Annotated in this window: 107 protein-coding genes and 2 pseudogenes (2 of these 109 only partly in view); 48 read left to right on the top strand and 61 right to left on the bottom strand. The window is 63.9% G+C overall.

The genetic code is table 11. The features are described 5' to 3' along the window. Window positions 1-1,755 carry the 5' portion of a polyphosphate kinase 1 gene (gene ppk1, locus A9971_RS18345; protein ID WP_077934942.1) on the bottom strand. Its footprint begins 465 nt before the window's first position, so the window shows 1,755 of its 2,220 coding nt (coding positions 1-1,755); it begins with the start codon at window positions 1,753-1,755; its stop codon lies off the left edge, out of view. A gap of 18 nt (window positions 1,756-1,773) precedes the next feature. Beyond that, window positions 1,774-2,787 carry a porphobilinogen synthase gene (gene hemB / locus A9971_RS18340; protein WP_011064159.1) on the bottom strand — a complete coding sequence of 338 codons (1,014 nt, stop codon included), beginning with the start codon at window positions 2,785-2,787 and terminating at the stop codon, window positions 1,774-1,776. Window positions 2,788-2,994: 207 nt separating this feature from the next. Between hemB and A9971_RS18335 the strand changes: the two genes are divergently transcribed. Then, entirely contained in the window at window positions 2,995-3,609 is a 615-nt protein-coding gene (locus A9971_RS18335) for a DedA family protein (protein ID WP_011064160.1), read from the top strand. Here the strand turns inward: A9971_RS18335 and A9971_RS18330 are convergent. Further along, a complete protein-coding gene (locus A9971_RS18330) occupies window positions 3,590-4,825 on the bottom strand; it encodes a sterol desaturase family protein (RefSeq protein ID WP_053160382.1) in 1,236 nt (411 codons plus the stop codon). The two genes, A9971_RS18335 and A9971_RS18330, sit on opposite strands and share 20 nt — an antisense overlap. 113 nt (window positions 4,826-4,938) lie before the next feature. Here A9971_RS18330 and elbB point away from each other — a divergent pair, with 113 nt between their 5' ends. Next, window positions 4,939-5,607 (top strand): isoprenoid biosynthesis glyoxalase ElbB, encoded by a 669-nt coding sequence (gene elbB / locus A9971_RS18325; RefSeq protein WP_015637442.1) that lies wholly within the window; start codon window positions 4,939-4,941, stop codon window positions 5,605-5,607. Between the two features lie 18 nt (window positions 5,608-5,625). On the opposite strand, the gene A9971_RS18320 is transcribed toward elbB, so the two are convergent. Beyond that, a complete protein-coding gene (locus A9971_RS18320; protein WP_015637443.1) occupies window positions 5,626-6,081 on the bottom strand; it encodes a YaiI/YqxD family protein in 456 nt (151 codons plus the stop codon). Window positions 6,082-6,160: 79 nt separating this feature from the next. Continuing rightward, on the bottom strand, window positions 6,161-8,059 hold the full coding sequence (locus tag A9971_RS18315) for a cytochrome c/FTR1 family iron permease (protein WP_123472626.1): 1,899 nt from the start codon (window positions 8,057-8,059) through the stop codon (window positions 6,161-6,163). A 146-nt stretch (window positions 8,060-8,205) separates the two neighbouring features. Here A9971_RS18315 and A9971_RS32780 point away from each other — a divergent pair, with 146 nt between their 5' ends. Continuing rightward, window positions 8,206-8,328 (top strand): hypothetical protein, encoded by a 123-nt coding sequence (locus A9971_RS32780; protein WP_375538784.1) that lies wholly within the window; start codon window positions 8,206-8,208, stop codon window positions 8,326-8,328. 57 nt (window positions 8,329-8,385) lie between these two features. Here the strand turns inward: A9971_RS32780 and A9971_RS18310 are convergent, their stop codons facing one another. The 3 genes from A9971_RS18310 to A9971_RS18300 form a co-directional block, all read right to left on the bottom strand. Next, the gene (locus A9971_RS18310; protein WP_011064164.1) at window positions 8,386-9,018 is read right to left on the bottom strand and encodes a LysE family transporter; all 633 of its coding nucleotides are present in this window, start codon (window positions 9,016-9,018) and stop codon (window positions 8,386-8,388) included. A gap of 108 nt (window positions 9,019-9,126) precedes the next feature. Next, complete coding sequence (locus tag A9971_RS18305; RefSeq protein ID WP_011064165.1) at window positions 9,127-9,708, bottom strand: mechanosensitive ion channel family protein; 582 nt, start codon at window positions 9,706-9,708, stop codon at window positions 9,127-9,129. Beyond that, the gene (locus tag A9971_RS18300) at window positions 9,708-11,618 is read right to left on the bottom strand and encodes an ATP-binding cassette domain-containing protein (protein ID WP_011064166.1); all 1,911 of its coding nucleotides are present in this window, start codon (window positions 11,616-11,618) and stop codon (window positions 9,708-9,710) included. The genes A9971_RS18305 and A9971_RS18300 overlap by 1 nt, the downstream gene beginning before the upstream one ends. Window positions 11,619-11,668: 50 nt before the next feature. On the opposite strand from A9971_RS18300, the gene A9971_RS18295 reads away from it, so the two are divergent. Then, window positions 11,669-12,133 (top strand): TIGR02444 family protein, encoded by a 465-nt coding sequence (locus A9971_RS18295; protein WP_011064167.1) that lies wholly within the window; start codon window positions 11,669-11,671, stop codon window positions 12,131-12,133. Here the strand turns inward: A9971_RS18295 and A9971_RS18290 are convergent. After that, window positions 12,130-13,230 carry an AlgP family protein gene (locus tag A9971_RS18290; protein WP_183001215.1) on the bottom strand — a complete coding sequence of 367 codons (1,101 nt, stop codon included), beginning with the start codon at window positions 13,228-13,230 and terminating at the stop codon, window positions 12,130-12,132. The two genes, A9971_RS18295 and A9971_RS18290, sit on opposite strands and share 4 nt — an antisense overlap. 193 nt (window positions 13,231-13,423) lie before the next feature. On the opposite strand from A9971_RS18290, the gene A9971_RS18285 reads away from it, so the two are divergent. Further along, on the top strand, window positions 13,424-14,089 hold the full coding sequence (locus A9971_RS18285) for an FKBP-type peptidyl-prolyl cis-trans isomerase (RefSeq protein ID WP_015637447.1): 666 nt from the start codon (window positions 13,424-13,426) through the stop codon (window positions 14,087-14,089). Between the two features lie 60 nt (window positions 14,090-14,149). Here A9971_RS18285 and A9971_RS18280 read toward each other — a convergent pair whose 3' ends face one another. The 7 genes from A9971_RS18280 to A9971_RS18250 form a co-directional block, all read right to left on the bottom strand. Further along, window positions 14,150-14,608: an Rsd/AlgQ family anti-sigma factor gene (locus A9971_RS18280; RefSeq protein WP_011064170.1), complete on the bottom strand. Its 459-nt coding sequence runs from the start codon at window positions 14,606-14,608 to the stop codon at window positions 14,150-14,152. 207 nt (window positions 14,609-14,815) lie between these two features. Further along, window positions 14,816-15,337 carry a disulfide bond formation protein B gene (locus A9971_RS18275; protein WP_015637448.1) on the bottom strand — a complete coding sequence of 174 codons (522 nt, stop codon included), beginning with the start codon at window positions 15,335-15,337 and terminating at the stop codon, window positions 14,816-14,818. A gap of 153 nt (window positions 15,338-15,490) precedes the next feature. Continuing rightward, window positions 15,491-16,729: a heme biosynthesis protein HemY gene (locus A9971_RS18270; protein WP_053154474.1), complete on the bottom strand. Its 1,239-nt coding sequence runs from the start codon at window positions 16,727-16,729 to the stop codon at window positions 15,491-15,493. Next, window positions 16,726-17,865 carry a uroporphyrinogen-III C-methyltransferase gene (locus tag A9971_RS18265; protein WP_011064173.1) on the bottom strand — a complete coding sequence of 380 codons (1,140 nt, stop codon included), beginning with the start codon at window positions 17,863-17,865 and terminating at the stop codon, window positions 16,726-16,728. The genes A9971_RS18270 and A9971_RS18265 overlap by 4 nt, the downstream gene beginning before the upstream one ends. A 17-nt stretch (window positions 17,866-17,882) precedes the next feature. Then, entirely contained in the window at window positions 17,883-18,650 is a 768-nt protein-coding gene (locus A9971_RS18260; protein WP_169892429.1) for a uroporphyrinogen-III synthase, read from the bottom strand. Then, window positions 18,647-19,588, bottom strand: coding sequence for a hydroxymethylbilane synthase (gene hemC / locus A9971_RS18255; RefSeq protein ID WP_011064175.1), 942 nt, complete (start codon window positions 19,586-19,588; stop codon window positions 18,647-18,649). The genes A9971_RS18260 and hemC overlap by 4 nt, the downstream gene beginning before the upstream one ends. Window positions 19,589-19,714: 126 nt before the next feature. Then, window positions 19,715-20,461 carry a LytTR family DNA-binding domain-containing protein gene (locus A9971_RS18250; RefSeq protein ID WP_011064176.1) on the bottom strand — a complete coding sequence of 249 codons (747 nt, stop codon included), beginning with the start codon at window positions 20,459-20,461 and terminating at the stop codon, window positions 19,715-19,717. A 626-nt stretch (window positions 20,462-21,087) separates the two neighbouring features. On the opposite strand from A9971_RS18250, the gene argH reads away from it, so the two are divergent. Continuing rightward, window positions 21,088-22,482: an argininosuccinate lyase gene (gene argH / locus A9971_RS18245; RefSeq protein WP_041120368.1), complete on the top strand. Its 1,395-nt coding sequence runs from the start codon at window positions 21,088-21,090 to the stop codon at window positions 22,480-22,482. 51 nt (window positions 22,483-22,533) lie between these two features. Here argH and A9971_RS18240 read toward each other — a convergent pair whose 3' ends face one another. After that, the gene (locus A9971_RS18240) at window positions 22,534-23,181 is read right to left on the bottom strand and encodes a glutathione S-transferase (protein ID WP_183001217.1); all 648 of its coding nucleotides are present in this window, start codon (window positions 23,179-23,181) and stop codon (window positions 22,534-22,536) included. A 125-nt stretch (window positions 23,182-23,306) separates the two neighbouring features. Between A9971_RS18240 and A9971_RS18235 the strand changes: the two genes are divergently transcribed. The 3 genes from A9971_RS18235 (at window position 23,307) to A9971_RS18225 (ending at window position 27,047) form a co-directional block, all read left to right on the top strand. Then, window positions 23,307-23,591: a hypothetical protein gene (locus tag A9971_RS18235; protein WP_011064179.1), complete on the top strand. Its 285-nt coding sequence runs from the start codon at window positions 23,307-23,309 to the stop codon at window positions 23,589-23,591. A gap of 194 nt (window positions 23,592-23,785) precedes the next feature. After that, window positions 23,786-24,031, top strand: a complete 246-nt coding sequence (locus A9971_RS18230) for a TIGR02647 family protein (protein ID WP_011064180.1) — start codon at window positions 23,786-23,788, stop codon at window positions 24,029-24,031. Window positions 24,032-24,200: 169 nt separating this feature from the next. Continuing rightward, on the top strand, window positions 24,201-27,047 hold the full coding sequence (locus A9971_RS18225) for a class I adenylate cyclase (protein ID WP_183001219.1): 2,847 nt from the start codon (window positions 24,201-24,203) through the stop codon (window positions 27,045-27,047). A gap of 7 nt (window positions 27,048-27,054) precedes the next feature. On the opposite strand, the gene rnk is transcribed toward A9971_RS18225, so the two are convergent. The 3 genes from rnk to cyaY form a co-directional block, all read right to left on the bottom strand. Further along, the gene (rnk, locus tag A9971_RS18220) at window positions 27,055-27,468 is read right to left on the bottom strand and encodes a nucleoside diphosphate kinase regulator (RefSeq protein WP_011064182.1); all 414 of its coding nucleotides are present in this window, start codon (window positions 27,466-27,468) and stop codon (window positions 27,055-27,057) included. A 142-nt stretch (window positions 27,469-27,610) separates the two neighbouring features. Continuing rightward, entirely contained in the window at window positions 27,611-27,844 is a 234-nt protein-coding gene (locus A9971_RS18215) for a DUF1289 domain-containing protein (protein WP_015637452.1), read from the bottom strand. A 4-nt stretch (window positions 27,845-27,848) separates the two neighbouring features. Then, window positions 27,849-28,181, bottom strand: a complete 333-nt coding sequence (gene cyaY / locus A9971_RS18210; RefSeq protein ID WP_011064183.1) for an iron donor protein CyaY — start codon at window positions 28,179-28,181, stop codon at window positions 27,849-27,851. Window positions 28,182-28,420: 239 nt separating this feature from the next. Between cyaY and A9971_RS18205 the strand changes: the two genes are divergently transcribed. From A9971_RS18205 to A9971_RS18180, 6 genes are read left to right on the top strand one after another with little or no spacing between them, the layout of a single operon-like run. Continuing rightward, complete coding sequence (locus tag A9971_RS18205; RefSeq protein ID WP_011064184.1) at window positions 28,421-28,579, top strand: LPS translocon maturation chaperone LptM; 159 nt, start codon at window positions 28,421-28,423, stop codon at window positions 28,577-28,579. A gap of 9 nt (window positions 28,580-28,588) precedes the next feature. Beyond that, a complete protein-coding gene (gene lysA, locus A9971_RS18200) occupies window positions 28,589-29,836 on the top strand; it encodes a diaminopimelate decarboxylase (RefSeq protein WP_183001221.1) in 1,248 nt (415 codons plus the stop codon). A gap of 4 nt (window positions 29,837-29,840) precedes the next feature. After that, the gene (gene dapF / locus A9971_RS18195; protein WP_011064186.1) at window positions 29,841-30,671 is read left to right on the top strand and encodes a diaminopimelate epimerase; all 831 of its coding nucleotides are present in this window, start codon (window positions 29,841-29,843) and stop codon (window positions 30,669-30,671) included. 13 nt (window positions 30,672-30,684) lie between these two features. After that, complete coding sequence (locus tag A9971_RS18190) at window positions 30,685-31,410, top strand: DUF484 family protein (RefSeq protein WP_011064187.1); 726 nt, start codon at window positions 30,685-30,687, stop codon at window positions 31,408-31,410. A 2-nt stretch (window positions 31,411-31,412) separates the two neighbouring features. Continuing rightward, the gene (xerC, locus tag A9971_RS18185; protein WP_077934947.1) at window positions 31,413-32,309 is read left to right on the top strand and encodes a tyrosine recombinase XerC; all 897 of its coding nucleotides are present in this window, start codon (window positions 31,413-31,415) and stop codon (window positions 32,307-32,309) included. Continuing rightward, complete coding sequence (locus tag A9971_RS18180) at window positions 32,309-33,013, top strand: HAD family hydrolase (RefSeq protein ID WP_123431105.1); 705 nt, start codon at window positions 32,309-32,311, stop codon at window positions 33,011-33,013. Before xerC ends, A9971_RS18180 begins: the two co-directional genes overlap by 1 nt. Before the next feature lie 126 nt (window positions 33,014-33,139). Here A9971_RS18180 and sutA read toward each other — a convergent pair whose 3' ends face one another. From sutA to glnK, 4 genes are all read right to left on the bottom strand, one after another. Further along, on the bottom strand, window positions 33,140-33,463 hold the full coding sequence (gene sutA / locus A9971_RS18175) for a transcriptional regulator SutA (RefSeq protein WP_007926654.1): 324 nt from the start codon (window positions 33,461-33,463) through the stop codon (window positions 33,140-33,142). A 102-nt stretch (window positions 33,464-33,565) separates the two neighbouring features. Next, window positions 33,566-33,991 (bottom strand): secondary thiamine-phosphate synthase enzyme YjbQ, encoded by a 426-nt coding sequence (locus A9971_RS18170; protein ID WP_011064190.1) that lies wholly within the window; start codon window positions 33,989-33,991, stop codon window positions 33,566-33,568. Between the two features lie 209 nt (window positions 33,992-34,200). Beyond that, window positions 34,201-35,538, bottom strand: a complete 1,338-nt coding sequence (locus A9971_RS18165) for an ammonium transporter (protein WP_011064191.1) — start codon at window positions 35,536-35,538, stop codon at window positions 34,201-34,203. Window positions 35,539-35,571: 33 nt separating this feature from the next. Next, a complete protein-coding gene (glnK, locus tag A9971_RS18160; protein WP_002555808.1) occupies window positions 35,572-35,910 on the bottom strand; it encodes a P-II family nitrogen regulator in 339 nt (112 codons plus the stop codon). Window positions 35,911-36,326: 416 nt separating this feature from the next. Between glnK and A9971_RS18155 the strand changes: the two genes are divergently transcribed. Next, complete coding sequence (locus tag A9971_RS18155) at window positions 36,327-36,587, top strand: accessory factor UbiK family protein (RefSeq protein ID WP_011064192.1); 261 nt, start codon at window positions 36,327-36,329, stop codon at window positions 36,585-36,587. 185 nt (window positions 36,588-36,772) lie between these two features. Continuing rightward, the gene (locus A9971_RS18150; protein ID WP_011064193.1) at window positions 36,773-38,266 is read left to right on the top strand and encodes a YifB family Mg chelatase-like AAA ATPase; all 1,494 of its coding nucleotides are present in this window, start codon (window positions 36,773-36,775) and stop codon (window positions 38,264-38,266) included. 4 nt (window positions 38,267-38,270) lie between these two features. On the opposite strand, the gene A9971_RS18145 is transcribed toward A9971_RS18150, so the two are convergent. Next, entirely contained in the window at window positions 38,271-39,485 is a 1,215-nt protein-coding gene (locus A9971_RS18145; RefSeq protein ID WP_183001223.1) for an aldose 1-epimerase family protein, read from the bottom strand. A 112-nt stretch (window positions 39,486-39,597) separates the two neighbouring features. Further along, complete coding sequence (locus tag A9971_RS18140; protein ID WP_183001225.1) at window positions 39,598-40,176, bottom strand: TetR/AcrR family transcriptional regulator; 579 nt, start codon at window positions 40,174-40,176, stop codon at window positions 39,598-39,600. Between the two features lie 113 nt (window positions 40,177-40,289). Here A9971_RS18140 and A9971_RS18135 point away from each other — a divergent pair, with 113 nt between their 5' ends. After that, complete coding sequence (locus A9971_RS18135) at window positions 40,290-41,216, top strand: ABC transporter six-transmembrane domain-containing protein (protein WP_169892424.1); 927 nt, start codon at window positions 40,290-40,292, stop codon at window positions 41,214-41,216. Between the two features lie 3 nt (window positions 41,217-41,219). On the opposite strand, the gene A9971_RS18130 is transcribed toward A9971_RS18135, so the two are convergent. The 4 genes and pseudogenes from A9971_RS18130 to A9971_RS18120 all read right to left on the bottom strand — a co-directional run bounded on the left by A9971_RS18130 (window position 41,220) and on the right by A9971_RS18120 (window position 45,397). Next, window positions 41,220-42,188 carry a Ca2+-dependent phosphoinositide-specific phospholipase C gene (locus A9971_RS18130; RefSeq protein ID WP_183001226.1) on the bottom strand — a complete coding sequence of 323 codons (969 nt, stop codon included), beginning with the start codon at window positions 42,186-42,188 and terminating at the stop codon, window positions 41,220-41,222. A 119-nt stretch (window positions 42,189-42,307) separates the two neighbouring features. Further along, window positions 42,308-43,030 (bottom strand): methyl-accepting chemotaxis protein, encoded by a 723-nt coding sequence (locus A9971_RS33235; RefSeq protein ID WP_375379721.1) that lies wholly within the window; start codon window positions 43,028-43,030, stop codon window positions 42,308-42,310. Between the two features lie 132 nt (window positions 43,031-43,162). Next, window positions 43,163-44,284: pseudogene (locus A9971_RS33230) on the bottom strand (Cache 3/Cache 2 fusion domain-containing protein); the annotation flags it as partial. Between the two features lie 192 nt (window positions 44,285-44,476). Continuing rightward, window positions 44,477-45,397, bottom strand: coding sequence for a LysR substrate-binding domain-containing protein (locus tag A9971_RS18120; RefSeq protein WP_183001228.1), 921 nt, complete (start codon window positions 45,395-45,397; stop codon window positions 44,477-44,479). Between the two features lie 150 nt (window positions 45,398-45,547). On the opposite strand from A9971_RS18120, the gene A9971_RS18115 reads away from it, so the two are divergent. Then, window positions 45,548-46,954, top strand: a complete 1,407-nt coding sequence (locus A9971_RS18115) for a NorM family multidrug efflux MATE transporter (protein ID WP_011064200.1) — start codon at window positions 45,548-45,550, stop codon at window positions 46,952-46,954. 18 nt (window positions 46,955-46,972) lie between these two features. Here the strand turns inward: A9971_RS18115 and A9971_RS18110 are convergent, their stop codons facing one another. Next, complete coding sequence (locus tag A9971_RS18110) at window positions 46,973-48,646, bottom strand: bifunctional diguanylate cyclase/phosphodiesterase (protein ID WP_011064201.1); 1,674 nt, start codon at window positions 48,644-48,646, stop codon at window positions 46,973-46,975. 268 nt (window positions 48,647-48,914) lie between these two features. Between A9971_RS18110 and rep the strand changes: the two genes are divergently transcribed. Next, entirely contained in the window at window positions 48,915-50,924 is a 2,010-nt protein-coding gene (rep, locus tag A9971_RS18105) for a DNA helicase Rep (RefSeq protein ID WP_011064202.1), read from the top strand. 56 nt (window positions 50,925-50,980) lie between these two features. After that, window positions 50,981-51,553 (top strand): xanthine phosphoribosyltransferase, encoded by a 573-nt coding sequence (locus tag A9971_RS18100; RefSeq protein WP_011064203.1) that lies wholly within the window; start codon window positions 50,981-50,983, stop codon window positions 51,551-51,553. 105 nt (window positions 51,554-51,658) lie between these two features. On the opposite strand, the gene A9971_RS18095 is transcribed toward A9971_RS18100, so the two are convergent. The 6 genes from A9971_RS18095 to dadA form a co-directional block, all read right to left on the bottom strand. Beyond that, on the bottom strand, window positions 51,659-53,590 hold the full coding sequence (locus A9971_RS18095) for an acetyl-CoA hydrolase/transferase C-terminal domain-containing protein (RefSeq protein WP_015637461.1): 1,932 nt from the start codon (window positions 53,588-53,590) through the stop codon (window positions 51,659-51,661). A 136-nt stretch (window positions 53,591-53,726) separates the two neighbouring features. Beyond that, window positions 53,727-54,143 carry a cytochrome c5 family protein gene (locus A9971_RS18090; RefSeq protein WP_011064205.1) on the bottom strand — a complete coding sequence of 139 codons (417 nt, stop codon included), beginning with the start codon at window positions 54,141-54,143 and terminating at the stop codon, window positions 53,727-53,729. Window positions 54,144-54,325: 182 nt separating this feature from the next. Further along, window positions 54,326-54,874: a cupin domain-containing protein gene (locus A9971_RS18085; protein WP_015637462.1), complete on the bottom strand. Its 549-nt coding sequence runs from the start codon at window positions 54,872-54,874 to the stop codon at window positions 54,326-54,328. Window positions 54,875-55,005: 131 nt separating this feature from the next. Beyond that, complete coding sequence (alr, locus tag A9971_RS18080; RefSeq protein WP_015637463.1) at window positions 55,006-56,079, bottom strand: alanine racemase; 1,074 nt, start codon at window positions 56,077-56,079, stop codon at window positions 55,006-55,008. Window positions 56,080-56,170: 91 nt separating this feature from the next. Continuing rightward, window positions 56,171-56,524 (bottom strand): RidA family protein, encoded by a 354-nt coding sequence (locus A9971_RS18075; protein WP_011064208.1) that lies wholly within the window; start codon window positions 56,522-56,524, stop codon window positions 56,171-56,173. Further along, window positions 56,496-57,797, bottom strand: coding sequence for a D-amino acid dehydrogenase (gene dadA, locus A9971_RS18070; RefSeq protein WP_041120381.1), 1,302 nt, complete (start codon window positions 57,795-57,797; stop codon window positions 56,496-56,498). The genes A9971_RS18075 and dadA overlap by 29 nt, the downstream gene beginning before the upstream one ends. Window positions 57,798-57,952: 155 nt before the next feature. Here dadA and A9971_RS18065 point away from each other — a divergent pair, with 155 nt between their 5' ends. Then, window positions 57,953-58,441: an Lrp/AsnC ligand binding domain-containing protein gene (locus A9971_RS18065; RefSeq protein ID WP_011064210.1), complete on the top strand. Its 489-nt coding sequence runs from the start codon at window positions 57,953-57,955 to the stop codon at window positions 58,439-58,441. A gap of 41 nt (window positions 58,442-58,482) precedes the next feature. Here the strand turns inward: A9971_RS18065 and A9971_RS18060 are convergent, their stop codons facing one another. Continuing rightward, complete coding sequence (locus tag A9971_RS18060) at window positions 58,483-58,836, bottom strand: YkgJ family cysteine cluster protein (RefSeq protein WP_011064211.1); 354 nt, start codon at window positions 58,834-58,836, stop codon at window positions 58,483-58,485. 148 nt (window positions 58,837-58,984) lie between these two features. Between A9971_RS18060 and A9971_RS18055 the strand changes: the two genes are divergently transcribed. Then, on the top strand, window positions 58,985-60,277 hold the full coding sequence (locus A9971_RS18055) for an FAD-binding oxidoreductase (RefSeq protein ID WP_011064212.1): 1,293 nt from the start codon (window positions 58,985-58,987) through the stop codon (window positions 60,275-60,277). A gap of 27 nt (window positions 60,278-60,304) precedes the next feature. Here A9971_RS18055 and A9971_RS18050 read toward each other — a convergent pair whose 3' ends face one another. Beyond that, window positions 60,305-60,550, bottom strand: coding sequence for a DUF1127 domain-containing protein (locus A9971_RS18050; protein WP_011064213.1), 246 nt, complete (start codon window positions 60,548-60,550; stop codon window positions 60,305-60,307). Between the two features lie 180 nt (window positions 60,551-60,730). Between A9971_RS18050 and A9971_RS18045 the strand changes: the two genes are divergently transcribed. Next, window positions 60,731-62,155, top strand: a complete 1,425-nt coding sequence (locus A9971_RS18045) for a PLP-dependent aminotransferase family protein (protein ID WP_011064214.1) — start codon at window positions 60,731-60,733, stop codon at window positions 62,153-62,155. Window positions 62,156-62,221: 66 nt separating this feature from the next. Next, window positions 62,222-63,790 carry a phospholipase D family protein gene (locus tag A9971_RS18040; protein WP_183001230.1) on the top strand — a complete coding sequence of 523 codons (1,569 nt, stop codon included), beginning with the start codon at window positions 62,222-62,224 and terminating at the stop codon, window positions 63,788-63,790. Between the two features lie 4 nt (window positions 63,791-63,794). On the opposite strand, the gene A9971_RS18035 is transcribed toward A9971_RS18040, so the two are convergent. Then, window positions 63,795-64,940 (bottom strand): MFS transporter, encoded by a 1,146-nt coding sequence (locus tag A9971_RS18035; RefSeq protein ID WP_011064216.1) that lies wholly within the window; start codon window positions 64,938-64,940, stop codon window positions 63,795-63,797. Window positions 64,941-65,067: 127 nt separating this feature from the next. Then, window positions 65,068-66,561 (bottom strand): aldehyde dehydrogenase, encoded by a 1,494-nt coding sequence (locus A9971_RS18030; protein ID WP_011064217.1) that lies wholly within the window; start codon window positions 66,559-66,561, stop codon window positions 65,068-65,070. Between the two features lie 238 nt (window positions 66,562-66,799). Here A9971_RS18030 and A9971_RS18025 point away from each other — a divergent pair, with 238 nt between their 5' ends. Then, window positions 66,800-67,162 (top strand): cupin domain-containing protein, encoded by a 363-nt coding sequence (locus A9971_RS18025; protein WP_015637468.1) that lies wholly within the window; start codon window positions 66,800-66,802, stop codon window positions 67,160-67,162. Window positions 67,163-67,220: 58 nt separating this feature from the next. Here the strand turns inward: A9971_RS18025 and rpmG are convergent, their stop codons facing one another. Next, entirely contained in the window at window positions 67,221-67,376 is a 156-nt protein-coding gene (gene rpmG, locus A9971_RS18020) for a 50S ribosomal protein L33 (protein ID WP_003177274.1), read from the bottom strand. A gap of 11 nt (window positions 67,377-67,387) precedes the next feature. Next, window positions 67,388-67,624, bottom strand: coding sequence for a 50S ribosomal protein L28 (rpmB, locus tag A9971_RS18015; protein ID WP_011064219.1), 237 nt, complete (start codon window positions 67,622-67,624; stop codon window positions 67,388-67,390). 475 nt (window positions 67,625-68,099) lie between these two features. On the opposite strand from rpmB, the gene A9971_RS18010 reads away from it, so the two are divergent. Next, window positions 68,100-69,683, top strand: a complete 1,584-nt coding sequence (locus A9971_RS18010) for an ABC transporter substrate-binding protein (RefSeq protein WP_011064220.1) — start codon at window positions 68,100-68,102, stop codon at window positions 69,681-69,683. A gap of 48 nt (window positions 69,684-69,731) precedes the next feature. On the opposite strand, the gene radC is transcribed toward A9971_RS18010, so the two are convergent. Further along, the gene (gene radC / locus A9971_RS18005; RefSeq protein ID WP_011064221.1) at window positions 69,732-70,406 is read right to left on the bottom strand and encodes a DNA repair protein RadC; all 675 of its coding nucleotides are present in this window, start codon (window positions 70,404-70,406) and stop codon (window positions 69,732-69,734) included. Between the two features lie 132 nt (window positions 70,407-70,538). Between radC and coaBC the strand changes: the two genes are divergently transcribed. The 4 genes and pseudogenes from coaBC (at window position 70,539) to argB (ending at window position 74,797) form a co-directional block, all read left to right on the top strand. Further along, window positions 70,539-71,747: a bifunctional phosphopantothenoylcysteine decarboxylase/phosphopantothenate--cysteine ligase CoaBC gene (gene coaBC / locus A9971_RS18000; RefSeq protein ID WP_011064222.1), complete on the top strand. Its 1,209-nt coding sequence runs from the start codon at window positions 70,539-70,541 to the stop codon at window positions 71,745-71,747. Between the two features lie 5 nt (window positions 71,748-71,752). After that, the gene (dut, locus tag A9971_RS17995; protein WP_041120387.1) at window positions 71,753-72,208 is read left to right on the top strand and encodes a dUTP diphosphatase; all 456 of its coding nucleotides are present in this window, start codon (window positions 71,753-71,755) and stop codon (window positions 72,206-72,208) included. A gap of 258 nt (window positions 72,209-72,466) precedes the next feature. After that, window positions 72,467-73,867 (top strand): annotated as a pseudogene (locus A9971_RS17990) (phosphomannomutase/phosphoglucomutase); the annotation flags it as partial. Between the two features lie 24 nt (window positions 73,868-73,891). Then, complete coding sequence (gene argB, locus A9971_RS17985) at window positions 73,892-74,797, top strand: acetylglutamate kinase (RefSeq protein WP_011064225.1); 906 nt, start codon at window positions 73,892-73,894, stop codon at window positions 74,795-74,797. A 152-nt stretch (window positions 74,798-74,949) separates the two neighbouring features. On the opposite strand, the gene pyrE is transcribed toward argB, so the two are convergent. Then, window positions 74,950-75,594 carry an orotate phosphoribosyltransferase gene (gene pyrE, locus A9971_RS17980; protein WP_011064226.1) on the bottom strand — a complete coding sequence of 215 codons (645 nt, stop codon included), beginning with the start codon at window positions 75,592-75,594 and terminating at the stop codon, window positions 74,950-74,952. Window positions 75,595-75,675: 81 nt separating this feature from the next. Between pyrE and A9971_RS17975 the strand changes: the two genes are divergently transcribed. Then, window positions 75,676-76,455: an exodeoxyribonuclease III gene (locus A9971_RS17975; RefSeq protein ID WP_011064227.1), complete on the top strand. Its 780-nt coding sequence runs from the start codon at window positions 75,676-75,678 to the stop codon at window positions 76,453-76,455. Between the two features lie 61 nt (window positions 76,456-76,516). On the opposite strand, the gene A9971_RS17970 is transcribed toward A9971_RS17975, so the two are convergent. Both A9971_RS17970 and rph read right to left on the bottom strand, forming a co-directional pair. Next, a complete protein-coding gene (locus tag A9971_RS17970) occupies window positions 76,517-76,885 on the bottom strand; it encodes a DUF4870 domain-containing protein (protein ID WP_011064228.1) in 369 nt (122 codons plus the stop codon). A gap of 30 nt (window positions 76,886-76,915) precedes the next feature. Continuing rightward, window positions 76,916-77,638: a ribonuclease PH gene (gene rph, locus A9971_RS17965; RefSeq protein ID WP_011064229.1), complete on the bottom strand. Its 723-nt coding sequence runs from the start codon at window positions 77,636-77,638 to the stop codon at window positions 76,916-76,918. Between the two features lie 272 nt (window positions 77,639-77,910). Between rph and A9971_RS17960 the strand changes: the two genes are divergently transcribed. From A9971_RS17960 to A9971_RS17935, 6 genes are all read left to right on the top strand, one after another. After that, window positions 77,911-78,774 carry a YicC/YloC family endoribonuclease gene (locus A9971_RS17960; RefSeq protein ID WP_015637471.1) on the top strand — a complete coding sequence of 288 codons (864 nt, stop codon included), beginning with the start codon at window positions 77,911-77,913 and terminating at the stop codon, window positions 78,772-78,774. A 10-nt stretch (window positions 78,775-78,784) separates the two neighbouring features. Next, a complete protein-coding gene (gene gmk / locus A9971_RS17955) occupies window positions 78,785-79,405 on the top strand; it encodes a guanylate kinase (protein ID WP_011064231.1) in 621 nt (206 codons plus the stop codon). Between the two features lie 168 nt (window positions 79,406-79,573). Continuing rightward, window positions 79,574-79,837, top strand: a complete 264-nt coding sequence (gene rpoZ / locus A9971_RS17950; protein WP_007921129.1) for a DNA-directed RNA polymerase subunit omega — start codon at window positions 79,574-79,576, stop codon at window positions 79,835-79,837. Between the two features lie 57 nt (window positions 79,838-79,894). After that, on the top strand, window positions 79,895-82,000 hold the full coding sequence (spoT, locus tag A9971_RS17945) for a bifunctional GTP diphosphokinase/guanosine-3',5'-bis pyrophosphate 3'-pyrophosphohydrolase (protein WP_011064232.1): 2,106 nt from the start codon (window positions 79,895-79,897) through the stop codon (window positions 81,998-82,000). Between the two features lie 24 nt (window positions 82,001-82,024). After that, window positions 82,025-82,405: a RidA family protein gene (locus A9971_RS17940; protein ID WP_007921133.1), complete on the top strand. Its 381-nt coding sequence runs from the start codon at window positions 82,025-82,027 to the stop codon at window positions 82,403-82,405. Window positions 82,406-82,460: 55 nt separating this feature from the next. After that, window positions 82,461-83,201 carry a hypothetical protein gene (locus tag A9971_RS17935; protein WP_011064233.1) on the top strand — a complete coding sequence of 247 codons (741 nt, stop codon included), beginning with the start codon at window positions 82,461-82,463 and terminating at the stop codon, window positions 83,199-83,201. A gap of 121 nt (window positions 83,202-83,322) precedes the next feature. On the opposite strand, the gene A9971_RS17930 is transcribed toward A9971_RS17935, so the two are convergent. Next, window positions 83,323-84,180: an SDR family oxidoreductase gene (locus tag A9971_RS17930; protein WP_183001232.1), complete on the bottom strand. Its 858-nt coding sequence runs from the start codon at window positions 84,178-84,180 to the stop codon at window positions 83,323-83,325. A 190-nt stretch (window positions 84,181-84,370) separates the two neighbouring features. On the opposite strand from A9971_RS17930, the gene exbB reads away from it, so the two are divergent. The 6 genes from exbB to A9971_RS17900 all read left to right on the top strand — a co-directional run bounded on the left by exbB (window position 84,371) and on the right by A9971_RS17900 (window position 91,193). Next, window positions 84,371-85,375 carry a tonB-system energizer ExbB gene (gene exbB, locus A9971_RS17925; RefSeq protein WP_015637473.1) on the top strand — a complete coding sequence of 335 codons (1,005 nt, stop codon included), beginning with the start codon at window positions 84,371-84,373 and terminating at the stop codon, window positions 85,373-85,375. A gap of 6 nt (window positions 85,376-85,381) precedes the next feature. Then, on the top strand, window positions 85,382-85,810 hold the full coding sequence (exbD, locus tag A9971_RS17920; RefSeq protein ID WP_011064236.1) for a TonB system transport protein ExbD: 429 nt from the start codon (window positions 85,382-85,384) through the stop codon (window positions 85,808-85,810). After that, a complete protein-coding gene (locus A9971_RS17915; protein WP_183001233.1) occupies window positions 85,807-86,559 on the top strand; it encodes an energy transducer TonB in 753 nt (250 codons plus the stop codon). Before exbD ends, A9971_RS17915 begins: the two co-directional genes overlap by 4 nt. Window positions 86,560-86,707: 148 nt before the next feature. After that, window positions 86,708-87,628 (top strand): hydrogen peroxide-inducible genes activator, encoded by a 921-nt coding sequence (locus A9971_RS17910; protein WP_011064238.1) that lies wholly within the window; start codon window positions 86,708-86,710, stop codon window positions 87,626-87,628. 9 nt (window positions 87,629-87,637) lie between these two features. Continuing rightward, entirely contained in the window at window positions 87,638-89,713 is a 2,076-nt protein-coding gene (gene recG, locus A9971_RS17905; protein ID WP_015637474.1) for an ATP-dependent DNA helicase RecG, read from the top strand. 79 nt (window positions 89,714-89,792) lie between these two features. After that, window positions 89,793-91,193: an aminoacyl-tRNA deacylase and HDOD domain-containing protein gene (locus A9971_RS17900; RefSeq protein ID WP_011064240.1), complete on the top strand. Its 1,401-nt coding sequence runs from the start codon at window positions 89,793-89,795 to the stop codon at window positions 91,191-91,193. Between the two features lie 58 nt (window positions 91,194-91,251). Here A9971_RS17900 and A9971_RS17895 read toward each other — a convergent pair whose 3' ends face one another. The 13 genes from A9971_RS17895 to tagH form a co-directional block, all read right to left on the bottom strand. Next, entirely contained in the window at window positions 91,252-91,635 is a 384-nt protein-coding gene (locus A9971_RS17895; RefSeq protein ID WP_015637475.1) for a hypothetical protein, read from the bottom strand. Window positions 91,636-91,775: 140 nt separating this feature from the next. Further along, the gene (tagQ, locus tag A9971_RS17890; RefSeq protein ID WP_011064242.1) at window positions 91,776-92,705 is read right to left on the bottom strand and encodes a type VI secretion system-associated lipoprotein TagQ; all 930 of its coding nucleotides are present in this window, start codon (window positions 92,703-92,705) and stop codon (window positions 91,776-91,778) included. A gap of 83 nt (window positions 92,706-92,788) precedes the next feature. After that, complete coding sequence (locus tag A9971_RS17885) at window positions 92,789-94,471, bottom strand: SUMF1/EgtB/PvdO family nonheme iron enzyme (protein ID WP_232643851.1); 1,683 nt, start codon at window positions 94,469-94,471, stop codon at window positions 92,789-92,791. Window positions 94,472-94,493: 22 nt separating this feature from the next. Continuing rightward, window positions 94,494-95,696 (bottom strand): ABC transporter permease, encoded by a 1,203-nt coding sequence (locus A9971_RS17880; RefSeq protein ID WP_183001235.1) that lies wholly within the window; start codon window positions 95,694-95,696, stop codon window positions 94,494-94,496. Continuing rightward, window positions 95,696-96,412 (bottom strand): ABC transporter ATP-binding protein, encoded by a 717-nt coding sequence (locus A9971_RS17875; protein ID WP_011064245.1) that lies wholly within the window; start codon window positions 96,410-96,412, stop codon window positions 95,696-95,698. Before A9971_RS17875 ends, A9971_RS17880 begins: the two co-directional genes overlap by 1 nt. Next, window positions 96,412-99,495 carry a serine/threonine-protein kinase gene (locus A9971_RS17870; protein WP_183001237.1) on the bottom strand — a complete coding sequence of 1,028 codons (3,084 nt, stop codon included), beginning with the start codon at window positions 99,493-99,495 and terminating at the stop codon, window positions 96,412-96,414. The genes A9971_RS17875 and A9971_RS17870 overlap by 1 nt, the downstream gene beginning before the upstream one ends. A gap of 2 nt (window positions 99,496-99,497) precedes the next feature. Further along, window positions 99,498-100,232, bottom strand: a complete 735-nt coding sequence (locus A9971_RS17865; protein WP_011064247.1) for a PP2C family serine/threonine-protein phosphatase — start codon at window positions 100,230-100,232, stop codon at window positions 99,498-99,500. Next, the gene (tagF, locus tag A9971_RS17860; RefSeq protein WP_183001239.1) at window positions 100,233-100,886 is read right to left on the bottom strand and encodes a type VI secretion system-associated protein TagF; all 654 of its coding nucleotides are present in this window, start codon (window positions 100,884-100,886) and stop codon (window positions 100,233-100,235) included. It abuts the gene before it with no gap. Then, complete coding sequence (gene tssM / locus A9971_RS17855; RefSeq protein WP_053160448.1) at window positions 100,883-104,389, bottom strand: type VI secretion system membrane subunit TssM; 3,507 nt, start codon at window positions 104,387-104,389, stop codon at window positions 100,883-100,885. Before tssM ends, tagF begins: the two co-directional genes overlap by 4 nt. After that, window positions 104,386-105,711, bottom strand: a complete 1,326-nt coding sequence (locus tag A9971_RS17850; protein WP_015637481.1) for a DotU family type VI secretion system protein — start codon at window positions 105,709-105,711, stop codon at window positions 104,386-104,388. The genes tssM and A9971_RS17850 overlap by 4 nt, the downstream gene beginning before the upstream one ends. A 6-nt stretch (window positions 105,712-105,717) precedes the next feature. Then, the gene (tssK, locus tag A9971_RS17845) at window positions 105,718-107,052 is read right to left on the bottom strand and encodes a type VI secretion system baseplate subunit TssK (protein WP_011064251.1); all 1,335 of its coding nucleotides are present in this window, start codon (window positions 107,050-107,052) and stop codon (window positions 105,718-105,720) included. Between the two features lie 15 nt (window positions 107,053-107,067). Beyond that, window positions 107,068-107,574 carry a type VI secretion system lipoprotein TssJ gene (gene tssJ, locus A9971_RS17840; RefSeq protein ID WP_011064252.1) on the bottom strand — a complete coding sequence of 169 codons (507 nt, stop codon included), beginning with the start codon at window positions 107,572-107,574 and terminating at the stop codon, window positions 107,068-107,070. 64 nt (window positions 107,575-107,638) lie between these two features. Next, complete coding sequence (tagH, locus tag A9971_RS17835) at window positions 107,639-109,123, bottom strand: type VI secretion system-associated FHA domain protein TagH (protein WP_183001241.1); 1,485 nt, start codon at window positions 109,121-109,123, stop codon at window positions 107,639-107,641. A gap of 392 nt (window positions 109,124-109,515) precedes the next feature. Between tagH and tssA the strand changes: the two genes are divergently transcribed. The 4 genes from tssA to A9971_RS17815 form a co-directional block, all read left to right on the top strand. Next, window positions 109,516-110,535 carry a type VI secretion system protein TssA gene (tssA, locus tag A9971_RS17830; protein ID WP_041752688.1) on the top strand — a complete coding sequence of 340 codons (1,020 nt, stop codon included), beginning with the start codon at window positions 109,516-109,518 and terminating at the stop codon, window positions 110,533-110,535. 81 nt (window positions 110,536-110,616) lie between these two features. Continuing rightward, on the top strand, window positions 110,617-111,132 hold the full coding sequence (tssB, locus tag A9971_RS17825; protein WP_011064255.1) for a type VI secretion system contractile sheath small subunit: 516 nt from the start codon (window positions 110,617-110,619) through the stop codon (window positions 111,130-111,132). 16 nt (window positions 111,133-111,148) lie between these two features. Next, window positions 111,149-112,642, top strand: a complete 1,494-nt coding sequence (gene tssC, locus A9971_RS17820; protein WP_011064256.1) for a type VI secretion system contractile sheath large subunit — start codon at window positions 111,149-111,151, stop codon at window positions 112,640-112,642. A gap of 118 nt (window positions 112,643-112,760) precedes the next feature. Then, window positions 112,761-113,052: the 5' portion of a type VI secretion system tube protein Hcp gene (locus A9971_RS17815; protein WP_011064257.1), read on the top strand. Its footprint extends 197 nt past the window's final position; the window shows 292 of its 489 coding nt (coding positions 1-292); it begins with the start codon at window positions 112,761-112,763; its stop codon lies off the right edge, out of view.

Genomic DNA, 113,052 nt, shown 5'->3' with positions numbered 1-113,052 from the left:
CTTGGCGATGATGTGCGCCGGTTTGCCGTCCAGGGCGAACTGAGTCTCCCGGGCGATCATGTCGAGCATGCCCTTCTTCAGGGTGAACGGCGCATGCAGCAACTTCTTCATGCGCAGGGTCTTGCCCATGCCGATCAGTTGGCTGAACAGCTTGCCCACGTCCTCGCACAAGGCATCGTCGGAGGTCAGCAGACTGTAGTCGGTGTACAGACGGGCGTTGGCCGCGTGGTAGTTGCCGGTGCCCAGGTGCGCATAACGCACGATCTCGCCGGCTTCGCGACGCAGGATCAGCATCATCTTGGCGTGGGTCTTGAACCCCACCACGCCGTAGATCACCACCGCACCGGCCGCCTGCAGACGGCTGGCCATCTGCAGGTTGGACTCTTCGTCAAACCGCGCACGCAATTCGATCACCGCGGTGACCTCCTTGCCGTTGCGCGCCGCGTCCACCAGGGCGTCGACGATCTCCGAGTTGGCACCACTGCGGTACAGGGTCTGGCGCACTGCCAGCACATGCGGGTCCTTGGCAGCCTGGCGCAGCAGGTCGACCACCGGGGTGAAGGATTCGAACGGGTGCAGCAGCAGGATGTCCTGCTTGCTGATGACGCTGAAGATGTTCTCGCTGTTCTGCAGCAGCTTGGGGATCTGCGGGGTGAACGGGATGTATTGCAGCTCCGGGTGGCTGTCCAGGCCGGTGATGCTGAACAGCCGCGTCAGGTTCACCGGGCCGTTGACCTGGTACAGCTCGGTCTCGTGCAGGTTGAACTGCTTGAGCAGGTAGTCCGACAGGTGCTTGGGGCAGGTGTCGGCCACTTCCAGGCGCACCGCGTCACCGTAGCGACGGGAGAACAGCTCGCCGCGCAGCGCACGGGCCAGGTCTTCGACGTCCTCGGTGTCCACTGCCAGGTCGGCGTTTCGGGTCAGGCGGAACTGATAGCAGCCTTTTACCTTCATGCCCTGGAACAGGTCATCGGCGTGGGCGTGGATCATCGACGAGAGGAATACATAGTTGTCGCCAGGGCCGCCGACTTCTTCCGGCACCTTGATGATCCGCGGCAGCAGGCGCGGCGCGGGGATGATCGCCAGGCCCGAATCGCGACCGAAGGCGTCGATGCCCTCCAGCTCGACGATGAAGTTCAGGCTCTTGTTCACCAGCAATGGGAAAGGGTGCGTCGGGTCCAGGCCGATGGGGGTGATGATCGGCGCGATCTCGTCGCGGAAATAGCGGCGAACCCAGGTCTTGAGCTTGGTGGTCCAGTAGCGGCGACGGATGAAGCGGATCTGATGTTTTTCCAGTTCCGGCAACAGGATGTCGTTGAGGATCGCGTACTGGCGGTCGACATGCCCGTGCACCAGTTCGCTGATGCGCGCCAGCGCCTGGTGCGGCTGCAGGCCGTCGGCACCGGCCTGTTCGCGAGCGAAGGTGATCTGCTTCTTCAGGCCCGCCACACGGATCTCGAAGAACTCGTCCAGGTTGCTGGAGAAGATCAGCAGGAACTTCAGGCGCTCCAGCAACGGATAGGACTCATCCAGTGCCTGCTCCAGCACGCGGATGTTGAATTGCAGCTGCGACAGCTCGCGGTGAATGTACAGGCTGCTGTCATCCAGGTTGGGAATGACGATGGCCGGTGCCGGTTGCGTCTCGGCCACCGCGGCCGGGGCCACTGGCTCCAGTTCCGGCGGGGTCTCCACCACTTGCTCGACCACCGGCTGAGCTTCTTTTACGGCAACTTCTGAGAGTCCTTCAGTATTCATCGCGTGTTCCTGGGAGGGCTATTTTTGCTCTCGTAACAATTGAGCAGCACGAACGGCAAAGTAAGTCAGGATGCCATCGGCACCTGCACGTTTAAAAGCGGTCAGGGATTCAAGAATAACCCCCTCACCCAACCAACCATTCTGGATTGCTGCCATGTGCATGGCGTATTCGCCGCTGACCTGATAGACAAAGGTCGGCACCTTGAATTCATCTTTGACCCGCCAGAGGATGTCCAGGTACGGCATGCCCGGCTTGACCATGACCATGTCCGCGCCTTCGGCGAGGTCCGCCGCCACTTCATGCAGGGCTTCCTGGCCGTTGGCCGGGTCCATCTGGTACGAGGCCTTGTCGGCCTTGCCCAGGTTCAGCGCCGAGCCCACCGCATCGCGGAAGGGGCCGTAGTAGGCGCTGGCGTACTTGGCCGAGTAAGCCATGATGCGCACGTTGGCATGCCCGGCCAGTTCCAGGGCCTCGCGGATCGCCTGGACCCGCCCGTCCATCATGTCCGACGGTGCCACCACCTGGGCGCCGGCCTCGGCATGGGACAGGGCCTGGCGCACCAGGGCGTCGACGGTGATGTCGTTCTGCACATAACCCTGTTCGTCGAGGATGCCGTCCTGGCCATGGGTAGTGAACGGGTCAAGGGCAACGTCGGTGATCACCCCCAGGGCCGGAAAGCGTTCGCGCAGGGCGCGGGTGGCACGCTGGGCGATGCCGTCGGGGTTCCAGGCCTCGGCCGCATCCAGGGACTTGAGCGCCCCGGGCGTCACCGGAAACAGTGCCAGTGCCGGAATTCCCAGTTCGACCCAGTTCGCCGCCTCTTCCAGCAGCAGGTCGATGGTCAGGCGCTCGACCCCGGGCATCGAAGCCACCGCTTCGCGGCGATTCTCACCCTCGAGCACGAACACCGGCAGGATCAGGTCATCCACGCTCAGGCGGTTTTCCCGCACCAGACGGCGGGAAAAGTCATCGCGACGGTTGCGCCGCAGACGAGTGGCTGGAAACAGACGGTTGGCGGGGGTAAAGCTCACGGCGGACTCCAGGGCTCGCGCTGGCGGACGAGCGGGACAGTTATAAGCGGGCATTATGACGAACAGATGACAGTTGTGCTCAAGCTGTTGACCGGCAGCAACACTCATTGTCATTGGCCGGATTGTTCACGTCGAGACACATTTCGATACTTTCCCGAACGTCGTCGAAGGGGTAGGCTGCGCGTTCATTTCGCCAGCATCCAGACAATGCTCCAACAATTTCTTCAGGATTTCGGCTACTTCGCCCTCTTTCTCGGCACGTTTTTCGAAGGCGAAACCATTCTGGTTCTTGCCGGATTTCTCGCGTTCCGCGGATACATGGATATCAACCTGGTGATGGTGGTTGCCTTCTTCGGCAGCTACGCCGGTGACCAGCTGTGGTACTTCCTGGGGCGCAAGCATGGCCGCAAGCTGCTGGCGCGCAAACCGCGCTGGCAAATGATGGGTGACCGGGCGCTGGAGCATATCCGCAAGCACCCGGATATCTGGGTACTGAGCTTTCGCTTCGTCTACGGGCTGCGCACCGTGATGCCGGTGGCCATCGGCCTGTCCGGCTATCCGCCGGGCCGCTACCTGCTGCTCAACGGTATCGGCGCAGCGATCTGGGCCATAGCCCTGGCCCAGGCGGCCTACCATTTCGGCGCAGTCATGGAAGGCATGCTCGGCAGCATCAAGAAGTACGAGCTGTGGGTGCTGGGCGCCCTGCTGGTCCTGGGCTTCGGCCTGTGGCTGCGCCGGCGCTTCAAGAACGCACGCCTGGCCAAGCAGATCTACGAAGCCGAACAGGCCTCCGCCCGGGAACCTAAGACGCCAGCCGAGTAACACGCGAGCCGCAGCCATACAGCCCGCAGACACTCAGCAGGCTGTAGCTGCCCAGCGCTACCCAGGCCAAGGGGCTGGCCGGCCACAGACCGACCAGCGGCGCCAGCCATACCAGGGGCAGATTCAGCAGCAGCCGCGCCCCTTCCAGTTTCAGGCTCCAGGGCCGATCCTCCAGAGCCGCGCCCAGTACGAACAGCCCCAAGGCCATAGCGCCCCAGCCCAGCAGCAGTGCCTGGACCGACAGGCTGCTCTGGGCATTCATCAGGTAGCTGCCCAGGGCTACATACACCGCGAACTGCAGCACCACGTACACCTGACGCCGCACATCCAGGGCCACCTCGAATTTGCGAAACTGGCTCAGCTCCGGCTTGGCCAGGGGATAACGGTCCTGCACATCCGCCGGGCGCCAGCCGGTGCGCATGAACCAGATCCGCAGCTTGTCCCGCACATGCTCGGTGCGCCGGGCATCATTCCAGAGCTGGGCATAGAACTGCAGATTGGCCCACAGCGGGTTCCAACTGGCCAGCGGAGTCGTCACGCCGAACACCACGGGCTCGTTGTCGTCCTCTTCCTGGTAGGTGCCGAACAGCCGGTCCCAGAGAATGAACACCCCGCCGTAGTTGCGATCCATATAAAGAGCGTTCTGCGCGTGATGGGCCCGGTGATTGGAGGGGGTCACGAAGAACCATTCGTACCAGCCCAGCTTGCCGATGTGCCGGGTATGTACCCAGAACTGATACAGCAGATTGAGGGCTGCCACCGTGACGAACACCACCAGCGGCACCCCGAGTACCGCCAGGGGCAGGTAGAAGATCCAGCTCAACAGGAAGCCGGTGCTGGTCTGGCGCAGAGCCGTGGAGAGGTTGTAGTCCTCGCTCTGGTGATGCACCGAGTGAGCGGCCCAGAGGATATTGCGTTCATGACCGCAGCGATGCAGCCAGTAGTAGCAGAAGTCGTACAGGACAAAGGCCCCGATCCACACCCAGAGGCTGTGCGCCGGCAGCTCGAACAGCCCCCAGTGCTGGAGGGCGAAGGTATAAGTGACCAGGCCCAGCCCCTTGGTCAGCAGGCCCGTGGTGGTGGACAACACGCCGGTGCTGATGCTATTGACCGCATCGGCAACCCGGTAGTTATTCACTCCCCGCCAGCGATCGGCCAACAATTCAGCAACAATCAACACAAAGAAAAACGGCACCGCATAGAGGATGAGGTTCATGGCGCGACCCGATCGAAATCGATAACCAAGATTAGGTCCGACGACTCCATCCCCCTATGGCCAGGTGTGACAAACAGGCGGACATTTAGCGCCATGAATCTGGAGAAAAACCCATGAGCAAAAAAGTTGCAGTGATCCTTTCCGGTTGCGGCGTGTTCGACGGCGCCGAAATCCACGAAAGCGTGATCACCCTGCTGCGCCTCGACCAACGCGGCGCCCAGGTGCAGTGCTTCGCCCCGAACATCCCCCAGATGCATGTGCTCAACCACCTGACCGGCGAAACCATGGCCGAGACCCGCAACGTGCTGGTGGAATCGGCGCGCATCGCCCGGGGTGAGGTCAAGGACCTGCGCGAAGCCCGCGTCGAAGACTTCGATGCGCTGATCATTCCCGGTGGCTTCGGGGCAGCCAAGAACCTCTCCAGCTTCGCCACCGAAGGCGCTGCCTGCACAGTCCAGGCCGACGTCCTGGCCCTGGCCGAAGCCTTTGCCGAAGCCGGCAAGCCGGTGGGCCTGATGTGCATCGCCCCGGCCATGGCCGCGAAGATCTACGGCCCCGGCGTGACCTGCACCATCGGCAACGATGCCGACACCGCAGCCGCCCTGGGCAAGATGGGCGCCACCCACGCCGAATGCGCAGTGGGCGAGATCATCGAAGACAAGGCGCGCAAACTGGTGAGCACCCCCGCCTACATGCTGGCGAAATCCATCAGCGAAGCGGCCTCGGGCATCAACAAACTGGTGGACCGGGTGCTGGAGCTGACCCACGAAGGCGACAAGTGAGCCTCTAGCGAGCGCCCCTCAGGCCTGGCGCGCCAAGCGCGTCAGGATGCGGTCCAGGGCGTTGGCGAAGGCCTGTTTTTCCCGGTCGCCATAGGGCGCTTGCCCACCACTGACCTGCCCCTGTTCACGCAGGTCGGTAAACAGGTTGCGCACCGCCAGCCGCTCGCCCATGTTCTGTGCGTCGAACTCCTTGCCCCGCGGGTCCAGGGCCGCCACGCCCTTTTTCACCAGGCGGTCGGCCAGCGGCACGTCACTGCAGATCACCAGTTCACCGGGCACTGCGTGCTCCACCAGGTAATCGTCGGCGGCATCCGGGCCGCTGGGCACCACGATCAGCCTGACGCAGGCGAAGGCCGGCTTGATCTGCGCCTGTCCGGCCACCAGCACCACTTCGAACTGGCGCTTCAGGGCGAAGCGCACTACTTGATCCTTGGCCGCCTTGGGGCAGGCATCGGCATCGATCCAGACACGCATTGAATGTTCTCCCTCCAGAATGCAGAACGGGCAAGCCGCCCCTTCAGGAGCGGGCTTGCCCGCAATCAACTACGCCGGCTCAGGAAGCCTGCACGCGGCGCTTCTCACTCATGCGGCTGCGGCTGTAGAGCACCACGATCGCCAGGATCGCCACCGCCTGGGCACCCAGCGAGTAGGCGTCGGCATGAATACCCAGCCAGTCGAAGTCGAAGAACGGCACTGGCCGCGTACCGAAGATACCCGCTTCCTGCAACGCCTTGACGCCGTGCCCGGCGAACACCACCGACAAGGCGCAGAGCAGTGCCGCGTTGATGCCGAAGAACAGCGCCAGGGGCAGCTTGGCCGAGCCCCGCAGGATCACCCAGGCCAGCCCCACCAGCAGCACCAGGGCGGTGGCGCCACCGGCCAGTACCGCGTTGTGCCCGGCAGGGCCGGCCTGCAGCCACAGGGTTTCGTAGAACAGGATCACTTCGAACAGCTCGCGATAGACCGAGAAGAACGCCAGCACCGCAAAGCCGAAACGCCCGCCGCCGCCCACCAGGCTGCTCTTGATGTAGTCCTGCCAGGCCGCCGCATGCCGGCGGTCATGCATCCACACCCCGAGCCACAGCACCATGACACTGGCGAACAGCGCGGTGGCGCCTTCGAGCAGTTCACGCTGGGAACCGCTGACATCGATCACGTAGGCCGCCAAGGCCCAGGTACCCAGGCCGGCCAGCAAGGCCAGTCCCCAGCCGACGTTGACACTGCGCACCGCCGATTGCTGGCCTGTGTTACGCAGGAAGGCGAGGATGGCCGCCAGCACCAGGATCGCTTCCAGGCCTTCGCGCAGCAGGATCAGCAGGCCGGAAATAAAACTCAGAGACCAGCTCAGGCTGTCGCCGCCCAGAAGCTCGGCGGACTCCTTGAGCTTGGCCTTGGCCGCGTCCAGACGCTGTTCGGCCTGGGCCACCGGCAAACCGTCCTGCAACGACTGCCGGTAGGCCATCAGGGCCTTTTCGGTGTCTTTGCGGACGTTGGCATCGACGTTGTCCAGGGAGCTTTCTACCAGCTCGAAACCTTCCAGGTACGCCGCTACCGACAGATCGTAGGCCTGTTCGTGATCACCGCTGCGATAGGCCGCCAGGCTCTTGTCCAGGGTCGATGCGGTGTAGTCCAGCAACTGCGCCGGCCCCCGCTTGACCTGAGGCGGCTGGGCCCGCTGGGCACGGAAAGTCGCGGCTGCCTGCGGGCCCTGGGCGGCCAGTACTTCACCCGGAGTCTGCCGGGCCAGGTCGGCCAGATTGAAGCTCTGCTCGCCCTTGGCGGCCGCGGGGTCGGCGCTGAAACTGGCGATGTAGGTGGCCAGGTCCCAACGCTGGCGATCATCCAGTTGATCAGCGAAGGACGGCATGTCGGTGCCTTCCACGCCCAACCCCAGGGTGTTGTAGATGGCATACAGGCTCAGACGGTCGAGACGTTCGGCATCCCGCAGGTTGGCCGGTGGTGGGGTCATGCCCACGCCCGCCGGACCATCGCCGGCGCCCTGCTCGCCATGGCACACCGAGCAGTGCTGGGCGTACAACGGCGCGCCACGGGTCGGATCCGGGGTGATGATCGGCGCCTGGCTGACCTCATAGGCTACCGCCAGCCGAGCCCCCATCTGCCGCGCCTGGCGAGCTACCTGATTGCCATCGACGCGGTCATCCACCGCTTTGCGCAGGCTGACAACGCCTTGCTCCAGTTCAGCCTTTTCCGGTTTGGCCGGCAGATCGGCGATCAACCCCTGCAGGACGCCGAGAAACTCCACCTGCTCACGGTACTCGGACTCGTCAATGACCTTGCCCCCCTCGACCGTGGCGGGATAGTCCGCGCCAATGTAATCCAGCAGATGCAGGGCCTTGGGCGCGCCGTCGACGGTATCGGCCAGCAGGTTGAAGCTGAAAAGCGCCAGCACCGGCAACACTAGCAACGCCAGTAAACGGGAAGGGGCAATCATGAATAAATCTCAAAGGGAAATAAGAAGTAACATATTGTTCCCTCCCAACGAGTTTCACTCAAGGCTTATCAGCCCCGCTGAAACATCTTCGCTCACAGGCCACCAGCCTCACGCCCAGCTAGCACCCGCTCCCCTGCGTGCGCAAAGTGTCCAAGCCCCTGGGCGAAGACGTCACCCGGCAGTTGGGTCGTGACAGCTGCGAGCAACCGCGCCAAGCGCCGATGCGCAACAACCAGCCGCCGGACACGGCGCCAGTGATCCTGCGCTAAACCGCACGCAAACGAAAAAGGCGACCCGGTGGGTCGCCTTTTCTTGTTCCTGCAAACCTAGGCCGCCGCTTTGCGGATAGTTGCCAGAAAACCCGCAGCGCCGAGGAACAGGCCGGCGAAGGTGCGGTTCATCCGCCGCTGCTGGACCGGGGTGCGCAACAGGCGCAGGACCTTGGACGCCAGCCCCGTATAGCCGGCCATGACGATCAGGTCGACCACGATCATGGTGGCGCCGAGAATCAGGTACTGCTTGACCAGGGGGGCATGGGGATCGATGAACTGCGGCAACACCGCCAGCATGAACACCAGCGCCTTGGGGTTGCTGATGTTTACCAGGAAACCGCGAAACACCAGGGCCAGGGGCTTGCCGATGGGGCGAATGGCGGCGTCATCACTGAGGTCGCTGGGCAGCGCGCGCCACTGCTTGACCGCCAGGTACACCAGGTAGGCGACACCGAACCACTTGATGGCATAGAAGGCCGTGGCAGAGGCCGCGAGAATGGCCCCAACACCGGCCGCGACAATGGCAATCTGCATGGCCAGGCCCAGTTGCAGCCCCAGGGCGTTCCAGTAGCCGCGCCAGAAACCGTATTGCAGGCCGCAGGACATCGACGCAATGGCGCCGGCGCCCGGGGAAAGACTGATTACCCAACTGGCGGCAAAGAACGCCAGCCATGTCTCAAGCACCATCGCACACCTCGGATCGAATTGGTCGTGACTGCCTAAGCTAATCCTCCGCTTGGCGGCTGACCATATTTTTTTCGCCCAAAGGTGATGCAGCGGCTACAGAGGAAGGGGTTACTTCTCGCCGCTGCCCACCGGCAGCACATCAGTGCCACGCCAGCGGCGCACCGAGCGCTGGAAGAACAGGCTGTTGGGCACCTGGACCATGGCGCTGCCGGTGCCGGCTTCCTCGGCTTCGATCAGGGTGGTGTACAGCAGGTTGATCGCCACGACCCGGCCCTTGACCCCAGGCTTGTCGACGGTGTCCACCAGCTCCACCACGTCACCCAGGCGGAACGGGCCAACCGTGAAGATCAGGATCGCGCAGAGCAGGTTGGAGAGCACGCTCCACATGGCGAAGAAGGCCACCGCCGCCACGGCGACGAAGCCTGAAAGGGCGGTCCACAGCACCGTGGCGGAAACCCCCAGGCGCTCCAGCACGAAGATCACCGCGCTGCCCATGATCAGCCAGCGCAGGCCGCCCCGCAGGGGCATCAGCAACTGCGGCGGGAACGGGTAGCGCTCGCCCAGGCGGGTCAGGCCACGAGCCACGAAGCGCTGGGCCAGGTAGCCCGCCAGGAGGATCAGCAGGATCTGCACGCCAATCCACAACGGGCCGATCCACTGGGCCGGCAACGGTAATTGCAGCGCCTCCATCAGGACAGCGCCTCCAGCTCGGCCTGCATGCTTTCCAGCAGTTCCAGGGCCTCCATCCAGGCTTCTTCCAGCTCGGACTCACGGGTCTTGAGCTTGGCCTGCTCGGCCAGCAGATCCCGCAACTCATCCTTGCGCGCAGCCTCGTACAAACCGCTGTCGCCCAGGCTGGCCTCGATCTTGGCCAGGCGCTCATGCACCTTGCCCAACTCGGCTTCCAGCTTGTCGGCCTCGCGCTTGTGCGGTGCCAGTTGCTGACGCAACGCCGCGGCGGCCTGGCGCTGGGCCTTCTTGTCGGTCTTGTCCGGGTTCACCGGCGTGTTGCTGACCGGGGCATTGCGCTGGCGGTAATCCACCAGCCAACGGGTGTAGTCGTCCAGGTCGCCGTCGAACTCTTCGACCTTGCCGTCGGCCACCAGGAAGAAGTTGTCGGTGGTGCTCTTGAGCAGATGGCGATCGTGGGAGACCACCAGCACCGCACCACTGAACTCTTGCAGGGCCATGGTCAGGGCCAGGCGCATCTCCAGGTCCAGGTGGTTGGTGGGTTCGTCGAGCAGCAGCAGGTTGGGCCGCTCCCAGGCAATCAGAGCCAAGGCCAAACGGGCTTTTTCACCGCCGGAGAAGTTCAGCACCGGCTCGTCGATCCGTGCGCCGCGGAAGTCGAAGCCGCCGAGGAAGTCGCGCAGGGTCTGCTCGCGCTCGGTGGGCGCCAGGCGCTGCAGATGCAGCAAGGGGCTGGCCTTGGAGTCCAGGGAATCGAGCTGATGCTGGGCGAAGTAACCGACAACGGTGTTCTCGCCCCGGGTCAGGCGCCCGGACAGCGGCTGGAGTTCGCCGGAGAGGTTCTTGATCAGGGTCGACTTGCCGGCGCCGTTGGGCCCCAGCAGGCCGATCCGCGCGCCCGGAGTCAGCTGCAGCTTGACCTTCTCCAGGACCGCACGCTCGCCATAGCCCAGGCGGGCATCGGAGAGGTCGATCAGCGGGCTGGAGATCTTCGTCGACTCACGGAAGGTGAAATCGAAGGGCGAATCGACGTGGGCCGCCGACAGCTCCTCCATGCGTTCCAGGGCCTTGATCCGGCTCTGTGCCTGCCGGGCCTTGGTGGCCTGGGCCTTGAAGCGGGCGATGTAGCTTTCCATGTGCGCGCGCTGCGCCTGCTGCTTCTCGTAGGCTTGCTGCTGCTGGGCCAGACGCTCGGCACGGGCGCGTTCGAAGGCGCTGTAGCCACCGCGATAGAGGGTGATCTTGCGCTGGTCGACGTGGGCCACGTGATCGACCACGGCATCGAGGAAGTCCCGGTCGTGGGAGATCAGGAGCAAGGTGCCGGGGTAACCCTTGAGCCACTCTTCGAGCCAGATGATGGCGTCGAGATCCAGGTGGTTGGTAGGTTCGTCGAGCAGCAGCAGGTCCGAGGGACACATCAGCGCCTGCGCCAGGTTCAGGCGCATCCGCCAGCCCCCGGAGAAGTCGCCGACCTGACGGTCCATCTGCTCGTTGGTGAAACCCAGGCCAGCCAGCAGCTTGCGCGCCCGCGCATCGGCGGTGTAACCGTCGGCGCTGTCCAGCTCGGCATGCAAGCGCGCTTGCGCGGCGCCGTCCTGGGCCGCTTCTGCAGCGGCCAGGTCACGCTGCACCTGGCGCAGGCGCAAGTCGCCGTCGAGCACATAGTCCACCGCCAGGCGCTCGAGGGTATCGACCTCCTGGCGCATGTGGGCGATGCGCCAGTCGGCCGGCAGGAAGCAGTCACCCGAGTCCGGGTGCAGCTCACCGCGCAGCAAGGCAAAGAGGCTGGATTTGCCGGCGCCGTTGGCACCGATCAGGCCGGCTTTCTGGCCGGCGTGCAGGGTTAGCTCGGCGTCTTCTAGCAGACGTTGCGGGCCACGCTGTAAAGTCAGGTTCTGAAGTCGAATCATAATGGCGGCGGAGTCTACCAGCTTCGTTAGCAACTGGCGCGAGTAGCAATATGTCCCCTGACCTGTGGAGCTTTGCCCTGAAGACCTACGCCCTGCCCGGTGTGCAGGAGGCCTGCCTGCAACTGCAGGATGGCGGGGCCAATGTCTGTCTGTTGCTCTGTGGCGCCTGGCTTGGCCAAAGGGGGGTCGACTGCGATAAGCAGCGCCTGCAAGCGCTCGAAGAGTTGGCTGCGCCCTGGTATCAGGAGGTGGTCGAACCCCTGCGCAAACTGCGGATTGAGTGGCGAGCCGCCGCGGCCAGCGACGTGCAACTGAGCACCTTGCGCGAACAACTCAAGGCCCTGGAACTGGATGCCGAACGGCAGTTGCTGCTGCGTCTGCAGGAAGGGGCACGAAAGTGGCCCGAAGCTCAGGCCCGGAGCCTGAATGACTGGCTGGAAGGACTGGCGGCCGAAGCCGCCGTCCGGAACCGCAATGCGCTGCAGGTACTGCGCATCGCGGTGGCCGGCGCTTAGGAAGCGCTGGAAGGGTTGCTGGCTGGAGCCGACGCAGGAACAGCGGGTGCACTTGCAGCTGGTGCCGGCGAGGCAGCCGGAGCAGGAGTTGCAGGCTTGGCCGCTGCGGGCGCGGGAGCTGCAGGTTTGGCAACTGGAGCAGTTGGCTTGGCTACAGCAGGCTTGGCGGCTGCGGGCTTGGCAGCAGGCTTTTTCGCGGCCGGCTTGGCAGCGGGTTTTGCTGCGGGTTTGGCGGCAGCAGGCTTGGCGGCAGGCTTGGCCGCCGATGCCGCGGCTGGCTTGGCAGCTGCAGGTTTGCTCGCGGGTTTGGCCGGAGCTTTTGTAGCGGCGGGTTTCGCTGCTGGTTTAGCGGCCGGTTTGGCGGCAGCCGGTTTAGCCGCAGCGGTCTTGGTGGCAGCAGGTTTCGCTGCTGGCTTGGCGGCTACGGGCTTAGCGGCAGGTTTAGCAGCTGGCTTGGCCGCAGCGGCTTTGGTCGCAGGCTTGGCAGCTACCGGTTTGGCAGCCGCCGCTTTGCCGGCAACAGGCTTGGTCGCTGGTTTGGCAGCAGGCTTGGCGGCTGCGGTTTTGGCCGCGGCGGGCTTGGCTGCACTGGCAGCAACAGGTTTTTTCGCCGCCGGCTTGGCAACAGGTTTGGCCGGTGCCTTGGCAGCAGGCTTGGCCGCTGGTTTTTTAGCTGCTACCGCTGCCGGCTTGGCATCACGAGAGCTCAATGCCTTGCCTACCGCTTCCTTCACACGACCCACGCCTTGAGCCAGTTTCAGGCTCTCCTGGGCATCGCGCTTGAGTTGCAGAATGTAGCTGCGGGTTTGTGCCTGACGCTCTTTCAGGGCGTCCAGCAAGTCTTCGAGTTCCTTGACCGCGGTCTTCGCCTTGGCTTGTGCCTTGGCCTTGCCGGCCGCCGCAGCGTCCTGCAGTTTGGTGCGCGATTTGTGCAGTTTTTCCTGCGCCTTGCCCCGTTGTTTTTCCAGCTTGGCGAGCAGTTTTTCAGCATCAGCCAAGGCTTGGGAACAAGCGTTTTCCAAATGTTCGAGCAAGCTGCCCGACAGCTGTTGGAGCAAATGCAACGGAGTATTTACAGGCTTCTTATTGGCCGACATGGTTTACCTCCTGGCTGACGTGAGTTGCGGCTCATACTAGACCTCTGCTGCTACCGCCGCTAGGGCATGTTGACAGTATCGAAAGCCTGGCGTTGCAGCCGAACGAAAATGTTCTTCGCCCCCATCGAAGTTGCTCACCAACGAGCGCTTTGTCGCTGGCATAATCCACCGCAACTCAGGCCGGAGAGTGCCCATGTCGCGTTACCTGTTTTTATCCTTGAGCCTGTTCTTGCCACTGGCTCAGGCGGCTGCCGAAGCACCATCCAACAACGCTCACGATCTTGCCTACAGCCTGGGGGCAAGCCTCGGTGAGCGCCTGCGCGATGAGGTGCCCGACCTGCAGATCCAGGCCCTGGTCGAAGGCTTGAGGGCCGCCTATCAAGGCAAGCCTCTGGCGCTGAAAAGCGAACGCATCGAACAGATCCTTGCCGAGCACGACGCACAGATCAGCGAACAGTCGGCCAAGTCTCAGACAGAGATCGCGCTGAAAAACGAACAGCGCTTTCTCGATGAAGAAAAGGCCAAGCCCGGGGTCCGCCAACTGGCAGACGGCATCCTGCTGACCGAGTTGAGCCCTGGCAGCGGCAACAAGGCCAGCCCCAACGGCTCGGTCCAGGTGCGCTACACCGGGCGCCTGCCAGACGGCACCGTGTTCGATCAGACCCAGCAGCCGCAATGGTTCCGCCTCGACAGCGTGATCGCCGGCTGGCGTAGCGCACTGTCGCAGATGCCCACTGGAGCCCGGTGGCGCCTGGTAATCCCGTCGAACCAGGCCTATGGCACCGAAGGCGCCGGGGACCTGATCGCGCCCTACACCCCACTGGTGTTCGACATCGAATTGCTCGGTGTCGCTGGCTGAAGCACCACAACGAAAAACGGCACGCCGAGGCGTGCCGTTTTTCCTGGTAGGTTCCTGTGCTCAGGCCTGAGCCACAGCTTCCTGCTTGTGGGCGTTGTGCAGCACTTCGATCAGGCAGTCTTCCAGCTCGAAGCGTTCATGCAGCAGGCCACCGAGTTCCTTGAACTTCTGCGCCACGCACTGGCCGGCGTCGCACAGGTCATTGAACGCCAGGAGCTTTTCGGTGATCACGTCGATGCGTGGGTAGAGGGTGTCGGCCAACTCCAGCCCGCGCTTGTCGCCAAACGCCTTGGCTTCGCTGGTCAGCTGTTCGTAGATTTCAAAATGGCCGGCGGAAACGTAGTCCACCAGGATCCCGCAGAACTCCTGCAGCGGCTTCTTGCTCTCACTCAGTGCCTCGGGCTCCGCGCCCAGCGCATCATAGGCTCGAACCAGTTCGTGACGCTCCTGCAACCAGCGGTCGATCAGCAGATGCACTCCACCCCAGCGTTCCTGAGCATTCTGACAACTTTCGAGCATGGTGATCTCTCTTCCCTTATGGGTCATGCCGCTTGCCCGCCGCTCCTTTCTGGAGACTCTGGATCCGGTCAGGCACAACAGCATCGAGCAACATAATTCCAGTGACAGGTGCGGGCCAGATTATGCCCGCTCGACTACAGCATCAAGGTACGCAGGAGATAAAGTTCATACAAGCGTTTAATCCCCGCCCTCCTGCCAAACACTGACTCAGGGCAACGCCACGGCCTTGCGCACGCCCCGTAGCTGACGCCACAGGCGGTAGCCGCTAAAGATCAGCATGATCACGAAAAACAGCAGGCTCCACTCCGGCAAGCTCATGTCCAGCAGGGTCCAGGTGACCTCAGCGCAATCGGAGGTGCCCATGAAAGTCAGCTTCAACGCCTGCCACCAGGACAGCTGGCGGAGCATGAAGGACATGTCCGGCAGGCAGGCCAGCAACTGTTCGGAAGGAATGTTCTGCAACAGCACATGGCGTCCCGCGGTGACCACCCCCAGCAGGCCCAACAGCAGGTTGAGCCCCCAGTAGACCGCCCGCCCCACGCGCCCTGGCCCCTGGATCACGGCCAGCAGATTGACCCCACCCAATGCCAGCAACAGCAGGCGCTGCACGCCCCACAGCGAACAGGACTCGAGGCCGCCACCCGTTTGCAGGTTGAACGCCGCCCACGAGGCCAAGGCCCCCACCAGGAACACCAGGGAGAACAGCAAGCGGGAGCCGGCCAGCGACATGAGATATCCGTAACGGGAGAAACAGGCAGCCACGGTAGAGAAAGCGCTCGCTGCTTTCAAGAAGCGCTATGTCGCAACCGATCGACAACAGCGCCGCAGGTACAGCAGCAAAAGGGCCGGTTGCCTGAAACAGGCAACCGGCCCCGGGACACCTCAGGCCCGCACCGGGACCGGCAGCGGTGAGGCCAGTAGGCGCTCATCGAGCATGCCCAGACCTTCCTGGAACAGTTGGTTACTGCGCTCGGTATCCCCCAGCTGTGCCAACAGGCGCGCCAGCTCCGCACAGGCTTCGGGGTTGCGTTGCAAGCGCAGGCTGCTTTCCAGATAGTCCCGGGCCTTGCCCCACAAGCTGTTCTGCAGGCACAGGCGGCCCAGGGTCAGCAGCAGGCTCGGATCGTCCGCATGCTCTTTCAGCCAGTGCTCGGCAGTCTGCAACTGGCGCGACGGATCGCTGCCACGCACCAGGCCATAGAGCCGTGCCAGGTGGCTTTCGTACTTGCGTTTAATTGCCGTGCGCAGGGCCTCTTCCGCCTCGGCCCCCGCGCCCAGTTGACGCAGTTGTTCGGCATAGGCCAGCACCAACTGCGGCTCCTGGCGCTGTGCCGAGGTCAACTGTTGCCAGGCACGATTGAGAGATTGCAGGCCGGCCACCTCATCCTCTTCACGACGCGCGGCCAGGGACAGGTTTTCACCCCAGGCCCGACGCTCCAGTTCCTGCAGTTCGCTGGCCGGCAGCGCCTTGTCCTTGCGCAACTCGGGCAACAGACGGATCAGGGCCGACCACTCGCCACGCTGCTGATGCAGGCGCTGCAACTGGCGCAGCACCTGGACACTATGGGGATGGCGCTCATGCATGGCCTGCAGGGTGCTCAGGGCTCCCTCGGTATCGCCGCGATCCGTCTGCAGTTGGGCGTGGCTCAGGGCCACGGCCAGCTCTGCCTGGGGCTGGCGGGTCAGCGCCCGCTCCAGCAACCGGTCGCATTCTTCATAGTGGCCCTGTTCGTTGGCCGCCCGGGCAGCGCCGAGGTAGTAGAGCAGCGGCTGGCGCTCGGCTTCGGCGGCACGCTGCAGGTGCTTCTGCGCGCTGGCCCAGCGCCCTTCGGCGAGGTCCATCTGACCCTGCTCGATGGCGATCTGCACCCGGCGGCTGCGATTGCGCCGTGACCAGGGATTGACCACACCACCGGACACCATCACCAGCTCGATCAGCAGCTTGATGCCCCAGACCACCAGCCAGACCAGCGCCACCAGGGCCAGGGTTGCCCACAGGCTCGATTCGTAACGGAAGTTGCTGTAGGCGATCAGTACGTACCCGGGATGCTCGGCAATGGCCAGACCCAGCAGGCCGATGGCCGCAATGACCAGCAGGACGATCACATAGGTACGCTTCATGGGCTCGTCTCCTGGGCGTTGTTCGCCGCAGGTTTGGCCAGAGGCTTGACCGACTCTTCGACATTCAGGTTACGCCGCTCCAGGTAGGCCTGGACCGTACTCAAGGTCTTGGCCAGGTCCGGGGTGACGACCGTCACCGGCTGCTTGCTCAGCTCGGCCAGGCGCTCGAGCATGATCTTGCTTTGCGGGTTGTCCTGATTGAAGTTGCCGGTGAGCACGTCGCGGGCTTCGGTCAACGCCTGGGTATAGACCGCGGCCTGGCCGTTCAGGGCAGCCCACTGCGCCTGCTCCAGCGCCAGGCTCAGGGCCAGGCGCACTTGGGTCAGGCCCTGACCGGCCAGCAAGGGACGGATGTTCTTGTCGGCGTTGAAGTCGATGCGGAAATAGCGCGAGATCTGATCCCACCACTGGGCCCAGCGGCTGGCGCCGTCACCATCGGCTGTCAGGCCGAGCAGCGATTCACCGCGGTCCTTGTACTCCGGAGCCACGGCGCTCAGTTCCAGCACCTGGTCACGCAAGGCCCCCAGTTGCAGGAACAGCCCGGTGCGGTCCGGCTGCTCGGTGCTGCGCAGGGCCGCCAGGCTCTTGGCCAACTGCTCGCGGGCTGCGAAGGCTCCCGGGTCGTTCTGTTCCCGCAGGATATCGTCGGCGCCCTGGACCAGGGCCCTAGCGCTGCTGATGTCCTGCAGCGCCGAAAGACGCAGGCTGGCCAGGCGCAACAGGTGCTCGGCTTCTGCCAGGCGCCAGTCCTTGCGGCTGGCGCCCAGTACGGTTTCCAGGCGCTGGTTCAGGCGCTGCTGGTCACCCTGCAACTGGGCCACCAGACGCCGCCGGTCTTCCAGCTCATCGGCCGCGGGCAGTTGTTCCAGGCGTTCGCTCAAGCGCTGTTCGCTGAGCTTGAGACTCTGGGCCTGATCCCCCAGGGCCTGCAACTGACTGAACTGCTGCTGGTTATTGGCTTGCAGGTGGCGCACCTGCCAGATCCCCCAGCCACCAACGGCGACGCCCGCCGCCCCCAGCAGCAGGGCCAGAATTGCCAACCCGTTGCCACGACGCTCAACGGTTGGTTTCGTGGGTTCAGCAGGTGTCTCGGGCACCGGCTGGGCTTCATCTTTAGGCAAGGCTGTTTCGCTCACGTATCCATCCTTTGCGTTTAGAGAACGGGCACGGGTTGCTCCCGTAACGCCGTTAGCAAAGCCGCGGCACTGGCGCCGCGACAATCCACAACTTTTTCCGCCCCTGCGGCGTGCGCCATGTCGGCGACCCGGGGGCTTGGAACAAACAACGGCATCTTCGCCAGTTGCGGCCAGGCGGGCCCCGCCAGCTGCCGCAAGTGGCTGAAACCTTGTCCACTGCTGACCACCAGCCCGTTCAAGCGTTCCACTTCAATCCGCTGAAGCAACGCGCCTTCGGCGTAGTGCGGCAGGCAGCGGCGGTAGAGTTCCAGATAATCGACACTAGCACCTAGGGCGCGCAAGCGCTCAGAGAGCAGCTCGCGCCCACCCTCCCCGCGCACGATCAACACCCGCGGATCAGGCCGGCGGATGGCCTCGCGCAATTGGGGAAGTTCAAGCAAGGCTTCACTGTCATCGCCCTGCTGGGGATAGGCCACTGGCAAGCCGGCATCCGCAAGGATCTGCGCGGTAGCGGCGCCTACGGTGAACCAGGCCTGGTCTGGTGGTTGCGGCCAATAATGGCGCAACAGCTCCAGGCCAAGATGCGCCGCCGGCTTGCTGACCACAATCACCGCACAGTACTGGTCGAATGCCAGCAGGGTAGCCCGCTGCGAGTCACTGACCGGCAACGCCTGGATTTCCAGCAATGGCAGGCTACTGCTCAAGATCTCGGACTGCGCCAGGATCGCCGCCAGCGCGGCGCAGTCCTCGGCCGGCCGGGTCAGCAGCAGGCGCCAGCCAGTCACTCCTCGCCCGCCTCGCCGTAGACCGCGCGCAGAATGTCATCGGCGCCCTGGGCCAGCAGGGCATCCGCCACTTGCACACCCAGCTCGGCGGCCGATGCGCGAGGGCCACGAGCTTCGGCGCTGAGCAGCAGGCCGCCGCTAGGCTCGCCCACTAGGCCGCGCAGCCAGATCTGCTCGCCTTCCAGCACCGCATAGCAGGCAATCGGCACCTGGCAACCACCGTTGAGGTGCTTGTTCAGTGCGCGCTCGGCGGTTACCCGGCTGGCCGTGTCGGCGTGATGCAGGGGGGCCAGCAAAGCGTGGATTTCAATATCGGCACTGCGGCATTCGATGCCGACGGCGCCCTGGCCACCGGCGGGCAGGCTGTCGTCGACACTGATGGAGGAACTGATGCGATCCTCGAATCCGAGGCGGATCAAACCGGCGGCCGCAAGGATGATGGCGTCGTATTCGCCGGCATCCAGCTTGGCCAGACGGGTATTGACGTTGCCCCGCAGAAAACGGATCTGCAGGTCGGGGCGACGGGTCAGTAACTGAGCCTGACGGCGCAGGCTGGAGGTGCCCACCACGCTGCCTTCAGGCAACTCGTCGAGGCTGGCGTAGGTGTTGGAAACAAAGGCATCACGCGGGTCTTCGCGCTCGCAGATGCAGAACAGACCCAGGCCTTCGGGGAAGTCCATGGGCACATCTTTCATCGAGTGCACGGCGATATCAGCCTGGTTTTCCAGCAGCGCGGTTTCCAGTTCCTTGACGAACAGACCCTTGCCACCGATTTTCGACAAGGGCGAGTCCAATAGTTTGTCGCCGCGGCTGACCATGGGCACCAGGGTCACGACAAGACCCGGATGGGCCTCTTGCAGACGGGCTTTGACGTATTCGGCCTGCCACAAGGCCAGAGCACTTTTGCGGGTAGCGATGCGGATTTCGCGAGAGGACATGGATCAATCCGTACTGAATAGATACGGCAGATAATAACAGCTCAACCAAATCAGCTTTGACTTGTATCAGAAACCTAGCCTCCTCCCGACGCCAGGCTTCACCCATTGCAGGGGTCAAACCCTGGCCTAGAGCTGTTGCATCATCTTGCGCACGCCCGCCACATGCCGCCGGCTGACAATCAGCGCATCGCCATTGAGGCCCTTGAGGTACAACTGGAAGTGCCCCAACGGTGTGCGCTGCAGACGCTCGATACGCTCGCGGGCCACCAGCGCATTGCGGTGGATACGCACAAAGCGGTCGCCGAATTCATCTTCCAGAGCCTTCAGGGGCTCATCCAGAAGCACCTCGCCGCCCTCGTGGCGCAGGGTCACGTATTTATGGTCGGCGATGAAATACACCACCTGGGCTAGGGGGATAAGCTCGATGCCTTTGCGCGTACGGGCGCTGATATGGCTGCGCGGGCCGTTACCGCTTTCGGCCGCGGGCCGGGTCAGTGCCGCCAGTTGTACACGGTTGGGCTTCTCGGCCTTTTTCAAGGCCTCCAGCAACAGCTCGGAGCGCACTGGCTTGACCAGGTGGACGACGCCGCTGGCATCGAAGGCCTCCAGGGCGAATTCGTCCGGCGCAGCGCAGAACACCAGCGCCGGAGGCGTCTCGCGCTCGCACAGCTTGCCGGCGACCTGCAGACCGTCCAGCCCTGGCATGCGGACGTCGAGCAAGACGATATCCGGCTTCAGGCTGTCGATCAGGCTCAACGCCTCTTCGCCATTGGTGGCGCTAGGCTCCAGGACACTGTATCCCTCGAGCTCACTGACCATCCGGCTCAGGCGCTCGCGGGCTAGGGGTTCGTCATCAACGATCAGGACATTCATATTGCGCTGGATTCCTGCGTGAGTCTCGCACAAGGATAGCGTAGACAGGTGGAGTGACGTCCGTCACCGCGATCCACGCTAAGACTAGTGCGAAGGCCAAAAAGTGCCGCAAGTCGGGCACCAATATTTGCCCGTGCCTGCCCGATACCGCTCAAGGTCGGCTGATGCGCGACGACGTCGCAGGGAATGCTGGTATTCAACACAAAGCCCCCCTCGTGATTGTGGTCGCCGCCCACCCTGCCCGCACCCGTCTCGTTTGGTGGACGGATTGCCTGGCCCTGTGCGGTGTGAACTTGCTGGAGGGGCCCACTGCGAACACGCGAGGGGTGTTACGCAATTGTGCCGGTCCTCCTGTCCAACTGTAGACGGTTGCCAAGACGATATTGCTCAATCGATAAATATCGTTTGACCGATATCACCTTCCGCACTCAAGGCGCTCACCTCGCAAGAAGCACCTACGACTGCGCCGACCTCAGTCTCTGCGCCCCCGAGGCCGGCGACAAGCCACCCAGGTGTCCGGCGCAGAAAAAAGCTGCCGACCAGCGCCAGCGACAGCCCGGGCAACCCTGTTATTATCGGCGCCTGTTTTTCACGCCATCTTCCTTCAGCAGATCACGAGCGAATTCATGAGCACTGACAAGACCAATCAGTCCTGGGGCGGCCGCTTCAGTGAACCCGTCGACGCCTTCGTCGCCCGCTTCACCGCCTCTGTCACTTTCGACCAGCGCCTGTATCGCCATGACATCATGGGCTCCATCGCCCACGCCACCATGCTGGCCAAGGTCGGCGTGCTCACCGATGCCGAGCGCGACAGCATCATCGACGGCCTGAAGACCATCCAGGGCGAGATCGAGGCTGGCCATTTCGACTGGCGCGTGGACCTCGAAGACGTGCACATGAACATCGAAGCGCGCCTGACCGACCGCATCGGCATCACCGGCAAGAAACTGCACACCGGCCGCAGCCGCAACGACCAGGTGGCCACCGACATCCGCCTGTGGCTGCGGGACGAGATCGACCTGATCCTCGGTGAAATCACCCGCCTGCAAAAAGGCCTGCTGGAGCTGGCCGAGCGTGAAGCCGAGAGCATCATGCCGGGCTTCACCCACTTGCAGACCGCCCAACCGGTGACCTTCGGCCACCACATGCTGGCCTGGTTCGAGATGCTCAGCCGTGACTACGAGCGCCTGGTGGACTGCCGCAAGCGCACCAACCGCATGCCCCTGGGCAGCGCCGCGCTGGCTGGCACCACCTACCCGATCGACCGCGAGCTGACCTGCCAGTTGCTGGGCTTCGAAGCCGTGGGCGGCAACTCCCTGGACAGCGTTTCGGACCGGGACTTCGCCATTGAATTCTGCGCCGCTGCCAGCGTGGCGATGATGCACCTGTCGCGGTTTTCCGAAGAGCTGGTGCTGTGGACCAGCGCGCAATTCCAGTTCATCGACCTGCCGGACCGCTTTTGCACCGGCAGCTCGATCATGCCGCAAAAGAAAAACCCCGACGTGCCGGAACTGGTACGGGGCAAGAGCGGCCGGGTATTCGGCGCGCTGATGGGCCTATTGACCCTGATGAAAGGCCAGCCCCTGGCCTACAACAAGGACAACCAGGAAGACAAGGAACCACTGTTCGACGCCGCCGATACCCTGCGCGATTCGCTGCGGGCCTTCGCCGATATGATCCCGGCCATCAAGCCCAAGCACGCCATCATGCGCGAGGCGGCCCTGCGCGGTTTTTCCACCGCCACCGACCTGGCGGACTACCTGGTACGCCGTGGCCTGCCGTTCCGCGACTGTCACGAAATCGTCGGCCATGCGGTGAAGTACGGCGTGGAAACCGGCAAGGACCTGGCGGAAATGAGCCTGGAAGAGCTGCGCAAGTTCAGCGACCAGATAGAACAGGACGTGTTCGCCGTGCTGACCCTGGAAGGCTCGGTGAATGCCCGTAACCACATCGGCGGCACCGCACCGGCCCAGGTCCGGGCGGCAGTGGCCCGCGGCCAGGCCCTGCTGGCCAGCCGCTAAGCCCTTGCGAGCCTGCCCACACCGGCATCCTCTGCCGGTGCGAGCAGGTTCCTAGCGCCCTGACCTTCTGGCGGCCATCAGTGCCGCCTTGTCAGCGGCGATGCGCCGAGCGTTGGGGGTCTGCTCCAGGCGCTCGAGCAAGGCCCGGGCCTCGGGCATCTCGGCCAAAAAATCGATTCCGAACAACTTGTCCCCGACTATCAGGGCAAGGTTCACGCTGTACTGAAAATACAGGTCCGCCACACTCAGGCTGGCGCCCGCTACATAAGGGGCGAACCGGGCATGCCGGCGCAATGCGGCAAAGCCTTGTAGCAATTCGATCCCGGCCCTCTCCTTGATCGCCTCGGGCAGGGTCGCGCCGAAGAACGCTTCAGGGAAACAGGCCCGGGCCGGCAGCTCTATGTACAGTTCGATCTCCTTGGCCAGTGCCAGCACCTGGGCACGTTCGAACGCATCCTTCGGCAACAGCGCCGGCGCCGGCCGCACCTGCTCCAGGTAATCGAGAATCGCACTGGTTTCGCTGATGAAGCCCTGCTCCACCTCCAGTACCGGAACCTTGCCCCGAGGGCTGATAGCCAGCGCCTCGGGGCTCTGGCCGGCGTAGAACAGCACCTCTTCGAAAGGCAGCCCCTTCTCCAGCAAGGCCAGCTTGACCATGTTGTAGTAGTTGCTGATGGCGAACCCATAGAGCTTGAACATCCCGTAGCCTCCAGGCCATGCAGGGGTTGGCAGGGGTTTTTTATAGAAGGTTAATCCCACTCTGGCCAGCAGCATCGAGCCGCTGAATACGAGTAAACTGGCGACCTTTCCTTGAGGAGCCTGCCATGAGCGAGCCAACCGATATCGACACCGACGAAGAAGAGTTCGCCGAAAATACCCTGATCGAAGCGATCGAGAACCAGATCGAAAGCGACAACCCACCAGCGGCCAAGGCCACGTTCAACAAGCTCACCCTGGTGGGCTACGAGCGCGAGGAAATCCTCAATCTGATGGCCCATGTACTGGCGATCGAGATCGACGCCATCCTCGAACAGGACCGCGCCTTCGACACCCAATGGTACGAAGCCGCCCTTCGCGCCCTGCCGGAACTGCCTCCCGAAAAGCAGTGACACCGCGCTGCCGGAGCGCAGGCTCCGGCACTCTTTCCCGCCCCTGCCTCGCGCCCCGACTACACTGCCACCACCCTGCGGCCAAATACCGCTGCACCCGGGGATAAAACTCCTCAGCGAACGCTGGACACGCCGCCTTTCTGCGTTCACCTTAAGAACGCTGACCTCTAATTCCTAGAAAGTCTGGAGTCCTTATGTCGTATACCCCTGAGTTGGTTGCCGAACTGGAAATCCTTGCACTCTTCAACCTAGACAACTCCCAGGAAGGCCTGAAAATCCATCAGACCGCCGCCCCTTCTGCCATCGCCGCCGCCCAACGCCTGTTTGACAAGGAACTGATCACCCAACCCGATGGAGGCTATCTGACCAGCCTCGGGCGGGACGCCGCTGAACATGCCCAGGGCCTGCTGACCATCCTGAACGTCAAAGAAGTCGCCTGAACAACCTGCATCGGCCTGCGGGGTTCCCGTCTGTCGGATTCCGTAGGCGCCTCCTTCTGAATACGCTAGAAATCTGGCGTCAAAAAATAAAATCAGTTTAAGGCTGAGCCCTGTCTGACGGTAAACTGCTCGCCGTCTTCAATACCGCCACGTTCGAGCTCCGCTTGAAATGCCCCATACCCATGAAATCCGTCCCGATCTGGATGAAGGAATCGATCGCAAGATTCTCAGCCAACTGCGTGCGCGTTTCCTGAAGCTCAATGAAGGGCGCATGGCCCGGGCAATGGAAGGGCTGTCGACACGCCAGCAGTTGGTCCTCAACCTGTTGCCGCTGTTCTTTCACGTCAATCACCCGTTGTTGCCCGGTTATGTATCCGGAGCCACCCCGGCGGGGCTTTCCTGCTACGAACCCGCCCCCCAGGCCCTGGCCGAAGCCCAGCGCCTGACCCGATCGTTTTCCTACAAGCCGCGCCACGGCAACCCGCCACGGCCGATTCATGGCCTGTTTCTCATGGGCAGCCTGGGGACCCTGGCCCAGGCAGACCAGAGCGACATGGACGTGTGGGTGTGCCATGCGCCGGATCTGGGCGAAAACGAGCTGGCCGAGTTGCAGAAGAAGTGCCAATTGCTGGAGAGCTGGGCGGCCGGCCAGGGCGCTGAAGCTCATTTTTTCCTGATCGACCCCAACCGCTTTGTCCGCGGGGAGCGGGACACTCAGCTGAGTTCGGACGACTGCGGCACCACCCAGCACTACCTGCTGCTGGACGAGTTCTACCGCACCGCGATCTGGCTGGCCGGGCGCACGCCGTTGTGGTGGCTGGTACCGGTGTACGAAGAACGCCGTTACGAACAGTACATCGACACCCTGCTGTCCAAGCGCTTTGTCCCCGCCGAGGAAAACCTCGACCTGGGCCACATGGCACGCATTCCGCCCGGCGAGTTCATCGGCGCCGGGCTGTGGCAACTGTTCAAGGGCATCGAGTCGCCCTACAAGTCCGTACTCAAGCTGCTGCTGATCGAGGTCTATGCCAGCGAGCATCCCAAGGTCCAGTGCCTGAGCCTGCGCTTCAAGCAGGCGGTGTTTGCCAACCGCCTGGACCTGGATGAGCTGGACCCCTACATCGTGGTCTACCGGCGCATCGAGGAATACCTCAAGGCTCGCGGCGAGCCGGAGCGCCTGGAGCTGGTACGGCGCAGCCTGTACCTCAAGGTCAACCGCAAGCTTACCGTCGGCAACGCCACCCGCAGCCCGAACTGGCAGCGCGCTCTACTGGAGCGCCTGGCCAGTGAATGGGGCTGGGACCAACGCCAACTGGCCTTGCTGGACAGCCGCAGCCAGTGGAAGGTGCGCCAGGTCAGCAGCGAGCGCCGGGCCCTGGTCAACGAGCTCAACTACAGCTATCGCTTCCTGACCCAGTTCGCCCGCACCGAGCAGGCCGCCAGCCTGATCAACAAGCGTGACCTGAATGTCCTGGGCCGGCGCCTGTACGCGGCCTTCGAGCGCAAGGCCGGGAAGATCGAGTTCATCAACCCCGGCATCGCCCCGGACCTGGCTGAAGACACCCTGACCCTGGTGCAGTCGCCGAACAAGAAGGAACCCGGACAGAACCATTGGGGGCTGTACAACGGCAGCCTGACCGCCCTGGAGTGGGAGCATTTCGCCCCGATCAAGCGCAGTCGCGAGCTGCTGGAGCTGCTTACCTGGTGCCATCGCAACGGCGTGATCGACAGCAGTACCCGCCTGGCCCTGCACCCGGGCAGCAGCGACCTGAGCGAATTCGAACTGTTCAACCTGCTGGGCAGCCTGCAGCAGACCGTGCCACTGCCTTTGACGACGGTCAGCGAGGAACAGTTGCTGCACGCCGCCGTGCCCGGCGAGGTGCTGATCCTGGTGAACGTCGGGGTCGACCCCCTCAAGCACCACCGCGACCTGAACATTCTGATGACCACCGAGCGCACCGACTCCCTGAGCTATGCCGGGGTACGCGAGAATCTGGTGCTGACCCTGGATCAGGTCACCCTCAATAGCTGGAACGAGGTAATGGTCGGCCGCTACGACGCCGAGCATGCGCTGCTCGACTGCCTGCGGGACTACCTGAACAATCTGCCGGGCGGCACGCAGCCGCGGCTGCGGGTACGCTGCTTCTGTCACAACCGCGCGCAATTCATTGCCCGCCGGGTGGAAGAACTGTTCGAAACCGCGCACAACCTGTTGCTCAGCCAGCTCAACTACCGCTACCTGATCCAGGTGCAGCAGCACTACCACGTGCTTGAACTGGTGCCCGGGCAGGTTCGGCACCGGGCCATGGCAACCCCTGCCGCATTGCTGGAGTACCTGGGGCAGGAGCAGAGCCGCTACAGCCCACTGCACCTTGACCCGATGGCCCTGGAAGACCACGACCTGGCGCTGATCCTGCCCATGGGCCAACCGGACTGCATCCAGGTGTTCTATCGGATCATCGACGAGCACGCGGAGATTTACGTGCTCGATGAGTACAACGCGCTGTGGCAGCAGACCCTGCCCTATCACGACGAACACAGCCTGCTGGTGCCCCTGCAGCGCTTCCTGCAGTCGATTCTCTACCGCCGCGAGGCGCTGCTGCCGATGGACAGCAACCAGCCCGAGAAACCTTTGGACACACTCTACTTGCAGATTCTGCCCTCAGGCACGGGCCGCGCACGTCGGGTAGAGCCGCGGCCAGCCCCACCGACGCCGGTGGACAAAGCCTTCTATGACGTACAGGCGATCATCGGCAAGGCCGCACCGGGCCAGGTGCAGGTCTCGCTGTACTGCAATCAACGGGAGTTTTCCGATCTGGAATATGGCGATCAACTGTTCGCCGCGGTGGCCCAGGAAATCGTCGGGCAGCGCCATGAAACAGAGCGCTATCGCTGCTACATCACTGACCTGGATCTTTCAGGGCTGCTCGGTGACGTGCAAAGCCCGAGCATCCTGTATCTGCGCTACAAGGCCAGCCTGGAGCGCGCACTGAACGACGCGCTCGAGCAGGTCTAGCCAAGGATCAGAGGTGGTAGTCGCCTGCGGCTTCCGGCTGGTATTCAACTTCCAGCAGGGTCAGCTTCAAGGTCTTGCCACCCGGAGCCGGCCAGTCGATGTACTGGCCTACCTGCAGGCCCAGCAGAGCGCTGCCCACCGGTGCCAGGATGGAAATCTTGCCTTCGTCGGCGTTGGCGTCCTGTGGATACACCAGGGTCAGGTGGTAGTCCTTGCCGCTGCTTTCTTCACGGCAGTGCACACGCGAATTCATGGTTACGACACCGGCCGGTACTTCATCGTGACCCACCAGCGTTTCGGCACGATCCAACTCGGTTTGCAGTGCAATGACACCTGGCAGCGAGTCGTCCAGACTGTCGATCAGGCGCTCCAGACGTTGCACGTCAAGGCGGGTAAGGATGATGGATGGTGCAGTACTCATGATCCTGGCTGACTCCTATTTTTTCTGCACAAAAAAGCAAAACCCCGCCAAATAAGACGGGGTTCTCACCGGCCTCGATGTAGCGAGGCGAAGCTGGACACTATCACAGCACACTGAATAAACAAACCGTACGAGTACGAAGCTAAATCTCGCCTGCCGCCGCACTCTGTTTGCGCTGCAGCGCCTGGGCGCAGATCACTCGCCGGCGCTGATCATCGGCCGAACGCCATTCACGGATGTCCTCCACATGGCGAAAACAGCCGCGACAGACCTTCTCCTCATCGAGGCGACAAAGGCTGATGCACGGTGAACTCACCGCCGGGCTGACGTTGCTGTAGAGCGGCTTGGGCGGTCGGGCCGGGGCGGGCTGGGTCACGGTATCAGAGCCCTTCGAACTCAAGCTTGATGTCGGCCTGCTCCAGGACAATGCGTTCCAGCATTTCCCCCAACTGCTCTTCGCTCTTGTCGCACATCCAGCGCTCGCTTTCCTCGTCGTAGTCGAAGTGGAAACCACCCGAACGCGCGGCCAGCCAGAGTTGGCGCAAAGGCTCCTGGCGACTAAAGATCACCTGGCTGCCGTTGTCGAACTTGACGGTGAGCACCCCGGCCGAGCTTTCCAGGTCGATGTCCAGGTCGCTCTCATCGAAAATATCCTCCAGCGTCTGCTGGGTGGCATCCACCAGGTCGTGAAAACGGGCTTCAGTCAAACTCATTGCGGGAACCTCGAAAAGTGTCTACTCACGCTCAAGCGCCGCAAGATACGGGCGCTCCCCGGCGAATGCAAAGGATACCGAACGAGGAAATAAATGCGACGCCCATTGCACGACCGCCCGACCAAAGCCACCGGCCGGGCCTTGGCAAAGGCCCGCTGGACGGGAGTTACGCTGCATAGGCAAGCTGCCGGGTGGCCGGTATACTCGGGCGCAATTTACGCATTCTCAAGGATTTCGCCATGAAGCGCCTGATCTCTTCCCTTGCTGCGCTCGTCGCGGTTGCTTGCCTCGTTACCGCCTGCGGCCAGAAAGGCCCGCTGTACCTGCCTGATGACAGCAAATCCCCTGAAGAGCAGGCGAAGTCGCAATCGCAGTCGCACAAGCACGACACCTACTAAGGGCAAACCATGGACGCTTTTAACTACCGCGACGGGGAGCTGTTCGCGGAAGGCGTAGCCCTGTCCGCCATTGCCGAACGTTTCGGTACGCCCACCTACGTCTATTCCCGTGCGCACATCGAAGCCCAGTACCAGGCCTATGCCCAGGCCCTGGCCGGCATGCCGCACCTGGTCTGCTTCGCGGTAAAAGCCAACTCCAACCTGGGCGTACTGAATGTCCTGGCGCGCCTGGGCGCCGGTTTCGACATCGTCTCCCGGGGCGAGCTGGAGCGGGTCCTGGCTGCGGGCGGGCAAGCCGACAAGATTGTCTTCTCCGGTGTTGGCAAGACCCGTGACGACATGCGTCGTGCCCTGGAAGTCGGCGTCCACTGCTTCAACGTCGAGTCCGCCGAAGAGCTGGAGCGCCTGCAGCTGGTAGCGGCCGAGCTGGGCGTTCGTGCACCGGTCTCGCTGCGGGTCAATCCGGACGTGGATGCCGGTACCCACCCGTATATCTCTACCGGGCTCAAGGAAAACAAGTTCGGCATCGACATTGCCACCGCCGAGGACGTGTACATCCGCGCCGCGCAGCTGCCGAACCTGGAAATCGTCGGTGTCGACTGCCATATCGGCTCGCAACTGACCACCCTGGCACCCTTCATCGACGCCCTCGACCGCCTGCTGGACCTGGTGGACCGCCTCGGTGAATGCGGCATCTACCTGCGCCACATCGATCTGGGTGGCGGCCTGGGCGTGCGCTATCGCGACGAAGAGCCACCGCTGGCCGCCGACTACGTCAAGGCCGTGCGCGAGCGCCTGGACGGTCGCGACCTGGCCCTGGTATTCGAACCGGGCCGCTTCATCGTGGCCAACGCCGGCGTCCTGCTGACCCGGGTCGAATACCTCAAGCACACCGAACACAAGGATTTCGCCATCGTCGACGGCGCCATGAACGACCTGATCCGCCCGGCGCTGTACCAGGCCTGGATGGATGTCAGCGCCGTGCGCCCGCGAGATGCCGAACCCCGTACCTACGACATCGTCGGCCCGATCTGTGAAACTGGCGACTTCCTCGCCAAGGAACGCACCCTGGCCCTGGCCGAGGGTGACCTGCTGGCGGTGCATTCCGCTGGTGCCTATGGTTTCGTCATGAGCTCGAACTACAACACCCGCGGCCGTGCCGCAGAAGTACTGGTCGATGGTGACCAGGCTGTTGAAGTACGTCGCCGCGAGACGGTAGCCGAGTTATTCGCTGGCGAAAGCCTGCTGCCGGAGTAAGACCATGCTGCTGCGTTTTACCAAGATGCACGGCCTGGGCAATGACTTCATGGTTCTCGACCTGGTCAGCCAGCACGCGCATATTCTGCCCAAGCACGCCAAACAATGGGGTGATCGCAATACCGGGATCGGCTTCGATCAGTTGCTGATCGTCGAGGCCCCGAGCAACCCGGATGTGGATTTCCGCTACCGGATCTTCAACTCCGACGGCTCCGAAGTGGAACAGTGCGGCAATGGTGCACGCTGCTTTGCCCGCTTCGTGCTGGACAAGCGCCTGACCACCAAGCGCCAGATCCGCGTCGAGACCAAGAGCGGCGTGATCGAGCTGGATATCCGCAACGACGGCCAGATCAGCGTCAACATGGGCGCGCCGCGCCTGGTACCGGCGGACATTCCGTTCCAGGCGCCGGCCCAGGCCGACAGCTACACCCTGGACGTCGATGGCCGCCAGGTGCAGTTGGCCGCGGTGTCCATGGGCAACCCCCACGCCGTGTTGCGGGTGGATGACATCAACAGCGCGCCGGTGCACGAGCTGGGTCCGAAGATCGAACACCACCCGCGCTTCCCGGCGCGGGTCAACGTCGGTTTTCTCCAGGTCCTGGACCGCCAGCGCGCGCAACTGCGGGTCTGGGAACGCGGCGCCGGGGAAACCCAGGCCTGCGGCACCGGCGCCTGCGCTGCTGCTGTGGCCGCGATCAGCCAGGGGTGGATGGATTCGCCCCTATTGATCGACCTGCCGGGCGGGCGCCTGTCCATTGAATGGGCAGGCCCTGGCCAACCGGTGATGATGACCGGCCCGGCAGTGCGCGTATACGAAGGACAGGTGCGTCTTTAAGTGAGCGAAATCCATGACTGATCAGCCGCAGGTTCCTGCCGAAACGCCCGACCAATCACCGTCCGAAAACCTGGAGGCGGCAGCCGTCGCCGCCTACCTGGAGGCCCATCCGGACTTCTTCGTCGACCACGATGAACTGCTCCCGGCCTTGCGCATTCCCCATCAGCGCGGCGACACCGTATCGCTGGTGGAGCGGCAGATGAAGATCCTGCGCGAGCGCAACATCGAGATGCGCCATCGCCTGTCGCAGCTGATGGACGTGGCCCGGGACAACGACCGGCTGTTCGACAAGACCCGCCGCCTGATCCTCGCGCTGATGGACGCCACCAGCCTGGAAGAAGTGGTGATGAGCGTCGAAGACAGCCTGCGCCAGGATTTCCAGGTGCCCTTCGTCAGCCTGATCCTGTTCAGCGACAGCGCCATGCCGGTGGGTCGCTGGGTCTCCGCCGCCGAAGCCCAGGGCGCCATCGGCGGCCTGTTGTCCGAAGGCAAGAGCGTCAGCGGCAGCCTGCGCGAACACGAGCTGGATTTCCTTTTCGGCGAAGAGCAGCGCAAGCAGATCGGCTCTACCGCTGTGGTGGCCCTGGCGCATCAGGGCATGCATGGCGTACTGGCGATCGCCAGCCGTGATCCGCAGCACTACAAGAGCTCGGTGGGCACCCTGTTCCTCAACTACATCGCCGAAGTCACCGGCCGCGTTCTGCCGCGCTTCACCCACTCGCTGCGCTCGGTACGCTGACCATGCAACAACAGCTGGACGCCTACTGCGCGCATCTGCGCAGTGAGCGCCAGGTGTCGCCCCACACCCTGCAAGCCTACCGGCGCGACCTCGAGAAGGTACTGGGGTTCTGCGAGAAAATGCAGGTGCGCAGCTGGACCGACCTGGACATCCAGGGCCTGCGCAGCCTGATTGCCCGCCTGCACCAGCAGGGCCAGTCGTCCCGCAGCCTGGCGCGCCTGCTGTCAGCGGTACGCGGGCTCTACCACTACCTGAACCGCGAAGGCTTGTGCACTCACGACCCGGCCAACGGCCTGGCGCCGCCCAAGGGCGAACGACGCCTGCCCAAGACCCTGGACACCGACCGCACCCTGCAGTTGCTCGATGGCGCCGTTGAAGACGACTTCCTGGCCCACCGCGACCAGGCGATTCTCGAACTTTTCTACTCCTGCGGCCTGCGCCTTTCCGAACTGACCAGCCTCAACCTCGATCAGCTGGACCTGGCGGACGGCCTGGTGCAGGTCCATGGCAAGGGCAGCAAGACCCGGGTCCTGCCGGTGGGCAGAAAGGCTCGGTCAGCCCTGGAGCAATGGCTCCCCCTGCGCGCCCTGAGCAACCCGCCTGATGGTGCCCTGTTCGTCAGCCAGAAGGGCCGGCGCCTGGGGCCGCGGGCCATCCAGCTGCGGGTCAAGGCCGCCGGCGAGCGCGAACTGGGGCAGAACCTGCACCCGCACATGTTGCGCCATTCCTTTGCCAGCCATTTGCTGGAATCCTCCCAGGACCTGCGCGCCGTGCAGGAGCTGCTGGGGCATTCGGACATCAAGACCACGCAGATCTACACCCACCTGGACTTCCAGCACCTGGCGGCGGTCTACGACAGCGCCCACCCACGGGCCAAACGCAACAAAGGCGGTGAGTAATGACCATCAAGCTGATCACCTTCGACCTCGACGACACCCTGTGGGATACCGCCCCGGTCATCGTCAGTGCCGAAGCCACCCTGCGCCAGTGGCTGACCGAACACGCACCCAATCTCGGAGGCGTGCCGGTGGAGCATCTGTGGACCATTCGCGAGCGGGTGCTGCTCGCCCAGCCGAACCTCAAGCACAGGATCAGCGCCCTGCGCCGCCAGGTGCTGTTTCATGCCCTGGAAGAAGCCGGGTATGACCATGCCCAGGCCAACCAGTTGGCCGACCAGAGTTTTGAAGTTTTCCTGCATGCCCGGCATCAGCTGGAGATCTTTCCAGAAGTCCAGCCGACCCTGGAAGCCCTGGCCAATCACTTCGCCCTTGGCGTGGTCACCAACGGCAACGCCGACGTGCGCCGCCTGGGCCTGGCGGACTATTTCAAGTTCGCGCTGTGCGCCGAGGACATCGGCATCGCCAAGCCCGACGCCCGGCTGTTCCACGAAGCCTTGCAGCGTGGCGAAGCGACTGCCGACACCGCCGTGCATATCGGCGACCACCCGGGGGATGACATTGCCGGCGCACAGCAGGCAGGGCTGCGTGCGATCTGGTTCAATCCCAACGGCAAGACCTGGGAAGCCGAACGCGCGCCAGACGCCGAGATCCGCAGCCTGATTGAACTACCCGGGCTGCTTGCCCGCTGGCATCGCGGCGCCTGAACCGGCGCTTTCGCGAGCAAGCTCGCTCCTACAGCAAGCGCCGGCGCTCGGGGCCGTTTCCGAGAAGGGTGCCCATGAAAAAGCCCGCAGCGACGGCGGGCTTTTTCAGCAAGCAAGGTGCAAGGCTCAGATAGGCCGGCTGCCGTACTTGTTATCAGGCTTCTTGGGCGGATCGGCGACCACGTTGGCCTCGACTTCCTGCACTTTGCCGCCACGGGCCAGGAACTCTTCCATGGCACGCGCCAGTGCATCACGCTCCTTGTTCTTGGCTTCTACACTCGGCAGCTCGTCTACCGAGACGGCAGCCTTGGCCTTGCCTTTGGCGGTTGGAGCAGGAACATCACTGCCATCGTCTTCCGCCACATCGTCGGCGGCCGCTTCAAGACCTTCTTCGGTTTCGTCTTCGTCACCTACTTCGAGGTCGTCGTTTTCCAGATCATCGTCGCTCATGTTCTACCTCATGACTTGCGAAAAGCAGATTAGTTATAGCCCAGCTGTGCCGACTGTCGAAGGCCGCTGGAAAAAAATCAACGTCCACTGATACTCAGCGGCTTATGCCTTATCACCGTGCAAGGTGGCAAGGACTTTGCGAGCACCGCCATGATCGCGATGCTCGCCCAGATAAACGCCTTGCCAGATGCCCAACGCCAGACGCCCCGCCGCTACCGGCAAAGTCAGCTGACAGCCTAGCAAACTGGCCTTGAAGTGCGCCGGCAGGTCATCCGCGCCTTCGTCGTTATGTTCGTACCCGGCCATGCCTTGAGGCACCAGGGTGTTGAAGTAACGCTCGAAGTCACGCCGTACCGCCGGATCGGCGTTCTCGTTGATGGTCAACGAGGCCGAGGTATGTTGCAGCCACAGATGCAGCAGACCAACCCGACATGCCTTCAACTCAGGCAGGCCGGCGAGCAACTCGTCCGTCACCAGATGAAAGCCCCGGGGCCTGGCCCGCAGGGTAATCAGGGTCTGTTGCCACATACCGATCTCCACGCTTCGGCGCGCATTCTAGCGCGCTCAGGGAAAAAACAAAGCGCCGAATAATCCTGCTTTAGTGTAAGCATTTGCCCTGCCGGAAATCGTCACGGCAAACACGCCAATGCTTGTCAGAAAATCCTTTCAGCCTTTCTCAATGACAAACATCAGGCAAAAAAATGCCCGGCCGGAGCCGGGCTTTTTTTCTTGCGCGATTACAGGTTGTAACCACGCTCGTTGTGTTGTGCCAGATCGAGGCCGACCGCCTCTTCTTCCTCGCTCACCCGCAGCCCCATGACCGCGTCCAGAACCTTGAGGATGATGAAGGTGACGATCGCGGTGTAAATCACCGTGAAACCCACGCCCTTGGCCTGGATCCAGACCTGAGCGGCAACATCGGTCACGGTGCCGAAGCCACCCAGGGACGGAGCAGCGAACACACCGGTGAGGATCGCACCGAGAATACCGCCGATGCCGTGCACGCCAAAGGCGTCCAGGGAATCGTCATATCCCAGCTTGCGCTTGAGGCTGGTGGCGCAGAAGAAGCACACCACACCGGCCGCCAGACCGATGATCAGGGCGCCCATCGGGCCAACGGTACCGGCAGCCGGAGTGATTGCCACCAGGCCTGCGACCACACCCGAAGCGATGCCCAGCGCGCTAGGCTTGCCGTGGGTGATCCACTCGGCAAACATCCAGCCCAGGGCGGCGGCAGCCGTCGCGATCTGCGTGACCAGCATGGCCATGCCGGCGGTGCCGTTGGCGGCAGCGGCGGAACCGGCGTTGAAGCCGAACCAGCCGATCCACAGCATGGCTGCGCCCATCAGGGTGTAACCCAGGTTGTGTGGCGCCATCGGCGTGGTCGGGAAACCCTTGCGCTTGCCCAGCACCAGGCAGGCCACCAGGCCCGCGATACCGGCGTTGATGTGCACTACGGTGCCGCCGGCAAAGTCCAGCACGCCCCAGTCGCCCAGCAGCGAGCCCGGACCGCTCCAGACCATATGGGCGATCGGCGCATACACCAGGGTGAACCACACGCCCATGAAGATCAGCATGGCGGAGAATTTCATCCGCTCGGCGAAGGCACCGACGATCAGCGCTGGAGTGATGATGGCGAAGGTCATCTGGAAGGTGACGAACACCGCTTCAGGGAACAGCGCAGCCGGGCCGGTCAGGCTGGCCGGGGTGATGCCCGCCAGGAAGGCCTTGGAGAAACCGCCCACGAAGGAATTGAGGTTGACCACGCCGGCTTCCATCCCGGTGGTGTCGAACGCCATGCTGTAGCCGTAGATGAACCACAGGACAGTGATCAGGCCGGTAATGGCGAAGCACTGCATCATTACCGAAAGAATGTTTTTCGACCGCACCATGCCGCCGTAGAACAGCGCCAGGCCAGGAATGGTCATGAACAGCACCAGGGCTGTGGAGGTCAGCATCCAGGCGGTATCGCCGGAGTTGAGGACTGGAGCCGCCGCTTCGTCTGCCGCCATGGCCAGGCCTGGCATTACGAGGGACAAAAGGGCTCCTAGCCCTGCGAATTTACGCAGAGTCATATTGTTTTCTCCTGGGGCGTTGGGTTTGGCGGCTTAGATTGCGTCGGTATCGGTTTCGCCGGTACGGATGCGAATAGCCTGTTCCAGATTGACCACGAAGATCTTGCCGTCACCGATCTTGCCGGTGTTGGCGGCCTTGGTTATCGCCTCGATAACCCGATCAAGATCCTTGTCGTCAATGGCGACATCGATCTTCACCTTGGGCAGGAAATCCACCACGTACTCCGCACCGCGATACAGCTCGGTGTGACCCTTCTGCCGGCCGAAGCCTTTGACTTCAGTGACGGTAATGCCCTGCACGCCGATCTCGGACAGCGACTCGCGCACGTCGTCCAACTTGAACGGCTTGATGATGGCAGTGACTAGCTTCATGAAACTCTCTCCCGAATTGGTGGACTTGCCCCAGGAAAACAAACCCGACTCAAGTCTAAGCGCAGTGCCTGGCTTTGTAACGCACCGTCGGCCTTCCTCAGCCCGACCGACGCCAGCTAACCGCTGTCTGACGAAACACTCCCCGCTCCGCCTGCCGCACTGCATTCGTCACAGCGACTGCATCAGTGCATGGGTCACCAGGGTCTAAGCAGAAAGCTTGCCAGCTCGGGAAAAATCAGTGATTTCAGTCTCTTGCCCCGAGCCGGCAGGGAATGCGGGAAAACGGCACCCGGGATACGCACAAAAACAGTGCGCTGGCGCCCGGCCAGATGCGCGAAAAACGTGCAACCCGGGGCCACCTGGAGCGTCGTTGCTGCGTGATACACTGCGGGCCGACTGCAATTCAGGACTCTCCCATGCTCGCGCCCAAAGACCTTCTCGACGCCCTGAGCGGCCACGCCTCGCGGTTGCTCAGCGGTGAAACACCCCTGCCCCGCAATGAAATCGAAAGCCAGCTCAAGGCCCTGCTACAAAGCGGCTTCAGCAAGCTGGACCTGGTCAGCCGGGAAGAATTCGACAGCCAGATGGTGGTCCTGGCCCGCACTCGCGCGCGCCTGGAAAGCCTCGAAGCCAAGGTGGCGGAGCTGGAAGCCCGGCTGAACCCGGCAGCGCAATGATCTAAATCCGGGTTCGCCGGCAGGCCGGCTCCTACAGACCTGTCCTGTAGGAACTGGCTTGCCGGCGAAGGCTCGTGCACCGACGACATATCCTGTGCCCATTCGGGCGCTCCTCTGGCCAGCCCCTCATCTATCCTTGCAGCACCGCAGGACGCGGTTCCCGCTGTCGCAAGGAAGCTCTCCCCATGTCCCTGGCAATCATCCACAGCCGTGCCCAGGTCGGCGTCCAGGCTCCGGCTGTCAGTGTTGAAGTACACCTGGCCAACGGCTTGCCGAGCCTGACACTGGTGGGCCTGCCGGAAGCCGCGGTCAAGGAAAGCAAGGACCGGGTGCGCAGCGCTATCCTCAATGCCGGGTTCAACTTTCCGGCCCGGCGCATCACCCTCAACCTGGCGCCGGCGGACCTGCCCAAGGACGGCGGGCGCTTCGATCTGGCCATCGCCCTGGGTATCCTTGCCGCCAGCGTGCAGGTGCCGGCCCTGGCCCTGGACAACATCGAATGCCTGGGGGAGCTGGCACTCTCCGGCGCGGTGCGCCCGGTACGCGGCGTACTGCCCGCCGCACTGGCGGCACGCGACGCCGGGCATACCCTGCTGGTGCCCCGGGCCAATGCCGAAGAAGCCTGCCTGGCCAGCGGCCTAAAGGTGATCGCGGTGGATCATCTGCTGGAGGCCGTTGCCCATTTCAACGGCCACGCGCCGATTGCGCCCTATGTCAGCGACGGCCTGGTGCAGAGCCACTTCCCCTACCCCGACCTCAGCGAAGTGCAAGGCCAGCTCGCCGCCAAGCGCGCCCTGCTGATCGCCGCGGCGGGCGCCCACAACCTGTTGTTCAGCGGCCCGCCAGGCACCGGCAAGACCCTGTTGGCCAGCCGCTTGCCCGGCCTGCTGCCACCGTTACAGGAAGATGAAGCCCTGGAAGTCGCGGCGATCCAGTCGGTGGCCAGCCACAAGCCCCTGCGCTACTGGCCACAGCGGCCGTTTCGCCAGCCCCACCATTCGGCTTCGGGTGCGGCACTGGTCGGAGGCGGCTCGAAACCCCAGCCCGGGGAAATCACCCTGGCCCATCACGGCGTGCTGTTTCTCGATGAACTGCCGGAGTTCGACCGCAAGGTCCTGGAAGTGCTGCGCGAGCCCATGGAGTCCGGGCAGATCGTCATTGCCCGAGCCCGGGACCGGGTGCAGTTCCCGGCACGCTTCCAATTGGTGGCAGCGATGAACCCCTGCCCCTGTGGATATCTTGGCGAGCCCAGCGGACGCTGCCGTTGCACACCGGAGCAGATCCAGCGCTATCGCAACAAGTTATCCGGGCCGCTGCTGGATCGCATCGACCTGCACCTGACCGTGGCCCGCGAAGCCACCGCCCTCAACCCCGAGCCGCAACCGGGCAATGACAGCGCCGCAGCCGCCACCAGGGTCGCCGGGGCTCGCGAGCTGCAACGCGAGCGCCAGGGCTGCGCCAACGCCTTTCTCGACCTGCCCGGCCTGCGTCGCCACTGCAAATTATCCACAACCGACGAGCGCTGGCTGGAAGCGGCCTGCGAACGCCTGGGCCTGTCGTTGCGGGCCGCTCACCGTTTGCTCAAGGTGGCGCGTACCCTGGCGGACCTGGAACAGGCCGCGCGAATCAGCCGCGAGCACCTGGCCGAAGCCCTGCATTACCGGCCCAGCGCCGATTGAAGGTTCATTCCCGGGACAGGTCTACCAAGGGTGTTGGCCGCACTTCGGTCTGACGCCCATCCTGGATCTGGCTGACACGGCTCAGGGCTTTATCCACCGCGACTTTATCGGCCAACAGGCTGTAGCGAATCTGGAATTGCCGCTGCTCCTTGGCGCCAATGCTCGGCACTAGGTTCAACGGGCGCTGGTAACGGCGGTTGTAGGAAAAGCTGGTGCCCGGTTCCAAACCCGTCACATAACCCTGGCCCTGGGTGTCGGTGTTTTTCCACAGGGAAAACACCGGCAGTTGTCGAGTGTTGAAGCCCAGGGAAACACCCAGGCTCCCGGCCTTGTTGTGCAACACCGCCAGGGTCTCGCCCTGGGCGTCGGCGTAGGGCACGAGGTTGTACACGGTTTCGTCGTAGTCGCGGGTCGGGCCGCGATAGGTCTGCCAGTCCGCCAGGTCGGCCCGGGCCTTGTCATTGAACGGCGAAACCTGCTTCACCGGCGCGGCGAACTTCGCCCCCTGCTCCAGGAACGGCGTGCTGAAGTTACTGTGGTAGAGCGCCTGGTATTCCTTGGGGTAGTCGCCGTTGTTGGTCAGGGTGTCGTTGAGCGCAAACCGGGTGCTGCCGGGTTCGGTCACCAGTTCGGTGGCGACACTGAAATCGACCTTCTTGAACGCCTGCTCCTTGAGCTCGCCCCGCAGGTGAATGGCATACGGCGGTTTTTCGTCGATGTGCAGCGTGACCTTGCTCGCCGGGATGTTGGCCGCGCGGCCGTGCAGGGTCAGCAGCTCGCCATTATCCAGGCCCGGGTGCCCGACCCACTCATAGCCACAGCGGGCCACCAGTTCGTTGAAGCCCTCCAGCCAGCCCAGGCCGCCGCGGCCGTTAAGCTCGATGAAGGCCGGGTTGACCACCTCCTTGACCGGCGAATCCCAGCCCAGGCGCACATCGCCCACCGAAGCCTGCAGCACGTTCATGCCCCGGGTCGGCACCACCGAGAGCTGCATCACGCCGTTGTCGATGTCGACGATGCTCACCCCCTCCTGGCGTCCGCCATGCAGGGTGCGCAGGGTCACGGAAAACGGCCGCTCGGTCTTGACCCCCAACTGTTCACTGGTCAGGTGCAGGTTGCGGGGAGCCTTGTCGATATCGAGCAATACATAGTCCCAGGCCATGGCGTGGGAGGTGGCGGCCAGCGCGCCAAGGGTGACCAGCAGTTTCAGCGGAGTCATGCAGGAGTGCCTTTTTTGGAGTTGTACGGTTTTTATAGCCTTGAAGAATCGTTTCAGCAAGGCAAAAAACCCCAATTAGCCGGACAAACTCCACTCCACTGGCCGTTTCCTGTCAGCCCTTGAATCCCAGCAGCAGGCCAGCCACTTCCATGACTTCCTGCAACGCCGCCTGGGCAGCTTCGGGGGAGGCCCGTAGCAACAGGTCATCGGCGTAACCCATGGTCTGGGCGAACAGTTGCCTTGCCGCGCGCTCGGGGCTGGCGCAGCGGAACACCCCCGTGCGGACCCCATCGGCAATGATCGCCGCCAGCATGTCCCGCCACTGGCCGTTGATCCTCAGGTAGGCCTGCGCCAGCTCGGCGTCATGCATGGCTTCGTCCCAAGCATCGAGCCACAGCGCCCAGCCGGCTTCGGCGGAATCGGGCAGGCAGTCACGGAGAAACCCCAGCAAGGCGTCCATGGGCGCGGCACCGCGCAGGGGCTGGCCCACCGCCTCCAGCTGGTCATCGGCAAACCGCACGAAGGCTTCGCGGCGCAGCCCCTTCCAGTCACTGAAGTAGTGATAGACGTGGCTGCGAGACAGCCCCGCATGCTCGGCCAGGTCACGGGTGGAAACCTCGGCGAAACCCTTGCTGCGGAATAATTCCAGGGCCGCCTGGATGATCCGGTCTTTACGGTCGTTACGCGACATGTGCAATCAGGCCTCTTGGCGCCAGGATGGACGGCGCTTGCATTTTGAGCGTTCGCTCAAAGATAATTGAGCAGTCGCTCAATATTAACCGTTATCACTCTTGTGGTGCACTCATGTCCGCCGTCACCCCACTCATCGCCGTGGATCCAACCCAGAAAATCGGCCAGCAGACCGCCAGCCAGACCCTCAAGGCCATTGCCCGGGCCTATCCGGGCAAGCTGTTCGTCACCTTGTCCCTGGTGGCCCTGGAAAACGCCCTGCTGCTGGCCTACCCGCTGTTCGCCGGCTTCGCCGTGGATTCGATCCTGCGGGGCGACGCTGCCCATGCGCTGATCTATGCCCTGGTGGTGCTGGGCTTCTGGGTAGTGGGCGCGGCGCGGCGCGCGGTGGACACCCGTACCTTCACCCGCATCTACGCGGACCTGGCAGTGCCGGTGATTCTCAACCAGCGCCTGCAACAGCAGGACACCTCCACCGCCGCGGCGCGGGTGGTGCTGGCCCGGGAGTTCGTCGACTTCTTCGAAAAGCACGTGCCGACCATCGCCACGGCCCTGGTGTCGATCGTCGGGGCGGCAGTGATGCTGCTGGTGATCGAACCCTGGATCGGCCTCGCCTGCCTCACGGCGCTGTTGCTGTGCATGACCCTGCTGCCACGTTTTGCCCGGCGCAACCAGCAACTGCACGAACGCCTGAATAACCGGCTGGAAAAGGAAATCGGCCTGGTGGCCAGGGTCGGCGCGGTCTCGCTGCAGCGTCACTATCGCCTGCTGTCGCGGCTGCGCATCGGGCTCTCGGATCGGGAAGCCGCGGCCTATCTGTTCCTTGGCGCTGTGGCAGCGGTGCTGTTCGTCATTGCCATCAGCCAGTTGGCGCTGTCGCCCGAGATCAAGGCCGGCCATGTGTATGCGGTGATGACCTACCTGTGGACCTTTGTCAGCAGCGTCGATGAAGCACCGACCATGGTCGATCAGCTGGCGCGCCTGCGGGACATCGGCAAGCGCGTGGACCCGGGGCTCGGTGAACCGACCGAACCCCGGTGAAGCTCAGAACGGCCGGATGCGATAGCCGCCGGCGTTCTGCTCGGCGAACTTGTAGTAGGCCGAGAGGTTGACCTTCTCGCTGATGTGCTGGGCGAACGACACCCCGTCATCGCCCCAGACCCGGCCCACATGGCTGTAGGCAAAGGCCTGGGCCGCCCACTTCTTGTCGCCCTTGGACATGTTGTTCATGGCCACGTAGCCGGACGACTGGCCGGACATGCCACTGACCTTGCCACTGACATCGTTCTGGCCATTGGTCACCGGCGAGATGAACACCTTGGCGCTGGAAGTCCGGACCTCGGCGTACTGCGAGAGCTTCTGGTTTTCCGAGTGGTTGAGCACCAGCAGGACCTTGCCCTGAAGCTGGCTGGCGGTGGGCCAGGACTTGCCCTTGAGGTTGCCCTGCAAGGCGCCCGCGCTGCTGCCGATGTGCGTGGCCAGGTCCTGGGGGGTATAGAGCTTGCCCTGGAAGACCCGGGTCACCAGCTCATCGAAATCCTTGGGCGTGCGCCCCGAACTTTCCTTCGACCAGCCCTGCTTCTTGTCGAGGATCACCGTGATGGGAAAGTGCCCGGGGTGGTTGTCGCTCCAGTTCTTGACGTCGTTGAGGCAGGCTTCGAGATCGTTCTTGCCGGTGCCATCGCCCGTGCAATTGTTGTCGTTGCCGGACTGGAACAGGGTGCCGGGGTTGTGCCGCACGAACCAGTGCCGGGGCGAGCCGCCGGTCACCGCATCGCGCTGGTCCCAGAAGTCCAGTTCCAGGGTGCGCACACTGTCGAGCACGCTGCTGAAGGTGCTTGCGTATTGCTTCTCGTAGCAGTTGTGACAGGCCACCTGGGCGATGCCGTTGAACGGGGTATTCCAGGTAGCCGGGGCGATGAACGCCGGGCTTTCCTGGCTGAACGCCGCCGGGCTGAGCAAGAGTGCCGACAGCGCCAGGGCGCGGGGGACGAAACGGGAAAGATGAGTCATGCCAGCTCCTGCTGAAAGGGAGGTCCTTGGGGCAAACCACTGCTCATCTGTTTTAGTCGAATCAGGCCTCATTGCAACTTTCGCCCCCCAACCCGGATTGAGGGGCGAGGCGGCAGCCGTCAGCGGAAGCGATCGACTTCCTGGCGCAGGTCCGCGGCCAGGGTTTCCAGCTCACGGGCAGTGACCGCCAGGTTGGACACCACTTCACGCTGCTCGCTGTTGGCCTGGGCAATGCTCTGCAGATTGCTGCTGAGTACCGTGGCGGTGCTGCTCTGCTCCTGGGTCGCGGTGGTGATGGCGGCAAACTGCTCGCCGGCGCTGCGGCTCTGCTCGTCGATCAGGGCCAGGGCCGAGGCCACGTCGGCGTTGCGCGACAGGCCTTCCTGCATCAGGCGGTTGCCCTGCTCCATGGTCTGGATGGCGTGGCCGGTTTCCTGCTGGATGCTGTTGATCATCTGGGAAATTTCATCCGTGGCTTCACGGGTACGCGAGGCCAGGTTGCGTACCTCATCCGCCACCACGGCAAAACCGCGGCCCTGCTCACCGGCCCGGGCGGCCTCGATAGCGGCATTCAGGGCCAGCAGGTTGGTCTGGTCGGCAATCGCGGTGATCACTCCGACAATTCCGCCGATCTCCTGGGAGCGCTGGCCCAGGGTGTTGATCACCGTGGCCGTGCTGTTGAGGGCTCCGGCGATCTGTTCCAGGGAAGACGAGGCCTCTTGCATGGAGGTGCGGCCAATATGGGTCTGCTGGGCGTTTTCCTGGGCCAGGCGCTGGGTACTGCCCATGTTGTCGGCGATGTTCAGCGAGGTGGCGCTGAACTCCTCCACCGCCCCGGCCATGCTGGTGATCTCGCCGGACTGCTGCTCCATGCCTTCATATGCACCGCTGGACAAGCCGGACAGCACCTGGGCCCGGCCGTTGACCTCGGCGGCAGAGCGGCGGATGTGCTCGACCATGGTCGACAGGGCTTCGCCCATCTGGTTGAAGCTGCGGGCCAACTGGCCGATTTCGTCATGGCTGGCAACGTTCAGCCGTGCGCTCAGGTCACCGCCGCCCAGGGCCTGGGCCTGGCGCACCAGGTCGCTCAGCGGTGCCAGCTTGCTGCGCAGCAGCCAGACCGTAGCGCCCACCGCCAGCAGCATGGCCAGCAGGCTGCCGATCACCAGCCGAATACCAACGCTCCAGGTCACCGCGCGGATCTCTGCCTTGGGCATGCTCGCCACCACCGACCAGGGACCCCCCTCGAACGGCACTGCCAGGCTGTAGAAGTCTTCGCTCTGATCACTCCAGAAACGCCCCTTGCCCGGCTCCTTGGCCGCTTGCGCCATGACCTGCGCCGCCTGCTCCGGCGCCTGCACGCCGGCCGGTGGCACCAGCCACTTGTTCTGCTCGTCGAGCAGGGCCAGGGAGCCGCTCTGGCCGATGCGGAAGCGCTTGAGGTTGGCGAACTGGGCATTTTGCGCATCGGTGTAATCGAAGCCGACAAACAGCACCGCGATGACCTTGCCGCTGCGGTCCAGCACCGGGGTGTACTGGGTCATGTAGAAGCGTTCGAAGAGCAAGGCCCGGCCCACATAGCCCTGGCCCGCCATGAGTTTCTGATAGGCCGGGTGGGCATGGTCGAGCAAGGTGCCGATGGCACGGCTGCCATCCTGCTTGCTCAGGGAGGTACTGACCCGCACGAAGTCATCGCCACTGCGCACGAACAAGGTCGCCACACCGGCGGTCATCTGCTTGAACTGGTCGACTTCGGCGAAGTTGTTGTTCAGCACCACATCCCCCAGGTGCAATCCCGGGGTCTGCACCCCGGCCACGCTCACCGGTTGTTCCGGATGCAGGCTCAGGCCGCTGCTGAAGCGGTTTTCGAACAGGCCGCTGAGGCGCTGGGTGCTCTCGCGCAGGCTGCCGTGGAACGTGTTGAGCTGATCGGCCAGCAGACGGGCTTCACTGGCCAGGTGTTCCTCTCGGGTGTCGAGGTTCGCCGAGTCCAGCGAACGCAAGGCGAACAGGGTGCTGCCGCTGATCACCAGGGCGAGTATCAAGGCAAGGGCGAGCCCTAGCTGAGAGGCTATGCGGGCACGGGGTTGGGACATGATGGCTCCTTGCCGAGAAGGCGGATCATCCTGATCGGTCAGCACCCTCGGCAGTCATAATTCTAAGATTTTTAATCAGTTAGGACCTTCCTGAACGCTGGTTCCATAACCCATGGATTCGGCGGCACGAGCCAATACTTGAGCGCTTTGCAGGGATATTTGCACGCCCCACCAGCCGGGTACTGCAACGTTTCAGCCCAGGCGCTCTACGGCGGGCAGTTGCATGGCCTGGACCTCGCCCTGAAGGAAGTCGCTGAGGCGCCGCAAACGCTCGCCTCCGGGCCGGGTCCTGGGCCACACCAGATAGTAGTTCAGGCCACTGGCCACCGCTGTCGGCCAGGGCAGGCTCAAGCGACCCTGGGCCACATCCTCGGCCACCATCAGCAAGTCCCCCATGGACACGCCGTAACCCCGCGCGGCGGCAATCATCCCCAGCTCCAGGGTGTCGAACACCTGCCCGCCCTTGAGGGACACCTGGTCGTTCAGGCCCATGTGCTCCAGCCAACTGCGCCAGTCGCGGCGGTCCGGGGTCGGGTGCAACAGCTCGGTGGCGGCCAGCCGCGCCGCGTCCCAGGGCTGATCATTGAGCAGGTTCGGCGCGCCCACCGGAATCAGCAGTTCGGGAAACAGGTAGCTGGCCTCCCAGTCCGGGGGGAAGTGGCCATTGCTCAGCAGCACCGCGCAGTCGAAGGGCTCCTGGTTGAAGTCCACCGAGTCCACGTCCATCCAGGCACTGGTGAGCTGCACCTCATTGCCCGGCTGCAAATGGCGGAAGCGGCTGAGCCGCGCCAACAGCCAGCGCATGGTCAGGGTCGAGGGCGCCTTCATGCGCAAGATGTCATCTTCGGCACGCAGGGTATTGCAGGCCCGTTCCAGGGCACCGAAGCCCTCGCGTATCCCCGGCAGCAGCAAGCGCGCCGCCTCGGTCAGTTGCAAGTTGCGCCCGCTGCGCTGGAACAGCCGGCAAGCGAAGTGATCCTCCAGGGTCCGGATATGCCGGCTGACCGCGCTCTGGGTGATCGACAGCTCTTCGGCTGCCCGGGTGAACGAGCTGTGCCGGGCCGCTGCCTCGAAGGCGCGCAGGGCATACAGCGGAGGAAGACGACGGGACATGCAGGCACTCCAGAACGTGACAGGGCCACGCTACCAGAAAGTGCTTCGCATGAGTTTTAATCATGCCAGCAATCGTTTTTATCCCTTTGTGCTATGGGCCAAGAGCGCCGAGAATCAGCGCTCTCCCGGACTTTCCCCTGATCGAGCCTGATGACCATGCAGCATCCAGCACGTACCGAACTCTGGGCCATCCTGCGGCTGGCGGGGCCGCTGATCGCCTCGCAGCTGGCGCACATGCTGATGGTCCTCACCGACACCCTGATGATGGCCCGCCTGAGCCCCGAGGCCCTGGCCGGCGGCGGCCTGGGTGCGGCCAGCTACTCCTTCGTATCAATCTTCTGCATCGGCGTGATTGCCGCGGTGGGCACGCTGGTAGCGATCCGCCAGGGCGCTGGCGACATCGAGGGCGCCGCGCGCCTGACCCAGGCCGGGCTCTGGCTGGCCTGGCTGATGGCCCTGGTGGCCGGCCTGCTGCTGTGGAACCTCAAGCCGCTGCTGTTGCTGTTCGGCCAGACCGAAAGCAACGTCCACGCCGCCGGCCAGTTCCTGCTGATCCTGCCGTTCGCCCTGCCCGGCTACCTGAGTTTCATGGCCCTGCGCGGCTTCACCAGCGCCATCGGCCGGGCCACGCCGGTGATGGTCATCAGCCTGGGCGGCACCGTGGCCAACTTCCTCCTCAACTACGCGCTGATCACCGGCATGTTCGGCCTGCCGAAACTCGGCCTGGTGGGCATTGGCCTGGTGACCGCCATCGTCGCCAACTGCATGGCCGTGGCCCTGGCCTGGCACATCAAGCGCCACCCGGCCTACGCCGCCTACCCGCTGCGCCAGGGCCTGTCCCGGCTGAACACCCATTACCTGCGGGAACTGTGGCGCCTGGGCCTGCCCATCGGCGGCACCTACGCGGTGGAAGTCGGGCTGTTTGCCTTCGCCGCCCTGTGCATGGGCACCATGGGCAGCACGCAACTGGCAGCGCACCAGATCGCCCTGCAGATCGTCTCGGTGGCGTTCATGGTGCCGGCGGGGATTTCCTACGCCATCACCATGCGCATCGGCCAGCATTACGGCGCCGGGCAATTGCTCGATGCACGATTGGCCGGGCGCGTGGGCATCGCCTTTGGCGCGGTGGCGATGCTGGGGTTCGCCATGATCTTCTGGCTGCTGCCCAACCAACTGATCGGGCTGTTCCTCGACCACAACGACCCGGCCTTCGCCGAGGTGATCCGGCTGGCCGTGAGCCTGCTGGCGGTGGCCGCCTGGTTCGAGCTGTTCGACGGCACCCAGACCATTGCCATGGGCGCGATCCGTGGCCTCAAGGATGCCAAGACCACCTTCCTGGTGGGCCTGGGCTGCTACTGGCTGATTGGCGCACCTTCGGCCTGGCTGATGGCCTTCACCCTGGGCTGGGGGCCGACCGGTGTCTGGTGGGGCCTGGCCCTGGGGCTGGCGTGTGCGGCCATCAGCCTGACCCTGGCATTCGAGTGGCGGATGCGCCGCATGATCCGGCGTGAGCCGCCCGTGCCGGCCATGACTCTCCAGGCCGGCCAGGCGGATTGAGCCCGAACCGACGCCGGTTTAAACCGTCCCTTCCTGCAGCGCCTGCTGGCTGCTGCCGAAGGTCAGATAGTCCATCAGTTCCGCCAGGGGCAGCGGCTTGCTGATCAGATAGCCCTGGGCCTGGTCGCAACCAAAGCCCCGCAGCAAGGCCAGCTGTTCCGCCGTCTCCACGCCTTCGGCCACCACATTCAGGTTCAGGTTATGGGCCAGGTTGATCATGGCGTGGACCAGCTTGCGGTTCTCTTCGCGCTGCTCCATGCCGCCGACAAAGCTCTTGTCCACCTTGAGCAGGGTAATGGGCAGGCTGTTGAGGTGGACGAAGGAAGAGAAGCCGGTACCGAAATCGTCCAGGGAGAAACGCACTCCCAGGCGCCCCAGGGCATCCATGGTCTGCTTCACCAGGTCACTGCGGCGCATCACTGCGGTCTCGGTCAATTCGAATTCCAGCCACTGGGCCTCGACTCCGCGTTCGGCAATCAGGCGGCTCAGGGTCGAGAGCAGTTGGCTGTCCTGGAACTGGCGGAACGACAGGTTCACTGCCATGTGCAACGGCGGCAGGCCGCGTTCGCGCAGGGCCTGCATGTCCCGCAGGGCTCGGGAAATCACCCAGTAGCCCAGGGGCACGATCAGCCCGCTCTGCTCGGCCAGGGGCACGAACTCGCTGGGCGGCAACAGGCCGCGCTCGCCATGGCGCCAGCGCACCAGGGCTTCGAGGCCCACGATCTTGCCGTCATGCAGGTTCAGCCGGGGCTGGTAGTGCAGCTCCAGTTCGTCGCGGCGCAGGGCCCGGCGCAGTTCGCTTTCCAGGTCGGCCAGGCTGCGAGCGTTGCGATTGATCCGCTCGTTGAAGATATGAAAGGTGCAGCCCTGGGTGCTCTTGGCCTGTTGCATGGCGATGTGTGCATGCCACATCAGCGGGTCGGCGCCGGCATTGGCCCGGGCATGGGCAATCCCCAGGCTGCAGCCGATCAGCAGGCTTTCGCCATCGACCCAATAGGGCTCGGCCATGGCTTCGGTGATGCGCTCGGCCATCCACTCGGCCCGCTGTGGAGCGCGGCGGGTGTCGATGAGCAAGGCAAACTCATCACTGCCCAGGCGGGCCAGTTGATCGCCGGCCTCAAGCTGGCTTTTCAGGCGCGAGACCACCTGCAGGATCAGCCGGTCGCCGGCCTGGTGGCCCAGGGCGTCGTTGGCGTGGCGGAAATTGTCCAGGTCGAGATGGCCCAGGGCCAGGCCACGGCCTTCGTTTTCCGCCAGGCGCGCGGCCAGCAAGGTCTGGAACCCCTGGCGGTTGGCGATGCCGGTCAGGGGGTCCTGCTCTGCCAGGCGCTGCAGGGTGTTTTCCAGCAGGCCGCGCTCACGTACATGGCGCAGGCAACGGCGCAGGGCATCGGTACTCAGGCAGGAACTCACCAGCCAGTCGCTGACGCCTACAGGGGCTACGGGCGGTTCCTGGTCCAGCAGCAACACGGTGGGCAGGCTGCAACGCCCGGGGCCGGGCTGCAAATGAGGAAGGGTCAACAGGACCGCGTTGCGGTCGTCTTCAAACAAACGGCTGACAGACTCCCAGCTGGGAGCACTGATCAATACCACCGAGTCTCCCAACGGAGCGACACACTCGCGCAACAACGCTGTCCACACCGGCTCTTCAGCCAGTAGCAGCAAACGCAAGGGTTCGACAGGCTTAGACAAGCTAGCTCCCTAGACTCTGCAAATTAAGTTGGCGGCGGGCATTATGGCGCGCAAATAAACAATAACAATTGATATTGATTATCATACGCAATTTCTTGTACCGCTCTAACTCGAACATTAGACGCATATTCAGCGCGCATCCTGAGGGAAAGTATCAAAACCGGCAAATTTAGATCGCGTTGTGCGTCACAAGTCGGACAGAGGCAGCAGAATCCGTCCAGCCTGTTAAAATGCCCGCCCTTTTCGTAACCGATCCCTTTTTACCGTCATGTCCCGACTCAATCCCCGGCAGCAAGAAGCCGTGAACTATGTCGGCGGCCCTCTTTTGGTGCTCGCCGGCGCAGGCTCCGGCAAGACCAGCGTGATCACCCGCAAGATCGCGCACCTGATCCAGAATTGCGGCATCCGCGCCCAGTACATTGTCGCCATGACCTTTACCAACAAGGCCGCGCGGGAAATGAAGGAGCGGGTCGGCACCCTGCTGCGCAGCGGCGAAGGCCGTGGCCTGACGGTCTCGACCTTCCACAACCTGGGCCTGAACATCATCCGCAAGGAGCATGTGCGGCTGGGCTACAAGCCGGGCTTCTCGATCTTTGACGAGACTGACGTCAAGGCCCTGATGACCGACATCATGCAGAAGGAGTATTCCGGGGACGACGGCGTCGACGAGATCAAGAACATGATCGGCTCGTGGAAGAATGACCTGATCCTGCCCGCCGAGGCCCTGGAAAACGCCCGCAACCCCAAGGAACAGACCGCCGCCATCGTCTACACCCACTACCAGCGCACGCTCAAGGCGTTCAACGCAGTGGACTTCGACGACCTGATCCTGCTGCCGGTGAAGCTGTTCGAAGAGCACGCCGACATCCTGGAGAAATGGCAGAACAAGGTGCGCTACCTGCTGGTGGACGAATACCAGGACACCAACGCCAGCCAGTACCTGCTGGTGAAGATGCTGATCGGCAAGCGCAACCAGTTCACCGTGGTGGGCGACGATGACCAGTCGATCTACGCCTGGCGCGGCGCACGCCCGGAAAACCTGATGCTGCTCAAGGACGACTACCCGTCCCTGAAAGTGGTGATGCTGGAGCAGAACTACCGCTCCACCAGCCGTATCCTGCGCTGCGCCAACGTGCTGATCTCCAACAACCCCCACGAATTCGAAAAGCAGCTGTGGAGCGAGATGGGCCACGGCGACGAGATCCGCGTGATCCGCTGCCGCAACGAAGATGCCGAGGCCGAACGGGTGGCCATGGAAATCCTCAGCCTGCACCTGCGCACCGACCGCCCCTACAGCGACTTCGCCATTCTTTACCGGGGTAACTACCAGGCCAAGCTGATCGAACTGAAGCTGCAGCACCACCAGGTGCCCTATCGCCTGTCCGGCGGTAACAGCTTCTTCGGACGCCAGGAAGTAAAGGATCTGATGGCCTACTTCCGCCTGATCGTGAACCCGGATGACGACAACGCCTTCCTCCGGGTGATCAACGTGCCGCGCCGGGAAATCGGCTCCACGACCCTGGAAAAACTCGGCAACTACGCCACCGAACGCAAGATCTCGATGTACGCCGCCACCGACGAGATCGGCCTGGGCGAACATCTGGACAGCCGTTTCACCGACCGCCTGGCGCGCTTCAAGCGCTTCATGGACCGGGTCCGCGAACAGTGCGCCGGCGAAGACCCGATTTCCGCCCTGCGCAGCATGGTCATGGACATCGACTACGAGAACTGGCTGCGCACCAACAGCTCCAGCGACAAGGCGGCGGACTACCGGATGGGCAACGTCTGGTTCCTGATCGAGGCCTTGAAGAACACCCTGGAAAAAGACGAAGACGGCGAGATGACCGTCGAAGACGCCATCGGCAAGCTGGTCCTGCGCGACATGCTGGAACGTCAGCAGGAGGAGGAAGACGGCGCCGAGGGCGTGCAGATGATGACCTTGCATGCCTCCAAGGGTCTGGAATTTCCCTACGTGTTCATCATGGGCATGGAAGAGGAAATCCTCCCGCACCGCTCCAGTATCGAAGCCGATACCATCGAGGAAGAACGGCGCCTGGCCTATGTGGGCATTACCCGCGCGCGTCAGACCCTGGCCTTTACCTTTGCGGCCAAGCGCAAGCAGTACGGTGAAATCATCGACTGCGCGCCGAGCCGCTTCCTCGATGAGCTGCCCCCGGACGATCTGGCCTGGGAAGGCAACGACGACACCCCGACCGAAGTGAAGGCCGTTCGCGGCAATAGCGCCTTGGCGGATATACGCGCGATGTTAAAGCGTTAAAATCGACTATTTTTTAACAGACCTTTGGCCCATACGTGGCCAGTAGAGGAAGCTCCGTGGAAGCACTGCACAAGAAAATTCGCGAAGAAGGCATCGTGCTTTCCGATCAAGTACTGAAGGTCGACGCCTTTCTGAACCATCAGATCGACCCGCAGTTGATGAAGTTGATCGGCGACGAATTCGCCACGCTGTTCAAGGATTCGGGCATCACCAAGATCGTCACCATCGAAGCCTCAGGGATAGCCCCGGCGATCATGACCGGTCTGAACCTGGGCGTGCCGGTGATCTTCGCCCGCAAGCACCAGTCCCTGACCCTGACCGAGAACCTGCTGTCGGCCACCGTGTACTCCTTCACCAAGCAGGTGGAAAGCACCGTCGCCATTTCCCCGCGGCACCTGACCAGCAGCGACCGCGTGCTGATCATCGACGACTTCCTGGCCAACGGTAAGGCGTCCCAGGCACTGATCTCGATCATCAAGCAGGCCGGCGCCACCGTGGCCGGCCTGGGCATCGTCATCGAGAAGTCGTTCCAGGGCGGCCGTGCCGAACTGGACTCCCAGGGCTACCGCGTGGAATCCCTGGCCCGGGTCAAATCCCTGGCCGGCGGCGTGGTCACCTTCATCGAGTAACCCCGCCCGCCAGAGCAACAGACTTGTGTAGGAACTGGCTTGCCAGCGAAGACGCCCTTGAGAGCAGCGCAAGACTTCAAGGCCCATTCGCCGGCAAGCCGTCTCCTACGACAAGTTGGGGGCCGTGGCCTGCAGACCCGCCAGCAGGAACCGCTGGTACAGGTCTTCACGCAGGCCTTCGGGTTTCTCCAGCCCCATGCGTTCCAAGTGCTCGGCAAACGCCGCGGGCTCCGGTGCGTCGAGTGCCGCCTTGCCCAGCTCGAGGATCTCGCTGAGCTTGAACTTGCTCTTGAGCCAGTTCAGCGCCCGCAGCAGATCGCGCTCCTGGGCGCTGAAATCACTGCCCAGCGGATACTCCGGGAACAGGTGGCGATGACGCGCCTGAATGTTCTGCAAACGCTGTGGGCTGTTGTCGGCAAAACGCGGCTCCAGACGAAAGTCCTTCGCCAGCTTGCCGGCTTTCTGTGCCTGCTCGATCAATCCGGCCTGGAAGCGTGAATCGCTGATATTGAGCAACGCCTCGATCACCTTGGCGTCCGTCTTGCCCCGCAGATCGGCGATGCCGTACTCGGTGATCACGATGTCCCGCAGGTGACGGGGGATGGTGCAGTGGCCGTATTCCCAGACAATGTTGGAGCTCACTTCCCCCGCCGACTCGCGCCAGCTGCGCAGGATTAGCACCGAGCGGGCATCCGCCAGGGCATGGCCCTGGGCGACGAAGTTGTATTGCCCGCCCACCCCGCTCAGCACGCGCCCGCCCTGCAACTGGTCGGACACCGCCGCACCCATCAGGGTCATGGTGAAGGCGCTGTTGATAAAGCGCGCATCTCGGCGTTGCAGACGCTTGAGCTCCTCATGGCCATACAGCTCGTTGATGTAGCTGATGGCGGTCATGTTGAACTGCGCCAGCCTGCTCTTGGGCAGCTCCCGCAGGCGCTGATAGAAGCTGCGCGGGCCAAGGAAGAAACCGCCATGGATCGAGACCCCGCCGACAGCCGAATCCGGATCCAGGGTGCCGGCATTGGCTTGCTCTTGCAGCGCCACGGTCGGGTACACCTTGCGCCGCACGATGCCCGCGTCGGCCAGGGCCAGCAGGCCGTTGACGAACATTTCGCTGCAGCCGTAGAGCCCTTGGGCAAAGGGCTCGACACCCCCTTCGCGATCGATCAGCGGCTGCCAGTAATCCACCTGCAGGTCTGCCAGCAGTGCGCGGTAGCCCTCGTTGTCCGCCTGCCGTGCGAGCAAGGCCGCGGTCAGCGCATCGCCCATGGAGCCAATGCCGATCTGCAGGGTGCCGCCGTCGCGCACCAAGGTGCTGGCGTGCAGGCCTATGCAATGGTCCTGGATACCCACGGGCATGTTCGGCGTGGAGAACAACGTACTGCGCTCCTCCTCGTCGATCAGCAGGTCGAGGTCCGCGGCATCGATTTCCGAGTCCCCCGGCATATAGGGCAGGTCGCTGTGGACCTGGCCGAGGATCAGGATGGTTTCCCCCTGCGCCCGGCGCTTGGCAATCATCGGCAACATGTCGAGGGTGATGTCCGGGTTGCAGCTCAGGCTCAGGCGTCCCGCGTCTTGCGGGTCCCTGGCCAGCAGTTGCGCCACCAGGTTCAGACCGGCTGCGTTGATGTCCCGGGCGGCATGGCTGTAGTTGCTGCTGACGTAGTCCTGCTGCGCCGGGGCACTGTGCAGGAGGCTGCCGGGCTGCATGAAGAACTGCTCGACGCGAATGTTCGCCGGCAGGCTGTCGCGATGCAGGTCAGCGAGAAAATCCAGCTCCGGGTAGTCACCGAATACCCGTTCGACGAAGGGTTCGAGAAAGCGCTTCTGCAAACCGTCGCCCAGGGCCGGCCGGCCCAGGCTCAAAGCGGTGTAGATGGTCAGCTGGCGTTCCGGCATCCCGGCGATGCGCCGGTACAGGGCATTGGCGAAACGATTGGGTTTACCCAGCCCCAGGGGCATGCCCATGTGAATGTGTTGCGGCAAACGCGCGAGCACTTCATCCACCGCATGCTCGATAGAACAGGATTGCAGCATCTGACCCTCCGGGGACCGTCCATGAATTGAGGTTGGACCGAGCTTGCCGGGAGTTTGCTGCATTGACCAGTACACAGGGCAAATTACGCCCACAAAAAAGCCGCTCGTAAGCGGCTTTTTCGCTGAAGATGGCGGCTTATTTCAGGCCGGACATCTTCTGGATTGCACCTTTGAGCTCGTCATCGGAGCAATCGGCGCAAGTGCCTTTAGGCGGCATTGCGTTGATCCCGGTGATGGCCTTGGCCAGGATGCCGTCGAGGCCGCCCTGGTGATCGGCGCGCTCTTTCCAGGCTGCGGTGTCACCGATTTTCGGTGCGCCCAACAGGCCGGTGCCGTGGCAAGCGTTGCAGTGCTTGGCGATCACGTCATCCGGGGATTTCGCGCCACCGCCACCGCCCGCAGAGGCGGCCACTTCCATACCCTTGCATTCCTGCCCCTGGACGCAGACCTGGCCGACAGGCTCAAGACGCTTGGCAATATCATCATTAGTCGCAGCTTGAGCGCTGACTGCCCAAAGGGCCAATACGGTTGCTGGTGCGGCCAGCATTTTCATAATTAGGTTCACGCGTACACCCTCAATGGTGGCTAGTCACGCCTGCGGCCACGGTTTCGCAGGCGGGCGAAAGTATAACGGTTAGCCCGCCACACTGAAACAACCCCAAAGTCGAAGGGGTCTTATTCGCGGCAAAATGTCGCTGGGGGCCTCTCTGCAAGCCTTGCAGGACGCCTCTTGATCTAGAAGTTCGCTGGAGTGGCTGCGCTGATTAGCCGCGCCGGAACATCGAACGGATTACGGAAACGGTGCGGCTTCGTACTCTCAAAGTAGTAGCTATCGCCGGCTTCGAGGACAAATGTTTCAAGCCCTACCACCAGTTCCAGGCGCCCCTCGAGGAGAATCCCGGTTTCCTCGCCGTCATGGGTGAGCATCTCTTCACCGGTATCGGCACCCGGCGGGTAGATCTCGTTGAGGAAGGCAATGGCGCGGCTCGGATGAGCCCGGCCCACCAGCTTCATGGTCACCGCACCATCGGAGATATCGATCAGTTCGTGGGCCTTGTAGACGATCTGAGAAGGCGTTTCCTGGAGAATTTCCTCGGAAAAGAACTCCACCATGGACATGGGAATGCCGCCCAGCACCTTGCGCAGCGAGCTGATCGAGGGGCTGACGCTGTTCTTTTCGATCATTGAAATGGTGCTATTGGTGACGCCCGCACGCTTGGCGAGTTCACGCTGGGAAAGACCTTTCAGTTTACGGATGGATTGCAGTCGTTCACCGACGTCCAATGCGGCAGCCTCCTAGGCGGGAATCAGGCGTTGTTGTAATTGAGCGTTATCATGGCGACAGCGTTCAGTATTTACAACACTTGCTCCCGATTCCCCCCGGGAAGGCGACTTTCGGTACAGCCCACGGAATCTCAGCCTTCGCAGTACACCAACGGCACCCGGCGCAGGTTGCAGAACAGCTGATAAGGGATGGTATCGGCGGCCTGCGCAACATCGCTGGCGAGGATGTTCTTGCCCCACAACTCCACGGTCGAACCAAGACCGGCCTGGGGCACGTCCGTCAGGTCGACACACAGCATGTCCATGGACACCCGGCCCAGCAGGCGGCTGCGCTGGCCGGCCACCAGTACCGGCGTACCAGTAGGCGCATGGCGCGGATAACCGTCGGCATACCCCATGGCCACCACGCCAATGCGCATTGGCCTGTCGGTGATGAACCTGGCGCCGTAGCCCACCGGCTCGCCGGCCGGCAGTTCACGCACGCAGATCACCTTGGACTCCAGGGTCATTACCGGCTGCAAGCGCGCGGCCACTGAGTTGTTTTCTTCGAACGGCGTCGAACCGTAGAGCATGATGCCCGGGCGCACCCAATCGCTGGGTACGCTGGGCCAGCCCATGACCGCCGGCGAATTGCGCAGGCTGATTTCCGCTCCGAGGCCCTGGCGAGCCGCTTCGAATACCGCCACCTGCTCGCTGCTACGCGGGCAGTCCAGTTCATCGGCGCGGGCAAAGTGGCTCATCAGCACGATCTTCTCGACCTTGCCGCTGGCCTGCAGGCGCTGATACGCCGCCTGGTAATCCTTGGGATGCAGGCCGACCCGGTGCATGCCCGAGTCCAGCTTGAGCCAGACCGTCAGTGGCTTGGCCACGGCCGCCTGCTCGATGGCTTCGAGTTGCCACAGCGAATGCACCACGCACCAGAAATCATGCTCGACGATCAGCGCCAGCTCGGATGCTTCGAAAAAACCTTCCAGCAGCAGCACCGGCGCACGAATGCCCGCGGCGCGCAGCTCCAGGGCTTCTTCGATGCAGGCCACGGCGAAACCGTCGGCCTCGCCTTCCAGTGCCTGGGCGCAGCGCACCGCGCCATGGCCGTAGGCATCGGCCTTGATCACCGCGAGAGCACGAACTCCCGAGGTTTCACGGGCCAGTTGGTAGTTGTGACGCAGGGCTTGGAGATCGATCAGGGCACGGGCAGGGCGCATGGCGGCAGACTTCTAGGCGGTCATGGGGAATAAAAAACCGGTGCTGGATAACGGCGAGCCGCCACCGGCACCGGGAGAGGGATCTTGTCGCTTAAGGCAGAGCGGCCACTACGGACAGCTCGACCAGGATTTCCGGTTCGCACAGCTTGGCTTCGACCGTGGCCCGGGCCGGCGCCACGCCTTTTGGCAGCCACTGGTCCCAGACACTGTTCATGCCAGCGAAGTGGGCATCGATGTCCTTCAGGTAGATGGTCACCGACAGCAGCTTGCTCTTGTCGGTACCGGCCAGATCCAGCAGGCGTTCGATGTTGGCCAGGGTCTCGCGGGTCTGCTGTTCGATCCCGGCCTGCATGTCATCACCGACTTGCCCGGACAGATACACCGTACCGCCGTGGACAACAATCTGGCTCATGCGCTCATTGGTGAGCTGGCGCTGGATTGACATGTTTAGCTGACTCCTGAGGGTTACCGTAACGGGAAATATCGAGGCCTTCGGCGCTGATCTGCGGCTTTTTCTTGGCCATCAGGTCCGCCAGCAGGCGACCGGACCCGCAAGCCATGGTCCAGCCGAGCGTACCGTGGCCAGTGTTCAAGAACAGGTTGCGCAACGGCGTGGCGCCCACAATCGGCGTGCCATCCGGAGTAGTGGGACGCAGCCCGGTCCAGAAACTGGCCTGGGACAGGTCGCCGCCCTGAGGATAGAGATCGTTGACGATCATCTCCAGCGTTTCACGCCGGCGCGGATTGAGCGAGAGGTCAAAACCGGCTATCTCAGCCATGCCGCCGACCCGGATCCGGTTGTCGAAACGGGTGATCGCGACCTTGTAGGTTTCGTCGAGGATGGTGGAAGTCGGGGCCATGGCCGGGTTGGTGATCGGCACGGTCAGGGAGTAACCCTTGAGCGGGTACACCGGCGCCTTGATGCCCAGCGGCTTGAGCAATTGCGGCGAGTAGCTGCCCAGGGCCAGCACGTAGCGGTCGGCGGTTTCCAGCTTGCCGTCGATCCACACGCCGTTGATCCGGTCACCGGCAAAGTCGATGCGCTGGATGTCCTGGCCGAAGCGGAACTCCACACCCAGCTTGCTGGCCATTTCCGCCAGGCGCGTGGTGAAGATCTGGCAGTCGCCAGTCTGGTCGTTGGGCAAGCGCAGGGCACCGGCGAGGATGTCAGTGACGTTGGCCAGGGCCGGCTCGACCCGGGCGATGCCTTCGCGGTCCAGCAGTTCGAACGGCACGCCGGATTCCTTGAGCACGGCGATGTCTTTCGCCGCACCGTCCAGCTGCGCCTGGGTTCGGAACAGCTGGGTAGTGCCCAGGCTGCGGCCTTCGTAGGCAATGCCGGTTTCCGCTCGCAACTCGTCGAGGCAGTCACGGCTGTATTCGGACAGGCGCACCATGCGTTCCTTGTTCACCGCATAGCGGCTGGCGGTGCAGTTGCGCAGCATCTGTGCCATCCACAGGTACTGGTCGATGTCGGCCGTGGCCTTGATCGCCAGTGGCGCGTGGCGCTGCAGCAGCCATTTGATGGCTTTGAGCGGTACACCCGGAGCGGCCCAGGGCGACGCATAGCCAGGCGAGACCTGGCCGGCGTTGGCGAAGCTGGTTTCCATGGCGGCGGCCGGCTGACGGTCCACTACGGTCACTTCAAATCCGGCTCGAGCCAGATAATAGGCACTGGTGGTTCCGATAACGCCACTGCCCAAGACCAGAACGCGCATTTTCATATCCTCATCGCGGCTGACCGCTGACGTTTGTTATTCAGAGCAAAGATGGGCGCAGTGTAAGAAACATTGAGCAGTGATTTTCACTATATAACCGCCTATATTTGGCGAGAATTCTCGGCGATATTGCTTTTCACGGAGGGGCATCCCCTATGCGCACCAACCATCAGACCCGTCGGGCCCTGGACAAGATCGATCGCAATATCTTGCGGATACTCCAGGCCGACGGACGCATTTCCTTCACCGAGCTGGGGGAGCGAGTGGGCCTCTCCACCACCCCCTGCACCGAGCGCGTGCGCCGCCTGGAGCGCGAAGGGATCATCATGGGCTACAACGCGCGGCTCAATCCGCAGCACCTCAAGGGCAGCCTGCTGGTGTTCGTCGAGATCAGCCTGGACTACAAGTCCGGCGATACCTTCGAGGAGTTTCGCCGGGCGGTGCTGAAGCTGCCCCACGTGCTGGAGTGCCACCTGGTGTCCGGCGACTTCGACTATCTGGTCAAGGCGCGGATCTCGGAAATGGCGTCCTACCGCAAGTTGCTGGGGGACATCCTGCTCAAGCTGCCCCACGTGCGCGAGTCCAAGAGCTACATCGTCATGGAAGAAGTGAAGGAGAGCCTGAGCCTGCCGATTCCGGATTGAAGCGAGAGGGTGCAGCCTTCCGGCAAGCCGGGGGCGCGGGGCTAGACCAGGACCTGGCGAGTGCTGGCCATGTAGTCGTGGATCTGTTTTTCGACCCGGGGGTGGATCATCTCCACCGGGCGCCGGCCGTTGGGGCAAGGCAGGCTCGGCGTGGTGCCGAACAGGCGGCAGATCAGCGGACGCTCGTCATACACGGTGCAACCGTTGGGCCCCAGGTGTACGCAGTTGAGCTCGTCCATGGCAGCTTCCTGCTCGGCAGCGGTCTTGCGCGGCAGGCGGGACATTTCCTCCGGCGAGGTGGTCACCGGGCCGCAGCAGTCGTGGCAGCCGGGAACGCACTCGAAAGAGGGAATCTGCTGACGCAGGCTGCGGACGATTTGACGGTTACAGCTCATGAAAAAGACTACCGGGGCATGAATAGCCGTGAATTCTGCCCTAAATGCCTGGCGGCAGACAGGACCGGGCGTCCTGCGGTTGCCCCGGCGCAAAGGCCCGACTTATGCTCCGCGCATTTTTACCGACACCATCATCAGGACGCATCCCATGCCCGCCAGCCTTCAGCACGCCGCTTCCTACTATGCCGCCAGCAGCCTGCCGCAACCGGACTACCCAGCGTTGGCGGGCGATCTGACAGCCGATGTGTGCGTGGTCGGGGGCGGTTTTTCCGGGCTCAACACCGCGCTGGAACTGGCCGAGCGTGGCCTCAGCGTGGTCCTGCTGGAGGCGCACAAGATCGGCTGGGGCGCCAGCGGGCGCAATGGCGGGCAGTTGATTCGCGGCGTCGGCCACGGCCTCGACCAGTTCACCAAGGTGATAGGCGAGGACGGAGTGCGGCAGATGAAGCTCATGGGGCTGGAGGCGGTGGAGATCGTCCGCCAACGCATCGAGCGTTTCCAGATCCCTTGCGACCTGACCTGGGGCTACTGCGACCTGGCCAACAAGCCGGCCGACCTTGCCGGCTTCGCCGAAGACGCCGAGGAACTGCGCAGCCTCGGCTATCGCCACCAGACCCGGCTGCTGCAGGCCGATGAAATGCACAGCGTGGTGGGTTCCAAGCGCTATGTTGGCGGCTTGATCGACATGGGTTCGGGCCACCTGCACCCGCTGAACCTGGCCCTGGGCGAAGCCCGGGCGGCGCAGCAGTTGGGGGTGCAACTGTTCGAGCACTCTGCGGTGACCCGCATCGACTACGGCCCCGAGGTCAAGGTCCACAGCAGTCGCGGCACCGTCCGGGCCAAGACCCTGGTACTGGGCTGCAACGCCTACCTCAACGATCTCAATCCGGAATTGGGGGGCAAGGTGCTTCCGGCCGGCAGCTACATCATCGCCACCGAACCCTTGAGCCCGGCCCTGGCCCAGGAACTGCTGCCGCAGAACATGGCGGTCTGCGACCAGCGCGTGGCCCTGGACTACTACCGCCTTTCGGCCGACCGACGCCTACTGTTCGGGGGTGCCTGTCATTATTCGGGGCGTGACCCCAAGGACATCGCCGCCTACATGCGACCGAAGATGCTGGAAGTGTTCCCGCAACTGGCCGCAGTGAAGATCGACTACCAGTGGGGCGGCATGATCGGCATCGGCGCCAACCGCCTGCCGCAGATCGGCCGGCTCAAGGACCAACCCAATGTGTATTACGCCCAGGCCTATTCGGGCCACGGCCTGAATGCCACGCACCTGGCGGGCAAGCTGCTGGGCGAGGCCATCAGCGGCCAGCACGGCGGCGGTTTCGACCTGTTCGCCAAGGTGCCGCACATCACCTTCCCGGGCGGCAAGCATCTGCGCTCGCCGCTGCTGGCCCTGGGCATGCTCTGGCACCGCTTGAAGGAACTGCTCTGACCCACCCCGTGGCTGCGCGGCGTCGGCCTACAGCCGCCAGAACGGCTTGAGACCTTCGGCCCGCGCCTCTTCCCGGCTCAGGCCGACATCGCGCAACTGCTCGGCAGTCAGCTCCAGCAACGCCTTGCGCGTGCGCAGCCGATGCCAGTACAGACCCAGCGGGCTCAGCCCGGGCGGTGCGGAGCGTGGCAGGCGTGCCGCCAGTGCCTGCTCCTGCTCTGCCTGCAGCTCCTGACTCCGTAACGACAGACGCACATCGCTCAAGCCGTTCATCTGTATTGCTCCTGTTTGCTCAAAGTTGCCATGAGCCAATAGGATGCTTGGTGCGCAAAAACCATTACAGACTCAATACAGCGGTATTAACTCCATACAGTTTTGCCAAAAATCCTGCTGAATCCTGTATTTTTGCCCCATCTGTACCGGTCTTCGCGTCCCCCACTACGAGCCAATGCCATGACCCTCTACGTCAACCTCGCCGAACTCCTGGGCACCCGCATTGAGCAGGGCTTCTACCGCCCCGGCGATCGACTGCCCTCAGTGCGCGCCCTGAGCGTCGAGCACGGGGTCAGCCTGAGCACCGTGCAGCAGGCCTACCGCCTGCTGGAAGACAACGGCCTGGCGATGCCCAAGCCCAAGTCCGGCTACTTCGTGCCGCCCAGCCGCGAACTGCCCGCCCTGCCCGCCGTTGGCCGCCCGGCCCAGCGACCGGTAGAGATCTCGCAGTGGGACCAGGTGCTGGAACTGATTCGCGCCGTGCCGCGCAAGGACGTGGTGCAACTGGGCCGCGGCATGCCGGACATCACCACCCCCACCCTCAAGCCTCTGCTTCGGGCCCTGGCCCGCCTCAGCCGGCGCCAGGACATGCCAGGCCTGCACTACGACAACATCTACGGCGTACTGGAGCTGCGCGAGCAGGTCGCGCGGCTGATGCTGGATTCCGGCTGCCAGCTGGGGGCCGGCGACCTGGTGATCACCACCGGCTGCCACGAGGCGCTGTCCACCAGCATTCGCGCCATCTGCGAACCGGGGGATATCGTCGCCGTGGACTCGCCGAGCTTCCACGGCGCCATGCAGACCCTCAAGGGCCTGGGCATGAAGGCCCTGGAGATCCCCACCGACCCCATTACCGGAATCAGCCTGGAAGCCCTGGAACTGGCTTTGGAACAGTGGCCGATCAAGGCCATACAGTTGACGCCCAACTGCAACAACCCCCTGGGCTACATCATGCCGGAGCCGCGCAAGCGGGCACTGCTGACCCTGGCCCAGCGCTTCGACGTGGCGATCATCGAGGACGATGTGTATGGCGAACTGGCCTACACCTACCCGCGCCCGCGCACCATCAAGTCCTTCGACGATGATGGCCGGGTGCTGCTGTGCAGCTCGTTCTCGAAAACCCTGGCCCCAGGCCTGCGCATCGGCTGGGTGGCGCCCGGTCGCTACCTGGAACGTGTACTGCACATGAAATACATCAGCACCGGCTCCACGGCCCCGCAGCCCCAGGTAGCCATCGCCGAGTTTCTCAAGAGCGGCCACTTCGAGCCACATCTGCGCAAGATGCGCACCCAGTACCAGCGCAATCGTGACCTGATGCTCGATTGGGTCAGCCGCTACTTCCCCGCCGGCACTCGCGCCAGCCGGCCACAGGGCAGTTTCATGCTGTGGATCGAACTCCCCGAGGGCTTTGATGCTCTGAAGCTCAACCGAGTGCTGCTCGAGCAAGGGGTGCAGATTGCCGTGGGCAGCATCTTTTCCGCCTCGGGCAAGTACCGCAATTGCCTGCGGATGAACTACGCTGCCAAGCCAACCGCGCAGATCGAAGACGCGGTACGCAAGGTCGGCGCTGCAGCCATCAAGCTGCTCAGTGAAACCTCGGACTGAGCCCGACCCGAAGCAGGAAGCCAGCCGTCCCATGCCAACCCGTGCCGTGATGCGAGATGACCTGACTTGAACCCTATACAGGCCTTCACCTGGCTTCTGCTGCTGAGCCTCGGGCTGGGCGGCTGCGCTACCCGCGAGGTGCCGTACCAACCCAGCCAGGCCCTGCCCGCCCGTGATTCGGGCTTTGCCCAGTCAATCCGGGCCCAGGCCGCACCCTACCAGGGGCGTTCCGGCTTTCGCCTGCTACCCAACAGCACCGAAGCGTTCATGGCCCGCGCCGAGCTGATCCGCAACGCGCAAAGCAGCCTCGACCTGCAGTACTACATCGTCCACGACGGCATCAGCACCCGCATGCTGGTGGACGAGCTGCTCAAGGCCGCCGACCGTGGCGTGCGGGTACGCATCCTGCTGGACGACACCACCAGCGACGGCCTGGACCAGATCATCGCCACCCTGGCCGCCCACCCGCAGATCCAGATCCGCCTGTTCAACCCTCTGCACCTGGGCCGCAGCACCGGCCTGACCCGGGCCATGGGCCGCCTGTTCAACCTGTCGCAGCAGCATCGGCGGATGCACAACAAGCTCTGGCTGGCAGACAACAGCGTGGCCATCGTCGGCGGGCGCAACCTGGGGGATGAATACTTCGACGCCCAGCCCAACCTGAATTTCACCGACATCGACATGTTCAGCGTGGGTCCGGTGGCCGAGCAACTGGGCCACAGCTTCGACCAGTACTGGAACAGCGCCCTGAGCCGCCCCATCGGCGAGTTCCTGTCCAGCACACCTTCCACCAAGGCGCTGGACAACACCCGGCTGCGCCTCGAGGAATCCTTGCAGGACAGCCGCCGGCAGAACCAGGCGCTGTACCGGCAGTTAATGACCTACCAGACCCAGCCGCGCATGGACATCTGGCGCAAGGAACTGATCTGGGCCTGGAACCAGGCCCTGTGGGACGCTCCGGCCAAGGTCCTGGCCAAGGGTGACCCCGACCCGCACCTGCTGCTCACCACCCAGCTGGCACCGGAACTGAGCGGGGTCGGCAAGGAGCTGATCATGATCTCGGCCTACTTCGTTCCGGGGCAGCCTGGGCTGGTGTACCTGACCGGGCGCGCGGACGCCGGAGTCTCGGTGAGCCTGTTGACCAACTCCCTGGAAGCCACCGACGTGCCAGTGGTGCATGGCGGCTATGCGCCCTATCGCAAGGCATTGCTGGAACATGGAGTGAAGCTCTACGAACTGCGCCGACAACCCGGCGAGCGCGGTGGCAGCGGGCCGCACCTGTTCCACAGCGGCTCCTACAAGGGCTCCGACTCCAGCCTGCACAGCAAGGCGATGATCTTCGACCGACGAAAGAGCTTCATCGGCTCGTTCAACTTCGACCCCCGTTCGGTGCTGTGGAACACCGAGGTCGGGGTGCTGGTGGACAGCCCCGAGCTGGCTGAACATGTCCGCGCCCTGGCCCTGCAGGGGATGGCGCCGGCCCTGAGCTACCAGGTCAAGCTGCTGGACGGCAAGCTGGTCTGGGTGACCGAGGATCAGGGCCAGTTGCACAGCCTGGACCATGAACCCGGCAACTGGTGGCGCCGCTTCAATGCCTGGCTGAGCACCCGCATCGGCCTGGAACGCATGCTCTGAGTGGCTACAACGCAGCCTGGGCTTCGCCAAAGGCCCCCTGGCGCAGCAGCAGGACAAGCAAGCCAAAAGCCCCGGCCGCCACCAGCAGCAACATGGCGTGGCCGCTCACCCACTGGCTGCCGGCCCCTGCCACCAGCGGCCCGATCAGGCAGCCAATGCCCCAGAGCTGCGCCACATGGGCATTGGCCCGCACCAGTGCGTCATCGCGGTAACGCTCGCCGATCAGGATCAGCGACAAGGTGAACAAGCCCCCGGCGCTGGCCCCGAACAACACCCACAGTGGCCAGATCAGCACGGTGCCCAGCAACAGCGGAATGGCCAGGCTGGAACACAGCAGGATCACCGCGCAGCCGGTGAACAGGCCGCGCCGGGAAATCCGATCCGCCAGGGCGCCAATCGGCAGTTGCAAAAGTGCATCCCCCACCACCACGGTGCTGACCATGGCCAGGGCAATGTCTTCGGTGAACCCCTGGCTCAGGCAATACACCGGCAGCAGGGTCAGAATCAACGCCTCGAAAGTAGCGAACAATGCAACTGCCCAGGCAATCGCCGGCAACTTCTGACAGAAGTGCCACAGGTCAAACAGGGTCACGCTGCACGACTCGGTGCTCGGCGCCCCGCTGCGCCCCAACAGCAGGAGCGGTGATACCACCAGCAAACCCACCGCGGTCCAGAAGCCGTAATCATGCTCAGTACCCAGCACGCCCAACAGCAGGGGCCCGGCCAGCTGGCTCAAGGCATAGCTTGCGCCATACAGCGCCACCAGCCGGCCACGCCACTGCTCCACCACCAGTTGATTGATCCAGCTTTCCCCCAGAATGAAGATGATGGTCAGGACCACTCCCAGTATCAGGCGCAGCACCAACCACAACGGATAGCTGGGCAGCAGCGCCAGCAAGGCAATGGAGATCGCCCCGCCCCACAGGCACAGGCGCATCAGGCTGGCGGTGCCGAAGCGCGCCGCCAGGCGGCTGGAGATCTTCGCCCCGAGCAACACGCCAATGGCCGGCATCGCCGCCACCACGCCAATTGCAAAAGGCCCGTAGCCCCAGCTTTCGAGACGAAACGACACCAGGGGCATGGTCACGCCCAGGGCCAGGCCGACACTCAAGACTGCGGCCAAAACGGCGAAATAGGTCGCCCAACGCATTTCCACGCTCCTGTGGATCATTGTTTCGCAAGGCACAGACAACACAGCCGGACTCCCCTTGCGGAAAGTCCGGCTGCGCTATGGATCGACATCAGGCGGGGCACTGCCCCGCCTCAAACGACAAGACTCAGAGCTTGATCCAAGTGGCTTTCAGCTCGGTGTACTTGTCGAACGCATGCAGCGACTTGTCGCGACCGTTGCCCGACTGCTTGAAGCCGCCGAACGGCGCGGTCATGTCGCCGCCGTCGTATTGGTTGACCCAGACGCTGCCGGCACGCAGGGCCTTGGCGGTCTGGTGGGCCTTGGAGATGTTGGCGGTCCACACCGCAGCTGCCAGGCCGTAAGGCGTGTCGTTGGCAATCTGGATCGCCTCTTCCACGCTGTCGAAGGCGATCACCGACAGTACAGGGCCGAAGATCTCTTCCTGGGCGATTTTCATCGCGTTGCTGACACCATCGAAAATGGTCGGCTCGACGTAGGTGCCACCGGTTTCTTCCAAGGTGCGCTTGCCACCGGCCACCAGCTTGGCGCCATCGGCATGCCCGGCTTCGATGTAGGACAGCACGGTGTTCATCTGCTGGGTGTCCACCAGGGCACCGACATTGGTGGCCGGGTCCAGCGGGTTGCCCGGCTTCCAGCCCTTGAGGGCCTCGATCACCAGCGGCAGGAATTTATCCTTGATGGAGCGCTCCACCAGCAGGCGCGAGCCGGCGGTGCAGACTTCGCCCTGGTTGAAGGCAATGGCGCTGGCGGCGGATTCGGCGGCGGCCTGCAGGTCCGGAGCATCGGCGAACACGATGTTCGGGCTCTTGCCGCCGGCTTCCAGCCACACGCGCTTCATGTTGGATTCGCCGGAGTAGACCAGCAGCTGCTTGGCGATCTTGGTGGAGCCGGTGAACACCAGGGTGTCCACGTCCATGTGCAGGGCCAGGGCCTTGCCGACGGTGTGGCCGTAGCCTGGCAGTACGTTGAACACGCCCGCCGGAATCCCGGCTTCCACTGCCAGAGCAGCGATGCGGATGGCGGTCAGCGGGGATTTTTCCGAAGGCTTGAGGATCACCGAGTTACCGGTGGACAGCGCCGGGCCCAGTTTCCAGCAAGCCATCATCAGGGGGAAGTTCCACGGCACGATGGCCGCGACCACGCCTACCGGCTCACGGGTGACCAGGCCCAACTGGTCGTGAGGGGTGGCAGCGACTTCATCGTAGATCTTGTCGATGGCCTCGCCGCTCCAGCTCAGGGCCTGGGCGGCGCCGGGAACGTCGATATCCAGGGAGTCGCTGATGGGCTTGCCCATGTCCAAGGTTTCCAGGAGCGCGAGTTCTTCAGCGTGCTGCTTCAACAGGCCGGCAAAGCGGATCATCACCGACTTGCGCTTAGCCGGCGCCAAGCGCGACCAGGCGCCGGAGTTGAAGGTGGCGCGGGCGTTTTCCACGGCGCGCTGGGCATCGGCGGCATCACAGCTGGCGATGGTCGCCAGTACGCGACCGTCTACCGGGCTGATGCATTCGAAGGTGTCGCTGGAAGCCGATGCGGTGTATTCGCCGTTGATGTAGGCACGACCTTCGATTTTCAGGTCGCGGGCACGTTGTTCCCAGTCGGCACGAGTCAGGGTGGTCATACGAGTGTCCTCCTCTTATTTGTATACAAGCGCCATGCGAACTACGCCGGCACTGCTGAAGAATTCTGCCCGGCCAGCCTGTTTTCGGCCAAAGGCACCCGCCACCCTAAACCAGCGACACCTGTACTTTCAATATATTTGACAAAGCCCGGGCAAACGCCATTGCTATGTGCATTTTAATAAACATAGACTTTGGCCTTCATAGCCACTCGCGCCGCAATCACGGGGGAATACAACAATGAGCATCCACAACGTCGTCGACTTCAGCCAGGCCACCACCGAGGGCGAACGCTACCGCCCGGCTGCGGAAAAAATCCTCAAGGGCGACCCCGAGCAGGCGGTGTTCAACCATTACGCCAGCCCGTGCGGCCAGCTCAATGCCGGGATCTGGGAAGGCGCCGTGGGCCAGTGGACGGTGAACTTCACCGAACACGAATACTGCGAGATCCTCCAGGGCGTATCGGTACTGCGTGATCACGACGGCAATGCCAAGACTCTGCGGGTCGGCGACCGCTTCGTGATCCCGGCCGGCTTCAAGGGCACCTGGGAAGTGCTGGAGCCCTGCCGCAAGGTCTATGTGGCCTTCGAACAGAAAGCCTGAATCCCGGACACAAAAAAACCCGCTTGAAGGCGGGTTTTTTTGTCAGAAGAAAAATCAATTACTTGATTTTGCCTTCCTTGTAGATCACGTGCTTGCGAACAACCGGATCATATTTCTTGATCTCGATTTTGTCCGGAGTAGTACGCTTGTTCTTGTCGGTAGTGTAGAAGTGACCAGTACCGGCGCTCGAGATCAAACGAATCAATTCACGCATGATTAGCTCCCTTAAACCTTGCCGCCATCGCGACGGATTTCGGCCAGCACGACATCAATGCCGCGCTTGTCGATGATACGCATGCCTTTGGCAGATACGCGCAGACGCACAAAACGTTTCTCGGACTCAACCCAGAAGCGGTGATGCTGCAGGTTCGGCAGGAAACGACGACGGGTTTTGTTGTTTGCGTGGGAAATGTTATTCCCAGTCACCGGACCCTTACCGGTAACTTGACAGACTCTAGACATGCCTCAGCCCTCTAAAACCACATGCCCAACCCGGCATGGGTTGGCCGCTTAATCTCTCAGTCATTTGGCGCCAGGCGCCGCGTTTCTTTAGGGTCTTACCGGCTACACCTACAAGCGAAGGAACCGGGCCCCTAGAAAAGAGCGCTGCTTTATACCAGAAAGACCCCAGAGCAACAACAACCGCTGTGCCCAGGATGACGAAAAGTCCTGATTTTCTTGCGCCGGACGCCTGCGGCAAAGGCTACCGCAGAAATCTACCGCTCGTCGCAGAATATATTTCTCCCGAAACCCCAGGCACAAAACCGCCATAGAACGCGGTCATGCCTGCGGAAAATCACGCCTGGAACCCCGGCCGAGCCCGAGGTTTCGTCACTCGATACAAAAGGGATAGTCATTTTACAAAGAGCCCACTAGGGTAAGGCATTTCCAGACTGCACTCGCAGATGGGCTTTCGATCTGCACAAGGAACCCGACCATGCGTCTTGCCGCCCTCCCGCTCCTGCTCGCCCCTCTCCTGAGCCCCCTGGCCCAGGCTGCCGCGCTGAGCGTCTGCACCGAAGCCAGCCCGGAGGGCTTCGACGTGGTGCAGTACAACTCACTGACCACCACCAACGCATCCGCCGACGTGCTGATGAACCGCCTGGTGGAGTTCGACGCCGATAGCGGCAAGGTAGTCCCCAGCCTTGCCGACAGCTGGGAGGTCTCTGCCGACGGCCTGACCTACGTGTTCAAGCTGCACCCCAAGGTCAAGTTCCACCGCACCGAGTATTTCAACCCCAGCCGCGAGCTGACCGCCGAAGACGTCAAGTTCAGCTTCGAGCGCATGCTCGATCCGGCCCATCCGTGGCACAAGATCGCCCAGAGCGGCTTTCCCCACGCCCAATCCCTGCAGTTGCCCAGCCTGATCAAGAAGATCGATGCCCTGGACCCGCTGACCGTACGCTTTACCCTGGACCACGCCGATTCGACCTTCCTCGCCACCCTGAGCATGGGCTTCGCCTCGATCTACTCGGCGGAGTACGCCGAGCAACTGCTCAAGGCCGGCACCCCGGAGAAGCTCAACAGCCAGCCGATCGGCAGCGGCCCGTTCATCTTCGGGCGCTTCCAGAAAGACGCCTCGATCCGCTACAAGGCCAACCGCGACTACTTTGCCGGCAAGCCTGCGGTCGATTCGCTGATCTTTGCCATCACCCCGGACGCCAACGTGCGCCTGCAGAAGCTGCGCCGCAACGAGTGCCAGATCGCGCTGTCGCCCAAGCCCCTGGATGTCCAGGCCGCCAGCGAGGATCCGGCACTGAAGGTCGAGCACACCGCAGCCTTCATGACCGCCTTCGTCGCCATCAACAGCCAGCACCCACCCCTGGACAAACCCGAGGTACGCCAGGCAATCAACCTGGCCTTCGACAAGGGCAGCTACCTCAAGGCGGTCTTTGAAGGCACCGCCGAAGCCGCCAACGGCCCTTACCCGCCCAATACCTGGAGCTACGCCAAGGACCTGCCCGGGTACGCCCACGACCCGGAAAAGGCTCGCCAACTGCTGGCCAAGGCTGGCCTGAAGAACGGCTTCCAGACCACCATCTGGACCCGCCCTTCTGGCAGCCTGCTCAACCCCAACCCCAGCCTGGGCGCACAGTTGCTGCAATCGGACCTGGCCCAAGTGGGGATCCAGGCGGAAATCCGCGTGATCGAATGGGGTGAACTGATCCGCCGCGCCAAGGCCGGCGAACACGACCTGCTGTTCATGGGCTGGGCTGGCGACAACGGCGACCCGGATAACTTCCTCTCGCCACAGTTCACCTGCGCCGCCGTCAAGTCCGGCACCAACTTCGCCCGCTACTGCGACCAGAACCTGGACAAGCTGATCACGGCCGGCAAGACCACCAGCGAACAGGGTGTGCGCAGCAAGCTGTACCAACAGGCCCAGACCCAGATCCAGCAGCAGGCGCTGTGGCTGCCCCTGGCACACCCGACCGCATTCGCCCTGACTCGCAAGCAGGTCGAGGGCTACCAGGTGAGCCCCTTCGGGCGCCAGGACTATTCGAAAGTCAGCATCAAGTGAACTGCCGGCCGGCTTCAAGGCCCACCCAGGCCTTGAAGCCGGCTGCATTCAGATCCAGCCGTACTCGGCCATCGACAGCGGGTCGCCCTCCCCCACGATGAAGTGGTCCAGCACCCGCACATCGATCAACTCCAGTGCCTCCTGCAAACGTCGGGTCACTACCCGGTCGGCCGGGCTGGGCTCGCAAATGCCTGACGGATGGTTGTGGCAGAGGATCACCGCCGCTGCATTGTGCGCCAAGGCGCGCTTGATCACCTGCCGCGGGTACACCGTGGTGCTGTCGATGGAGCCCTGAAACAGCACTTCGAAGGTCAGTACACGATGCCGCGTGTCGAGAAACAGGCAACCGAACACTTCATGGGGCTCGTGGCGCAGCATCGACTTCAGGTAATCGCGCACCACCAGCGGGTTCTCCAACGCGGACTGGCGATGCAGTTTCTCCGCCAGATGCCGGCGGGCCATTTCCAGCACCGCCTGCAACAAGGCGTACTTGGCCGGGCCCAGCCCCAGTTGGCGGGTGAAGGTCAGTTGATCGGCCTCCAGCAGCCTGCGCAGGCTGCCAAAGCGCCGCAACAGATGCCGCGCCAGGTCCACCGCGCTTTTACCGGCCACCCCGGTGCGCAGGAAAATAGCCAGTAGCTCGGCGTCGGAAAGGCTGATGGCGCCCTGCTCCAGAAGCCGTTCCCGCGGACGCTCCGCCGCGGGCCAGTCACGAATACTCATCACACCTCCCTGTGCATGGCGCCGCTGTTCGACAGCGGGCGCTGTGCTATCTTAGCCCCCTCTTTTTTGCGTGGTATTTCACCTGGGGAGGGGGCATGCCACGCAGCAATCACTGAACGGAAAGACAGGCCTATGCAGCGGCTGTATCGGAAACGCATCGTGCTCGGCGTCGGCGGCGGCATTGCCGCCTACAAGAGCGCGGAGCTGGTTCGCCGACTCCTCGACCAGGGCGCCGAAGTGCGCGTGGTCATGACCCGGGGCGGCAGTGAATTCATTACCCCGCTGACCATGCAAGCGCTCTCCGGGCACCCGGTCCACCTCGACCTGCTGGACCCGGCTGCCGAAGCCGCCATGGGCCATATCGAGCTGGCCAAGTGGGCCGACCTGGTGCTGATCGCGCCGGCCACCGCGGACCTGATTGCCCGCCTGGCCCAGGGCATTGCCGACGATCTGCTGACCACCCTGGTGCTGGCCACCGATGCCATCGTCGCCATCGCCCCGGCGATGAATCAGGCCATGTGGCGCGACCCTGCCACCCAAGCCAACACCCAACTGCTGCAAAGCCGTGGCCTGAAGGTCTTCGGCCCGGCTTCCGGCAGCCAGGCCTGTGGCGATGTCGGCCTGGGCCGCATGCTGGAGGCCAACGACCTGGCCCAGTGCGCCGCCGATTGCTTCCAGCATCTGGCGCTGACCGGCAAGCACCTGCTGATTACCGCCGGGCCGACCCAGGAAAACATCGACCCGGTACGCTACATCACCAACCATAGCTCAGGAAAAATGGGCTTCGCCCTGGCCGAGGCCGCGGTTGAAGCCGGTGCCCGGGTGACCCTGATCACTGGGCCGGTACACCTGCCAACCCCCGATAGAGTCACGCGGATCGACGTTGTCAGCGCCCGGGACATGCTCGCGGCCTGTGAGTCGGCGATCCCATGCGACGTTTTCATCGCCTCTGCGGCGGTCGCGGACTACCGGCCGGAAGTCGTCGCCCCACAGAAATTAAAGAAAGACCCTACGAAAGGTGACGGCCTGTTGCTGCAGATGGTGCGCAACCCGGACATCCTGGCCACCATTGCCAGCCGTCCGGATCGGCCTTTCAGTGTCGGTTTCGCCGCAGAAACCGAAAACTTGCTCGACTACGCTGCACGCAAATTGAAGGACAAGAACCTCGACCTGATCGTCGCCAACGACGTTGCCAACCCGAGCATTGGCTTCAACAGCGAGGAAAACGCCTGCAGCGTGATTGACCGGGAGTTGCACGCAACTCTCTTCGCCCAGACCAGCAAGGGCAAGATTGCCCGCCAACTGATCTCTTTTATCGCCGAACGGCTGAACCAGGTTTAACTCGCATGCACGCTTTACAAGCCAAGATCCTCGACCCACGCATCGGCAACGAATTCCCTCTGCCGCAGTACGCCACGCCGGGCTCCGCCGGCCTCGACCTGCGAGCCATGCTCAAGGAAGACACCCTTCTGCAGCCAGGCCAGACGCTGCTGATCCCTACCGGGCTGTCGGTCTACATTGGCGACCCGGGCCTGGCGGCGCTGATCCTGCCGCGCTCCGGCCTGGGCCATAAGCACGGCATCGTGCTGGGCAACCTGGTGGGCCTGATCGACTCGGACTACCAGGGCGAACTGATGGTGTCCTGCTGGAACCGTGGCCAGACCGCCTTCAACATCGCCGTCGGCGAGCGCATCGCCCAACTGGTGCTGGTGCCTGTGGTCCAGGCGCATTTCGAAGTGGTCGAAGCCTTTGATGAAAGCCAGCGTGGCGCAGGTGGCTTCGGCCACTCCGGCAGCCACTGATCTGCCTCTCGGAGTGGGCAGCCTGCCTGCTCCGCCCCCTTGCGAGAGCAATCAAGGACCGAGGGCCAGCATTTTTTTGCAGGGTGCCTGGCCCCCGCCAGGCCGGGCTGCTGACCGGTTCCGGAGGGGACGGAGCCCGTCAGATGGCACTTTCGCAGTACGAACTCTATGCTGAAAACGCCGTCATACCCTTCAGTTTGAGCCTGCCGGCCTGTCCTCCCACGGCCGTACTGCACCCCTTCAGATGGAGCACCCTCAGTGATGAGCAACGCAGCTAAAGTCGCCCCGAAATTCCCCGACAGCATCTTCCGCGCCTACGACATCCGCGGCGTTGTCCCGCAAACCCTGACTGCTGAAACCGCCTACTGGATCGGCCGCGCCATCGGCTCCCAGAGCCTGGCCCAGGGTGAGCCGAACGTCTCCGTGGGCCGCGATGGCCGCCTGTCCGGGCCGGAACTGGTGGCGCAACTGATCCAGGGCCTGCACGACAGCGGCTGCCACGTCAGCGACGTCGGCCTGGTGCCGACCCCGGCCCTGTATTACGCGGCCAACGTACTGGCCGGCAAGTCCGGCGTAATGCTCACCGGCAGCCACAACCCCTCGAACTACAACGGTTTCAAGATCGTCATCGCCGGCGACACCCTGGCCAATGAACAGATCCAGGCCCTGCACGAGCGCCTCAAGAGCAACAACCTGAGCAGCGCCCAGGGCAGCGTCACCCAGGTCGACATCCTGCCGCGCTACGCCGAGGAGATCATCCGTGACGTCAAGCTGGCCCGCCGCCTGAAAGTCGTGGTGGATTGCGGCAACGGCGCCGCCGGGGTGATTGCCCCACAGTTGATCGAAGCCCTGAACTGCGAAGTGATCCCGCTGTTCTGCGAAGTGGACGGCAACTTCCCCAACCACCACCCGGATCCGGGCAAGCCCGAGAACCTCGAGGACCTGATTGCCAAGGTCAAGGAAACCGGCGCCGACCTGGGCCTGGCCTTCGACGGCGACGGCGATCGTGTCGGTGTGGTGACCAACACCGGCAGCATCGTCTTCCCCGACCGCCTGCTGATGCTGTTCGCCAAGGACGTGGTGGCGCGCAACCCGGATGCGGAGATCATCTTCGACGTCAAATGCACCCGACGCCTGATTCCGCTGATCAAGGAATATGGCGGTCGCCCGCTAATGTGGAAGACCGGTCACTCGTTGATCAAAAAGAAAATGAAGCAGACCGGCGCTCTTCTGGCCGGCGAAATGAGCGGCCATGTGTTCTTCAAGGAACGCTGGTTCGGCTTCGACGACGGCATTTATAGCGCCGCACGGTTGCTGGAGATCCTCAGCAAGGAAAAATCCACCGCGGAAGAGCTGTTCGCCACCTTCCCGAACGATATTTCTACGCCGGAAATCAATATCCATGTGACCGAAGAGAGCAAATTCAGCATCATTGACGCCCTGCACGACGCGCAGTGGGGTGCAGGCGCCGACCTGACCACCATTGACGGGGTGCGGGTCGACTATGCCAAGGGCTGGGGCCTGGTTCGCGCCTCCAACACCACCCCTGTGCTGGTGCTGCGCTTCGAGGCTGATGATGCAGCCGAACTGCAGCGCATCAAGGATGTGTTCCACACCCAGCTGAAACGTGTTGCACCTGATCTCCAACTACCGTTTTGATTGTTTGAAGCACCGGAGCCCTGAATGACCATCGAACGCGATGCCGCCGCCAATACCGCCAAGGTCCTATCCGAAGCGCTGCCTTATATTCGCCGCTATGTCGGCAAGACCCTGGTGATCAAGTACGGCGGCAACGCTATGGAAAGCGAGGAGCTGAAAACCGGCTTCGCCCGCGACATCGTGCTGATGAAGGCTGTCGGGATCAACCCGGTGGTGGTGCACGGTGGCGGCCCGCAGATCGGTGACCTGCTCAAGCGCCTTTCCATTGAAAGCCACTTCGTCGATGGCATGCGCGTGACCGATGCGCAAACCATGGACGTGGTGGAGATGGTCCTCGGTGGCCAGGTCAACAAGGACATCGTCAACCTGATCAACCGTCACGGCGGCAGCGCCATCGGCCTGACCGGCAAGGATGCCGAGCTGATCCGGGCGAAAAAACTCACCGTGACCCGCCAGACGCCGGAAATGACCACCCCGGAAATCATCGATATCGGCCATGTGGGCGAAGTGGTCGGGATCAACACCGACCTGCTGAACCTGCTGGTCAAGGGTGATTTCATCCCGGTGATTGCACCGATCGGGGTCGGCGCCAACGGCGAGTCCTACAACATCAACGCCGATCTGGTGGCTGGCAAGGTGGCCGAAGCATTGAAAGCCGAAAAGCTGATGCTGCTGACCAACATCGCCGGCCTGATGGACAAGTCGGGCAAGGTCCTCACCGGCCTGAGCACCCAGCAGGTCGACGAGCTGATCGCCGACGGCACCATCTACGGCGGCATGCTGCCGAAAATCCGCTGCGCGCTGGAAGCCGTGCAAGGCGGGGTCGGCAGTTCGCTGATCATCGACGGTCGCGTGCCCAACGCGATCCTGCTGGAGATCTTCACCGATACGGGTGTCGGCACCCTGATCAGCAACCGCAAGCGTCCTTAAGCACCAGGCACAAAAAAAGCCCCCGCCCGGGATCCCGGGCGGGGGCTTTTTTATCGACGCAATCTTTGTGGGAGCCGGCTTGCCGGCGAAGGCACTCACGCGGGCAACTCAAGGCCCAAAGGCCTCTTCGCCGGCAAGCCGGCTCCTACAGGTCAGATTCCGTACTGCGCGCGGTAGGCTTCCACCGCCGGCAGATGCTGCTTGAGCGCCGGATCATCCGCCAGGAACTGCAGGACCTGGGTCAGGGAGACAATGCTCACCACCGGAATGCCGAAGTCACGCTCGACCTCCTGGATCGCCGACAACTCGCCGTTGCCGCGTTCCTGACGGTTCAAGGCGATCAGCACCCCGGCCGCTTTGGCGCCGTCCTGGGACTCGATGATCTGCATCACTTCGCGGATCGCCGTGCCGGCGGTGATCACGTCGTCGATGATCAGCACATCGCCGGTCAAGGGAGCCCCCACCAGGCTGCCGCCTTCGCCGTGAGCCTTGGCTTCCTTGCGGTTGAAGCACCAGGGCAGATCGCGCTGGTGATGCTCGGCAAGCGCCACCGCAGTGGCCGCCGCCAGAGGAATGCCTTTATAGGCCGGGCCAAACAGCACATCGAAGGGAATGCCGCTTTCGACGATTGCCGCGGCGTAGAAACGCCCCAGCTGGGCCAGCGCCGAACCGCTGTTGAACAGGCCGGCATTGAAGAAGTAAGGGCTGGTGCGCCCGGACTTCAGGGTGAACTCACCGAAGCGCAAAACCCCGCGATCGATGGCAAAACGAATGAAATCGCGCTGATACGCCTGCATGAAAAAACCCCAGATACCACGGATTTAGCTAATTAGGTAGAGCTCGGGTATCATACACGCACGTGATTTTTGGGGCCATTTATGCGGATCATCAGTGTGAACGTCAATGGTATTCAGGCTGCAGTGGAGCGTGGTTTGCTCAGTTGGCTGCAGGCACAGAATGCCGACGTCATCTGCCTGCAGGACACCCGCGCCTCTGCCTTTGAACTGGACGACCCAGCCTTCCAACTGGATGGCTACTTCCTTTATGCCTGCGATGCCGAAGTCCCTGCCCAAGGCGGTGTGGCTTTGTATTCGCGGTTGCAGCCGAAGGCGGTCATCAGCGGCCTCGGCTTCGAGACAGCCGATCGTTACGGGCGCTACCTGCAAGCCGATTTCGACAAGGTCAGCATCGCGACCTTGCTGCTTCCATCAGGGCAGAACGGCGATGAAGACTTGAACCAGAAGTTCAAGCTAATGGACGATTTCGCCCGTTATCTGGATAAACAGCGGCGCAAACGTCGCGAGTACATTTATTGTGGCTCGCTGTACGTGGCGCAACAGAAGCTGGATATCAAGAACTGGCGCGACAGCCAGCAATCTCCGGGCTTCCTGGCACCTGAGCGTGCCTGGATGGACGAGATCATTGGCAACATGGGTTATGTCGACGCATTGCGTGAAGTCAGCCGTGAAGGCGACCAGTACAGCTGGTGGCCGGACAACGAACAGGCCGAGATGCTGAACCTGGGCTGGCGTTTCGACTACCAGTTGCTGACTCCCGGCCTGCGTCGCTTTGTCCGCAGCGCTCGCCTGCCGCGCCAGCCACGCTTCTCGCAGCACGCACCGCTGATCGTGGACTATGACTGGACGCTGACCATCTAAGCGTCCTTTCACCGCCACAAAAAAGCCGACATCGCTGTCGGCTTTTTTGTGCTTGCTCGAGCTACTTGATCAGGCGCCAGGTGAAGGGGTAGCGATAAGGCACCCCTTCGCCAGCCTTGACTCCGCCGATGATGGTCAGCACCAGGGCTCCGATCGCCAGCAGGCCGAACATGAAGAACCCGATCACCACGATCATCAACAGGAAGCACACCGCCGACGCAATGGCGACGGTCAGCTGGAAGTTCAGTGCTTCCTTGCCCTGGGCATCGATAAAGGGATCGGTTTCGCGCTTCATCTGCCAGAGAATCAACGGTCCGATCAGTGTGCCGAAAGGAACCCAGATCCCCAGCAAGGCGGACAGGTGACAAAACATCGCCCATTGCCGGACTTCGTGACTCGGCGTAGGCAGCGGCAGTTGTTCATCACTCATGGTGCTCTCCTTGCTGAAGACCTGCGCCCATCAATCGGCGAGCGCGGCTTGCTGCAGTTGGAAAATTTCGTTCATGCCTTGCTGGGCCAGGGCCAGCATCGCATTCAGTTCAGCCGGCTGGAACGGCGCACCTTCGGCAGTGCCCTGCACTTCGATGAAACCACCGGTGCTGGTCATCACAACGTTGAGGTCGGTTTCGGCAGCCGAGTCTTCCAGATAATCCAGGTCCAGGACCGGTTCGCCCTGGTACATGCCGACGGATACCGCGGCAATCATCTGCTTCAGCGGATCGCCGCCTTTCAGGCCACCGCGCTTCTTGATCACTTTCAAGGCGTCGACCAGGGCCACCATGGCGCCAGTGATCGATGCGGTACGAGTACCGCCGTCGGCCTGGATCACGTCGCAATCGACATACAGGGTGACGTCGCCCAGCTTGGACATGTCCAGTGCGGCGCGCAGCGAACGGCCGATCAGGCGCTGGATCTCCAGGGTCCGACCGCCCTGCTTGCCACGGCTGGCTTCGCGCTGGTTACGCTCGCCGGTAGCCCGCGGCAGCATGCCGTACTCGGCAGTCAGCCAACCCTGGCCCTGGCCCTTGAGGAAGCGCGGCACACCGTTCTCGACGCTGACCGTGCAGATCACTTTGGTATCACCGAACTCGACCAGTACAGATCCCTCGGCGTGTTTGGTGTAGTTGCGGGTGATGCGGATCGAGCGGAGCTGATCGGCGGCGCGACCACTTGGACGTTTCATAGGGGAACACCTGTACGGGGACGGAAAACTGCCGAGCATTATAAAGCCCGCAACCGCGCCAGGGCACGCCTAAAAAGGTCAAAGGAGCATTTACACCGCGGATGAGTCCTGTTGCGACGAGCTGCAATGCATTGGCAGCACCAGGGTTTGGGGGCTCCGACCGCACTGCGCTACAATCCTGCGCCTTCGCAGCCTGTCGGCTTCAATTCATCTTTATCAGGCCCGCCCAACCCCCTCACGGTTGGTGCCGGCGCTGAATCGGAGGTACCTCCATGGTGCACAGCATGACCGCCTTCGCCCGGGTAGAACGGGCAGGCACTCAGGGCACCCTGAGCTGGGAACTGCGCTCGGTCAACAGCCGCTACCTGGAGCCGCACCTGCGTTTGCCGGAAGCCTTTCGCGACCTTGAAGGCGCGGTCCGCGAAGCCCTGCGCCAGGGCCTGTCCCGCGGCAAGGTCGAGTGCACCTTGCGCTTCATCGAGGAAACCGCCGGCAAACCGCTGCAGGTGGATCGCGAGCGCGCCGCGCAACTGGTCGCTGCCGCCGAGTCCGTCGCCAGCTTGATCAAGCAGCCGGCCGCGCTCAACCCGCTGGAAGTCCTGGCCTGGCCGGGTGTACTGGTGGCCGACGCTACTGACCCGCAAGCCTTGAACAGTGACGCCCTGGCCCTGTTCAACCAGGGCTTGAAGGAACTGAAGAATGGCCGCGAACGGGAAGGCGCCGAACTGGCCAGGCTGATCGACGAACGCCTGTCCTCCATCGAGGAAGACGTGGCGACCCTGCGTGAACTGGTCCCGCAGATGCTCGCGACCCAGCGCCAGAAGATCCTCGACCGCTTCGCCGACATGCAGGCTGAGCTGGATCCGACCCGTCTCGAACAGGAGATGGTGCTGCTGGCACAGAAAAGCGACGTCGCCGAAGAACTGGACCGCCTGAGCACCCACATCATTGAAGTACGTCGCGTGCTCAAGTCCGGCGGCGCGGCCGGGCGGCGCCTGGACTTCCTGATGCAGGAACTCAACCGCGAAGCCAACACACTGGGCTCCAAGGCCTTCGACCCGCGCAGCACCCAAGCTGCGGTCAACCTCAAGGTGTTGATCGAGCAGATGCGCGAACAAGTGCAGAATATTGAGTAAGGCAACTGACATGACCCACAGCACCGGCACCCTGTACATCATTTCCGCGCCGTCGGGCGCGGGCAAGAGCAGCCTGGTCAAGGCCCTGACCGACGCCAAACCGGAGATTCGCGTCTCGGTCTCCCACACCACCCGTGCCATGCGCCCCGGTGAGGTGGACGGCGTGAACTATCACTTCGTCTCCCGCGAGACGTTCGTGAAGATGGGTGAGCACGGGGACTTCCTGGAGCGCGCCGAAGTGTTCGGCAACCTCTACGGAACCTCGCAAAGCCACCTGCAGCAAACCCTGGACGCAGGCCACGACCTGATTCTGGAAATCGACTGGCAAGGCGCGGAACAAGTACGCAAGCTGATGCCCCAGGCCCGTTCGATCTTCATCCTGCCACCGTCCTTGCAAGCCCTGCACCAGCGCCTGACCAACCGTGGGCAGGACAGTGACGAGGTCATCGACGGGCGGATGCGCGAAGCCGTCAGCGAAATGAGCCACTACGTCGACTACGACTATCTGATCATCAACGACGATTTCGCCCACGCGCTGGGCGACCTGAAGGCGATTTTCCGCGCCAATCAGTTGCAACAGAAACGCCAGCAGCAGCGTTTCGGCAAATTGCTGGCTGAACTCCTGGGTTAAAACAGCACTTCCCAAAACCGCTGCAAGCGCTTTACATTGGCACTTGCAGCGCGTTGAAGGGCTTGGTTAAAAAATCAGCGCTTCCCTTAACGCTGGTGATTTTTTAAACTGTTGAGTCCGCTCGCCCATCCGGGCAGCGCGCATATTGCATTTGCTACGAGGAAGACCATGGCCCGCGTAACCGTTGAAGACTGCCTAGAACACGTGGATAACCGCTTTGAGCTGGTCATGCTCTCTACCAAGCGTGCCCGTCAACTGGCCACCGGCGGCAAAGAGCCGAAAGTAGCATGGGAAAACGACAAGCCTACCGTTGTCGCCCTGCGCGAAATCGCTGAAGGCCTGATCGACTACGCAGCCATCGCCGAAGCCGAAATCGTTGAAGATGAGCCGCTTTTCGCTGCTTTCGAGGACGAGTCCAACGAGGCCGTCTGAGCCTATGCCTGGTCGACGTAGCACGGCGCGGGATCACAGCTTACGGCAGGAGACATCATGCCGAGCATAGACGCCCTCGCCGATCGCTTATCGACCTATCTCGGCACGGACCAGGTCAATCTGGTCCGCCGAGCGTATTTCTACGCCGAACAAGCCCATGACGGTCAACGCCGTCGCAGCGGCGAGGCGTACGTCACGCACCCACTCGCGGTAGCGAACATTCTTGCCGACATGCACATGGACCATCAGAGCCTGATGGCCGCGATGCTGCATGACGTCATCGAAGACACCGGCATCGCCAAGGAAGCGCTCAGCGCGCAGTTCGGCGAAACCGTGGCCGAATTGGTGGATGGGGTCAGCAAACTGACCCAGATGAACTTCGAAACCAAGGCCGAAGCCCAAGCGGAAAACTTCCAGAAGATGGCCATGGCCATGGCCCGTGACATTCGCGTGATCCTGGTCAAGCTGGCCGACCGCCTGCACAACATGCGCACCCTGGAAGTACTTTCCGGCGAGAAGCGTCGGCGGATCGCCAAGGAAACCCTGGAGATCTACGCCCCCATCGCCAACCGCCTGGGCATGCACGCCATCCGCATCGAATTCGAAGACCTGGGCTTCAAGGCGATGCACCCGATGCGTTCCGCGCGGATCTACCAGGCGGTCAAGCGCGCCCGGGGCAACCGCAAGGAAATCGTCAACAAGATCGAGGAATCCCTCAGCCACTGCCTGGCCATCGACGGCATCCAGGGCGAGGTCAGCGGTCGCCAGAAGCACCTGTACGGCATCTACAAGAAGATGCGCGGCAAGCGTCGAGCCTTCAACGAGATCATGGACGTTTATGCGTTCCGCATCATCGTCGACAAGGTAGACACCTGCTATCGCGTACTCGGCGCTGTACATAATTTGTACAAGCCGCTGCCGGGACGCTTCAAGGACTACATCGCCATTCCCAAGGCCAACGGCTATCAGTCGCTGCATACCACGCTGTTCGGCATGCACGGAGTACCGATCGAGATCCAGATTCGTACCCGGGAAATGGAAGAAATGGCCAATAACGGCATCGCCGCCCACTGGCTGTACAAATCCAGTGGCGACGAACAGCCCAAAGGCACTCACGCCCGCGCCCGCCAATGGGTCAAGGGCGTGCTGGAAATGCAGCAACGCGCCGGCAACTCCCTGGAATTCATCGAGAGCGTGAAGATCGACCTGTTCCCGGACGAGGTCTACGTGTTCACGCCCAAAGGCCGGATCATGGAGCTGCCCAAAGGCTCCACCGCGGTGGACTTCGCCTACGCGGTACACACCGACGTCGGCAACAGCTGCATCGCCTGCCGGATCAATCGTCGCCTGGCGCCGCTGTCCGAACCCCTGCAAAGCGGTTCCACAGTGGAAATCGTCAGCGCCCCGGGCGCGCGCCCGAACCCGGCCTGGCTGAATTTCGTGGTCACCGGCAAGGCCCGCACCCATATCCGCCATGCTCTCAAGCTGCAGCGCCGCTCCGAGTCCATCAGCCTCGGCGAACGCTTGCTGAACAAGGTGCTCAACGGCTTCGACAGCTCCCTGGAAAAGGTCCCGGCCGAACGCATCCAGGCGATTCTCCAGGAATACCGCCTGGAACTGATCGAAGACCTGCTGGAAGACATCGGCCTGGGCAACCGCATGGCCTACGTTGTGGCGCGCCGCCTGCTGGGCGAAGGCGAACAGCTGCCAAGCCCGGAAGGCCCGCTGGCAATCCGCGGCACCGAAGGCCTGGTGCTGAGCTACGCCAAGTGCTGTACGCCGATCCCGGGCGATCCGATCGTCGGCCACCTGTCCGCCGGCAAGGGGATGGTGGTGCACCTGGACAACTGCCGCAATATCAGCGAAATCCGCCATAACCCGGAAAAGTGCATCCAGCTCTCCTGGGCCAAGGATGTCACCGGCGAATTCAACGTCGAACTGCGCGTAGAACTGGAACACCAACGCGGCCTGATCGCGCTGCTGGCCAGCAGCGTCAACGCCGCCGACGGCAACATCGAGAAAATCAGCATGGACGAACGCGATGGTCGCATCAGCGTGGTCCAACTGGTGGTCAGCGTGCACGACCGCGTACACCTGGCCCGCGTGATCAAGAAACTGCGCGCCCTGACCGGGGTCATCCGCATCACCCGCATGCGTGCGTAGCCCGTCCATTACAAGGAGTCATTCATGACCAAGACTGTTATCACCAGCGACAAGGCACCTGCTGCTATCGGCACCTACTCCCAGGCGATCAAGGCTGGCAACACCGTCTACATGTCCGGCCAGATCCCTCTGGACCCCAAGACCATGGAGCTGGTGGAAGGCTTCGAAGCCCAGACCGTCCAGGTGTTCGAAAACCTCAAGTCGGTAGCCGAGGCCGCTGGCGGTTCGTTCAAGGACATCGTCAAGCTGAACATCTTCCTCACCGACCTGAGCCACTTCGCCAAGGTCAACGAGATCATGGGCAAGTATTTCCAACAGCCTTACCCAGCCCGCGCCGCCATTGGCGTGGCCGCCCTGCCAAAGGGTGCACAGGTTGAAATGGATGCCATTCTGGTCATCGAGTAACACCCGCGGCGCAGCCCTCAAGGCTGCGCCGTTTTCGTTCTGAAAGGATTTCGTCATGCGCCAAGCGCTAGCTGTTTCGCTGCTCGCCGTACTGCTCGGCGGTTGTGCCAGCGACCCCGCCAAAAACGATGTGGGCGGCATCTGGATCAATCAGGTAGCGATCGACGCAGCCTCCAAGGGCGGCCCTTTGCGTGAAGCCCTCCAGGCCTACGGCCCGAACCTGGAATGGGAGCTCAATACCAAGGCTGGCCAGGCCCGCTACACCAACGGTTTCGAAACCGTCGAAGGCAAGATCATCGGCGACGGTTCCAGCACTGCAAAAGTCGAGTTCTATGGCAGCGCCGCCACCGACTTGAAGCGCAACGGCAAGCAACTGCTGCAAGTGGCCAACGACAATGAGCCCGAGCAGGTCTTCGACCGCCCCAAAGACCCCGCCCCCGAAGGCGCGCCGCTAGGCGCCAACTTCGAGCGCGCCTTGTACTCGGCGTATCTGGGTGGCAAGTGGAAGATCGTCAACGGGCCGGGCCTGGGCAACGAAGTGCAGTTCCAGGCAAACGGCGCCGTCCAGGGCCTGCCGGGCGCCGATCGCTACGCCTTGTGCCTGGCTGGCGACTGCGCCTCGATGAGCGGCGGCAACGATAGCATCTGGCTGCAGCTCAACGGCCAGGGCAACTCCTGGATCTTCGTGCGCAAGGATCAACAGCTGGAGATCTTCCAGGCGGTGAATACCGCCCTGGCGGATGAAGTGCCCTCGCTGACGCCGGGCAGCCAGCAGTGGTTGCTGGAAAAGCAGTAACTACCCTGTAGCCGCTGCCGCAGGCTGCGACAAGGTCCACCGGACCTTCGGCCTGTCGGCAGCGACGCCCTCGGGAAGCCGGTCGCAGCCTTCGACCGCGACCCCAAGCGGCTCGGGCAACTTAGCCCTGCGTCGTCAGAATCGCAGCATAACCTTCGCGATAACTCGGATAGCGCGGCACCCAGCCCAGCGCCCTGGCCCGGGCATTGCTGCAACGCTTGCTGCCGGTACGACGCACGCTGGCATCGTCCGCCCATTCGGTGACGCCCAGGTAATCGCGCAGCCAGTCGACGACCTCCGCCAGAGGCGCGGGCGCATCGTCCACGCCGATATAGCAATCATCCAGCGCCGTGCCACTGCGGTCCGCCTTGATCAGGAACGCCAGCAGGCCCGCGGCATCGTCCGCGTGAATACGGTTGCCGTACAACGGCGGCTCGATCGCCACGCGATAACCCCGGCGCACCTGGGTCAGCAGCCACTCGCGACCCGGGCCATAGATGCCGGTCAAGCGCACCACAGTGGCGGGAATACCGCTGCCCAGAGCCACCTGCTCGGCTTCCAGCATCATGCGTCCGGAGTAGGCCTGGGCCTCGGCCACGGAAGTCTCGTCGACCCACTCACCGTCCTTCTGCTCATAAACGCTGCTGCTGGAGACAAACAGCAAACGCTTGGGCGCCTGGCCGCGCTGCTTGAGCCAGCCCAGTACATGCTGCAGACCATCGACATAAGCCGCGCGATATCCGGCTTCGTCATGCTCGGTGGCCGCCGCGCAATACACCAGATAGTCCGGCGCCTTCTGCGGCCATTGCCCGGGGCATTGCTCGCTGAACAGGTCACCTGCAATGCCCACCACCCCCTGTGGCAAGCGCGATACGTTGCGACGCAGGCCGTAAACCTGCCATTGCTCGGCCAGCAGTTGAGTCGCCAGGCGACTACCGACATCACCGCAACCGGCGATCAATACAGAGGGGGAGGACATCAGAAAACTCCTTTGGGAAAGGTCAAGACTAGCCCTCGCACTGGACGAACGGCTAGCAATCAAGGAAAAAAAGATACTCTATTACTTCTGTTAACAAGAATTACTTGCAATAATAACCGCCCATTTTGTTCTCGGCCCTGCGAGGCCTAGAAGGACATTTCACCCTTTTCTCCTCTCAGGTCCGGCCAGCATGACAAGCAACCAACTCTCCGTCTCGCCAACCAAACGCCCAAGCCCGCTGCGCGCCATGAGCGCGGTTGCAGCGCTGTTGTGCAGCCTGCTGCTGGCACCGACCGCAGCCTTTGCCGACCAGCACGCCCCAGCCACCGCCGCAGCCCCTGCCGCGACCGCTCCAGCCGCTGAACATACGGCCACCGACCCGACCGCTCCAGCCGCAGCCCCAGTGGCCGGCGAGCCAGTCCAGGCCGAAGGCCAGCCCGCTATCGGCGAAGACGCTCCTGAAGTCCTGGAGGCCGACAACACCCTGGGCATGGCCCATGACCTGTCGCCGTGGGGCATGTACCAGAACGCCGACATCATCGTGAAACTGGTGATGATCGGCCTGGCCATCGCCTCGATCATCACCTGGACCATCTGGATCGCCAAAGGCTTCGAGCTGATGGGTGCCAAGCGCCGCCTGCGCACTGAAATCGCCGCACTGAAAAAGGCCACCACCCTCAAGGAAGCCAGCGCCACCGCCACCAAGGAGGGCACCCTGGCCAACCTGCTGGTGCACGACGCCCTGGAAGAGATGCGCCTATCGGCCAACAGCCGCGAGAAGGAAGGCATCAAGGAGCGCGTCAGCTTCCGCCTGGAGCGCCTGGTAGCTGCCTGCGGCCGCAACATGAGCAGCGGCACCGGCGTGCTGGCCACCATCGGTTCCACCGCGCCGTTCGTCGGCCTGTTCGGCACCGTGTGGGGCATCATGAACAGCTTCATCGGCATCGCCAAAACCCAGACCACCAACCTTGCCGTGGTTGCCCCGGGTATCGCCGAAGCCCTGCTGGCCACCGCCCTGGGCCTGGTTGCCGCGATTCCCGCGGTGGTGATCTACAACGTCTTCGCTCGCTCCATCACCGGCTACAAGGCCCAGGTCACCGACGCCTCGGCCGAGGTCCTGCTGCTGGTCAGCCGCGACCTGGATCACCAGCCGAACGAGCGCTCCGCACAACCGCACATGGTGAAAGTGGGGTAATCAGCCATGGGCTTGCATTTGAAAGAAGGCGCAGGCGACGACCTGGCCGAAAACCACGAGATCAACGTCACGCCGTTCATCGACGTGATGCTGGTGCTGCTGATCATCTTCATGGTGGCCGCACCGCTGGCCACTGTGGACATCAAGGTCGACCTGCCCGCCTCCAGCGCCAAACCGGCGCCGCGGCCGGAAAAACCGGTGTTCCTCAGCGTCAAGGCCGACAAGCGCCTGTTCCTCGGCGAAGACGAAGTCAAGGCTGAAACCCTTGGCGCCATCCTCGACGCCCGGACCCAGGGCAAGAAAGACACGACCATCTTCTTCCAGGCCGACAAAGGTGTGGATTACGGCGACCTGATGAGTGTGATGGACACCCTGCGCGCGGCCGGCTACCTGAAAGTCGGCCTGGTCGGACTTGAGACGGCAGCCAAGAAATGATCACGACGCGCCAAAGACTGACGCGTTACAGCGGTAGCCTGGCGGTGGTGTTGAGCGTCCATGGGTTGGCGATCCTGCTCGCCCTCAACTGGTCCAAGCCACAGCCCATGCCCATCCCCCCCCAAGCCATGGTGGTGGAATTGGCACCTGCCCCTGTGCCGCCTCCACCGGCGCCGCCGAAAGTGGTGACCCCACCACAACCGCCGGCCCCCGTGGAAGAACTGCCGTTGCCGAAACTGGCCGAAGCGCCGAAGCCGACCATCTCGGTACCCAAGCCGGTGAAGCAGAAGCCCAAGCCGCAACCGCCAAAGCCGGTGGTCAAGCCTGAGCCGCCCAAGGAAAAGCCTTCCGAGGAAAAGCCCAGCGACGCCCCGGTCACACCGGCTCCATCCAAGCAGCCCGCTCCTGCGACCCCTGGCCCGTCACCGGCCCAGGCCGCCGCCAAGGCTAACTGGCAGGGGGAATTGCAGGCGCACCTGGCCAAGTACAAGCGCTATCCGAGCGAGGCTCAGCGTCGAGGCAAGGAAGGCACCAACTCCCTGCGCTTCGTCGTCGATGCCGAAGGCAAGGTGCTGTCCTATGAGCTGGTAGGCAGATCGGGCAACGCCGATCTGGACCGGGCCACCCTGGACATGATCCGTCGTGCCCAGCCGTTGCCCAAGCCACCGGCAGACATGCTCAACAACGGCAGCGTGGAAATCACCGCCTCGTACAACTACGAGATCGACCGCAGCCGCGGCCGCCGCTGATCCACCGCAAGGGCACCTTCAAGGTGCCCTTCGCGTTTGTGCCGCCTGGAGCAGGCATTGGCGGGTGTCGCATTCCACCCTCGGTCTGATAACGTGCGTCTATCGATTGCAGCCGTTATGCTTGGCCGCAACCTCACGGACGCCCGCTATGACTCTTACAGAATTGCGCTACATCGTTACCCTCGCCCAAGAGCAGCACTTCGGCCATGCCGCCGAGCGCTGCCATGTCAGCCAGCCCACCCTGTCGGTCGGCGTGAAAAAGCTTGAAGACGAACTCGGCGTGCTGATTTTCGAGCGCAGCAAGAGCGCCGTGCGCCTGACCCCGGTGGGCGAGACCATCGTCGCCCAGGCGCAAAAGGTCCTGGAGCAGGCCCAGGGTATCCGTGAGCTGGCCCAGGCCGGCAAGAACCAGCTGACCGCACCGCTCAAGGTCGGGGCGATCTACACCGTCGGCCCCTACCTGTTCCCGCACCTGATTCCCCAGCTGCACCGGGTCGCCCCGCAGATGCCGCTGTATATAGAAGAGAACTTCACCCACGTACTGCGCGACAAACTGCGCAACGGCGAGCTGGACGCGATCATCATCGCCCTGCCGTTCAACGAGGCCGATGTCCTGACCCTGCCGCTGTACGACGAACCCTTCTATGTGCTGATGCCCAGCGGCCACCCCTGGACCAAGAAGGAAACCATCGACGCCAACCTGCTCAACGACAAGAGCCTGTTGCTGCTGGGCGAAGGCCACTGCTTCCGCGACCAGGTCCTGGAGGCCTGCCCGACCCTGACCAAGGGCAACGACGGCGCCAAGCACACCACCGTGGAATCCAGTTCCCTGGAAACCATCCGCCACATGGTCGCCTCCGGCCTGGGCATCTCCATCCTGCCGCTGTCGGCCGTGGACAGCCATCACTACGCCCCCGGGGTGATCGAAGTCCGCCCCCTGACCCCGCCCGTGCCGTTCCGCACCGTGGCCATCGCCTGGCGCGCCAGCTTCCCGCGGCCCAAGGCCATCGAGATCCTCGCCGACTCGATCCGCCTGTGCTCGGTGGCCAAGCCGCCCGCCGCGAGTTAAGCGCTCGCAATGACTGAGCTGTCGAAAGTGCCGGTCACGGCACTCAAGGGCGTCGGCGAAGCCATGGCCGAGAAGCTGGCCAAGGTCGGCCTGGAAAACCTTCAGGACGTGCTGTTCCACCTGCCCCTGCGCTACCAGGACCGCACCCGCGTGGTGCCGATCGGCGCCCTGCGCCCTGGCCAGGATGCTGTGATCGAAGGCACAGTCAGTGGCGCCGATGTGGTCATGGGCAAGCGCCGCAGCCTGCTGGTGCGCTTGCAGGACGGTACCGGCGGCCTGAGCCTGCGCTTCTACCATTTCAGCAATGCGCAGAAGGACGGACTGAAGCGCGGCACCCGTGTGCGCTGCTATGGCGAAGCCCGGCCCGGCGCCTCGGGCCTGGAGATCTACCACCCGGAATACCGTGCCATCAGCGGCGACGAGCCGCCGCCGGTGGACCAGACCCTGACACCGATCTACCCCCTGACCGAAGGCCTGACCCAGCAGCGCCTGCGCCTGCTGTGCCAACAGAGCCTGGCCCTGCTGGGCCCGCGCAGCCTGCCCGACTGGCTGCCGGAAGAGCTGGCCCGGGACTATCAGCTGGCGCCCCTGGACGATGCGATCCGCTACCTGCATCACCCGCCGGCGGACGCCGATGTCGACGAACTGGCCCTGGGGCACCACTGGGCCCAGCACCGCCTGGCGTTCGAGGAATTGCTGACCCACCAGCTGTCCCAGCAGCGTCTGCGCGACAGCCTGCGCTCACAGCGCGCCCCGGTGCTGCCATTGGCCAGGAAACTGCCGGTCAAGTACCTGAAGAACCTGGGCTTCGCTCCCACCGGCGCGCAACAGCGCGTGGGCAACGAGATCGCCTACGACCTGAGCCAGCCCGAGCCCATGCTGCGGCTGATCCAGGGCGACGTGGGCGCCGGCAAGACCGTGGTCGCCGCCCTGGCCGCCCTGCAAGCACTGGAGGCCGGCTACCAGGTGGCACTGATGGCGCCGACGGAAATCCTCGCCGAGCAGCACTTCATCACCTTCAAGCGCTGGCTCGAGCCCCTGGGCCTGGAAGTCGCCTGGCTGGCAGGCAAGCTCAAGGGCAAGGCCCGCAGCGCAGCCCTGGAACAGATTGCCGGTGGCGCACCGATGGTGGTGGGCACCCACGCGCTGTTCCAGGACGAAGTGCAGTTCAAGAACCTGGCCCTGGTGATCATCGACGAACAGCACCGCTTCGGCGTGCAGCAGCGCCTGGCCCTGCGCCAGAAAGGCGTGGGCGGCCGCCTGTGCCCGCACCAGTTGATCATGACCGCCACGCCGATCCCGCGAACGCTGGCCATGAGCGCCTACGCCGACCTGGACACCTCGATCCTCGACGAACTGCCTCCCGGTCGCACCCCGGTGAACACCGTGCTGGTGACCGACAGCCGGCGCATCGAAGTCATCGAGCGGGTACGCGCCGCCTGCGCGGAAGGGCGCCAGGCCTACTGGGTCTGCACCCTGATCGAAGAGTCCGAGGAACTGACCTGCCAGGCCGCGGAAACCACCTTCGAAGACCTTTCCAGCGCCCTCGGCGAATTGCGCGTAGGGCTGATCCACGGCCGCATGAAGGCCCCCGAGAAAGCCGCGGTGATGGCCGAGTTCAAGGCCGGCAACCTGCAACTGCTGGTGGCCACCACGGTGATCGAGGTCGGGGTCGACGTACCCAATGCCAGCCTGATGATCATCGAAAACCCCGAACGCCTGGGCCTGGCCCAGTTGCACCAGCTGCGCGGCCGGGTCGGGCGCGGCAGCGCCGCCAGCCACTGCGTGCTGCTCTACCACCCACCGCTTTCACAGATCGGTCGCCAGCGCCTGGGCATCATGCGTGAAACCAACGACGGTTTCGTCATCGCCGAAAAGGACCTGGAGCTGCGCGGCCCCGGGGAAATGCTCGGCACCCGGCAGACCGGCCTCCTGCAATTCAAGGTCGCCGACCTGATGCGCGACGCCGACCTGCTGCCGGCGGTACGCGATGCCGCCCAGGCCCTGCTGGAGCGCTGGCCGGACCATGTCAGCCCGTTGCTGGAGCGCTGGCTGCGCCACGGACAGCAATACGGCCAAGTGTGAACCAACACTCAGTTAGTGAACCCTCGCCATAACCAAGCTGGTTATACTCGTCAAATTGTAGAAAAACGGATACCAGACCATGACAGAAGTTGCCCTCGACATTGCAACCCCACACGCTCCGTCTGTTATCCGGTTGCTGCTCGGCAAGCTGGCCATCAGCTACAACGAAGTGATCGACCAGCCGGGCCTGCCGGCTGCGCGCAAGGTCCAGGCGGTACTGCTGGACGACGCGGTCGGCGCGCTGATGGTGCTGTTCCCGCAGAGCCAGTTACTGGACCTCAACCGCCTGGCCGAACTCACCGGCCGCCGCCTGACCGCCGTTTCCACCGAACGCCTGGAGCGCATGCTCGGCAAGCACAGCCTGAGCCTGCTGCCCGGCCTGCCGGCGCTCACCAGCTCACCGTGCCTGTACGAAGAAAGCCTGCTGCGCGAGCCCTGCCTGCTGATCAACTCCGGCGAGCCCGGGGTACTGCTGGAGATCACCAGCGAAGCCTTCAAGAGCATGCTCAGCAAAGCCAGCGCCGGCAACTTCGGCGAGCCCCTGAGCAGCATTCGCCCCAACCTCGACCGCCCGGACGATGACCGCGAGGAGATCTCCCAGGCGATGCAGGCCTTCACCGCGCGGCGCATCCAGCAGCGCCTGGAAGCCACCATCGAGATCCCGCCCCTGGCGGAAACCGCGCAGAAGATCATCAAGCTGCGGGTCGACCCCAACGCCACCATCGACGACATCACCGGTGTGGTGGAAACCGACCCGGCCCTGGCCGCCCAGGTGGTCAGCTGGGCCGCCTCGCCCTACTACGCCTCGCCCGGCAAGATCCGCTCGGTGGAAGACGCCATCGTCCGCGTGCTGGGCTTCGACCTGGTGATCAACCTGGCACTGGGCCTGGCCCTGGGCAAGACCCTGAGCCTGCCCAAGGACCAGCCGCAGCACGCCACGCCTTACTGGCAGCAGTCGATCTACACCGCCGCGGTAATCGAGGGCCTGACCCGCGCCATGCCCCGTGCCCAGCGCCCGGAAGCCGGCCTGACCTACCTGGCCGGCCTGCTGCACAACTTCGGCTACCTGCTGCTGGCCCACGTGTTCCCGCCGCACTTCTCGCTGATCTGCCGGCATTTGGAGGTCAACCCGCACCTGTGCCACAGCTATGTCGAACAGCACCTGCTGGGTATCAGCCGCGAACAGATCGGCGCCTGGCTGATGCGCTACTGGGACATGCCGGAAGAGCTGTGCACCGCCCTGCGCTTCCAGCACGACCCGAGCTACGACGGCGCCTATGCCGAGTACCCGAACCTGGTGTGCCTGGCCGTGCGCCTGCTGCGCAGCCGGGGCATCGGCTCCGGGCCCCACGAGGATATCCCCGACGCCCTGCTGGAACGCCTGGGCCTGACCCGGGACAAGGCGGACGACGTGGTGAGCAAGGTGCTGGAAGCCGAAGTACTGCTGCGGGAACTGGCTTCGCAGTTCAGCCAGGCCTGAGCCCATTCGCCGGCCAGCCCGCTCCTGCAGGAGGCGGCTTGCCGGCGAGGTTTCCCGGTCAAGCCTTGGGCTTGGCCTTTTTCGGTTTCAGGTACTTGGTCAGCCCCTGGAACCAGATCACCAGGGCCGGGTTGCCCTTGATCTGGATCGACTTGTCCTGAATACCGGTCATGAATGCCAACTGCTTGTTCTTCGCCTGCAGGGTGGCGAAGCCGTAGGCGGCATCCTTGAAGGCGATGGCGAATGCCGGCTCGGGATAGAACCCCGAACGGCTGGTGACGCGCTGGTCCTTGACGAAAAAATGCCGAGCAACCTTGCCGTCGAGCGTCTGCAGCTGGAACACCAGCTCCTTGTCACCCAACTGTTGCTGGAAAGCAGGATTGTTGCGGCTGGCTTTGCCCATCAACAGGCCAAGCACCCAGAGAAGAAAACGGAATTTCATGCACGGCGCCTCAGTGGAATTATTGGATGGCCGGCGCAGTTTAACCTGTAACTCGAAGAGCGCCAGCCGATCTGTTCGATTGCTCGGAGATCGGCTGGCGTTCAACGCTTATCGCGACATCTTGTCAGACAATCGCCAACTCAGACGTTAGGGCAAGGCACCGGTGCCCAGTCACCCAGGTCCGGGTTCTTGCACATGCTGTTGACCTGGGTCTGGCCGGTGGTCGCGACCTTGTTGCTCTCGGCCTGCTTGATCTTGGCATCCTGGATCGACCTCTCGGTGCTCACCGCTTCCTGAGGCACGGTCGGCAGCTTGGGCTGCTTGACCTTCTGTGGCTGTTTTCTCTTGCCACCGGTGGTCACCGTGGTGGTATCGGCAGTGGCGACTTTCACCACGTCGGTACGCTGCACGCCCACTTGCTGCAGATCCTGCTCGTAGGCCTGGTTGTACTTGCTCAGGTCTTCGCTGGCACGGCCGTTCACCGCGGTGATCAGGTCGTTGGACTCCTTCAGGCCGCTGACGATTTCCGCCAGGCGCTTGCGCCCTTCCACGTCATTGATGGTGTTGGCCTTGCGGGAGCTGATCAGGCTGTCGAAGGCGCGCTGGTAGCAGGTCTGGGAAGCGCGGGCATAGGCCGTGCTGCGGTCGATGTCGGCCGCGCTCTTGTTGACGTCGGCAGCGTAGGATGCGATGCGCTGGTTGTCGTCGGCGATCTGCTTCTGGCGCTCGGTGTAGTAACCGGCTGCGCCACCGGCCAGGGCACCGCCTGCGGCACCGATGGCGGCGTTGCGGCCACGGTGGTCGCCGTCACCGGTCAGGGCACCGAGCAAAGCGCCGCCGGCAGCGCCCAGGGCAGCACCGGTGACCACCGACTTGGTCATGTCCGAATCCGTGGCGCGCAGGTGCTGTACCGGCTCGTAGCAGCTCGGGTAGTACTCGACCTTGGTGGTCGAGGCGACCTTGGACACCGGAGAGGTCGCGCAACCGGTCAATACGGTGCTGAACCCGGCGGCAACCAACAGCAGGTGACGCTTGGACGTTGAAGCAAATGGGTTGCGGGAAAAAAGCATGTTCGTGATCTCGATTAAGTTTGACCAACTCGGCGCGACGCAATGTCGTCCGAGATCCTCCAGGCTCGACAGACAGCGGCCGGTCATGACTTCTGACCGGTCGATGCGAGCAGTTCCTTCAAAATCGTCGCCGGGTCGGCTCGCCGTTGCTGGCGATAATTCCCGACATGGCGAACGAATAACGTAGCGCGCGTCACCAGGCTCTTGCCGAGCACCGGCTTGCGATTGAGCTCTTCCTTGATTCGTTGAAATTGCGCCTGGATCACCGCGTCGGTGTAACGGGTGCCCGTGGCCAGGTTGTCGATGTAGATCGCCACCGCCCCGTCCAGCGCGCTGCGGCCGTTGTCGATGGCTTCGGCGAACAGCTTGGCGCTGGGCTCGTCCTTGGCATCGATGGCCTGCTGCTGGCTCTTCTTCAGGTTGGTCAGGCGGATGTTGTAGTTGTTGATGGTCTCGGCCACCAGGGCCGACGACTGGATCAGGTTGCCGGCCGCTTCCTCGCGCTGCTGGGCGATCAGCGAGACGTTGCGCTTGAGCTCTTCGTTGACCAGCCCCAGCTCCGCCTGCAGGCGCGGGTCGACGCTGGCGGCAATGATGGCGTCCAGGCGCTTGGTGGGGTCCTGGGCGTCGTCGATGGCATCGGTCAGGGACGCCAGGCGGCCCTCCTTCTGCCACTGGGCGAACAGCTCCTTGTAGCGCGAACGAGGCGCCGACAGCGCGCCGATGGCCACCCGGAAACCGGTGGTTTCGTTGCTCTGCTCAGTGCCGTCGGCGCCAAACAGCGGGTACTCGCGGCGCATCCCGGTGAACAGCGTGCCTTCGCCTTCCAGGTAGTTGCCGCCCTTGACCACGAAACCGCCGTAGGTGCCCTGGCGGCGCCCGGCGCGCACCAGCTGGAAGGACTCCTGGACCATCTCGGCGGCGTTGCCGATCACGTCGAACAGGCCGATGGGGTTGGGCAGCTTGGTGCCGATGGGCATCAGGCGCGCGGCCTGGCCGGTGCCGCCGGCCACCTGGTTGAACACCGCCCAGTCCGCCAGCGGGCCGTCGTCTTCGCTGCCCTCCACGCGCCGCGGGAACAGGCGGCCTTCCAGCTCCTGGCGGCTGACCGCCTGGCCGCCGCGGGCGGCGTATTCCCACTCCACCTCGGTGGGCAGGCGCACAAAGCCCAGGCCACCGTCTTCCGAGGAACTGCCACGGCCGCTGACCGGCAGCAGGTCGCGGTGGTTCTTCATCAGCCAGGCGCTGTACACCGCGGCAAAGCGCTCGGCCTCGAAGCGCGACAGCTTGACCTTGGGCAGGCGCCCTTGCAGGCCGTCCGGCGCCTCGCAGGCCGGGGCCGGCTCGCCACTGGCCAGGGACTGGGCCTGGGCCATGACCTGAGCGTACTGGCGGGCAGTGACCTCGTACTTGCCGATGAAATACAGCATTGGCTTGAGGGGCACCCCGGCGCCGCTTTTCGGCAGCGCCGGGCCAATGGTCTTGCCCCAGGCACTGGGCAGGTCCTTGAGGGTGAACTGGCCGTTGATGTAGTCCCGGCGGTAACCGGAAATGAACGACTGCTGGTAACCACTCTCGCCCTCGCTGAAGGGGTAGCCGAGGTTCACCTCACGGTCGTCCAGGGTGCCCTGGGCCAGCACGTAGACGTAGCGGAACACCATCTCGCCGTCGCAGGGCAGCGGCAGGCTGACGTCATCCGGCAACGGCTTGGGGTTGTCCATCTTGTTCGCCGGCTCTTCGGCCCACACGGCCCCGGCCAGGGTCATGGCCAGCACGGTGCTGATCAACTTATACATCGCGAATTCCTTCACAGGCTTCTATGCGTGACACCCGCCAGCCGCCCAGCGCGGCGGCCAGGGTACTGACGCCCAGCGTCGCCAACAGGGCCAGCCCGTAATGGGCCGGCAGCAGGTGGCTGGCGTATTCGCCGGGCGCCTGCATGAACAAATGATTCAGCCCGGCCTGGGCCAGGCCATACAGGGCGCCGCTCAACAGCGCGGCAAAACCGGCGCTGTACAGCGCCTGGGCCACCACGAACAGCAGCAGCGCACCGGTGGAAAACCCCAGCAGGCGCAACACCGACAGCTCCCGGCGCTTGCGCTCCACCGCCGCCAGGGCCCCGGCGAAGATCGCCGCGAAGGCACCCGCCAGGGCCAGCCCGGCGATCACCCAGAAGACGATGGCCAGGTTGCGGCTCAAGGACTGCACCTGGGCTATGGTCTGGGCCTGGGTCGACACCAGCAGGCCACGCTCGGCGAAATACAGACGCAATGGCTCGACATCCCCCAGGTAGCGGGCGTACAGGCGAAACGCCGGGTAAACCCGCTGCCCGGCGGTTGCCTGGGCATCGCCGAGCCAGCCCAGGGCCGCCACAGCGCGTCCGTCGCGGTAATCCTCGGCGGCCTCCAGCAGCGCCAGCGGGGCGAACAGCGCGTCCCGGGCAAAGGCCTCCAGAGGCAGAACACCCTCCACCTGGACCCGGGTCCGCTGTACCTCGCTGCGCCCCGCCACCTGCCGGCCAAAGGTCGCCTGCAACCAGTCCCCCGGCTGCACCCCAAGCTTCTCGGCGGCGGTACGGCTGAGCAGCACGCCACTCATGCCCCGGGGCGCCGGCAAGCGCCCGAGCAAGGGGTCGCCGGCCGCGGTGGGGAGCATTTCCACGGTCAGGCCGATATCCCCCGTGCCCCGGGACAGGTCCGCGGTGGCGGCGATCTGCCGGGTACGCGGCAAGGCAAAGGCCACGTCCGGACGCTGCCCCAACTGGGCGATGAAGTCGGCGCTGAAGCGCCCGCCGCCCAGGGGAATGATCTCGCGCACCGCCGGGTCCTTTTCCAGGCGCTCGGTGAGGCTGCTCACCAGCCCGAACTTGAGCCCGAACAGCACCAGCAAGGGGGCGATCACCGCCACCAGGGCCAGCACCGAACAGGCCGACAGCCAGCTGTCGGCCCGGTAGTCCTGCCAGGCCAGTGCCGCGGTCAGTGAGGCGCGCATCAGCAGGCCTCCCCAAGCGTGGCAGTGACTCCGCCATCGGCGTCGCGCTGGCAGGCGATGCGTCGTACCTGCAAGCCGTTGGCCCGGGCCAGGGGTTCGTCGTGGGTGGCGATCACACAGCACACCCCCTGGTCCCGCGACTGCTGCACCAGCAGTTGCATCACCCGCTGGGCGTTCAAGGGGTCCAGGGCCGCTGTCGGCTCGTCCGCCAGCAATACCTGAGGGTTGTGGGCCAGGGCCCGGGCGCAGCTGACCCGCTGGCGCTGGCCCACCGACAGCGCGGCGGGTTTCTTGTGCAGCTGGTCGGCGATCTCCAGGCGCTCGGCCAGGCGCCGGGGAATGCCCTCGTCCGCCAGCCCCAGCAACTGCCGGGGCAGGCTGATATTCGCGCGCACGTCGAGAAAGCCCAGCAGGCCGCCGGTCTGCAGCACATACCCCAGGTGCCGGCTGCGCAACTGCGCCAGCGCGCTGTGGCCGTCGCCGCGCCAGATCCCGGCAATGTCGATGGCATCCCTGGCCGGGGAGAACTCGAAGCGCGCCGCCGAATCCGGGGCCAGCACCAGCGCCAGCAGGTCCAGCAGCGTGCTCTTGCCGCAACCGCTGGGGCCGACCACCGCCAGTTGATCACCGGCACGCAGTTGCAGCCTGGGGATCACCAGGCTGTAGCGTTGGCGACCCTCGCCGCGGCTCTTGTGCACCTGCGCCAGATTGAGCATCACGGCAGGGTCGACAACGGAACGCGGTACAGGGCATCACCCGGCTCGGCATCACCGAAGCGCACCCAGTTGGCCAGATCGTTATGGAAGGTTTCGTAGAGGCGGATCTTCGAATCCAGCTCGTCGATGAAGTCTTCCTGCTCGGCCACGCTCAGGGACAGCCACAGGTCCTGGGTCATGTTCAGCGACTTGCTGCGGTACGGCAGGCCTTCCAGGTATTCCCCCAGCACGCCGCCGTCGGCCAGGTTGCCGCCCTTGCGCAAGGCCGACGGGTCGCGGCTCATGTAGGCACTGGCGCTGGCGATTTCCTGGAAGAAATCCTTGGGCGAGGTCTGGGTCTTGCGCGCCGCGTCGACGATCAGTTTCAGCGACTGCTGCAAGTCGTTGAGTTGCAGCTTGGTGAGCATCACACAGACCTGGAACGCCGGCAGCGCCGGGTTGGTCAGGTCGCGGTCGGCGGTCCAGGCGCTGACCAGCTGGGGCGCCTGGCTGGCGGACTTGCGGCCGAGGAAATCCATGTGCATGGCGTAGCCGATGGCCGCCGACTTCTGCGCGATGCTCGGCGCCGCCGCCAGCACCGGGACTTCCTGGCTCTGGTTGCTGCGCACCTGATGCACCAGGTCGGCGAACACCGTGCCGATCTCGTCGACCCGCTCGCCAAACTTGCCCACATCGCCACCGGGCACCGGAATGTACAGGTCGCCGATCTTCGGGTTGGCGTCGGCGGTCAGCACCCGGTACTGGGTTTCCGCCTGGGCGTGGTTCTTCTTGCCGGCATCGGTACGCAGGTGCAGGGCGTAGATCTTGATCTGTTTGCCCAGGGCTGCCTGGCGCACTTCCGCCTCGTTCATCTGGGTGCGGCTGTAAGGGTCGTTCTTGCGCAGCGCCCCGGCATCGCTGACCAGCAGGATCAGGCGGCCGCCATAGCCCTTCCAGTCCATGCCCTCCACGGCCTGCATCACGCCGGCAAAGGCGTCTTCGTTGAACGAATGGCTGGAGACACTGGTGGCCTTGACCTGGCTCACCAGCTCCTGGAAGCGCTGGGGATCGCGACCCTGGTCCAGGGTCACCAGGGTCTTGGTCACGTACTCCAGGCCCGGGGTCTTGCTGGTGTTGTTGCGAAAGCCCACCAGGCCGAAGCTGACGCTGTCCAGCTCGCCGCGCTGGGCGATCTTGCTTTGCAGCTCGTGCACCACATCGCGCACCTGATCAATGTAGGGCTGCATCGACACCGAGGTGTCCACCACCAGCACCACCGCTGTGCGGAAGGCATCGCCGGCCGCCGGCGGAGTATTGGCCGGCAGGCGCTTGCCGCTACTGTCGCTGATGCTCTGCGGGCTGTTGCCCGGGTCGATGGAAGCCACATTGAGCAACTGCACCGGCTGGCCGTTCTCGTCGAAACTCTCCTTGGAATCGAAGATCGGCAGCAGGTAGAACTGGTCCTGGGGCACCGCGCTGGCATTGGGCTCCAGGGCCAGTACCTGCTGTTCGTCCTGGGGATTCTTCTGTGCCTTGAGCAGCAGGTTCTTGGCCGCCGCAGGGTCCGCCAACAAACGCTCCAGCTCGCTGGCCTGACGCACGAACATCACCGGTGCACGACCGGAACGCTCGGTGAATTTCAGCACCAGGCTCTGCTTCCAGTCGCTGACCTGTTCGGCCGGCAACCAGCCGGCGCTGCGACCGTCACTGGCGGCCCCCAGGCGCAGCCAGGAGCGGCCGTCGAGGTTCTTGCGCTGATAGACGTAGAGCACCGAGAACGCCGGCACCGCCTGGCCTGGCGCAGCCCCAGGCTCGCTGGAGAAACTCGCCCCTGGCTTGCTCAGCACCCGCTGAAACAGGGTTTTCTTGCCCGGCATCAGCAGCGGTCGCTGGCCGCCGTCGACATCCGCGGCCACCGGCTGACTGGCCGGGGGCGCCACCACCGCAGGCGTGGTGCCGGCTGTCGAGGCGGTCTTGGGTTCTGGCGCCGGGCTGTCGCCCGACAGCCACCAGTAACCGGCGCCCGCCACTGCCAGGGCCACCGCCACGGCGACCCCGGCCAGGGCCAGCACCGGGCCGCGCCGCTGTTCGGAAGGCCCGCTGCCGGCTGGCGGCAGATTGGCCGTGCGCGGCGGCGCAGGCGGCTCCTCGGGCGGCTCGCGGCGCGGCGCCGGTCGGGGCGCCTGCTGCGGGATCTCGATGGACACCGGGGTCAGCCCGGCCAGGTCGTTGTTCTGAGGTACAGGCTGCGACGCAGCCTGGGGTGGCAGCGGCAAGGGCTGGATCAGCGTCGCTTCCACCTCGGCGGTGGCGGCCGGCAGGTTGTCCAGGGCCGCCAGCAAGGCGGCGGCATCCGGGTAGCGCTCGGCCGGGTCCTTGGCCAGCAGCTTGCGCAGGATGTGCTGGTAGCGACCGTGGTGCAGCGGCAGCTCCGGCAGCGGCTCGGTCAGGTGGGCCAGGGCCGTGGACAGCGCGTCGGTGCCGTTGTAAGGCAGCTCGCCCACCAGGATTTCATACAGCACCACCCCCAGGGCATAGAGGTCGGCGCGGCCGTCGATGTCCTGGCCACGAGCCTGTTCGGGGCTCATGTAGCTCGGGGTGCCGACGGCAAAACCGGCCTGGGTGAACTGGGTACGGTCGTCCAGGGACTTGGCGATGCCGAAGTCCGAGAGCACCGCGGTGCCGTCGGCGCGGAACAGGATGTTGGCCGGCTTCACATCGCGGTGTACCAGCCCCTGGGCATGGGCATAGCCCAGAGCCGAGGCGATCTGGCGGATATAGGTCAGGCCCTGCTCCGGGGTCAGCCCGGCGGCGATGCGCTCTTTCAGCGTGCCATTGGGCAGGTACTCCATGGCCATGTAGTACAGCTCGCCGACATTGCCGATGTCGTGGATGGTCACGGTGTGCGGGTGCGACAGCCGCGCCAGGGTCTTGCCCTCGCGCAGAAAGCGCTCACAGAAGCTCGGGTCGGCGGCCAGCGCCGCGGCCATCACCTTGAGTGCCACCTTGCGTTCCAGGGAACGCTGGGTCGCCAGGTACACGCTGGCCATGGCGCCTTCGCCAATTTCGCCCTGGATGTCAAAGCCGGGAATCAGAATGTCCATGGTCAGTGTCCTGCGGCCTTGATCACGATGGCGGTGATGTTGTCCGGAGCGCCCCGGGTCAGGCCCAGGTGGATCAGGCTGCGCACCACGTCATTGGGCTCGCTGTGGCTGAGCACGTCACGCAGCTCAAAGTCCTCGGCGGTCTTGTTCAGGCCGTCGCTGCACAGCAGGAAGGTGTCGCCGTCCTGCACCTGCAGGTCAATCTGGGACAGCTCCAGCTGGGCCTCGACGCCAATCGCCCGGGTCACGATGTTGGCCCGCGGGTGCACCCGCGCCTCGGCCTCGCTGAGCAGGCCGCTGTCCTGCAGGTCCTGGACGTAGCTGTGGTCCCGGGAAATACCTTCCAGCTGTTCGTCCCGCAACCGGTACAGGCGGCTGTCGCCGGCCCACAGGCACACGGCCCGGGCCCCGCGTACCGCCAGCAGCACCACAGTGCTGCCCATCATGGTCACCCCACGGTTGGCGGTTTCCTCGCGCACCGCGGCGTTGACCGCGGCCAGGCCGTTGCGCAGCGCGGCGACATAGTCGTCCAGGCTGTCGGCGGCCGGAACCGCCCGCAGGCTGTCGACGATCAGGCTGCTGACATAGTCCCCGGCGGCGTGCCCGCCCATACCGTCGGCCACCAGCCACAGGCCGGTCTCCGGGGCTTCGAGCCAGGCGTCTTCATTGATTTTCCGCACCATGCCGACATGGCTGTAGCTGGCGGACTGGTAGGACAGTTGCGGCGCTGAACGCATTTAGACGGCACCCTCTTGTCCGAGCAAAAATTGCGCAAATTCACTGGCCGGCGGCAGGCCCTGGCAGCGCAACAGCATTGGGCTGATGTACTGCGAACCGCGCCCCCACCAGGCACTCGATCCCGCGCAGGCCTGGGCCGCGAGTACCGCGCCCCGGGCCTGTGGATCGCTGACGTAAAACCGCTGCAGGCCGGCGTAGTGGCTGCCTTCGATCCGGCTGGCCGGGCTTGGCGCGCCCAGGGCCTGCAAGCCCTCTTCCAGGGCTTCGAAACTGGCGCCCTCTTCCAGGGTCGCCAGCAACAACTCTTCCACCTGTTCGAACCACTGCTCCGGGCCGCCGACCAACGAAGCCAGGTCAGCCTCGGGCTCCAGCAGCGCAGCCACGGTCAGGGGGAAATAGCGCCCCACCCGGTCGATGCTCGGCATCACCACCCCGACCGCCGCCTGGGGCCCGCAGACCCCGGGGGCCAGGGCGAAGCGCCACAACGGGCTGATCAGGTAGGCGTTCAGCCACTGCTCACCCAGGGCGTTCTGGCTGGCCAGCAGCCCCGCCGCCAGCCAACTGTCCCAGGGGCCGATGAAACTCTGCGGCAGGCCACGGCTGATAAAATCGCCGCGGCTGGCCAACTTGCCGTACAGGCCCGGCGCCGTCATAGCCGCTCCGGCAGGCTGAAGCCACTGAGCACCCGGCTCTTGAACGGGTTGAAGGCGCTGCTGGCCCGCAGCTCGTAGGAAATGCTCGCACCGTCCACCCGTAGCCGCAGGTTGAAGCGGTCCGGCGAATTGGTGGCGGTCAGGTCCGACTGCTCCAGCAGGCGGAACCAGGCCCAGGGGCCATCCAGGGTGATCCCGGAACGCCCGGTGGCCGAAGGCGGCATGATCGACAGGCGCACCACGCCGATGCTCCCCGGGTTGGGCCATTGCATGGCCACCGGCCGGCTCGGGCCGTGGTCGTAGCTCAGTTGCTGGCCGTCCAGGTCGAGGAGGAACTGGCTGATATTGGCGTCCATCGCCACCGGCTTGAGTTCGAAACGCACGGCCGGCTGGGTACCGCCACTGGAGCGGAAGAAGGCGTCGCGAATGTTCGAAGCGCGCTGGAAGGTCTGCAGCACGCCAGGGGAAATCCCCAGCTTCTGCGCCGCGCCTGGCTGCCAGCTCCAGGTGGTGGTCGAGGTGTTGACGTAGGGCTGCAGGTACTTGCGGAAGTAGTTGTCCATCACCCCGCCGGTGCCGAAGAACTGGCCGAAGTCTTCCAGGGTCGCGTCCCGGGAGCTGCCCGGCGACATCGGGTAACGGCCGCTCAGGGACTGGCGATAGACGTTCACCACTTCGCTGACCCAGGCCGCGTTCAGCTGGTTGCGCACCCCGCCCATCATGGTGTTGGTGGTGGAGCCCACCACCGACTTGACCAGCCCCTGGACCACCGGAGGCTGGCGCTCGGCGGTCAGGCTGACCCGCGCCGCAGCGGCGCTGGCCTGGTTCTTGGCCTCGCCCAGCAGCGCGTCGCCGCTGGCCCCGACCATGGCGCTGACCTGCACGTACAGGGCGTTCATGTCCGCCAGCAGGCCGTCGATGGCCGCCGGCTCGCCCTCGCCCTTGCTCACCAGGCTGTTGAGTTCGGCGAAGTGCGCGCTCACCGGGTCTTCGCTGCTGGCCACGGCAGCCGGGTTGGCCGACTGTTCCTGGCCCAGCAGGGTACCCAGGCGTTGCTTGAGCTGGTCCACACCGCCCTCGACCTTCTGGCCCTGGGCCGCCAGCAGGCGTTCTTCCTGTTGCAGGTCGGTTTCCTTGGCCACGGCCACCAACAGTTTCTTCAGCGGCGAAGTGGGCCCGGACAGAATCCGCAGCACGTCGGCGGCCTGGGCCACGCTGGTGATCGGCACGAAGTCGATGTCCGCCAGCAAGGCGTCCCACTGGCGCAGGTAATCCTGGAAGTACAGGCGGCGCACGTCGGCGGCAAGGCTGGCGACGTTCTGCTGGTCGGCCTGATCGCGACCCAGCACCCACTGTTCTTCCGCCAGGGTGCCTGCCTGGTTGAGGCTGGCCAGGAGGAAGCCCTGGCGGTAGCCCTTGGCGGTAAACAGCCCGCTCAGGGGCTCGCTCAACGGCTTGCCGCTCTTGCGGGTGAACACCAGCGCGGCGTCACGGCCACCGGCCTCGCTGAGGCGAAAGTCCGGCACGCCGTCCGGCAGCTTGGCGCGCTTGACCCGGTCATACACCCGCTGGGCCACCGGCAGCTGCTGCAGCTGGCGGCGCAGGTCGTCGATCAGGCGCTGGTCCAGGCGTGCGTTGGGCGGATGCTTCTCGAACAGCGCCTGCAGGTGCCCGGTCAGGGCCTGGCGTTGCTCGGGCGGCAGGTCGCGGGCCAGGGTGTGATCCCAGTCCAGGGTGATCCAGGCCTTGATGAAGTCCGGGTCGTAGTGCTCGCTGTCCGCCAGCATCAGGTAGGCCTTGAGCCCCTCGTAGAGGAAGTCCGAGTTGCCGCCGCTGTGCAGTTGCTCTTCGATGCGGGTCATCAGCCGTGGGGCGAACACCGCCACCAACAGCTTGCGATAGACGCTGGCGGACTCGGCTTCGAGCATGTCGCCCTGGTACAGGCCCAGGCCTTCGGCCCAGCCCGGGGCGTCGCCGGCCAGGTGGCGGGTGGCGTTGAGCAGCGGCAGCACCGCCAGCACATCGCGCTGGGCCGGGCTGAGGTTCTGCACGTCCTGGCGCACCGGGCCGACGCGCTGGTCGACCTGGGCAATGTAGGCCTGGTTGGCCCTGTAGCTGATGATCCACAAGGTGCTGACCACCAGCACCAGGGCTACGGTGCCAGCCAGGGCGCCACGGGCGATCCATTTGCGCCGGCGCTCGACCTTGGGGTTGACCCCCACCAGTCCGCGCTCGGCAAAGGCCACGGCACTGAACAGCTTCTCGATGAAGTAGCTGCGCCCGGTGCCGGTCTGCCGCGCCAGGTGCTGGCGGTCCAGGTTCATGCTCTGGGCCATGGCGCCGATCAGGCGGTCGATCGGGCTGCCTTCCTGGGTGCCGCTGGTGAAGTACACCCCGCGCAGCAGTACCCGCTCTTCGAAGGCATTGGGCTTGAACACCCCTTCCAGGAAGCTCTGCAAGGATTCCTTGAGCGCTGCGAACTGCTGCGGAAAGCCGTAGATCAGGTCGCGCCGCGCCGGGTCGCGTTCCTGCTGCAGGCGTTCCACCAGGCGCTCGTTGAGCCGCTGCTCCAGGGCCGCCAGTTCCGCCGGCAGGTGGGCCAGGGGGCTGTCACCGCTCTTGCCGTCGTCCAGGGCGAAGGTCATGCCCCAGACCTGGGCTCGCTCTTCCTTGCTCAGGGAGTCGAAGAACTCCATGAAACCCGGCACCAGATCGAGCTTGGTGAGCATCAGGTAGATCGGGAAGCGCACTCCCAACTGGGTGTACAGCTCCTGGATCCGCAGGCGGATCGCTGCGGCGTGGGCAGCGCGCTCCGCTTCGCTGCCGAGCAGCAGGTCGGAGAGGCTGATGGCAACGAAGGCGCCATCGATCGGCCGCCGCGAGCGCTGGGTCTTCAGCAGGTCGAGAAAGCCCAGCCAGGCTGCCTTGTCCACCGTGGCATGGCTGTCCTGAGTGGTGTAGCGGCCGGCGGTATCGAGCAGCACGGCCTGGTCGGTGAACCACCAGTCGCAGTTGCGGGTGCCGCCCACGCCGCGTACGGCACCGGCGCCCAACTGGGCGGCCAGGGGGAAATGCAGGCCGGAATTGACCAGTGCGGTGGTCTTGCCGGAACCCGGCGGACCGATGATCACGTACCACGGCAGCTCGTAGAGATTGCGTCGCTCGTCACCGCCGAGCTTGGCCTTCTTCAGCAGCGCCAGGGCTTCGTCCATGCGCTGGCGCAGGGCGGCCAGTTCCTCGGCAGTGGCCACGCTGTCCGGGTCCGGCGGGGTGTCGGCGGCCAGGCTCTGCAAGACCTTGGCCGCATTCCGACGGGCCTGGATGATGCAAAACACCCGGTAGCCGATCCATAGCGCGAAGATGAAAATGATCAGCGCCCAACGCCGGCCTTCCGGTACCAGGAACTCCAGCAACGGGCCAATGAACCAGATGATCAGGCTCAGGGCGATCAGCCCCAGCAGCGGGATCACCCAGCGAATCACAAAACTGAAAAACGCCTTCACTCGACCCCCTCCGCCAATACGCTGATTTCTACCCGACGATTACGTGCCCGCCCTTCGGCGGTGGCATTGGTTGCCAGTGGCTCGGTGTCGCTGCGGCCTTCGGCGCTGAAGCGCTCCGGCTGCCCGGTCTTCGCCGCGAGGATCTGCAACACCGATTCGGCGCGCGCCTGGGACAGCTTCCAGTTGGACGGGAAGCGCAAGGTGGCGATCGGTCGGTTGTCGCTGTGGCCGGTGATCCGTACCTGGCCCTTGACCTTGCGCACGGCGTCGGCGATGCGCAGCATCAGCGGCTGGTAGTCGTCGAGGATGCTGGCGCTGGCCGAGGCGAACAGCTCGTCGCCACGGATGGTCACCACCGAACGGTCGACGGCATCTTCCACCGCCACCCGCCCGGCCTTGATGTCCTCGGCGAGGAAGCCCGCCAGGCGCGGACGCTCGACAATCTTCGGCTGGATCACCGGGCGGTCCAGGGTCTGCACCGGGATCTCGCCCAGGGCATGGATGTTCTTGAACACCGGCTCGGCGTCCGCCGCCAGTTTCAGGCGCAGGCCGAACAGCAGCGCCAGGAGCAAGGCCACGCCGATGGCGATGCCGACCCAGGGCGGCATGAACTGGGCCAGCCGGTCACGAGCCACGCTGACCCCGCGCCAGTGTGGCGACAGCTCGCGCTCGTGCTCGCCACGGGCGCTGCGGATGGTGGCCGCGGTGCGCTCGCGCAGGGCCTCGAGCTGGCTGCGACCATCGATCATCACCCGGTAGCGGCCTTCGAAACCCAGGCACATGCACAGGTACAACAGCTCCAGCAGGTACAGGCGCTCGCGCGGGCTTTGCAGGCAGTGCTCCAGCAGCTGGAAGACCTTCTCGCCGCCCCAGGCCTCGTTGTGCACGGTGATCAGCAGGCTCTGCTTGCCCCAGTCGCTGGTGCTGCCCCAGGGCGTGCTCAGCACGGCTTCATCCAGGGCAGTACAGAGCGCATAGCGCGCCAGCAGCACGTCGTTGCGCGGCACGCCGGCGGCTTCCGCGCGCTCCTCGAACTGGCGCAGGTAGGCCAGCAGTTGCGCCCGCAGGCTGGCCGGCGCCGGGTGCGCCAGGGTGCTGCGCAGCCTTGTGAGCAAGGCCAGCAGTGGGCCCGCGGCGCTTTCCAGGGGGTTCAGGCCACGGGCCTGGCCGGCCGGCAGCGGCGCCGCCGGCATGGCCAGCGACGGCGCGGGCGCAGCAGCTGGGCGCCCGGGCTCGGGAGCACGGCCACCGGGGCGCGGCATGAATTGGGTACGGTCGTTGGGCGGGGACGGCTGCCCTGGCGAATCGTCGAAAGGATGCATCGCGACTTATCCTCGAATGGCCCAGAAGGCCAGGTTCAAGCCCGGGAATTCTCCCGCGACGTGGAACGCGAAGCCGCCGGAGTGAACCAGTTGTTTCCAGTGCTCGCTGCCACGGTCCAGCTCGTAGTAGGTCGAGCCTGCGTGGTACGGCAGTTGCCGCGGCGCCACCGGCAGCGGCAGCAGGCCGATGCCCGGCAGCTGCAGGTTGACCAGGTCGCGGATGTGCTCCACCGAACCCACCTTGCTCTGCTGGGCGAAGCGCCCGCGCAGGGTTTCGCCCGGCACGTCGGCACGCACCACCAGGATGAAGCTGGCGTTCTCCAGCAGGGTGCGGTCGGCCAGCATCGCCACGTGTACGCCGTAGGCTTTCTCGACGATGGGGATCGGCGTTGCCTTGCTGTCGATCAGCATCGACAGCGCTTCACGCAGGGCCTGCATCACCGGGGCGAAACTCATGGCCAGCTCATCGTGCTGGTACTGCGGGTATTGCTCAGGGCGCCGGGCGCTGTGGGTGAAGGTCGAGAACTCGCCGGCCAGGCTCACCAGCTCGCTGAACAGGCGCTCGGGGTGCAGCGGGCTGATCTGGCTCAGGTGGTTGACCAGGGGCTGGGCGCGGTTCACCAGTTGCAGGAGCATGAAGTCGGCGATTTCCGAAGCGCCCCCAGCGCCCGATGCCACCACGCGCCCGGCCAGGGCCTCGCCGCGCTGGTGCAGCAGGCCCAGCAGTTCGCTGCGAAAGGCGCTCAACGGCTTGGACGCGGCCACGTCCAGCACCGGCGGAATGTAGCTGTCGTCCAGCACCAGAGCACGGTCGGCGCGTTTCTCCTTGACCCGCACCACGCCAATGGCGGCGTAGTCGCTGAGGCCGTCCTGGGCGGTGAGCAGACGCAGGGCACGAGAGCCCACGGCCACCGGCGCGCGGTTCTCGAACGGTGCGTTGTCGTCACGCACCTCGCGCACCTGGCTCAGGTAGCGGGCACCGCCCAGCTCTTCGCCTTCGTCCACGGTGTCCCGGGCGCCGGCGCGCTTGAGGGGCAGCGCCAGGTACACCAGGCCGTCACGCAGGTTGTCGTCGATGCACAGCGGGCTGGGCGCCAGGTCGTCATGGGGAATGTTGAACGGCGTGCCGTCGGGCAGCAGGCCACGGGCGCTGACGATGGCCAGCTTGCCCTGGGCCAGCAGGCCCTGATCGATACGCAGCTCGGAGAACCCCCAGGCTCCCGTCGACAGCGGGCGGCTGCGGGCGTCGATGAGGTTTTCCAGGTAACGGTCATGCTGCTGGAAGTGCTGGGTTCCAATGAACATGCCTTCCGACCAGACCACGCGATTGTTCCAGGACATGGTTGCTCCGATTGCCTATTGGGCAGGGCTGGATGGGGATGCCACGAGCTCGGCGCTGACCGCGCGGACGTCGAGGACGATCTGATATTGGTTGCTCAGGCGCTGCGCGGTGTTGACCCCGACCCGCCACAGGGCCTGGTCCACTTCGCGATAGCCCACCAGCAGGCCGACCTGACGGGTGGCCGGGTCCAGGGTGCGCTTGAGGGTGAACTGGTCGCCGGGCTTGACCAGCACTTCATCCTGGTCGATCAGGTCCGGGCCGAGGGTAGCCGGCGCCCGCTCCGCCAGGGCGAAGTAGTCGGCGCGCATGAAGGTGGCCGGATTCTTCAGCTCGAAGATCCGTACCCGCACCGGCGTGCTCTGGCCATCAGGCCCGGGGTTGAGCCCGCTGACCGCCTGGAAATGCAGCTCCACAGTCGTGGCGCCGGGCGCTTCCTTGGCCGGTTCGCCGGGAGGTGGTGTGTCCTTGGCACAGGCCGCCAGTACCAGCATGGCAACCAATGTCAGCAATCGTTGAATCATCCTGCGTCCTCAATGACGTATCAGCTGTCCGTGTATCCGTGTTTTTCGGGTGTTCCAGGCGCGCTCAGGAACGGCGCAGCCGGTGGGTGTGTTCTTCATAGGCGCGGCTGAACTCACGACCGAAGAGGTCCTGGAAATCGTCCTGGGCCTCTTGGGAAATCTGTTTGTAGAGTGCAGTGAACTGCTGCCAGTTCTGCGCCTGGCGCGAGCCGCTGAACAGGTTGCCCAGGCCGCCGGGGCGAGCCATGCGAGCTTCCAGTTCAGTGGGCTCGAAGCGCCCCAGCAGGTGCTTGATGGCCGCTTCCACACCGGCCATGACCGCCAGCTGGTGCGCCCGCAGGTCATCGAAACTGTCCTGCACGGCCTGATCCGGAGCCATGAATGCCTGGTTGCTGTGACGCAGCAGCAGGAGCATCGCCTCGTCCACATTGGGGGCGAACTTCAGCGGGTTGTTTTCCACCGGGCGGATCATCGTCTGCTGCATGCGGAACTCGCCCTTGAGGCTGCTGCGGGCACGCAACACATCGATCAGGCCCTCGACCATCAACCGGTAGCTGCGACCCAGGCTTTCCATCTGGGCCTGGGCCTGCTGCGGCTCGATACGCAGTTGATCGAGCCCGGCCCCGCGCAGGAAGGCCTGGAGCAGATCCCCCTGGGGGGCGACCGGGGCCGGCGCGGGCGTGACAACAGGAGCCAGCTCCACTTCGGAAACCACCGGTGCCACGGGCGCCTGGGCGATCGGCTGCGGCTGCGGCTGCGGCTGCGGCTGCGGCTGCGCGGGTTCTGCCGCGAACGAGGCCTGGTGGGCAATCGGCGCGGCAGCAACCACCGGCGGGGCAACCACGGGCGGCGCACTGGGCACTGGCGCAGGGCTTGCGGGCGTCGAGCCGAACAGGTCCCAGTCCTCCGGAATCATCGCCCCGCCCTGGGGCGCCGATGGCTCAGGCGGTGCCACGGGCTGGGGCACCGCGGTGGGGGTCGGCGGGCGAAAATCGTGCTGCTCGGCCGGCACGTGGTCCGGCTGGGTGGCCGGCGGGGTCGCGCTGGGGGCGAGAAAGTCGAACAGATCGGGAAAGGTGTCCTGGGCCGAGGCACCCTGGAAGTGCGCCACCGGGGCCATGGAAATCGGTTCGATGGGGGTCGGCGAAGCCGCCTGACGCCCCATCAGCGCCTCGAAACTATTGGAGCTGTCCCCGGAAAAGGGTTCAGCCCCCGGGCGGTTCAGACTGAAATCGATGCGCGCACTGATTTCATAATCGCCAATGCGAATAACCTCGCCATCTTCCAGAGGCTCGCTGCTACCCCGGCGCATACGAATACCGGCACGGACTAACTCCACACCATTAGTACTGTTATCGGTCAAATAATAACGGCCATCCTTGTATTGGATGACACAGTGCCGCGCGGAAACTAAGCGTTCGGGATCAGGAAGTACCCAGTCATTATCGGAACTGCGGCCAATTGCCATCATTCCCTGGTCCATTAGTTTTTCAGGGCATTGACCAGGGGTAATCTTGTGATAACTAGTGATAGTCAAACACAGCGACATCGCGCCTCCTTGCTGTACTTCCGCGTGCGAACCGGCGAAGGGAAAAAAGTTCCGTGAAAAAATGAAAAGTCCGCAAAAAATCCTTTAAACAGCGCCGTTCACAGCATGATCGCTTAACTTAAACTACACGCATGACAAAAGCTTTTCGTACCGCCCCGATCTGACTCGCCGGTCAAGGAGCTATAAGGCGACATAACACTGTCATGCGGGGCGAATAGCTTACCTTGACAAGGCACAACTACTACACCAAAAATGCACAACTTCTTGAACACGGATGATGGCTCACTAGTATCAACGAGTCCATATAAACCAAGAAATGTGCGCGAGTTCACAAACAAACTAGTGCATTAATTGCCTGACTGTCCTGCAGGCTGATAGGGAGATCAAACCAGGTGGATGTACCGATGTTGCTCGCCGCGGTTTCAGCAACTTCGCCTTGTGGCGAAGACCTGGAATATGACGCGGATTTCTTGCACTTGGAGCGGGCCGCACAGGGCCAGCCCGAGCGCAGCATGGGCGACTCGATCCTGCCGGCCGAGCCGCCGGACTGGCGCAGCATCCAGCAACAGAGCCTGGACCTGCTGGCGCGCAGCAAAGACCTGCGCATCACCCACTTCCTCCTGCAGAGCACCCTGGCCCTCGAAGGCCTGCCGGGCCTGGCCACCAGCCTCGAACTGATCGACGGCCTGCTCCGGGATTACTGGGCGGACCTGCATCCGCGCCTGGACGCCGACGACGACAACGACCCCACGGTGCGTATCAACGCCCTGGCCGGCCTGGCGTCCGACACCACCATCGGCCTGCTCCGCGAAGCCATCCTGACCCGTTCCCGGACCTTCGGCCCGGTGAGCCTGCGAGCCGCGCTGAACGCCGCCGGCCTGCAGCACTTTTCCGGCGAGAGCCTGGGCTCCGACCACCTGGCCGGCGCCCTGCAAGACAGCGACCCCGAGCACCTGGATGCGATTCGCAGCGCCTTGAACGCAGCCCGCTCGGCGGCCGAAAGCATCGAGAAACAGGTCAGCGAACAAGTAGGCTCGGCCAGCGGTGTAGACCTCACGGCCCTCAAGCAACCCCTGCGCCTGGCGCTGCAGGTGCTGGGCCAGCACGCCCCGCAAGGCGCGCAGAACGCGGTCGAGGAACACGCCGATGGGCCGTCCACCGAAGAGCCCGGTGCGCCCGCAGCGCCAGCCCCGGTACGGATTTCCGGCGAGATCAGCAGCCGCGAAGACGTGCTGCGCAGCCTTGACCGGCTGCTGGCCTACTACAGCCGCCACGAGCCTTCGAGCCCGTTGCCGGTGCTGCTCAACCGGGCCAAGAACCTGGTCAACGCCGACTTCGCGGCCATCGTGCGCAATCTGATTCCCGACGGCATGTCCCAATTTGAAAACCTGCGCGGCCCTGAATCCGACTAACCCCGGAACAACCGAGCAGTATCGTCAGCGGCAACCACCGACCGACGCCAACACCGTCGCAGCAGCGACCAGGAGCACAACGTGGCGAAGCAAAGTTCTCAAAAGTTCATCGCGCGCAACCGCGCGCCCCGGGTGCAGATCGAGTACGACGTCGAACTCTACGGCGCCGAGAAAAAGGTCCAGCTGCCCTTCGTCATGGGCGTGATGGCCGACCTCGCCGGCAAGCCCGTGGAGCCCCTGGCGGCCGTGGCCGATCGCAAGTTCCTGGAAATCGACGTCGATAACTTCGACTCGCGCCTCAAGGCCATGCAGCCTCGGGTGGCCTTCCACGTGCCCAACGAACTGACCGGCGAAGGCAACCTGAGCCTGGACATCACCTTCGAGAGCATGGACGACTTCAGCCCGGCGGCCGTGGCGCGCAAGGTCGATTCGTTGAACCAGTTGCTGGAAGCCCGCACCCAGCTGGCCAACCTGCTGACCTACATGGACGGCAAGACCGGCGCCGAAGAAATCATCATGAAAGCCATCAAGGATCCGGCGTTGCTCCAGGCCCTGGCCAGTGCGCCAAAGCCTGCTGACTCCGAGCCGAACGCGTAAATCAGGACCAACGATCATGACCGAATTGATGCGTGACAATCAGGCGCAACCCGGCGCCACCGAGCAGGCCAGCGAATTCGCATCGCTGCTGCTGCAGGAATTCAAGCCCAAGACCGAGCGTGCTCGCGAAGCCGTGGAAACCGCGGTGCGGACCCTGGCCGAACAGGCCCTGGCGCAGACCGACCTGGTGTCCAACGACGCCATCAAGTCGATCGAGTCGATCATCGCCGCCATCGACGCCAAGCTCACCGCCCAGGTCAACCAGGTGATCCATCACCCGGAATTCCAGAAGCTGGAAAGCGCCTGGCGCGGCCTGCACTACCTGGTGAACAACACCGAGACCGACGAGCAGCTCAAGATCCGCGTGCTCAACATCTCCAAGCCGGAGCTGCACAAGACCCTGAAGAAATTCAAGGGCACGGCCTGGGACCAGAGCCCGCTCTTCAAGAAGATGTACGAAGAGGAATACGGCCAGTTCGGCGGCGAGCCTTACGGCTGCCTGGTGGGCGACTACTACTTCGACCAGTCGCCACCGGATGTCGAGCTGCTGGGCGAGCTGTCCAAGGTTTGCGCCGCCATGCACTCGCCGTTCATCGCCGCGGCTTCGCCGACCGTGATGGGCATGGGCTCGTGGCAGGAACTGTCGAACCCGCGCGACCTGACCAAGATCTTCACCACCCCGGAATACGCCGGCTGGCGCTCGCTGCGTGAATCGGAAGACTCGCGCTACATCGGCCTGACCATGCCGCGCTTCCTGGCGCGCCTGCCATACGGTGCCAAGACCGACCCGGTGGAAGCCTTCGCCTTCGAGGAAAACACCGACGGCGCCGACAGCTCCAAGTACACCTGGGCCAACGCCGCCTACGCCATGGCCGTGAACATCAACCGTTCGTTCAAGCATTTCGGCTGGTGCTCGCGGATCCGCGGCGTGGAGTCCGGCGGCGAGGTGGAAAACCTCCCGGCCCACACCTTCCCCACCGACGACGGTGGCGTGGACATGAAGTGCCCGACCGAGATCGCCATCTCCGACCGTCGTGAAGCGGAACTGGCGAAGAACGGCTTCATGCCACTGCTGCACAAGAAGAACACCGACTTCGCCGCCTTCATCGGCGCCCAGTCGCTGCAGAAGCCGGCCGAATACGACGACCCGGACGCCACCGCCAACGCCAACCTGGCCGCGCGCCTGCCGTACCTGTTCGCCACTTGCCGCTTCGCTCACTACTTGAAGTGCATCGTGCGCGACAAGATCGGCTCCTTCAAAGAGAAGGACGAGATGCAGCGCTGGTTGCAGGACTGGATCCTCAACTACGTCGACGGTGATCCGGCGCACTCCACCGAAACCACCAAGGCCCAGCACCCACTGGCCGCGGCGGAAGTGGTGGTCGAGGAAGTCGAAGGCAACCCCGGCTACTACAACTCGAAGTTCTTCCTGCGCCCGCACTACCAGCTCGAAGGGCTGACCGTGTCGTTGCGCCTGGTATCCAAACTGCCGTCCGCCAAGGGCGCCTAACCCATAACCGACTCAAACCTGCGGCCGCAGCCACAGGCCGCGCGAGGTCCCCAGGGCCTCGCGCAGCGGCGACAGAAGCTGAATCAACATCGTGGCAAGTGCCACACAGGGAGAAAACATGGCTGTTGATATTTTCATCAAGATCGGTGACATCAAGGGCGAGTCCATGGACAAAGCCCACAAGGACGAAATCGACGTGTTGAACTGGAGCTGGGGCATGTCCCAGTCCGGCAACATGCACGTTGGCGGTGGCGGCGGCGCGGGCAAGGTGAACATCCAGGACCTGTCGCTGACCAAGTACGTGGACAAGGCATCGCCGAACCTGATGATGCATTGCTCCAGCGGCAAGCACATCGACAAGGTGCGCCTGACCGTGCGCAAGGCCGGCGGCGAAAGCCAGGTCGAGTACA

Origin of the sequence: Pseudomonas sp. UME65, from assembly GCF_014170225.1 — a bacterium.
Taxonomy (GTDB): domain Bacteria; phylum Pseudomonadota; class Gammaproteobacteria; order Pseudomonadales; family Pseudomonadaceae; genus Aquipseudomonas; species Aquipseudomonas protegens.
The sequence above is the reverse complement of the archived record's forward strand: the minus strand, read 5'-3'. Positions and strand labels throughout refer to the sequence as shown.

Coding starts and splice junctions, on each gene's coding strand:
- rep (WP_011064202.1), top strand. CDS start 48,915: ATGTCCCGACTCAATCCCCGGCAGCAAGAAGCCGTGAACTATGTCGGC.
- A9971_RS18170 (WP_011064190.1), bottom strand. CDS start 33,991: ATGTGGCAACAGACCCTGATTACCCTGCGGGCCAGGCCCCGGGGCTTT.
- recG (WP_015637474.1), top strand. CDS start 87,638: ATGACTGAGCTGTCGAAAGTGCCGGTCACGGCACTCAAGGGCGTCGGC.
- A9971_RS18135 (WP_169892424.1), top strand. CDS start 40,290: ATGTCCGCCGTCACCCCACTCATCGCCGTGGATCCAACCCAGAAAATC.
- argH (WP_041120368.1), top strand. CDS start 21,088: ATGAGCACTGACAAGACCAATCAGTCCTGGGGCGGCCGCTTCAGTGAA.
- A9971_RS17970 (WP_011064228.1), bottom strand. CDS start 76,885: ATGAGTGATGAACAACTGCCGCTGCCTACGCCGAGTCACGAAGTCCGG.
- dapF (WP_011064186.1), top strand. CDS start 29,841: ATGCTGCTGCGTTTTACCAAGATGCACGGCCTGGGCAATGACTTCATG.
- gmk (WP_011064231.1), top strand. CDS start 78,785: ATGACCCACAGCACCGGCACCCTGTACATCATTTCCGCGCCGTCGGGC.
- rph (WP_011064229.1), bottom strand. CDS start 77,638: ATGAAACGTCCAAGTGGTCGCGCCGCCGATCAGCTCCGCTCGATCCGC.
- A9971_RS18290 (WP_183001215.1), bottom strand. CDS start 13,230: ATGTCGGCCAATAAGAAGCCTGTAAATACTCCGTTGCATTTGCTCCAA.
- hemC (WP_011064175.1), bottom strand. CDS start 19,588: ATGTCCTCTCGCGAAATCCGCATCGCTACCCGCAAAAGTGCTCTGGCC.
- A9971_RS18295 (WP_011064167.1), top strand. CDS start 11,669: ATGTCCCCTGACCTGTGGAGCTTTGCCCTGAAGACCTACGCCCTGCCC.
- A9971_RS18180 (WP_123431105.1), top strand. CDS start 32,309: ATGACCATCAAGCTGATCACCTTCGACCTCGACGACACCCTGTGGGAT.
- A9971_RS18130 (WP_183001226.1), bottom strand. CDS start 42,188: ATGACTCATCTTTCCCGTTTCGTCCCCCGCGCCCTGGCGCTGTCGGCA.
- A9971_RS33235 (WP_375379721.1), bottom strand. CDS start 43,030: ATGGCCGGGGCGGTGGAGGAGTTCAGCGCCACCTCGCTGAACATCGCC.
- A9971_RS18235 (WP_011064179.1), top strand. CDS start 23,307: ATGAGCGAGCCAACCGATATCGACACCGACGAAGAAGAGTTCGCCGAA.
- A9971_RS18045 (WP_011064214.1), top strand. CDS start 60,731: ATGACCCTCTACGTCAACCTCGCCGAACTCCTGGGCACCCGCATTGAG.
- A9971_RS18310 (WP_011064164.1), bottom strand. CDS start 9,018: ATGGTGCTTGAGACATGGCTGGCGTTCTTTGCCGCCAGTTGGGTAATC.
- tagH (WP_183001241.1), bottom strand. CDS start 109,123: ATGTCGCTGTGTTTGACTATCACTAGTTATCACAAGATTACCCCTGGT.
- A9971_RS18335 (WP_011064160.1), top strand. CDS start 2,995: ATGCTCCAACAATTTCTTCAGGATTTCGGCTACTTCGCCCTCTTTCTC.
- A9971_RS18300 (WP_011064166.1), bottom strand. CDS start 11,618: ATGATTCGACTTCAGAACCTGACTTTACAGCGTGGCCCGCAACGTCTG.
- alr (WP_015637463.1), bottom strand. CDS start 56,079: ATGCGCCCTGCCCGTGCCCTGATCGATCTCCAAGCCCTGCGTCACAAC.
- A9971_RS18025 (WP_015637468.1), top strand. CDS start 66,800: ATGAGCATCCACAACGTCGTCGACTTCAGCCAGGCCACCACCGAGGGC.
- argB (WP_011064225.1), top strand. CDS start 73,892: ATGACCATCGAACGCGATGCCGCCGCCAATACCGCCAAGGTCCTATCC.
- glnK (WP_002555808.1), bottom strand. CDS start 35,910: ATGAAGCTAGTCACTGCCATCATCAAGCCGTTCAAGTTGGACGACGTG.
- cyaY (WP_011064183.1), bottom strand. CDS start 28,181: ATGAGTTTGACTGAAGCCCGTTTTCACGACCTGGTGGATGCCACCCAG.
- A9971_RS18035 (WP_011064216.1), bottom strand. CDS start 64,940: ATGCGTTGGGCGACCTATTTCGCCGTTTTGGCCGCAGTCTTGAGTGTC.
- tssJ (WP_011064252.1), bottom strand. CDS start 107,574: ATGATTCAACGATTGCTGACATTGGTTGCCATGCTGGTACTGGCGGCC.
- A9971_RS18055 (WP_011064212.1), top strand. CDS start 58,985: ATGCCCGCCAGCCTTCAGCACGCCGCTTCCTACTATGCCGCCAGCAGC.
- A9971_RS17935 (WP_011064233.1), top strand. CDS start 82,461: ATGCGCCAAGCGCTAGCTGTTTCGCTGCTCGCCGTACTGCTCGGCGGT.
- A9971_RS17975 (WP_011064227.1), top strand. CDS start 75,676: ATGCGGATCATCAGTGTGAACGTCAATGGTATTCAGGCTGCAGTGGAG.
- A9971_RS17910 (WP_011064238.1), top strand. CDS start 86,708: ATGACTCTTACAGAATTGCGCTACATCGTTACCCTCGCCCAAGAGCAG.
- dadA (WP_041120381.1), bottom strand. CDS start 57,797: ATGCGCGTTCTGGTCTTGGGCAGTGGCGTTATCGGAACCACCAGTGCC.
- A9971_RS18010 (WP_011064220.1), top strand. CDS start 68,100: ATGCGTCTTGCCGCCCTCCCGCTCCTGCTCGCCCCTCTCCTGAGCCCC.
- A9971_RS17885 (WP_232643851.1), bottom strand. CDS start 94,471: ATGACCCTGGCCGGGGCCGTGTGGGCCGAAGAGCCGGCGAACAAGATG.
- tagQ (WP_011064242.1), bottom strand. CDS start 92,705: ATGCTTTTTTCCCGCAACCCATTTGCTTCAACGTCCAAGCGTCACCTG.
- A9971_RS17870 (WP_183001237.1), bottom strand. CDS start 99,495: ATGGACATTCTGATTCCCGGCTTTGACATCCAGGGCGAAATTGGCGAA.
- A9971_RS18155 (WP_011064192.1), top strand. CDS start 36,327: ATGCTCGCGCCCAAAGACCTTCTCGACGCCCTGAGCGGCCACGCCTCG.
- elbB (WP_015637442.1), top strand. CDS start 4,939: ATGAGCAAAAAAGTTGCAGTGATCCTTTCCGGTTGCGGCGTGTTCGAC.
- coaBC (WP_011064222.1), top strand. CDS start 70,539: ATGCAGCGGCTGTATCGGAAACGCATCGTGCTCGGCGTCGGCGGCGGC.
- A9971_RS18095 (WP_015637461.1), bottom strand. CDS start 53,590: ATGCTGCAATCCTGTTCTATCGAGCATGCGGTGGATGAAGTGCTCGCG.
- A9971_RS18230 (WP_011064180.1), top strand. CDS start 23,786: ATGTCGTATACCCCTGAGTTGGTTGCCGAACTGGAAATCCTTGCACTC.
- A9971_RS18140 (WP_183001225.1), bottom strand. CDS start 40,176: ATGTCGCGTAACGACCGTAAAGACCGGATCATCCAGGCGGCCCTGGAA.
- A9971_RS18030 (WP_011064217.1), bottom strand. CDS start 66,561: ATGACCACCCTGACTCGTGCCGACTGGGAACAACGTGCCCGCGACCTG.
- A9971_RS17880 (WP_183001235.1), bottom strand. CDS start 95,696: ATGCGCGCCTCACTGACCGCGGCACTGGCCTGGCAGGACTACCGGGCC.
- A9971_RS18315 (WP_123472626.1), bottom strand. CDS start 8,059: ATGATTGCCCCTTCCCGTTTACTGGCGTTGCTAGTGTTGCCGGTGCTG.
- rpmG (WP_003177274.1), bottom strand. CDS start 67,376: ATGCGTGAATTGATTCGTTTGATCTCGAGCGCCGGTACTGGTCACTTC.
- A9971_RS18065 (WP_011064210.1), top strand. CDS start 57,953: ATGCGCACCAACCATCAGACCCGTCGGGCCCTGGACAAGATCGATCGC.
- A9971_RS17875 (WP_011064245.1), bottom strand. CDS start 96,412: ATGCTCAATCTGGCGCAGGTGCACAAGAGCCGCGGCGAGGGTCGCCAA.
- exbD (WP_011064236.1), top strand. CDS start 85,382: ATGGGCTTGCATTTGAAAGAAGGCGCAGGCGACGACCTGGCCGAAAAC.
- A9971_RS18145 (WP_183001223.1), bottom strand. CDS start 39,485: ATGACTCCGCTGAAACTGCTGGTCACCCTTGGCGCGCTGGCCGCCACC.
- A9971_RS18275 (WP_015637448.1), bottom strand. CDS start 15,337: ATGTCGCTGGCCGGCTCCCGCTTGCTGTTCTCCCTGGTGTTCCTGGTG.
- tagF (WP_183001239.1), bottom strand. CDS start 100,886: ATGACGGCGCCGGGCCTGTACGGCAAGTTGGCCAGCCGCGGCGATTTT.
- A9971_RS18305 (WP_011064165.1), bottom strand. CDS start 9,708: ATGGAGGCGCTGCAATTACCGTTGCCGGCCCAGTGGATCGGCCCGTTG.
- A9971_RS17895 (WP_015637475.1), bottom strand. CDS start 91,635: ATGAAATTCCGTTTTCTTCTCTGGGTGCTTGGCCTGTTGATGGGCAAA.
- rpmB (WP_011064219.1), bottom strand. CDS start 67,624: ATGTCTAGAGTCTGTCAAGTTACCGGTAAGGGTCCGGTGACTGGGAAT.
- pyrE (WP_011064226.1), bottom strand. CDS start 75,594: ATGCAGGCGTATCAGCGCGATTTCATTCGTTTTGCCATCGATCGCGGG.
- tssK (WP_011064251.1), bottom strand. CDS start 107,052: ATGTCCTGGAACAATCGCGTGGTCTGGTCGGAAGGCATGTTCATTGGA.
- xerC (WP_077934947.1), top strand. CDS start 31,413: ATGCAACAACAGCTGGACGCCTACTGCGCGCATCTGCGCAGTGAGCGC.
- A9971_RS18320 (WP_015637443.1), bottom strand. CDS start 6,081: ATGCGTGTCTGGATCGATGCCGATGCCTGCCCCAAGGCGGCCAAGGAT.
- A9971_RS18060 (WP_011064211.1), bottom strand. CDS start 58,836: ATGAGCTGTAACCGTCAAATCGTCCGCAGCCTGCGTCAGCAGATTCCC.
- A9971_RS18270 (WP_053154474.1), bottom strand. CDS start 16,729: ATGAAGCGTACCTATGTGATCGTCCTGCTGGTCATTGCGGCCATCGGC.
- A9971_RS17900 (WP_011064240.1), top strand. CDS start 89,793: ATGACAGAAGTTGCCCTCGACATTGCAACCCCACACGCTCCGTCTGTT.
- A9971_RS18190 (WP_011064187.1), top strand. CDS start 30,685: ATGACTGATCAGCCGCAGGTTCCTGCCGAAACGCCCGACCAATCACCG.
- A9971_RS18330 (WP_053160382.1), bottom strand. CDS start 4,825: ATGAACCTCATCCTCTATGCGGTGCCGTTTTTCTTTGTGTTGATTGTT.
- spoT (WP_011064232.1), top strand. CDS start 79,895: ATGCCGAGCATAGACGCCCTCGCCGATCGCTTATCGACCTATCTCGGC.
- A9971_RS17850 (WP_015637481.1), bottom strand. CDS start 105,711: ATGCATCCTTTCGACGATTCGCCAGGGCAGCCGTCCCCGCCCAACGAC.
- A9971_RS17960 (WP_015637471.1), top strand. CDS start 77,911: ATGGTGCACAGCATGACCGCCTTCGCCCGGGTAGAACGGGCAGGCACT.
- A9971_RS18250 (WP_011064176.1), bottom strand. CDS start 20,461: ATGAATGTCCTGATCGTTGATGACGAACCCCTAGCCCGCGAGCGCCTG.
- A9971_RS18120 (WP_183001228.1), bottom strand. CDS start 45,397: ATGTCCCGTCGTCTTCCTCCGCTGTATGCCCTGCGCGCCTTCGAGGCA.
- A9971_RS18090 (WP_011064205.1), bottom strand. CDS start 54,143: ATGAAAATGCTGGCCGCACCAGCAACCGTATTGGCCCTTTGGGCAGTC.
- A9971_RS18050 (WP_011064213.1), bottom strand. CDS start 60,550: ATGAACGGCTTGAGCGATGTGCGTCTGTCGTTACGGAGTCAGGAGCTG.
- A9971_RS18150 (WP_011064193.1), top strand. CDS start 36,773: ATGTCCCTGGCAATCATCCACAGCCGTGCCCAGGTCGGCGTCCAGGCT.
- A9971_RS18165 (WP_011064191.1), bottom strand. CDS start 35,538: ATGACTCTGCGTAAATTCGCAGGGCTAGGAGCCCTTTTGTCCCTCGTA.
- A9971_RS18225 (WP_183001219.1), top strand. CDS start 24,201: ATGCCCCATACCCATGAAATCCGTCCCGATCTGGATGAAGGAATCGAT.
- rnk (WP_011064182.1), bottom strand. CDS start 27,468: ATGAGTACTGCACCATCCATCATCCTTACCCGCCTTGACGTGCAACGT.
- exbB (WP_015637473.1), top strand. CDS start 84,371: ATGACAAGCAACCAACTCTCCGTCTCGCCAACCAAACGCCCAAGCCCG.
- radC (WP_011064221.1), bottom strand. CDS start 70,406: ATGAGTATTCGTGACTGGCCCGCGGCGGAGCGTCCGCGGGAACGGCTT.
- tssC (WP_011064256.1), top strand. CDS start 111,149: ATGACCGAATTGATGCGTGACAATCAGGCGCAACCCGGCGCCACCGAG.
- A9971_RS18075 (WP_011064208.1), bottom strand. CDS start 56,524: ATGTCAATCCAGCGCCAGCTCACCAATGAGCGCATGAGCCAGATTGTT.
- A9971_RS18280 (WP_011064170.1), bottom strand. CDS start 14,608: ATGCTCGAAAGTTGTCAGAATGCTCAGGAACGCTGGGGTGGAGTGCAT.
- lysA (WP_183001221.1), top strand. CDS start 28,589: ATGGACGCTTTTAACTACCGCGACGGGGAGCTGTTCGCGGAAGGCGTA.
- A9971_RS17930 (WP_183001232.1), bottom strand. CDS start 84,180: ATGTCCTCCCCCTCTGTATTGATCGCCGGTTGCGGTGATGTCGGTAGT.
- A9971_RS18240 (WP_183001217.1), bottom strand. CDS start 23,181: ATGTTCAAGCTCTATGGGTTCGCCATCAGCAACTACTACAACATGGTC.
- A9971_RS18205 (WP_011064184.1), top strand. CDS start 28,421: ATGAAGCGCCTGATCTCTTCCCTTGCTGCGCTCGTCGCGGTTGCTTGC.
- A9971_RS17865 (WP_011064247.1), bottom strand. CDS start 100,232: ATGCGTTCAGCGCCGCAACTGTCCTACCAGTCCGCCAGCTACAGCCAT.
- A9971_RS17915 (WP_183001233.1), top strand. CDS start 85,807: ATGATCACGACGCGCCAAAGACTGACGCGTTACAGCGGTAGCCTGGCG.
- A9971_RS18115 (WP_011064200.1), top strand. CDS start 45,548: ATGACCATGCAGCATCCAGCACGTACCGAACTCTGGGCCATCCTGCGG.
- rpoZ (WP_007921129.1), top strand. CDS start 79,574: ATGGCCCGCGTAACCGTTGAAGACTGCCTAGAACACGTGGATAACCGC.
- sutA (WP_007926654.1), bottom strand. CDS start 33,463: ATGAGCGACGATGATCTGGAAAACGACGACCTCGAAGTAGGTGACGAA.
- dut (WP_041120387.1), top strand. CDS start 71,753: ATGCACGCTTTACAAGCCAAGATCCTCGACCCACGCATCGGCAACGAA.
- A9971_RS18285 (WP_015637447.1), top strand. CDS start 13,424: ATGTCGCGTTACCTGTTTTTATCCTTGAGCCTGTTCTTGCCACTGGCT.
- A9971_RS17940 (WP_007921133.1), top strand. CDS start 82,025: ATGACCAAGACTGTTATCACCAGCGACAAGGCACCTGCTGCTATCGGC.